A 112,130-nucleotide genomic window follows, 5' to 3' on the forward strand; every position below is an offset into this window, starting at 1 on the left:
GTCTGGTGCGTGCGATCGCAAGGCGGAGGAGGGAGTCCATGCGGAGCATCGGCGACCGACGACAACGCCGCGAGCGTGCGTGCCAGACCCCGCCGACCAGACGAGGATGTGAAGACACGACCTAGCAGGGCTGACGCCACGCGTCGAGGTTCAGGTGCTTGAGCATCGAACTGAGGCGCAGCCGCCGGGCGGTCGGGCAGAACCGGGCCGTGGGCACGGCGTACTCGGCGTGGAAGACCGCCTTGTCCGCCGCGATGAACGGGGTCAGCCGGTCGCACTCGCCGTACTCCGCGCACTCCTCGCTGACGGCGAAGTCGAAGTCGCCGACCAGCTCCGGGATCTGCTCCAGGTCGTTCTTCAGGCCGACCGCCATCCCGCGCGCGTGGGCGAGCTCGGCGAGCATGCGGTTGTAGGCGAGCTGGTCGGCGGCGGTCAGCGGGAAGCCCGTGCGGTTGGTGTAGGCGTCCATCAGGTCGGGCTCGACCGCGTCGAACCCCTTGGCGCGGCACATGTCGAAGCGCCGCGCCATCAGGGGGCGCAGTAGGTCGATGCGGCGGATGTCGAGCCACCGCTCGCCGTTCCAGCCGTTGCCGGAGCCGAGGAGGGCGGCGGGGAACGCCGTCCGGTCGGTGCGGAAGTTCTCCCAGGCACCCGCGTTGACGTAGCAGATGACCTTCCGCCCGGCGGCGTGCAGCCGGGCGACGGTGGCGGCGTCGTTCTCGAAGCCGTCGATGTCGTAGACGGGGACGTCGACGCGCGTGTCGACCGTGCCGCTGAGCTGCCACTGCCAGGCGGTGCCGGCGTGCGGCCGCCAGTGGTCGGCCGGCGGGGCCGGGATGGCGGAGGGGACGCGGGACGGGTGGCGGTCCGCCGGGGCCGGGGTGGGGGAGGGGGCGGGCGAGGGGTGGCGGTTCTCCGGCGCGGGGCCGGGTCCTGGTCCGGGACCCGGCCCCGAGTCGGACCCGCAGGCCGCGAGCAGCAGGAGCAGGAGCGGGAGCAGGAGGAGGGGGAGGAGGAGCGCCGGCGGTCGGGGGCCGGGGGCGGACCTGCGGTTCAACGGCGTTCCTCCTGGTGGCGCGGATGCCGACCGTGCGCGGCATCGATGAGGTCCGGAGAGACAGCCTGCCAGGGGTTGGCGCCGCTTCCCGGGACCGCGCAGTGCACGGCCGCGCCGCGCAGCCCGGCGGTACGGGCGGCGAGGGCGCAGAGCTTGGCGGGCACGTCGTACACCAGGTGGCAGAAGCGCTCCGCCGGGTAGCGGCCCGTCCAGGCCGGGACGGCCACCGCCGCCCGGTACGTCGCCCAGCTGCCCTCGAACGTCACCAGCAGGTCGGCGATCTCCGCGTACCCGGGCGCGGGGTGCGCGCCCGGGTTGAGGACGACGGTGCGGGAGCCGCAGACCCGCGCGGTCCGCGCCAGCCAGCGGTAGTAGCCCAGCAGCCCGATGTCGGCGGCGGCCTGGTCGAAGAAGACGCCGTCCGTGCCGTACCACCTGCGGTGGCGGCGCAGGTCGGCGACGACCGCGTGGGCCGGGCGGCGGCCGTACGCGGTGTCCACGTACCCGAGGACGCGCACGCCCGCCGCCCGCAACTCCTCGGCCACCACCGCGAAGGCGGGGTCGCGGATCGTGCCCGGCCCGTCGGCGACGTTGAGCACGACGCCGTAGAGCAGGTCGGCGGCCCCCACCAGCGTCCGCCAGGCGCCGGGGTCGACGGCCGGGTGGACGTAGAGCGGGACGAGGAGTCGCCCGCCGGTCATGGCGCGGCCGGGACGGCGGCGCGCACCGCCGCCGGTGCGGTGGCGGGCGGCAGCGCGGTATCGGGCGCCGACGCGGGCGCGGTATCGGGCGCGGGCTCCGGTGACCCCTCGTTCCACAGGTCCGCGAGCGACTGCGCGAGCGTGTGGCGGGGGCGCCAGCCCAGGGCCGCGACCGCCGCCGCGATGTCCGCGCGCTGCCAGGACACCGCCGCCGAACGGTGCGACCCCGGCCCGCTCTCCTCGATCCGGCCGCGGAAGCCGGACACGGCGACCAGCCCGTCGGCGATCGCGCGCACCGGCGTGGCGCTGCCGCCCGCCACGTTCAGCAGCCGCGGCAGCGGCCCCGTCGCCATGGCGGCCAGGACGACGGCCCGCGCCACGTCGCGCACGTCGACGTAGTCGCGGTACGCGGACAGGTCGCCGACGCGGACCAGGCCCTCGGCCCCGTCCGGGAGCGCCCGGCGCAGCTCGGCGGCGAGCCGGCCGGGCAGGCTCGCCTCCGGCGACCCCGGGCCCAGCGGGTTGAAGACTCGCAGCACCGTGGCGTCCAGCGGGGACTGGGAGACGATGAGCGTGCCGGCCAGCTTCGTGGCCCCGTACGCCCCCTGGGGGAGGGTCGGCGCCGACTCGTCGATCGACCGGCCGAGGACCGTGGCCCCGTACTCGCCGGCCGAGCCGAGGTGGACCAGCCGGGCGGCGGGCGCGGCCCGCCGTAGCGCCTCGCAGAGCACCGCGGGGCCACGGGTGTTGAGCTCGGCGAGCCGCAGCGGGCTGTTGCCCACCGCGCCCACGCAGTTGACGACCGCGTCCGGGGCCAGCGCGCGCAGCGCGTCCGCCAGCGCCTCGACGGAGATGCCGGCGAGGTCGATGGGCAGGCTGTCGACGGAGCGGTCGACGGGCGGGCTGCCGACGGGCGGGGCTCCGGGTGCGGGGGTGGTCCGGCCGCCGCCGAGCACCCGCACGCCCGGGAGGGCGCGCAGCTGCCCGGCGACGTGGGCGCCGAGGAATCCGGTGGAACCCAGACAGAGAACGCGTCGCATGGTGTCGGTTCACGCTCCCTTGAGCAGCAGTTTGCGGTGGCTGGTGAACTCGGCGTTGGCGCGGTCGTAGTCGTCGGGCCGTCCGATGTCGAGCCAGTAGCCGTCGAAGTCGTACGCGCTCGGCGGGGTCTCGGCGTTCAGCAGGTCGATGACCAGCTCGTCGAAGCCGAGCGGCAGCCCCGGCGTGTAGTCCAGGAGCGTGGAACGGGACAGGCCGTAGACGCCCATCGAGACCCGGTAGTCGATGCTCGGCTTCTCGGTGAAGGCGACGACGTTGCCCGAGTCCGTGGTCAGCACCCCGAAGTCGATCTTCACCTGGCGGTCGTAGGTGGCGATGGTCAACGGGCCCTCGGTGGTCTCGTGGTACCGCAGCACGTCCCCGAAATCGAGGTCGGTGAGGACGTCGCCGTTCATCACGAGGAAGTGCTCGGGCAGCCGGTCGAGCATGGTGAGCAGCGGCCCCATCGTGCCGAGCGGGCTGTCCTCGGTGGAGTAGCCGACGCGCATCCCCCACTGCGATCCGTTGCCGACGTAGGCGCGGATGATGTGGCCGAGGTGGCCGATGGCGATGGTGCACGTGGTGAAGCCGGCGTTCGCCAGCTGCCGCATCACGATCTCCAGGATCGCGTGCTGGTCGCCGATCGGCACCAGCGGCTTGGGCAGGGCGGTCGTGTAGGGCAGCAGCCGGACGCCCTTGCCTCCGGCCAGAATGACTGCGTGCATGCGGGTTGGTCCCCCTTCTGGCCTGGCGGCCAGACGTCGTGCCCGGGTGGGCGGCGGGTCAGATGGTGTGGCGGGTCAGATGTTGTAGAGAGCGGTCTTGTAGCGGGCGAGGTTGGCCGGGTCGCGGAAGAACGCGATGGTCTGCTCCAGCCCCTGTTCGAGGCTGTGGTCGGGCGCCCAGCCGGTCGCCTCGCGCAGCCGCGAGGCGTCGCAGACCAGCCGCATCACCTCGGAGTTGGCCGGCCGGATGCGCTGCTCGTCCTCGACGACGTCCAGCTCGGTCTCCATGAGCTTGCCGATGAGCTGCACCAGGTCGCCGACGGAGATCTCGCCGCCGGTCCCCGCGTTGAAGGTCCGCCCGACCACGCTCGCGGCGGGTGCGGTCCCCACCGCGAGGAACGCGCGCGCGGTGTCCCGCGCGTAGGTGAAGTCGCGCGTCGGCCGCAGGTCGCCGAGCGTGATGGCCCGCTCCCCGGCGGCCACCTGCCCGATGACCGTCGGGATCACCGCGCGCATGGACTGCCGCGGCCCGAAGGTGTTGAACGGCCGCAGCGTCACCACCGGCGTGCCGAAGCTCGCGAAGTAGCTGTCCGCCAGCCGGTCGCCGCCCGCCTTCGAAGCGGCGTACGGGGACTGGGTGTTGATCGGGTGGTCCTCGTCGATCGGCACGGTCTGCGCGGTGCCGTACGTCTCGCTGGTGGAGGTGTGCACCAGCCGCGGGATCTCCAGGTTGCGGACGGCCTCCAGCACGTTCAGCGTGCCGGTGACGTTGGTGTCCACGTAGGAGTGCGGTGCCCGGTACGAGTACGGGATCGCGATCAGCGCGGCCAGGTGGTAGACGGCCTCGGCGCCGTCCACCAGCTCCCGGACGGAGCCCGGGTCGCGGACGTCGCCCAGCACCACCTCCACCTGGGCCATCGTCTCCGCGTCCAGGGTCTCCAGCCAGCCGAAGGACGAGAACGAGTTGTACTGCGCCATGGCGCGCACGCGGTGGCCCGAGGCGACGAGCGCCTCCACCAGGTGCGAGCCGATGAAGCCTTCGGCGCCGGTGACGGCTACCAGTGTCATGTCGGATGCTCCGGTCTCTCGAATCGTTCGCAAGGGGATGAGGGAAGGGGACGGGGAGTGGGGGAAGGGGACGGTTCCGGTCGCTGCTGTCAGCGGTGGGACGTGGCGCGGCCCAGCAGGGAGCAGGCGATGGCGACCAGCACGGCGGCCGCCAGCGCGCAGGAGGCCACCTGCACGGCCGGATGGTCACCGAACCGCCAACAGAGGAAGGCGACTTCGACGACGGCGGCGGCCAGGCAGACCAGCGCGGCGGGCCAGGCGGCGCCGAACGCCTGGAGCAGCAGCGAGAGCCACAGCACCGCGCCGAGCGTCAGCAGCGCGCACAGCCGCAGCGGACCGGGCGCCGGCGCCCCCGGCCACAGCGCGGTGAGCGCCGCCGCGAGCGCCGCGAGGACGGTCACGTACACCCCCAGGCAGCGCAGCAGGGCCGAGGCCGACCGCGTCCTGAACCCTCCGGCGTCGACGCTGCGCCGCAGCGCGCTGACCCCCCGGCCGCGGAAGCGGTACAGCAGCCATTCGGCGGCGCCCATGCTCAGCGTGAGCGCGACCGCCGAGACACCCGCCCCCAGGGCCAGCACGAGCACCAGCACGGCGCTGGCCAGCCCGTACAGCCCGTACGGGACGGAGGCGGTGAGCGGCGGGGGCGCGGGGGCGCCCAGCTCGGGCGGCGTGCGCAGCCCGAGCACGACCTGCCGGCCGGCGACCAGCAGCGCCGCCACCGGCGTCGCGACGATCAGGCAGGCGCGCAGCGCGGGCGGCAGGTCCCACACCGGCAGCAGCGCGGCGCCCACCGTGGTCGGGGCGAGCGCGAGCAGCAGCTCCCGCTCGCGGCCCAGCACCAGCAGCGCCGTCGCCGCCGCCAGGTAGGCGGACTGCCCCACCGCGAACGCGGCGTCGCTGCCCCGCGACGCGAAGGCGAGCGCGAACGCCGACGCCAGCAGCGCCCCCGCCGGCGCCCCGCGCAGCAGGCAGCGGGCGGTCGCCCGCCGCCCGTCCGAGCCGAGCCGCAGGTAGGCGCGGTGCGCCAGCGCCTGGTTCCACGCCCAGCCGGCGAGCGCGGCGGCGGACAGCGCCACCGTTCCCGCGGGCAGCCCGAAGGCGTCCGGCGGACCGGAGAGCAGCGTCCCGCCCAGCACGTACGCCAGTCCCGGCAGCCCGAAGACGAAGCCCCGCAGCAGGCACTGCCAGGGGTTGATGCGCCACGGGTCGGGGCCCGGTTCCGGCGCGGGGTGCCGGCGCCTGCCCGCGCCCCGCGCGTGCAACTCCTCGGCCAGTTCGAACAGGTCGGACCGGCCGTACCGCTGCACGATCAGCTCGTGCGTCAGGCCGTCCGACTCCAGGACGGCGGCGATCTCGTCCGCGTGCACGGCCGCCGCGCACACCTCGTCCAGGCGCTCGGCCAGTTCCTCCAGCGGGTCCTCGGCCCAGGAGGGCCGGGGGCGCCGACGCTGCCGCGGCACCGTCGGCAGCGTGTCGTCCCCGTCCTGCGGGACGAGGCGCAGCGGTCCGCTCACTGGGCGGCCTCCGTGACGGTGTCGTCGTCGGCCGCGGTCTCCGGGGCGGGCGTGACGTGCAGGCCGGGGCCCTGGATCCCGGGGCCGTGATGGCTGCGGGCCTGCCACTCCACCCCGACAGGCGTGAGGACGAGCCACGGCTGCTGGGCCGACAGCTCGGTGTAGATGCCGCGGAACGTCTCGATCGTCTGGCGCAGCGTGAACTGGTCGATCACCCGCAGCCGCGCGTCCCACCCCATCGACGCCCGCAGCGCCGGGTCGCGCAGCAGCACGAGCGCGGCCTTCGCCATCGCGGCGGGGTCACGCGGCGGCACCACGAACCCCGCCTCGCCGACGGCCTCCCGTACGCCTCCGACGTCCGTGGAGACGGTGGCGCGCCCGCAGGACATGGCCTCGATGAGGGTGAACGGGAAGCCCTCGCTGATGCTGGAGAGCATCACGACGTTCCCGGCCGCGTACGCGTCGCGGATGTCCTCGACGCGCCCCTCGAACGTCACCGCGTCGCCGACGCCCAGCTCGTCCGCCAGGGCGGCGCACCGGTCGCGGTACCCCTCGCCGCCCCGCGGGGTCCCCCCGAAGAGCCGCAGCAGCGCCTGCGGCAGCTCGGCCCGCACCAGGGCGAAGGCGCGGATCAGCGTCTCCAGGTCCTTGATCGGGTCGATCCGCCCGGCCCAGCTGAGCGTGGGGACGGCGGGTTCCGGGCCGGCCATCGGGAAGGCGTGGGGGTCGACGCCGTTGTAGACGGTGCGGATCCGCTCGGGCGCGGTCCCGCCGCGCTCCTCCCAGCGCCGGTTGTAGCGGCTGCCCGGGGTGACGAGCGCGGCACGGCGGTACGCCTCCTCGGCGAGCAGCCGGTAGAAGCCGAGCATCAGCGCCTTGACGGGCCAGCCGTACGGGCCCGTCCGGTAGCCGAGGTAGCGCTCGCGCAGGTACACGCCGTGCTCGGTGAGCAGGAACGGGGTGCCGTGCTCGTGGTGCGCCATCAGCCCCGGCAGGGTCGCGAGACCGCCGCTGACGGCGTGCGTGATGCTGCCCGGCTCGGGTACGGCACCGAGCGGGCGCAGCGCGTGTTCCAGCAGGTCGGTGGCGGTGAGCGCGTCATGCAGGGTGGGCCGGGCCGCCGCGGCGGCGACCTGCGGACGGTTCCAGACGCCGGTCAGGGCGCGCAGGGCGTCCTCGGAGCGCAGCGCCGCCGAGAGCGATCCCTCGCGGGCCAGCTCCGCCAGCGCGTACAGCTGCGGGCCGAACTCCGCCTCGGCGGCGGGGTCGAGGAGCGACAGCAGGAAGCGCTCGTAGCCCGCCAGGAACAGCTGCGACCGGCGACCGCGGGGCGCGCGGCCGGCCGGCAGCTTGCCCCACAGGGGTATTTCCGTGAAGTCTCTGACGTTTCCCGGGAGATCCCAGGTGAGCGGCTCCCGCCCGGTGCCGGTCACGGCTATCAGCCGGAAGTCGAAGTCGGGCATTCCCCGCACGAGTTGGTCGCACCACACGCTCACGCCGCCGTGGCTGTGCGGATATGTGCCTTCGGTCAGCAAGGTCACCTGGGTCTGCATGGCGAATCGGTCCCCCCACGGGTCCGTCGGTGAATGCGCCGCGTACGGTCCTTCGCGGCGCCGGAGGGCGCTGGAGCGCCGGCTGCGTGCCGGGCGCTCCAGCGCCGCTGTATCGGTGGTGCTGTGGTGTCCTGCGGTGCGGCGGCTTATCGCCGTGCGGACCGGGTGTTGCGGTGCTGCTTCCTCTTGGCGGTGTCGCCGGGGCCGTACGGGACCGGGTCGGTCGCCCCCGTCGGCACGGGCAGCGCCTGCGCGGAGTCCGTCGCCTTGGCGGTCTGCGCGCTCTGGGCGGCCTTGGCCGGCGTCGCGGTGGCGGCGGCGGGTGTGGCGGTGGCCGCGAGCTTGAGCGTCACGGAGCTCTGCAGCGCTCCCGGCGCGACCCAGCCGGAGAGCTGCCCCGCGTAGCCGGCGCCGAAGGCGGTGGTGCCGATCAGCTGCGCCTGCCGGGTGCCGACGGGCATGGTCGCGGTCGTCTGCAGACCGCTCGGCGCGGTGACGGTGACGGTGTCACCGATCCGGTAGGCGGTGACCTTGTTGGCCTTGACCGCCGCGTCCCAGGCGGCGCGCTTGGCCAGCTCGGCGGAGATCTCGGCCATCTTGAGGTTCACGATGGGCGTGTTCGCCGCGTACAGGTTCTTGTAGTCGCCGAGGATCCTCTCCATGACCGGATAGGCGATCCGGTCCTCGGCGAAGTTCGACTGGTGGACGTAGTGCGGGCGCGGGTTGTTGGACAGCACGTGCGCCAGATCGGTGCGCGCCTCCAGCGGCACGATGTACGACGCGTAACCCGTCGCCGTGTCCAGCGGAGCGTCCAGGCAGGTGGACGTCGCGGAGTTCTCGCAGATGCCGCTGCCGCCGTCGGCCGCCCTGGTGTAGATCCAGTTGTACTCGTCGACCTCCTCGGCGGCCTTGCCCGCGTTGTAGAAGACGTTCATCGGGAAGCGCGGCACCGTCAGCGCCGGCCCGACCTTGCGCTGCAGCGGGTCGCGGGAGTTGTCGCTGCCCAGCACCGTCACGCCGGTCGCGGTCAGCGACGGGGCGAGGTTGGGGTTGTCGACGGGCTGCTGCGGCAGGATCTTCAGGCCGGAGTGCTCCCCGGTGAGCAGCTCCTGCTTGTTGACGGTGAGGCCGTGCTGGGTGGCCCAGGTGGTGTTGTCCCTGATCTGCGCGGTGATGTCCGCCTGGCTGGTCCACACGGTGGCGCCGGCGGTCGTCGTCGAGCACTTCCACGGCACGACGGAGACGTCCTGGACGCAGCCGAGGAACGGGTGGGTGTAGGTGTGGTTGACCCAGCGGTACGCGCTCTTGTCGGCGATGAGCTGCGTCGCGAGCGGGTCGGTGCCGCCGTGCTCCGCCTTGTAGTCCTCACTGCCGCCGCCGTTGTACATCAGGTCCGGCGTGAAGCCGTTCGCCGCCGACCACTGCTTGAGGTAGACGGCGTCCGCGGGCGTCATCCGGATGGGGTCCGGGTCCGACTGGTCGGTGCCGACGGCGCAGTCCACGTCGCCGGGGGTGCAGTTGAGCGTCGGGTTCCAGCGGTCGTCGCCGAGGAACACGTCGTCCATGTGGAGGGCGAAGTAGTTCCGGTCGGCGCCGAGGTGGACGCCCTGGGTCATCCACTCGACCATGCCGCGGGCGAGCAGCCGGAACTGCTGCTGGTACTGGTTGTAGACGAACGTCACGACCAGCTCGCGGCGGCCGTCGTGGCTGTACTGCCCGACGAGCGAGCCGCGGGCGGTGCTGCCCGGGATCGGGGCGTCCACGTAGCTGGTGAACGTCGACCCGGCGGCCTGGGTCGCGAGCGGGGTGGCGAGGAAGGCGTAACTCTCGCCGACGGTCGGTGAGTTGTCCTCGAAGGGCACGTTGCCCTTGAGATAGCCGAACGGTCCGGCGGTGGCCGTCACCGCGGCGGTGACCCCGTCCAGCGAACCGATGTAGCCGGGGTCCTGCGCGTAGTTGAGCCCCACCTCGGGCCGGGCGTAGGTGTACGCGTCGACCTGCGGGATGCCGAAGGCCGTCTCGTACGCGGCGAGCGCCGCCATCTCGGCGGAGCCGGCGCCGAACGGGTTGTCGTTCGGCAGGACGACGGCCTGGAACTTGGCGCGCGGCCTGCCGCCGACCGTGTCGCTCAGATAGGCCGCGGTGATCTGCGGCCGGCCGGCGCTGTTCAGGTCCACGGTGGTGTACGGCGTGCCCGAGCTGTCGAGTTCGGCGGTGATGGCCTGCGTGGCCGGCCCGCCGTCGTCGACGACGAGCACCCGCAGATCGATCCGGGGTGTGACGGCCGCGGCGGTGGCCGCGGTACTCACGCCGGCCGCCGGCCAGGTGAGGGTGAGCATCGCCGCGGCGGTACACGCGGTGGCAAGGCGGGTCGTTCGACCCATGGATTCCTCCCCCGGGAGGGCATGCCGGGGCAGCCCTCTGAGGCGCCCCCCGGCCCTCCCTAATTCCAATGAACTGGGTTGCGGTGGGATAGGCGCGACCGTCAGATCTCCCCGTCTTGAGGCCGCCCGTGTCACATCGTGAGGCAGCGGGCAGGGTTTGTGGAGAGGAATCGGGAAGGCGGTGAAAAAGACACAGCTTTTTTCATTTCCGAAAGCTATTCGCGGACCCACGGGGTAGCGCGTGGGACGGAAGAGATCCGGGTGGGGGGTGGGTTTTCGCAGGTTGACGTACGTGTGAGCGACGGTTCATCAGCGGAAACGTTAAAGCGCATTCGCCGGGTCGGGGGACGCGGGATTCCTGGGCGCGAACTGCGGGCAACTGCTCAGGGATCGGCGGTAATTCCCGAATAAGTTACTGTCCAGGATCTGTAGCCGCTGTGTTCCGATTTCGTCACAACGGCACCTGTGTGCCTGAAGTGCTCTCGGAGTGTGCTTACCGCGAGCGCTTCCGAAGTGCTCCGGAAGGGCTCCCGAGGTGTTCCCGAGGTGCTCGCCGAAGTGCGCTCGCCGTCAGACCCCGTTGACGAGCCGGATGTAGCGCACCCAGTCCCAGTTGGGCCCGGGGTCGGTGTGGTCCGTGCCGGGGACCTGCACATGGCCGATGATGTGGTCGCGGTCCTTGGGTATGCCGTACTTGTCGCAGATGGCGGCCGTCAGTGCGGCGGAGGAGTGGTACATCGCGGTCGTGAAGTACGCCGGCTGGTCCACCCACCCCTCGTGCTCGATGCCGATGCTGCGCGTGTTGTAGCCCCAGTTGCCGGCGTGCCAGGCGATGTCCCGCTCGCGGACGCACTGCCCGATCGCCCCGTTCGACGACTTGACGACGTAGTGCGCGCTCGCCGCGTGCGCCGGGTCCTGGAAGAGCCGGATGGTGTCGGCGTAGTCCTCCTGCGTGACGTGGATGACCACGAGGTTGACCGGATAGCTCGTGGGGCGGTTCGACGCCGTGTAATTGCTGGTGCTCGCGGGCGACCAGACGGCCGACGGATAGTCCACCGCCCCGGCCGCGGCCCTGGTCCCGGCGTCGGCGTGCACCGAGTTGGCGAGCCCGGCCGCCGCCACGGCGCCCAGCGCGAGGCCGCCGCGGAGCAGGGCGCGCCGGGAGGCGGCGGGGGAGGAGGTGCCGGGGTTGCCGGGGTTGCCGGAGGTGCCGGGATTGCCGGGCGTGCGGTCCATGGAGGCTCCCTGGGACGTCATGGTGGGGTGGGTGCATGACCATCGGGTGGGGCTTGCCCATGGTGGGGCCCGCGCGCCAACCCTGCCAAGGGCCAGGCGAATTGGCAGTGGTCCAGACCGGTGAAGAGTGCGCCGCCGGGTGGTCCCGGAGGCGTTCCGGAGGCGTTCTGGAGGCGTTCTGGAAGGTGAACGACGCTGCTGGGGAGGCCGGTTCCCGCTGTTACGCGGAGGTGACGCTTCCCGCATGCTGCGGGGATCGACCGCGTGTGAAGATCCTCCTATCGCAAGCCGCAGGAACCGAACGGGAACGCTGAACGGACCACCGGGCGGGGCGCAAAATCCAGCTCCACACCACCACGTTCCTGTTCCCTGGGGGGATCACCATGTCTGCCACCACCCTGTCGCGCCGTCCACGCCTCGCCGCCGTCACCTCGGTCGCCGTCGTCGCCGCCGTCTGCGGTACGGCGCTGCTGCCGGCCGCCGCGTACGCCGACGCCCTGGCCGCCAAGCCGCTCAGCATCGCGTTCAGCGCCCCGACGCCCGCCGGCCCGCTCGTCCGGGGCGGAGCGACCGAGTCCTACACCGTCAGCGCGACGAACGGCAACGACACGGCCGTCGAGTTCAGCGCGAACGTGCTCGGCATCCCCGTCGGCGGGAGCCCGATCGACAGCTCCCAGGTGAACGTCGCGGTCGTGCCGGTCACGGCGCCCGCCACCGACGTGGCGGTGGGGAGCCAGGGGCCGTCGGTCGTGCTGACCCTGCGCCCGCACGGTGAGAAGTTCAGCCGCTTCTCGATCCCGGCCAAGGCCACCTACACCTGGAAGGTCACCGTCGGGCTCGCCAAGAGCTTCCCCTCCAACGACGGCAACCTCACCCTGACGTTCGACACCGGCGGCTACGAGAGCAACCCCTCGCACAGCATCCCCGCCGTCACCTTCCAGGCGAGCCCCGCGATCCGGATCGGCACGATCACGGACCGGTTCGGCGGTGCCACCCAGGTGTCGGCCGCGAAGCCGGCGATCTTCTCGCTCGACGTCGACAACCAGAACGGCGGCGGCCACTACGACAAGTCCCTGCGCACCGAGGTCACCGCGCTCGGGGGCAGTGCCCAGAAGCTGGACCTGTTCGTGTGGATCTCCGGCCGCTGGGTCGACGTCGCGGCCCCGGACCACGTCAACACGTGGCTGCTCCCCGACATCCCGGCCGGTCTCGCCGGGGACCGGACGTACCACTACAAGCTCAAGCTCGCGGTGCCCACGGGCCAGGAGCCCACGACGGCCAAGGTCCTCAACCTGACCGCCAAGACCGCTCTGAGCAGCGGCAACACCAGCGTCATCGCCTCGGCCGGGCGGAACCTCACCGTCCTGCCGGGGGCCCCGGCCACCACGCCGACCGGTAAGCCGTCCGGCCTTCCGGCGGCGACGACCTCCGCCACGCCGACCCCGTCGGCGTCGTCTACGACGAAGAGTCCGGCGGCGCAGGCCACCACGGACGCGCCGCCCGTCAACACCAAGGGCTCCCTCGCCCGCACCGGTGCGAACGGGAGCAACGGCACGCTCGCCGCGGGCGCGGGTGTCCTGGTCGCGCTGGGCGTGGCGCTGGCCTTCCTCGGCCTGCGCCGCCGCCGGAACCTCCAGGGCTGATCCCCTTCGCGTGAGGTGACGTGAAGTGGGTGAAGTGACGTGTACGGAAGCCCCGGCCGGAACCCTCCGGCCGGGGCTTCGTCACGTTCCGCGACGGAGTCACCTCGCTCCGCATAACAACTGACACACGCTCACATCACCGTCGGATCACTCCGATCATCCTCCTTCGCCCGATTACTTCCATTCCACCCCTTTAATCACCTGCGCCAACTACCCCTTTCGGCTTGGAAAAGGCCCCTGGCTCAATTACCGTTCGATAACGCAGCGCGGTCGTCACTGCCGCCGTAGAGGCGGCACCGTGCGCTTGCCGAATCCCGTCCGCGGGAACCGGGGACCCACTACTTGGGGTGAATCGGACCGCCCTCGTCATGAGGCGGCCCGTAGGAGACCTTCCTGCTCCGAACCCGTCAGCTAACCCGGTAGGCGAGAAGGAAGGAAAGGAGAGCGCCACCCGTGGCGTCGAATCACCCTGCCTACGCCCCATCGCCCGAGGCTCCGGAAGCCGGGGAATGGGACGAATGGAGCCCCTCCGCGGACTCCGCCGCTCCGGACCGGAACAGGCACCGGCTTCCCAAGCAGCGTTCCCTCGCCCGTGGTTCGACCGTACTGAGCGTCGCGGCCGTGGCCGCGATGGGCGCGGGCGGTATGGCGGCGGCCGCCGACAAGTCGCCGGTGCCGATCTCCCTCCCGGACCTGCCCGACCTGCCGGACACCCCGTCGGCCGACCCGGACCCCGCGCCGGCGACGGCGGCGTCCGCCACCCCGGCCGGCGCCACCACGCCCACCTGGTCGGCGGACGCGGGCGAGACGCTGCGCCTGCGCATCCTCGACCACGTGGCCCAGGAGCGGGACGCGGCGGACCGCGCGGCGCGCGACGCCGCCGCCGGCGAAGCGGCGGCGACGGCCGCCAAGGAGGCCGCGGCGCAGAAGGTGCGCGACGCGGCGGCCGCGGCGAAGGCGGAGGCCGCCGCCAAGAAGCAGGCGGCGGAGGCCGCGGCGGCGAAGGCCGAGGCGGAACGCCTCGCCGTGCTCGCGGCCTCGTACACCAAGCCGGTCGCCTCGTACTCGCTCACCGCGAGCTACGGGCAGTCCAGCTCCCTGTGGGCCAACACCCACACCGGCCAGGACTTCGCGGCCCCCACCGGCACGCCGGTCGCCGCGATCCACAGCGGCACCATCACCTCGGCGGCGTGGGCGGGCTCGTACGGCTACCGCGTCATCCTGACGCTCGATGACGGCACCGAGATCTGGTACTGCCACCTCTCCACCATGGTGCGGACCTCGGGCAAGGTCGGCACGGGCGACACCATCGGCCGCGTCGGCGCCACCGGCAACGTCACCGGGCCGCACCTGCACATCGAGGTCCGCCCGGGCGCGGGCGACCCGATCGACCCGACGTCCTGGCTGCGCGGCCACGGCGTCGACATCTGACGGACGACGCCCCACGGACCACCCGCAAAACCCGACGGCCCCGGTGACCCCCCGCACCAGGGCCGTTGGCATGTTCTGTTCCGTGCCGCCCGGGACCGCTACGACAGGTCGACGATGTCCTCGGCGTAGAGCGTCTCCAGCGGCCGCGGGCCGATGTACTGCTGGCAGTTGCACGGCCGGGCCTCGTACGAGACGGGCTTCTTCTCCGCGTCCCACGCGGTCGGCGCCTGCACCACCTCGTGGCACTTGCCCTGCTTGTCGTGCTTGGCCAGATGGTGCGTGCAGCCGCAGATCGCCTCCGGCGGCCGGTTCGCCGCCTGCAGCGCCCGCTGCTTCTCGCCCTCGGCGGAGATCAGTTCGACCTTCCGCTCGTGCCGCGTGCGCATGGCGTGCCGGAACCGGTTCCCCCACCAGCCGCCGCCCGACAGGACGACCCACGCAATGGCCCACACATACCAGCCCACGACCGACCGCCCCCATCCTCCGCTGCCCTGCCCGCACCGCATATGGCGCGCGGTTGCATCGTAGTGGCCCCACCCCCGCCGATCACCGGGGCGTGGCACCCCCTTGACCCCACTCTTACCGCCGCCGGGTCAGGCGGTGCCCGGTCTGCCCTCGCGCTGGACGAGATCCCGCAGAGTCGCGGGTGTGCGCCAGGGCTCCCCTGCGCCGGCGCTGCGGTGACACATGCGGTGGCAGTTCGAGCACAGCAGTGCGAGGTCATCGAGCGACGTCACCGTCTCCCCCGAAGCGTGGAGAGGAACGACGTGGTGCACTTCGACGTATCCGTCGCCCAGCGTTCCGTACGTCCTGGCGAAGTTGAAGGAGCACACCTCGCAGCTCAGGTCCCCGCCCGAATCAAGGACCTTCTGGATCTTCCGCCTGCGCAGCCTCGGATCACGCTCACGCACCCGGTGCAGTCGCGCCAGCAGGCGGCCTTCGGGCGCGTCCGGACTCTCGTCGTCGGCGTCCCCGCCGGGAGCCACGGGCAGCAACGTTCCTTCAACAGCCGCGACGCGCAGCCGTTCGGCGGCAGCATGCATTTCCGCCGGGCGTGCAAGGAACGCTGCGATGACCTCCTTGTCGAGTCTGCCGCCACGCGTGGGCACCCCGGGGTAGGAGGGATGGGCGCTGGCCAGATCGGTTGTCTTCCGGCTCACGCTCCCGGTGGTCCTGAACCGCTCTCCCCTGATCGCGGCGGGGTGAAGGGGAAGGACCTGGAGGAGATCGGAGAGGTCCATGACGCGCAGGTCGTTCTCGCGGAGCTCCTTCCACCCGTTGTCGACGACCAGGTCGCATGCGAGGAGGAGCTCGTCCCACTGCCAGTCAGGGTTCCGCATGAGCCATATCGTATGAGTGTTCGCGTTAGCGCGTCGGCTTCAACTCGCTGCGGTTGCAAGGCAAGGGCAGGACATCCGTCCGTTACCCGGGGCTGGGAAACGGACGCAGTCCACGAACTCCACCTTCCTACGGGTAACCCGGTCTGCCGCAGTGTTCGCCGTAGGGGGTGGGGGCGCCGCACCAGCAGGGGGCGGTGCGCGGTGGGGGCCAGGGGGTGGCGTGGCCGCGGGCGGCCAGGGAGGTGGCGTAGGCCGCGGGAAGGGACGGGGTGGCCGGCGGGAGGGACTGGGTGCGGGCGTAGGCCTCGTACGTGGGGAGGGTGGCGGTGACGACGCCGAGGTGCGGGGCGCCGGTGGCGGAGAGGGCGTGCAGGGCCTGTTCGACGCTGCGCAGGTGCTCGGGGTAGCTGCCGTAGTCCGCGGCGAAGACCGGGTACCGGGTGAGCAGCGCGATGAGTTCCGCCTCCGGCCAGTACAGGACGGCCAGCGGGTAGGGGCGGGAGAGGGCGGCCCGGTGGTCGGCCAGTTCGGCGCGGAGGCGTTCGATCTCGCGGCGGACCTCGGCGGGGTCGTCGGACCCCAGCGACCAGAGGCGCTTGGGGTCGTGCAGCTCGTCGAGCGTGACGGGGGCGCTGTGGACGTAGTCGGCGAGGTGGTCCCGGTCGTCGTGGGCCTCGCCGAGGAGCCGGCGGACGCGGTGCCGGGTGATGAGGATCCTGCGGGCCTCGTACGTGACCTCGTCCGGGGAGAGGAAGTGGTCGGTGGCGTCCTCGAGCCACGCGGCGGCGGCCGGCAGGTCGTCGTGCACCTCGAACGTCTCGCCGATGATCTGCCACGGCGGCAGGCTCGCCGGCGCCTGCGCGCGGACCATCACGGCCAGTTCGCGCGCCGCCTGCTCGGCGCCGGTGTCCCACAGGGCGGAGACCTTGAGCGCCTGGACCAGGGCCGGGTTCGAGACGGGGTCGGGGGGCGGGTCCGAGGGAGGGTCCGAGGCGGGGTTGAGGAGTTCGTCGTAGAGCGGCAGGGCCTCGGCCGGGAGCTCGGCCAGGATCCACTGCGCGGCGGCGGCGAGGAGCAGCTCCTCGCGGTCGTCGGGGTACTCCAGGACTTTCCGCAGGAGCCGCTCGGCCTCGGCGGCATGTTCGCGCTGCTCGGACATGGTTGGACGCTACTGCGATGTTCCGGCGCGGGCCAGAGTGCGGGTGGGGCGCGGACCGGGCGCAGGGGAGCGCCGGGTGGGTCAGATGTTCGGGCCGCCGTAGGGCGGCTGCTGCTGGGCGTACGGCTGCGCGTAGGTCTGAGCTTGGGTGTGGGTGTGGGTCTGCGGTTGGGGTTGGGCGTACGGCTGCGTCTGGGGTTGGGCGTGGGGGTGCTGCTGCGCCGGGACCGGTTGCTGCGTCCCGTAGTGCTGGCCGTACGGGCGTTGCGGGTACGGCCCGTGCTGCTGCCACTGGCCCCAGACGGGCGGTGCCGCGGGCGCGGGGCGGGTGGCCCAGGCGGCGTGGGTCAGCGCGGGCTGGGCGACGTCCTTGCGCTGCCACAGGTGGTGGAGCAGCTCCTGCTCGCGGGCCGCGAAGTGCGGCCCGGCGGTGCCGCGGCGGGCGGCGGCGCGGAGGAACGCGAGATGGGTCGCGAAGGCGATGTACTCGCGAACGGTGCGGCCGGCCGCGTCGCCGTGCGCCCGGCGGGCGGCGGCACGCGCCACGCTGCGGGCCTTCATCGAGGCCAGGACGACGGGCTCCGGCGGGGTCAGCCAGCCGGCCATCGCGTAGACGGGCAGCTGCGTGCGGATGGTGTGCAGCTCCTTCGACCGCGACCAGACGGCGAGCCACACCACGAGCGCGAAGACCGGGATCATGATCGCGCCGTACATCGCCAGGAAGCCGAGCGGGGGGAGGGACGCCGAGCTGTTCCAGATGCCGTGCAGGAGCATCGCGAGCAGCCAGCCGCCGACCGGGGCGAGCCAGCGCCAGCGGCGGCCGGGCCGGGTCATGGCGGCGATCGCGAAGCCGGTGCCGGTCATCGCCGTGAAGAGGGGGTGCGCGAAGGGCGTCATCACGACCCGGACGAAGAAGGTCGCCGCGGTGGAGGACTGCAGGCCGGAGGAGCCGTAGGCCTGGTCCTCACCGAAGGCCGAGCCCAGGTAGAGGATGTTCTCGGTGAAGGCGAAGCCGGTGGCGGTGAGGCCGGCGATCACGATGCCGTCGACGACGCTCTCGAAATGTCTGCGCCGGAAGAGGAAGAGCAGCAGGATCGCGGCGCCCTTCGCCGTCTCCTCGACGAGCGGGGCGACGAAGGTCGCGCCCCAGGTGTCGGTCTGGGACGGGCTCGCGGTGAAGGTCGTCGCGAGGAGTTCGGTGGCGTACTCGTTCGCCAGTATCGCCACCAGGGTCGCGGCGCACGCACCCCAGGAGAAGGCGAAGACCAGGTTCTTCCACGGACTCGGCTCGACCCGGTCGAGCCAGACGAACGCCCAGATCAGCAGCGGCACCGGCAGGATCGACAGGGCGAGCCCGACGAAGAACCCCTCCGTGCCTATCTGCTGCCGCACCAGCGCCAGGATGATCACGCCGCACAGCGCGAGCAGCGTGAAGAGGGCCCCGGCGCGTACCGCCTTGCTCTCCCAGAAGGCGCGGCGCGGCTTGTAGTGCCACTGCTCGGGAGCGGTCGGGACGGCGGTGAACTCGGGCGCCTGCTGAGCGTGGTCGGGGTACTCGGGGACCGGGTGGTCCGAGGAGTCGGGCGAATGCGAGTACGAGGACACCAGTCGACAGTACGGGGGAGACGAGATGTGCGCGATGCCCTTCCCATTACGTCTTCGCCCGCGGTCCGATCCAGGCCGTTTCGGATTCCGCTTAGCTCCCACCAGGGGTTAGCGGCGAGTGAAGAGCAGGTCGTGGACGACGTGGTCCTTGGCCAGTCCCTGCCGCTCGAACTTGGTCATGGGACGGAATTCGGGACGCGGGGCGTAACCGTCGCCGTACTGGTTGACGAAATCCGGGCTGTCGGAAAGCACCTCCAGCATCTGTTCCGCATACGGTTCCCAGTCGGTCGCGCAGTGCAGCGTCGCGCCGGGGCGCAGGAGCGGTGCGACGAGGGTCAGGAACGCGGGCTGGATCATCCGGCGCTTGTGGTGCTTGGCCTTGGGCCACGGGTCCGGGAAGTAGATCCGCAGCCCCGCGAGGGAGGCCGGCGGGAGCATGTCGCGGAGCAGCACGATCGCGTCGCCGTTGGCGACCCGGACGTTCGTCAGGCCGTACTGGTCGGCCAGGTTCAGCAGGTTGCCCTGGCCGGGGGTGTGCACGTCGACGGCGAGGATGCCGGTGGCCGGGTCGTCGGCGGCCATCCGCGCGGTAGCGTCGCCCATCCCGAAGCCGATCTCCAGGACGACGGGCAGGTCCGGGTCCCCGAAGAGCTCGCCGAGGTCGAGGGGCGAGCCGTCCAGCTCCACGCCCCACTCCGCCCAGTGCCGCTCCAGCGCGCTCGCCTGGGCGTCGGTGACGCGGCCGCGGCGGGCGTGGAACGTCCGGATGCGGTGCTCCTCGCGGGAGCCCGCCGGGTCCGGCGCCGGGCCCTCGGGGAACTTCACCGGCCGGGCGGCGCGCTTGGCCCGGGCAGCCGCCGCGGGGTCGACCGCGTCGGGCGCGGCCGAGGCGGGGGTGGCCGATTCCGGGGTGGCCGACCCGGGGGTGGTCGATCCGGGGGTGGCGGCGGGAGCGGCGGCCGTCTCGGGAGCGGCGGTCGCGGGGGTGCTGGGGGGAGTGGGTGAGCTAGACACGATGGGGTGATTCTACGGGCGTGGCGAAGCCACCCACCCCGGCTGACGGAGCCACCCGCCCTGGCCGACGGAGCCACCCGCCCCGGCCGACGGAGCCTGCCGGCCCCGACGGCGAAGGTCTCCCGGCCCTCTCCGCCCTGGCCTGGGCGCCGTCGTCCCGTCCCGTGGGCCGCGGCCGGCCGACCCTCCGCTACGCCGCCTGCAGCGTCGCCAGCGCCGACAGGGCCCGCCGGGCCACCTCGCGGCCGATCGGCAGGGACGCCGTCGCGGCGGGCGAGGGCGCGTTGAGGACGTGGACGAAGGGGCCGGAGCCGCCGAAGAGGAAGTCGTCGACCAGGGTGCCGTCACGGAGCACCGCCTGGGCGCGGACGCCCGCGGCGGCCGGTATGAGGTCGGACGGGCGCAGCGCGGGCAGCAGCCGCTGCGCGGCGGCGGTGAAGGCGCGCTTGGACAGCGAGCGGTGGATCTCGCCGATCTCGTACCGCCAGTGGCGGCGGGCGATCCGCCACGTGCCGGGGTAGCCGGCGACCTCCGCCACGTCCCGTGCGCGGAACGTGCGGCGGTGGTAGCCCTCGCGGGCCGTCGCCGGGACCGCGTTGGGGCCGAGGTGGACCCCGCCGTGCACGTCACGGGTGAGGTGGACGCCGAGGAACGGGAAGGCCGGGTCGGGGACCGGGTAGACCAGGCCGCGGACGAGGCCCGTGCGGGACGGTTTCAGCTCGTAGTACTCCCCGCGGAAGGGGATGATCCGCATCCCGGGCTCGTCGCCCGCCAGCCGGGCCACCCGGTCGCACTGCAGACCCGCGCAGTTCACCAGGGTCTTCGTGCGGATCTCGCCGGTGGTGGACTCGACGACGATCCCGGCGCCGTCGGGCCCGGAGCCGGTGGTGCGGGTGATCGCGCGGACCTCGGCGCCGTACCGGATCCGGGCGCCCGCGTCGGTGGCGAGCCGGGCCAGGGTCGCGGCCACCGCGCCGTAGTCGCAGATGCCGGTGGAGCCGACATGGATGGCCGCCAGGCCGGCCGCCTCCGGTTCGTACTCCTGGATCTGGGCGGGGCCCAGCTCGCGCACCGCGAGGCCATGCTCCCGGCCGCGCTGGACCAGGGCGTGCAGCCGGGGCAGCTCGTCCCGCTCCGTCGCGACGATGAGCTTGCCGGTGATCTCGTGCGCGATGTCGTGCTCCGCGCAGAACTTCGCCATCTCGGCGGAGCCCTGGAGCGCGTAGCGCGCCTTGAGCGACCCCGGGGGGTAGTAGATCCCGCTGTGGATCACCCCGCTGTTGCGGCCGGTCTGGTGCCGGGCGGGGCCGGGCTCCTTCTCCAGGACCGTCACGCGGGTGCCGGGCGCGGCGCGGGTCAGCGCGTAGGCAGTGGACAGGCCGACGATGCCCGCCCCGATGACGACGACGTCGTTCACGTCATCGGCGTACGGTCCCATGCCACCTCCCCGGCTCCGCGTGCCTGACCGGCCTGACCGGACGGCCGGCCGCCCCCATCATGGGCCCCCGCATGACTCCCCTTCATGAAGCCCCTGCCATGAAGCACCTCCCATGGGGCCCCGCCGCACGGCGCCGGAGCCTCATCCGAAGACATCCCCATCATGAACTGGCCCACTGACAATCCCTGCAAACCCTTGTGGGACAAGGTGTCCGGCGTACGGACGCCGCCCGGGACCGCAGGGCGGCCCGCGGACGGCTCCGGTTGCCGCTTACCGCTTCCCCACCGCTCCGGCTACGAGCCGGGCGGCGTCACGCCGGGGCCGCCAGCAGCGGCCGGGCCCGTTCCCGCAGCTCGACGACGCGCGGCTCGTTGCCGTACGGCTCCAGCCGGTGCAGCAGGTCGCGGACGTACTCCGTGGTGCGCGCGGACGAGATACGCCCGGCGACCTCGACGGCCTTGGTCCCCGCGGCACAGGCCGCGTCCAGGTTCCCCGACTCGAGCTCGGCGACGGCGGACACGACGAGGCGCAGGCCGTGCGAGCGGACGTACTCCTCCGTGGGCCGGGCCAGCGCCTGCTCGGTGAACCGCTGCACCTGGCGCGGCACCTTCAGGTCGCGGTAGCACTCGGCGGCGTCGGCGGCGAGCCGGTCGTAGGAGTAGAAGCCGAGCCAGGCGGGATCGGCGTCGCCGTCCCGGGAGCGCTCCAGCCAGGACTCCGCCGCGGCGAGCGACGTGGCACACGCGGCGGCCTCGCCGGCCTTGGCGTGCGCGCGGGCCTCGACGAGCTGGAAGAAGCTCATCGTCCGGGCGGTGGCGAGGCCCCGGTTGCGTTCCAGGGCCGCCTGGGCGAGGTCGACGCCCTCGTCGGCGAAGCTCCGGTACGTGGCCTGCAGCGACATCGACGCCAGGACGTAGCCGCCCAGCGGGACGTCGGCCGCCGCGCGGGCCAGCCGCAGGGCCTGGATGTAGTAGCGCTGCGCCGCCTCCTGCTGGCCGGTGTCGAAGGCCATCCACCCGGCGAGCCGGGTGAGTTCAGCGGTGGCGCCGAAGAGCGAGCGGCCGACCTCGTCGCTGTACGAGCCGAGCAGCAGCGGCGCCGCCTCGACCCGCAGGCACTCGGGGACCATGCCGGAGCGCCAGTCGCCGCCGCCGTACTTCGAGTCCCAGCGGCGGGCGTCGTCGGCGGCCTCGCGCAGCTTCGCCACGTCCGAGTGCCCGACGTGGGCGGTGCCGGGCGCGGGGGCGTCGCGCGCCACCAGGGCGTCGGCCGGGGTGATCAGCCACCGCGAGGCGGGCGTCACGTAGGCGCTGACGGCGAAGGAGCCGGCCAGGCTCTGCCAGATGCCGGTGCCGCCGGCACCGCGGCGGCCTGCCAGGTCGAGCCGCCACAGGTCGGTGGCGGACTTCACCGCCTCGCCGACGTCGCGCGGGAAGGCGAGCCCGACCTCGGGCGCCGGGTCGGCGTCCGCGAGACCGATCTCGTGCAGCGGGACGGGACGGCCGAGCTTGCTCGCTATCGCCGCGGCGATGAGGTGGGGCGCGGCGCCCTGCGGGACCATGCCCTTGCTGACCCAGCGGGCCACCGAGGTCTTGTCGTAGCGGAGGGTCAGGCCCCGTTGCGCGCCCAGGTCGTTGACCCGGCGGGCGAGGCCCGCGTTACTGATGGCGGCCAGGGCGAGAAGGGTGCCGAGCTTTTCGTTCGGCCCGCGATGTTCCTTGTTCACTGCGGTTCACCTCGCGATGCCGCTGGGTGCGGGCCGGACGGCCCGGTCGGTTCTCGGGGGGTCGCTCGGGGGGTCGGTGGTAACGGAGCCCTGGGCGGGAACCGGTGCGGGGGCGGGGGGCGGCGGTGGCTGCCTCCCGGGAGAGCACAGCATGGCCACTCCTCGTCGGAGCCGGGAATGGAGGGCGTGCCGGGAAGGGAGGGCTTGCCGGGGTCGTCGAGCCGGTCGAGCCGTCCGGACACACGGGGGCCGCGCACGTGGACCACGCCCTTGCCACCCCCTCGACACAAAGAACGGCCGTCCCAGCCCCTCTGGTGGAGGCTGCGATGTCTATGGAGCCCGATTCGGCCAATGTCGCGGACAAATCGGACCCCGAGATGCCAGGACGCTCGCTACTCGGGTACACCCAGCGTAGTTCGCCGCATCCCGACCGTTAAGAGGCCTGTCCCGGATGGCGAGATTGCAGCCCCCAAAAAGTGCCCGTGCTCCCGGTATATGTGGCTGTGCGCCCACCCGTGCGCTCTGTGCGGCCCAGATCGGGAGCGCTTCCATGGACGGGTGGGTCGGCCCGTGGCCTCGACAAGCGGCAATGGCAAGAGACGGCGGGCCAGGGGGCTCCGCCGCCACAATCCCCGCGGGCGGCGGACCGGTCCGGGAGGCGTGCGGACGCCTCCCGGACTGTCATTCCCCCGCGGCTTATGTCGTCTATGTACACCACCTCTACCGCGCATCCGTCGACCGGCATATCAACTCCGGCATGTGCCAATCACTTTGGCGTGAAACCGACGTTTGGCTTCCCGCGGACGACCCGGCGCTCCTCCCTGCGCCCATGCGCCTCCTTGTGCGCCGTGCCATGGCAGCATGTTCCTCAGGCGGAGCGGCAGTTCGCATGCCGCGCGGCCAGTGGTCCACGGCCTGTGGAGGCGGCGATGCGGTGGTTGGTGGGGTGGAGCAGTGCCGCGGCAGGATCACTTCCGGGCACGTCGGCCCGTACGGTCCTGCCGGTTGGCGCGCAACTCCTGTGGGGCGGACCGGACCCGCTCTGGGCGGTCGGCGACTGGCGTCCTGACGAGGTCAGGGTGATCGACGCCGAGACCGGCGCCGCGTTTCCCGGCAGCGCCTACTCCGGATACTCCGGATCGGGTTCGCGATCGGGATCCGGCGCGGCCCACGGAAGCAACGGCTACGGGGGCGGCAGCAACGACTACAACGGCGGCCGCGGCAACGGCAACGGCCACCGCGGCGCCGGCGGCTACGGCGACAGCAACGGCAGTACCTACGGCGGCGGCCGCGGCAGCGGCTACGGCAGCAGCCACCCCGCCATCGCCAGGATCGCCATCCTCGGACGCTGCCACGCCAGCGACGCCCAGCTGCGCGTCGGGCTCTTCGCCGCCCGCGGCGGCGCCCTGCGCCACCTCACCGCGTGGCCGGGCAGCTACACCGCCGTCCTCCAACTCGGCCGCCGCATCACGATCCTGGGCGACCTCGCCGGCGCCCGGCCCGTCTTCCACACCCGCTGGGCGGGCGGCACCGCCTTCGCGACGGCCGCCCTGCCGCTCGCGGACCTCATCGAGGCGGGGCTCGACGTCACCCACCTCGCCGCCACCCTCGCCTGCCCGGACTCGCCCGAGGCGCTCGGCGACGGAACGCCGTACCTCGGCGTCCGCCGGGTGCCGCCGGGCCACGCCCTCATCCTGCGCGACGGCGTCCCCGAGATCAGCGGCTACGAGGCGACGGCGTCGCTCGCCGTCGGCAACCAGACCTCCGCCTCCGACACCGAAGCGGCGATCACCGGGGTCCGCGACGCCCTCGTGGACGCCGTCCGGGCCCGGCTCGCCCAGCCGCGCTTCATCCCCGACGAGGGCGAGGCGCCGTCCCCCGGCATCGGCGCGGACCTGTCAGGGGGCAGCGCCTCCGCCACCCTCGCGCTGCTCGCCGCCGGGCTGCCGGGCATGCCCGGCACCCCGCTCGGCCACGGCTCCTCGGCGGGCCAGCGGCTGCTGGCCGTCACCTTCAACGACCTGGCGGGCGGCGGGCTGCAGTCCCGCGACGCGGAACTCGAACGGGCCAGGGCCATGGCCAGCGACCCCCGGCTGCACCACGTGGTGGTGCCCGGCGGCGCCGAGGCGCTCCCGTACGCCGACCTCGCCTCCGGTCCGCTGACCGACGAGCCGGGACCGTCCCTCATCACGGCCGAGCGCCACCGCCGGCGGCTCGCCGCGGGCGGCGCCGACCACCTCGTGGGGCACGGCGCCCGCCAGGTGCTCGACGCGCACCCGGCGCGCCTCGCCGACCTGCTCCTGGACCGGCACCGCCGCCACATGCTCCGTCCGGTGGCCGCGCTCGCCGCGGCGGACGGCCCGACGGGCCGCTCCGTCCTCGTCCCCTTCACCGTCTACCGCGCGGCGCGCCGGCTGGCCCGCACGCCCTACCAGCAGGGTGTGCAGGACGCCGCCGCCCGGCTGCTGCGGGGCGACTTCGGCTACGGCTACGGATCCACGGGGGCGTCCGGCAAGGGCTTCGGCCCGGGCCACGGCTCGCGCTCCGACGCGGGCTCCGGCGCCGCGCTCGACGCCTCGCTCGCCGCGCTGGCCTGGGTGCGGCCGGGCCCGGCGGCGCGCTGGCTGACGGGCGAGGCGCTGGCCGAAGTATCGGTTCGCCTCCAGGAGGCGGCGTCCCGGCCGGGCCCGGTGTCGCGCCCGGGCGAGCTGCGCGCCCGCGCCGCCCTGACCCGGCACGCGGCCGACCACCGCGTCTTCGAGCAGGCCGTCGAGGTGCGCAGCCAGCGGCTGCACGCCCCCTTCCTCGACAACCAGGTCGTCCGCGCCTGCCGGGCGCTGCCCGAGCCGCTGCGCGTGCAGCCCGGGGCGCGGGTCTCGGTGCTGCGCGCGGTGCTGGCCGGCTCCGGGATCCGCGAGCTGCCACCGGGCTGGGGCGCCAACTCGCACGTCTCGACGGCGGCCGCGTTCCGCACCGGGCTGCGGTCCTCCGTCGACGACCTCATCGAGCTGTTCGACACCCCGCTGCTCGCCGACGCCGGGCTCGTCGAGGCCCGCGTCGTCCGCCAGGCCCTGCGGGCCGCCGCCGACGGGGAGGCGCTCCCGCTGGACGGGCTCGGCGAGCTCGTCGCGACGGAGGTCTGGCTGCGCCGGCTGCTGGCCCGGCGGGGCTCGTGCTGGACGGGGACGGACGCTCCCGAGCAGCGCGCGGTGGCGGGCGGGGTGCGCCGGCTCACGATGTGATGAGGAGGGTCGCCGGGGCGTGACCTGCGGGCGACCGTGGACCGGCCGCCGATCATGACCCGCCCGGGACCGTGACCTGTTGTCAGTGCGATGCCCGACAATGATGGACAGGGCCGATGGCGGCGCATCGCCATGGGCGGGGGAACGGTGCGGGGGAAACTCCGGCGACCAAATCCGGAGACCGGTCCAGAGGCCAACTCCGGCGACCAACTTCAGAGACCAACTCCAGCGACCAACTTCAGAGGACTTGTCATGGCGGTGTGGGACGACCTGGTCGGCCAGGACGCGGTGGCGGCGCAGCTGTCCGCGGCCGCGCGGGACGCCGACGCCCTGGTGACGGCCCATGCGGCGGGCGCGAAGGGCGCGGAGCTGCCGACGGCGTCCAAGATGACGCACGCCTGGCTGTTCACCGGCCCGCCCGGCTCCGGCCGCTCCACCGCCGCCCGCGCCTTCGCGGCGGCGCTGCAGTGCACGAGCCCGGACCGGGCACTGGGCGGCGTGCCGGGCTGCGGGTTCTGCGACGGCTGCCACACGACGCTGATCGGGACGCACGCGGACGTCGAGATCGTCCGGACGGACCTGCTGTCGATCGGCGTGAAGGACACCCGTGACCTGGTGCGGCGCTCCGCCATGTCGCCGGCGGGCGGCCGCTGGCAGGTGATCCTGCTGGAGGATGCCGACCGCCTCACCGAAGGTGCGGGGAACGTGCTGCTGAAGGCGGTTGAGGAGCCCGCGCCCCGTACCGTCTGGCTGCTGTGCGCCCCCTCGGTCGAGGACGCGCTGCCGACCATCCGCTCCCGCTGCCGGCTGCTGAGCCTGCGGACCCCGCACGTCGACGCGGTGGCCGACGTCCTGGTGCGGCGGGACGGGATCGACCCGCAGCTGGCCGCGACGGTCGCGCGGGCGACGCAGGGCCACATCGGACGGGCCCGCCGGCTCGCCACCGACGAGCAGGCGCGGGCGCGGCGGGCGACCGTGCTGCGGGTGCCGCTCCGGGTCGAGGACGTGGGCGGCTGCCTGAAGGCGGCGCAGGAGCTGGTGGACGCGGCGTCGGACGACGCCAAGCAGGTCGCCGAGGACGTGGACGGCAAGGAGACCGAGGAGCTGCGGGCCGCGCTCGGGGCGTCGGCGGGCGCCGGCAGCCGGATGCCGCGCGGCACGGCGGGCGCGATGAAGGACCTCGCGGACCGCCAGAAGCGCAGATCGACCCGTACCCAGCGGGACACGCTGGACCTGGCCCTCATCGACCTGGCCGGCTTCTACCGGGACGTGCTCGCGGTGCAGGTCGGCTCGAAGGTCGGCATCGCGAACGTCGAGGCGCGCGACGCGATCGAGCGCATCGCGTCCTCGTCCCGCCCGGAGAACTCGCTGCGCCGGATCGAGTCGATCCTGGCGTGCAGGCAGGCGCTGGAGCGGAACGTGGCGCCGCTGCTGGCGGTGGAGGCGATGACGCTGGCGCTGCGAGCAGGCTGAGAGGGCAGGAGCGCCCTCTTCATTCGGACCATGTGCGCGCTGAGGTTCCCTTGGTGCGTTCGGGTGGTGGAAGCCGGGTGACCGTAACGCCGCCCGCCGACCCGCCGTGCCTCGTTGCAGGCTGCTGACAGTGCCGCCGGAGCCCACCCGGGGGCCGCAGTCGTCCCCGAGGTGGTCCGTACCGTGGCTGATGCCGTCCTGTTCACGCTTCTCCTGCTCAGCACCGCCGCCGCGCTGGTGCTCATGCGCTCGGCGCTGCGCCACTGGTGGTCGGAGCGGTGCGGCCGCGTCTACGAGCTGTCGCAGAACCGCCTCGGCACGACGTTGCGGGTCGCCGCCGCGGGCGCGGCCGCCCTGGCGGCGGTCGCCGTGGGCGTCCCGCTGCTGTCGGGCGGCGGGGGCGGCGGCACGGCACCGGCGGTCGCCGCCGACCTCCCGCTGCCCGCGCCCGCCAGTGCGCCGGCCCGCGCGCCCGCGCCGCCCGAGTCGTGGTCGGCGCCGCCCCGGACGCTCTCCCGCCCGTCGGGCGGCGTTCTGCAGGAGCTCGCCGACGGCACGCGCGTCTGGACGCCTCCGCAGTACTCGTACCCGCGCTCCGCGAAGGTGTCCTTCCCCGTGGTGGTCGCCCAGGTCGGCGCCGCCGACCAGCAGGAGCAGCAGATCTACGCGGGCTTCGCCGCCCAGGTCCAGCGCGGCACGGCCGATCCGTTCCTCGTCGTCCTGCCGCGCGACTGCGCCGCCGCTGGACCCGACCTCCGCGCCGTCGCCCACCACTACCGCACCCTGACGGTCCGGTCGGCCCGCGCGATCCTGGGCGTCGGCGACCGGGCGGCGTGCGCGGTCCGCGAGGCGTTCGCCCACCCCGACCGCTACCGCGCGGTCGCCGGGGTCTCGGGCACGTACGAGAACGTCGACGTCCCGTCCCCGGCCGGTCGCCGCAGCCTCGCGATCCTCCTCGCCTACGGGGCCGGGGCCGGGTCGTCCGGGTCCGGGGCCGGCGAGGCTGCCGAGCGCGACTCGGCCCGCAAGCTCCGTACGGCGCTGCGGGCGCGCACCGGTGAGGTGCGCGTCATCAGCGGTGTGGCCGGCAGCCGTGAACTCTTCGCGCGGGTCGCCGGCTACCTGACGGAGAAGGTCGACGGGCCGGAGCGCCCGTAGCAGGGCAGGGTCCACTCCTTAGGTGCAAGAAATCCGACAAATAGCCCATCGGGAGGCGGTGCGGCCCGCCCCGACTCCGCCGGGACGGTTACGCTCGCGATCACCCGACGGGAGGGCCCGAGCCGCCGATGAACTCCAAGAGTCAGCTCAGAAATCAGCTCAGACGTCCGCTCAGAAGCCCGTTCCGCGCCCCCGCCGTCGTGCTGGCGGTGGCGGGCCTGCTGCTCTCCGGATGCGACAGCGGCGGCTCGGGCCACAGCGCGGCCGCCTCCACCACCGCGTCCAAGTCGCTCGGCCCGCTCCCGTCGGTCAGCGCCGACCTGGCGCCGTACTACGGCCAGAAGCTGAACTGGCATGCGTGCGGCGTCCCCGGCTTCGAGTGCGCGACGATGAAGGCTCCGCTGGACTACGCGCACCCCGCCGTGGCCGACGACCTGAAGCTGGCCGTCGCCCGCAAGAAGGCCGCCGGGCCCGGCGCGCGGCTCGGCTCGCTCCTGGTCAACCCCGGCGGGCCGGGCGGCTCGGCGATCGACTACCTGCAGTACGCGGCGCTCGGCTACCCCGCCCCGGTCACCTCCCGCTACGACATGGCGGCCATCGACCCGCGCGGCGTCGCCCGCAGCGAGCCCGTCACCTGCCTCACGGACGCGCAGATGGACGCGTTCACCGCCGTCGACACGACCCCCGACGACGCGGCGGAGACCGACAAGCTCGTCGCCGCCGACACCGGCTTCGCGGCCGGCTGCGCGAAGCGCTCCGCCAAGCTCCTCGGCCACGTCTCGACGGTCGAGTCGGCGCGCGACATGGACGTCCTGCGGGCCCTGCTCGGCGATGACAAGCTCACCTACGTCGGCAAGTCCTACGGCACCTTCCTCGGCGCCACCTACGCCGGGCTCTTCCCGCAGCGCGTCGGCCGGCTGGTGCTCGACGGCGCGATGGACCCCGCGGTCCCCGCCCTCGACAGCAGTCGCACCCAGGCGGGCGGCTTCGAGACGGCCTTCACGGCCTTCGCCGACGACTGCGTGCAGCGCACCGACTGCCCCCTGGGCACCAAGAGCGCCGCCGACGCCGGCAGCCGCCTCGACGAGCTCTTCCGCACCCTCGACGCCAAGCCGCTCACCACCGGCCAGGCCCGCCCCCTCACCGAGGCGCTCGGCACCACCGGCGTGATCTCCGCCATGTACGACGAGGGCTCGTGGCCGTCGCTGCGTGCCGCCCTGACCCAGGCCCAGCAGGGCGACGGGGCGGGTCTCCTCAAGCTCTCCGACGAGTACTACGAGCGCGACGCCAACGGCAAGTACTCGAACCTCATGGCCGCCAACGCCGCCGTCAACTGCCTCGACCTCCCCCCGGCGCTCTCCTCCCCGGCAGACGTCGAGCGCGCCCTCCCGTCCTTCCGCTCCACCTCCCCGCACTTCGGCACGGGCCTGGCCTGGGCCAGCCTCATCTGCGGCTACTGGACGGTCCCGGCCACCGGGAAGCCGGAGCGCATCGAAGCCGCGGGCGCGGCCCCGATCCTCGTCGTCGGCACCATCCGCGACCCCGCCACCCCGTACTCCTGGGCCCAGTCCCTCGCCTCCCAGCTCACCTCCGGCCACCTCCTCACCTACAACGGCGACGGCCACACGGCCTACGGCCGCGGATCCGACTGCGTCGACACCGCCGTGAACCTCTACCTCCTCGAGGGCACCACCCCACCGAAGAACAAAAAATGCGACTGACCACCCCACCCCCGCTGACCTGCGTTTTCCCCTAGATCCACCCCTGCACGGAGCACCCCCCGGAACCCTGTAGACTTGGCGCCGCTGCTCCCGCCACACTGGCCGAGCGCAGCGTGCCGCCTTAGCTCAGCTGGCCAGAGCAACGCACTCGTAATGCGTAGGTCTCGGGTTCGAATCCCGAAGGCGGCCCCATAGGAGAAGTCCCGGTCAGCTTGCTGGCCGGGACTTCTTCGTTGTGCGGGGTGGTTCCGCGGGGGCTGGGTCAGGTTTGGGTGGCGTAGACGATGAGGTTGTCCACGGGGTGGCCGTTCGGGTCCATGGAGCCGTCGCAGGTGATGAGGCGGAGGGTGGGGGTCGGGGTGGGGGTGTAGACCTTCTGGGTGGGGAAGGACTTCTTGCTGACCGTCTCTGTGGTGGTCACCGTGAAGTGCGTGGTCTTGCCGTTGGTGCCGGTGATGGCGATGTCGGCGCCTTTTTTGATCTTTTGCAGGTCGTGGAAGACGGCCTTGCCGTAGCGCGTGTTGTTGTGGCCGATGACCACCGAGGCTCCGCGCTCGCCCGGTACCGCGCTGTTCACGTACCAGCCGGCCGTCATGCCCTGGTCGGAGGGCGGGACTTGGACGGTCTGGTCGGTGTTGAGGCCCAGGCGTAGGAGGGAGCTGTCCACGCCCAGGGAGGGGATTTTTACCCTGGTGGGGGTGTTGTCGGTTGTTGTGGCCGCTGGCGCTTCTGTTGTTGTGGTGGGTTTTGGTGGCGGGGCGGCCGCTTCTGGGGTTGCGGTGGATGAGCACGCGGCCAGGGTGGCGGTCAGGGTCAGCGCGAGGAGCGGTGCTCGCAGCGCGCGTGCCGGGTGCGGGGTGCGGGCCATGGGGGTCCTCGGGGGAGAGATGGGAACGGTGCGCCGCCCGTTCGGGCGGCGCACCGGATGGGGCGAAGGGGTCAGCCGTCGTGCCGGGCCGCCCGGCGGCGCACGATGACGAAGCCGGCGCCCGCGAGCGCGGCGGCCGCGGCAGCGGAGCCGGCGATGGTGGTGCTGCTCGTGCCCGTGGTGCCGGCCGGCTGCTCGCCGGCGTTGACGCCGCCGCGCGGCATCGGCGCGGCGGACTGCCGGCTGGTGGGGCTGACGGTGGGGCGGGGGGCGTCGGTGGCCGGGGCCGCGGAGGCGGACGGGGCGACGGCGGTGGGGGTCGGCTTGGCGCTCGCGTCGGCCGCGAACGCCCCGGTGGCCGGGAGGAGCACCGCTCCGGCGACGACCGCGGTGAGAGCGGTGGTGCGCAGGATGCGGAGGTGGGACAGGGTGGGGCGCATGGTGGGGCCTTCCGTTGACGGTCATCGATCGGTCGCCGCGCGGCAGCCGTGATGATCGACAGGCTGGCAGTCACCTGTGAAGAAGTTGTCAGAGCGCTGTGGTCGGGAGATCAGGGCCCGGACGGCTCCGCCCGGCGTGCGGAAGGCGGCACGGGACCTCAGGCTGGGCGCATGGCGATCAAGGCGATCAATCGGATGAATGCGCACGGCATCGACATCGACACGCGGCTGCTCACGGTCGGAGTGGCCGTCACCGGCGTCGCGGCGGTGCTGGGGCTGGCTGGAACGATCATGATCGGCGTCACGCTGCTGAACACCGGGCGGGGGTTCGTCCGTCGCATGGAGGTCGCCCCGGTCGAACTGGCGGCCCGCGCCTACCGGCAGGCGAAGGTCGCCTCGCAGGCCGCCTCCCAGGCGGGGGCGGACGCCTGGCGGTCGGTGGATGCCCAGTAGTCCGTCGTCCTGGGTGCCACTCAGCGGACTATCGGGGTGATCACCTTGCGCTCGACCGGGGACGACAGCACGATCGACGTGGTCGTGCGCCCCAGGGCCGAGATCTGTTCGAGCATCTCCTCGAGGTGCGAGGTGTCGGCCACGGCGACCTTGAGGATCCAGCAGTCCTCGCCGACGACGTGGTGCACCTCCAGGATCTCGGGGCGCGCCATCAGTTCCAGCGTCTTGGGGTGGCGCAGCGTGTACCCGCCGTGCGGCGAGACCCGGACGAAGGCGAGCATGCCGTAGCCGAGCCGGTCCGGCGCGACCACCGCGGCGTAGCCGGTGATGGTGCCGTTGCCTTCCAGCCGGCGGATCCGTTCCGCCACGGCGGCCGGGCTGAGGCTCACCCGCCGGCCCAGCTCACTGAGGGTGATGCGGCCCTCGGTCTGGACGAGTTCGAGCAGCCGCGTATCGACGCTGTCGAGGGTCACCGAGGAATCGTGGGCCAGACCTCGCAGATGGCGTGGTTCTTTTGGCAGCGCCGCTGAATCTCCCATGATCTCCCCTTCAGATGGCGGTTCGGGACAGTAACACTTGTTTCCGACGGCGGGGATGTCCTGCCTGGTGGGAGAGGTGTGGGGGATGAGCGGCGGCATGCGCGAGGTCTGCGTCATCGGAGGCAGCCGGTACTTCGGCAAGCGGCTGATCCTGCGGTTGCGGGACGCGGGCGTCAACGTCACGGTCGTCAATCGCGGCTCGTCGCCGCCCCCGCCGGGGGTCACGCACCTCGTCGCGGACCGTGATGACGAGGCGGCGCTCGCGGCCGCCCTCGGCGACCGGCGCTTCGACGTCGTCATCGACCAGGTCTGCTACACGCCGCGCCAGGCGGCCATCGCCAAGCGCGTCTTCGGCGGGCGCACCGCGCGCTACGTCATGACGTCCACGATGGAGGTCTACGACCCGGCCACGTTCGACGCCGTCCCCGTGCACCGCCGTCCGGTCGCCGAGGACGCGGTGGATCCCGGCACCTGGCCGGTCGACCTCGAACTGCCGTGGGGCGAGGAGGCGTTCCGGGAGCTGCTCGGCGACGCCTGGCACTACGCCGAGGGCAAGCGGCAGGCGGAGGCGGTCTTCAGCCGGGACCCGGCGTTCGCGTTCGTGTCCGTGCGCAGCGCGCACGTGCTGGGCGGCGGCGCGGAGGAGTTCACCGGGCGGCTGGAGCACTACGTGGACCGGGTGCGCGCGGGGCGGGCCGTCCGCGTGCACGGGGAGGAGTACGCGTCCACGTTCATCCATCACCGTGAGATCGCCGAGTTCCTGTTCTGGGCGGCCGGCGCCGACTTCACCGGGCCCGTCAACGCCAACTCGCACGGGGAGTTGACCGCCACCGAGCTGTCCGAGGCGGTCGCGGCGCAGGTCGGGGTGGGGCGGCCGGTGTTCCTCCGCAAGGAGCACGGAGATGACGTGTCGCCGTTCTCGTTCGACCGCTATTACGCGATGGACAACGCACGCGCCACCGGCCTCGGCTTCGCCTTCTCGGCCGTCGCGGAGTGGCTGCCGGGCGCCATCGCCGAGACGGTCGGGGCGGTCGGGGCGGGGGTCCAGGTATGAGCGTCGGGGGGCGCTGCATACGTGAGGTCCCCGTCAGCGCGATCGGGCTCGGGGCGATGCCGCTGTCCATCGAGGGGCGGCCGGACGAGGCCAGGGCCTTCGCCACGGTCCACGCGGCGCTCGACGCGGGGGTGACGCTCATTGACACGGCCGACTCCTACCACTGGCACGCGGACGAGCGTGGTCACAACGAGGCGCTGATCGCCCGCGCCGTCGCGGCCTACGGCGGTGACGCGTCGGCTGTGCTCGTCGCCACCAAGGGGGGCCGCGGGCGGCCCGGGGACGGGTCGTGGACCGTCGACGGGAGGCCGGAGCACCTCAAGCGGGCCTGCGCGGAGTCGCTGCGGCGGCTCGGCGGGGAGGCGGTCGGGCTGTACCAGCTGCACAAGCCGGATCCCCGGGTGCCGTTCGCCGAGTCCGTGGGTGCGCTGCGCGAGCTGCTCGACGCGGGCGCGATCAGGATGGCGGGCGTCTCCAACGTGGACGCCGGCCAGATCCGGGAGGCGCACGAGATACTCGGCGGCCGGCTCGCCTCGGTGCAGAACGAGTACTCGCCCGCCGTTCGCGACAGCGAGGCCGAGCTGCGGCTGTGCGACGAGCTCGGCATCGCCTTCCTGCCGTGGAGCCCGCTCGGCGGCATCTCCCGCAGCTCGCTCGACGGCCCTTCGGCTGCCGCCGCCGATGCCACGGTCCGCACCACGCCCTACCCGGCCTTCCACGAGGTCGCGCGGGAGCACGGCGTCAGCCCGCAGCGGGTCGCGCTCGCGTGGCTGCTGGCGAAGTCCCCGGTCGTCGTGCCCATCCCCGGCGCCAGCAGGCCCGGGACGATCCGCGACTCTGCCGCGGCCGGCGAAGTGGTCCTCACGGTGGAGGAGTTCGCACGGCTCGACGAGGCAGCCGGAGGCGTGCCCTTGACATGAACCTTGGTTGAGGTCTGAGACTTTCCCGTGGACGAAGCAGCAGGTGGCGACCACGAGGAGTACGGGACATGCGAGCGATACAGGTGACGCGGTTCGGGGGACCCGAGGTCCTGGTGCCGGTGGTGCTGCCGGGTCCGGTGGCCGGGCCAGGGGAAGTCGTCGTGGGGGTCGAGGCCGCCGACGTGATCCTCTTCGAGTCGCGGATCCGCGAGGGCCTGGCCCAGGACTTCGTACCGCTGCGACCGCCGTACGTGCCGGGCGGCGCGGTCGCCGGGCGGGTGCTCTCCGTCGGCGAGGGGGTCGACCCGGACTGGATCGGCCGGCTCGTCGCCACCCACGTCGCGAGCGGCGGCTACGCCGAGCAGGCGCTCGCCCCCGCCGCCGCGCTGGTCGCCGTGCCCGACGGGCTCGGCGTGCGCGAGGCCGCGGCCCTGCTGCACGACGGCACCACCGCGCTGGGCCTGGCCGACGCCGCCCGCACGAAGCCGGGGGAGTGGGTACTGGTCACCGGGGCCGGGGGCGGGCTGGGCATCCTCATGGTGCAGCTGGCGCTGGCGGCCGGGGAGCGCGTCGTGGCCGCTGCCCGGGGCAAGCACAAGCTGGACCTGCTGACGGAGCTGGGCGCCGACGCCGTCGTCGACTACTCGCTGCCCGGCTGGGAGGAGCGGGTCCGCGAGGCGACCGGCGGGGGCGGGCCCGACATGGTCTACGACGGTGTCGGCGGTGAGATCGGGCGGGCCGCGTTCGAGATGACGGCCCGGGGCGGCCAGTTCTCCGCGCACGGCGCGGCCGCGGGCGGCTTCGCCCCCGTCGATCCGGAGGAGGCGCGCCGCCGCGAGGTGACCGTACGCGGCATCGAGCAGGCGCAGTTCGCGCCGGACGTCGCCCACCGGCTGCTGCGCAGCGTGCTGGCGGAGGCCGCGGCGGGACGGCTCAGGCCCGTCATCGGGCAGACGTTCCCGCTGGAACGGGCCGCCGACGCGCACCGGGCCATGGAGGCGCGCGAGGTCGTCGGGAAGACCCTCCTGCTGCCGTGATGCCGTGGCGGCATGACGGCAGCAGGACCTGGCGGCTCCCCGTCGACCCGTCCTGCTCCGTGGCTCCGCTAATCCGCGAGCCGGCGCCCCCACGATTCCAGTACCGACAACATGTGGTCCTGCCGGCGCCGGACCTCGCCGTTCTTCGACCAGCCCCACTCCCGGTACGCGGCCAGCGCCGGTGCGTTCGGCGTCTCGACCAGCACGGACGCCACGGCCGCGTCGCTGCGCGACAGCAGCATGTCCTGCAGCCGGCCCGCGACGCCGAGGCGGCGGTGGGTGGGCAGGACGAGCAGCTCGACGACGGCGAAGACCTGACCGGAGGCGGTGTGCTCCTCCAGATCCTGCGGGAGCCCGCCGACGAACCCCTGCCACCACTCGCCGTCGCGATCAGGAGGAAAGCCGTATGCGAAACCCACCAGCGCGGGGTCGCCGGCGATCGTCATGTCGAATCCGGGGTGCTGGACGTGCTCCGCGAAACGTTGCAGGAAACTCTGCCGGCTGTGGAACTCCTCGCCTTGCGCGCCCCGGTAGGACTCGACGTAGAGGTCCGCGAAGGCCTCCCTTTGCGCCTCTGCCTGCCACCGGCTCAGACGCCGTAGAAACACCTCTGCCATGCGCTCCTCCTGCTATCTCACCCATCGTGACAGCTCTGCGGGCACCGTGTCAGCGGGCGGTCAGTGACCGGACGGTTAAAGTCAGCGCGCTGTCAGTGGGTTACGGGATCCTAGGGGACATGGAGACCACGGGGAGCATTGAGCGGAGCACCGAGCAGCCAATCGGCGGGACGGGGCCGATAGCGGCCTTTGTGCGGTTCGTCGTGTGCGGCGGTGGCGTCGGGCTGCTGTCCAGTGCCGTCCTGCTGTTCCTGTCGGACACGATGCCCCTGGCGGTCGCCAACGCACTGGTGACCGTGGCCTCCACCCTGCTGGCCACCGAGCTGCACGGCCGCTTCACCTTCGGGGCCGGGCGGGCCCGGCTGAGCGACCACGTCAAGTCCGGTCTGACGGCCGCGATCTGCTACCTGTTCACGACCGCCGCGCTGCTCGTGCTGCACGCGGTGCACCCGAACCCGAGCGCGCTGCTGGAGCAGGGTGTGTACCTCTCGGCCTCCGGGCTCGCCGGGGTCGGCCGCTTCGTCGTCCTGCGGGTCATCGTCTTCGCCAAGGGTGGCGGCAAGGCCGTCCGCGTGCCCGCTCCCGTCGCCGGACCGGCCGTCACCCCGGCCGGTCCGGCCGTCACGCCGGCCCTCGGCCGGGGTTCGGTCACGGTCGCCGCGTGAGGACGGGCTCGGCGCGGGAGCGGGCTCGCCTGGAGGACGGGCTCCGCGTGCGGACGCGCTCCGCGTGAAGTCGGTGCGGTCGGTGTGGTCGGTGAGGTCGGTGAAGTCGGCTGCCGCGTAGCGGGGATGGCGGCCGAACAGCGCGGAGAAGCTTGCGGAATTTCTTCCCGGGCCGTGAAACATTGGGGCACCCTTGGCGCGTCAATGAGGTGTACACGGCGATCGGGGGGTGGATGCGGCAGACGCACGCGGACGGCTATCTGGAGTTCGCCGCGAACCGCGCCGGGCATCTCTTCCGTTCGGCGTGCCTGCTGACCAGCGGTGACACGCACCTTGCCGAGGATCTCGTCCAGGAGACCCTCGGCCGGATGTATGTCGTCTGGGGCAAGGCCTCCAAGATCGACAACCCGGCCGGTTACGCGCAGACCGTCCTGGTGCGGACCTTCCTCTCGCACCAGCGGCGCCGCAGCAGCCGCGAACGCCCCAGCGCCGACCTGCCGGACGTGATGGGCGACTCGGGCGTCGACACGACGCTGCGGCTGACGCTCCTCGACGCGCTCGGCCGGCTGCCGCCCAAGGACCGCGCGGTGCTGGTGCTGCGCTACTGGGAGGACCGCAGCATCGAGGAGACGGCCGACGCGATGCGCGCGACGTCCAGCTCCGTCCGGACGCGCTCCGTCCGGGCGTTGGCGAAGCTGCGCGAACTGCTCGGCGGCTCCCTTGCCGAGTTCGCCGCGAACTGACCCCCGCACCTTGGTTCTCGACCCCCGGCCCCTGATCTTCGGCCCCTGCCCCTTGACCCCCGGCCCCCGGCGCCCTTGGCTCCTCCGACGACGTCCCACCCCCGACAGCACAGCGCCACCACGCGACACACACCCCCGCCCCCGCTCCACGCCCACGAATCGGTGATTTCCCATGCCCTTCGACCCCTTCGACCCCTTCGTGCCCACGGACCCCTTCGAGGACGACCTCGCCCACGCGATACGCGGCGCCGCCGACACCTTCTCCACCGACACCCGGGCGCTGGTGGACGGTGGCGCGGAGCGCGGCCGCATCATGCGGCTGCGCCGCAGCGCCGCCGTCGCGGGCGGTGCGGCGACGCTCACGCTGGTCGCCGTCGGGGGACTGATGGCCGGCGCGCTGCCGGGCTCGGTCGGACACAGTGCCGCCGAGGGCCCTGCCGCGACGGACGGCACCGAAACCGCCGCCCCCCTCTTCGCGAGCAAGGAGATCACCGCGCAGCGCATGATCGGCCTGCTCAAGTCCGCGCTGCCGCCCGGCACGACCACCGCCGAGCACGGGCGCGGCGGGGGCGGTGCCGACGACCTGATGGCGGCGCCGTACGCGGAGGCGGTCTTCGACGACGGGCAGGGGCCGGGGCTGGTCAGCGTCAGCCTGAGCCACGCGCCCTCCGGGCAGGACACGGATCCCGGCACCCGTTGCCCGGACCGCGTGTACGCGCAGTTCGACTCGTGCGACCGGTCCGTGCTCACCGACGGCTCCGTGCTCATCCTGCTCAAGGGGTACGAGTACCCGGACCACCGGGTGAACACCAAGGCCTGGCAGGCCACCCTGACCACGCGCGACGGGCATGTCGTCAACGCCCAGGAGTGGAACTCGACGGCGGAGAAGGGCGCGCCGGACACCCGGACGGATCCGCCGCTGAACTCCGCGCAACTGGCCGCGCTGGTGAGCGTGAAGGTCTGGCAGCCGGTGTTCGACGCCCTCGGACCGGCCAGGACCCCGGCGAACCAACCGGCGCCCGGCATCGCCACGGGCACCTCCACCACCGGCGCCCCTTCGGGCACCTCCAGCACGGGCGCGACCACGGGCACCTCCACCCCCGCCGAGGCGAGCCACTCGGTGCCGGGGCCCGCCATCAGTGCCGTCCTCAAAGGGCTGATCCCGGCCGGAATGCGGCGCAGTGACGCCGGCGATTCGGCGAGCTTCGCGCACGTGACCGTGGACGACGGGCACGGCAAGACCCTCATCGAGGTGAACGTGGAGTTCTGGGAGCCCAGGAGCGCGGACAGCCTGGCGTTCTTCTCGGGCGCCGAGACGCTCGCCGACGGCACCCGCGTGATGGTCTCCCAGGAGTCGGCGGAGAAGGGGGGCACCGGGACCGTGCGCTGGATCGCGCAGATCCTGCGCCCCAACGGCCGGCGGATCGTCCTCGCCGAGCTGAACGCGAGCGGCTACCACCGGCCCGCGACCCGGACCGCCCCGGTGTTCACTATCGACCGTCTCAAGGCCATGGTGCTCAGTCCCGCCTGGAAGACGCTGGACTGAGGCCGGGGCCGTCCCCAGCACTGGTGCCATCCCCAGCACTGGGGACGGGGCAGGAGCCTGGTGCGGGCCGGGCCGCCGTATACGGAGCCTTTGCCGATGCTTTGGGTGCGCAGGAGCTGATGACGCGCACGTCCGGGCGACAATGCGACAGACGACGCATTTCCCCGGGCTCTCCAGGCACACCCCTGGGCCCTCTCCCAGCGAAGCGAGGACCCCCGTGTTGCGAAACGGGCTGGAACCGTGGCACCTCATCGTGGTGGCACTGGTTCTGATCATGCTGTTCGGTTCGAAGAAGCTGCCCGACGCCGCCCGCGGTCTGGGCAAGTCGATGCGCATCCTAAAGTCGGAGGCGCGGGCGCTGAAGGCCGAGAGCGCCGACCCCGCCCCCGCGACCGCCACGGCCCCCGCGGACGCCAAGCCGGCCCCCGCACCCGAGGCGCACCCTCACACCTCGTAGCCGCTCCGCGCCGCCGGACGATCGACGCCCGAGATCCTCGATGTCCTTGAGGTCACAGGCCCTCGGGCGCGTCGCTTCCGGTGGTCCCCGTTCCCGCGCCGGCCGCCTTGACGCGGTTGCGCGAGCGGTAGAACTCCAACGCGAGCGGGATGAGCGAGACGATCACGATGAGCGCGATCATCGGCAGCAGGTACTTGTCCACGTTGGGCACCGACGAGCCGAGGGCGTAGCCGCCGAGCACGAGGCCGACGGACCAGAAGAGGCCGCCGATGACCTGCCAGACGGCGAAGGTGCGCGCGGGCACGTTCAGCACGCCGGCCATCGGGTTGAGCACGGTCCGCACGACCGGGATGAAGCGCGCGAGCACCACGGCCTTGGCGTGCCCGTACCGCTCCAGCAGCTCGGCCGCGCGGCCGACGCCGTCGTGCAGATGCGGGTTGTGGATCCGGGCGAGCAGCGGCGGGCCGCCCCGCCGGCCGATCCAGTAGCCGGTCTGCGCGCCGAGCAGCGCCCCGGCGGACGCCGCGAGGAGTACCTGCCAGAGGGTGAGATGCACCACGTCCGACGCGCCGGGGACGCACAGCAGGCCGGCGGTGAACAGCAGCGAGTCGCCGGGCAGGAAGAACCCGATCAGCAGGCCGGTCTCCGCGAACAGCACCACGGCGATGCCGATCGCGCCGAACGTCGCCAGCAGGTCCTTGGCGTCCAGGAGGTTGACCGCCAGCGGTACCGCCTGGTGCACGGCGTCCGGCAGGGGTGTGGCCAGAGGCAGGGGCATTGTCGGAGGGCCCTCCCATAATGGGCTGCGGGGGCGATCAGCGCCGCACCCGGCCGACTACAGTCGCGTAGACGGTCTACAGCACTGTAGGCGAATCAGGTGGAAGGGGTGTTCATGCCAGAGACACATCCGGCGCGCCGCCCGCCGGGCGAGCTGGAGGCGAGTGTCCTGGCGGCGCTGTGGGCCGCCGAGGGGCCGCTCACCCCCGCCGACGTCCAGCGCGAACTGGGGAGCGCCCTCGCCCGCACCACGGTCACCACCATCCTGGCGCGGCTGCACGACAAGGGCGCCGTCTCCAGGACGAAGTCGGGGCGCGGCTACGCCTACACCCCGACCCAGGACTCGCCGGGCCTCGCCGCCCGGCGGATGCGCTCCGAGCTGGACAAGGAGGAGGACCGGGAGACCGTGCTGGCCCGCTTCGTGTCGCAGCTGAGCACCGACGACGAGCAGTTGCTGCGCGCCCTCCTGGAGGACGCCGACTCGGCCGTCGAGGGCGGCGCGGAGCCGGGTGCCCGCGCCCAGGGCGGGGAGAACGGCCCCGGACGGGCGGGCTCGCGGTGAACCCGGACCTCCTCCCGCCGCTGCTGATGCCGCTCCTCGCCGTCCCCGTCGCCCGCAGGCTCGCGGCCTCCCTCGCGCCGCGCGCCGCCGCCTGGCTGCTGGTCTGCACGGCGGCGATCCTGGCCGCGAGCAGCACGCTGGCGCTGGTCCTGCTGGCCGCCCAAGGCGCGTTGCTGGTGCCGCCGGTCGCCGCGCTGGGCGATCTCAGGCTGCCGCTGCTCCCCGGGGGTCTCGGCGGCCTGGCCGGCCTCGGCGGCGCCGACCTGACCGTGCCTGCGGCCTGCGTCGCCGCCCTGCTGCTCGTCGGCTGCGCGGCGGCGGTGACCCTCACCGGCCGCCGCTACCGTGCCGAGCTGACCCGTGCGCGCGCCGCGGCGCTCGCCTGCGGGCCCGCGGGCGAGCTCGCCGTCCTGCGGGACAGCGAGCCCGACGCGTACGCCCTGCCGGGGCGTCCCGGCAGGATCGTCGTCACGACCGGCATGCTGCGGGCCCTGCGGCCGGCCGAACGGGAGGCGCTGCTCGCCCACGAGCGCGCCCATCTCGCCGGGCACCACCACCGCTTCCTCGTCGTCGCCGCGCTCGCCGCCACCTGTCATCCGCTGCTGCGCGGGCTGCGGGAGCCGCTCTCGTACGCGCTGGAGCGCTGGGCCGACGAGTCGGCCGCGTCCGCCGTCGGCGACCGCCGCCTCGCGGCGCGCGCGGTGGGCCGCGCGGCCCTCGCGTCCCGCGCGGCCGGCTCCGCCCGCCCCAGCGCCGCGCTCGGCGCCACGACGGGCCCGGTGCCGCGTCGCGTCGCCGCCCTGCTGCGCGCCACGCCGCCGGCCGGCCCCCGGCAGTTCCGCGGCCCGCGCCTCGTGGCCGCCCTCCTCGCCGGCTGCCTCCTGCTGTCCGCGGCGGCGGCCGTCGAGGCCGCGACCGATCTCCACGAGAGCGTGGAGATCGCCCAGGGCGAGTAGGGGCGGCGCCTGGCGGTGACCGGTGGTTGCTGACGGTGACCAGCGGTGGCCGGTGGCGAGCGGCGGCGAGCGGCGGTGGACATTGCGCCGAACAGCGGCGAAGAGCGCGGCGGTCCTCCCGCAGAATTGAGGGGACGGTCGGCGGGGGCGGATGCCCGGGGACGACCCTCCGGGGATGAAGGCCCCGGGGACACCCCCGCGGATGAATGCCCGGCGACGGACGCCCGGGGATGAATGCCGGGGACGACCCCCTGGGGACGACCCCCCGGGAACGACCCCTGGGGACAAGCCCCCGGGAACGACCCCCCCCGGTGACAGCACGCGGGCGACGGCAGGCCAGGCGATGGTGCCGGTGGCAGGCGAAGGCAGTTCGGCAGTTCGGCATTTCGGTAGTGCGAGGACGGGGCCCGGGGCCCGGAAGGGCAAGCGGCGGACGTGGCGGAGAACGTGGTGGAGAACGATGTGCGGGACGCGATCGAGCGGGCGTACCTCGGCGCGCTCAACGCGGTGGATGCCGACGCCGAGGACGCCGTCGACCTCAGCGCCTCGGCCCTGGCCGCCGCGGGCGGCGCCGGCCCCGAGGCCGCGAGCGCCGCGAACGGCGCGCTGCTGGAGCTCACCGACCGGCTCGTCCGGTCCTGCTGGACCCGTGGCTGGCAGCCCGCCGACGTGGTGCGCATCGCGCGCCGCCGGCTCACGGACGCGCACGCCCGCCTGGCCGCCGACCTGATCACGGCGGAGGCCCGCACGGCCCCCGCGGACGCCGCCTCGAAGGACCCGCGCTGGGCCGCCCAGCTCGCGGAGCTGGCAGCCGCCGGCCCGTGGGACGGCTCCGACCGCCTCCTCGCCGCCCACGGCCGCCGCGAACGGCTCGACGGGTTCTCCGCCGCCGTCTCCGTCCTGGAACTCCTGCGCCTGCTCGGGCGGCTGCCCCGCATCACCCCCGTGGCCGCGCCCGCAGCCGCGGCCCCCGCAGCAGGCCGCCACGCGGCTCCGCTGCTCGGGCGGATCCGCGCGCTGCTCGCCAAGGCCGAGTCCACCGACTTCCCCGAGGAGGCCGAGGCGCTGAGCTCCAAGGCCCAGCAGCTGATGGCCCGGCACAGCATCGACGAGGCCCTCGTCGCCGCGGACCCGGGCGCGGGTGCTCCCGGCGGCCCCGGCGCCTGCCGCATCGGCATCGACCAGCCCTACGAGGGCGCCAAGGCGCTACTGCTGGACGCCGTGGCCGCCGCCAACCGCTGCCAGGCGGTGTGGGCGGGCGACTTCGGCTTCTCGACGGTCGTCGGCTTCGAACCCGACCTGGAGGCCGTCGAGCTGCTCTACACGTCGCTGCTGGTCCAGGCGGACGCCGCCATGCTGCGCACCCCGCAGGCAAAGGCCGGGGGCGGTGCGAAGGGCCGGGGCGGCAAGGCGCGGAAGGGCGGTTCGCTCTCCAAGGACTTCCGGCAGTCCTTCCTCATCGCCTACGCGGGCCGCATCCGCGAGCGCCTCGCCGACGCCACCGAGCAGGCCGTCCACGCCCCCGACCTCCCGGCGGAGCGCCTGCTGCCGGCGCTGGCCGCGCGGGACGTCGCGGTCCGCGACGCCACCACCCGCATGTTCCCCACCACCACCTCGCACCGCCTCAAGGGCCGCGACCACGAGGGCTGGACGCACGGCACCGCGGCGGCGGACCGGGCGGTTCTCGGCGGCCCGTAGCCGTCGGCCCGTCGGCCCACCGACTCGTCAGCCCGCCAGCTGCCGCGCCTGCGTCACGGCCTGCGAGAGGTCGCGGACGGCCGGGTCCTCGGTGCTGGTGGCCAGGGTGGTGGCGTGCTCCGCGAGGGCCGGGATCCCGGGGGCGCCGGGGAGGCGGCCGGAGGTGCTGCGGTTGCGCAGCCAGTCGGCGAAGTAGGCCGCCACGGCGTCGACCTGCAGCCGCTTCGGGGCGGCGGTCCAGAGCGGGGACGTGAGCGCGGAGGCCTCGATCGTGCCGGAGCGCTCGTGGGGGGTCCGGGTGGACGGGTCGAGCCAGCGCACGGTGGCGGTGGCGACGTGGCCGGAGGCGCCTGCCCTGAGGCGGACCGAGTACAGGGCCGTGACGGTGTGGCCGGGGCCGACCTCGCCGCCGTCCACCGCGTCGTCGCGGAAGTCGTCGTCGGCGACGGCCCGGTTCTCGAAGCCGATCAGCCGGTACTCGCCGACCGTCCGCGGGTCGAAGGCGACCTGCGCCTTCGCGTCGCGCGCCCTCAGGTCCACGTTGGCGGGCAGTTGGTCGGTGAAGAGCCGGCGTGCGGCCTCGGGCTCCGAGACGTACGAGGTGTGCCCGTCGCCCTTGTCGGCGAGCTGCTCCATCAGCTTGTCGCCGTACTGGCTGCCCACGCCCACCCCGAACAGGGTGATGCCGTGGTCGCGCCGCGCCGCTCCGACGCGGTCCAGGATGGCGGCGGCAGTGGTGTCGCCGGAGTTGGCGAGGCCGTCGGAGAGCAGTACGACGCGGTTGGTGACGCCCGGCCGCGCGGCCTTGACCGCCTCCGCGTAGCCCGCCTGCACGCCCGCGGCGAGGTTGGTCTCGTCGCGCGGCTCCAGCCGCTCGACGACCGTGTGGACGCGGCCGCGGCTCCCGACGTCGCCGAGCCGCGTCATCGGCAGTTCGACCCGCGCCTGGCCGCTGAAGGTGACGATGGCGAGGGAGTCCTCCGCGCGCAGCGAGTCGATCGAGCTGCCGAGCGCCTGCTTGACGAGGTCGAGCCTGCCGGGCTCGGCCATCGAGCCGGAGACGTCCACGACGAACGTCAGGGCGGCAGGCGCCCGGTCCGTGCTCGGCGCGGAGCGCGTGGCCAGGCCGACGCGCAGCAGGGACCACCCGCCCCCGCCCCCGCCGTCGGACCTTGTTTCGGTTTCGGTGTCGGCGGAGTCGATGCGGGCACCGTCCGCCGTGACCGAGAACCCGTCGCCCTCGGGCTGCGGGTAGTCCTGCCGGAAGCTGTTGACGAACTCCTCCGGGCGCACGGTGTCGGGGGCGGGCAGCCGGCCACCGGTCAGGGTGCGCCGGGCGTAGCCGTACGAGGCGGTGTCGACGTCCAGCGCGAAGGTGGACAGGTAGCTGGGCGCCGCCGACTGGTCGCGCTTCTGCGCGGCGCCGTCGTCAGCGCCGCCCCCGGCCGCGCCCTCCGGGTTCGCCGACGCGGCCGGCCCGTTGAACGGAGCGGCGGGCGCCGGGCGTGCGGCGGCCTTGTCGGAGCTGCCGTGGGGCGACCGGTCGGGTGTGCCGCCGCTGCACCCCGCGAGCAGCAGCCCGCCCGCGACGGCCGCCGCCACGGCGGCCCGGCGCGCGTTCGCCGAACGTGTCCCGTGCCGCCGCTCGTCGCGCTGCGCGTCGCGTCGCTCGTACCGCTGCTCGTACCGCTCCATGCGATTCCCCCACGGGCTCGTCGGCCTTTGCAGGTGTGACGATCGACAGGCCGTCCCGGAGGCATCGGGGGAATTGCGGAAGCGTCTCGATGGGGCAACGGCCGACACGGGCCGCGGCGGAGGGGTCATGAGCGGACGGGTCCTGAGCGGACGGGTCCTGAGCGGGCGGGTCCGTGGCGGACCGGTCCTGAGGGGACGAGTCCTGGCGCACTAGTAGACATGGCGTCAACAAGCTGCCATCGTGACCGCCATGTCGCAGCGATGGGTCACGGCCTCGGACGGTGTCCGGCTGGCCGTTCACGAACACGGCGAACCGACCGCACCGACGGTCGTGTGCGTGCACGGCTTCCCCGACGACCACGGCGTCTGGGACGGCGTCGTGCGGCACCTCGCCGACCGCTTCCACGTCGTGACGTACGACGTGCGCGGCTCCGGCGCCTCCGGAGTGCCACGCCACAACCGTGACTACCGGCTCCCGCAGCTGGCCGCCGACCTCACCGCCGTCGCCGACGCCGTCAGCCCGGACGCGCCCGTGCACGTCCTGGCGCACGACTGGGGCTCCGTGCAGAGCTGGCACACGGTGACCGTGCCCGGGACGGCGCACCGCTTCGCGTCGCTGACCTCGATCTCCGGTCCGGACCTGGACCACACCGGCCGCTGGTTCCGGGCGCAGCTGCGCCCCAGCCCGCGCAGGCTCTGGAACGTCACGCGGCAGTCGCTCGCCTCCGGCTACGTGGGCTTCTTCCACGTGCCCGGCGTCGCGGAGCTCGCCTGCCGCGCAGGCCTGCTCGACGCGGTGACCAGGGCCGCCCGGCGGCTGGAGACCGGGGAAGCGCCCGACGGTTACGGCCGGGGGCTGGCGTCCCGCAACCGTGCGGGGCTGAAGCTCTACCGCGCCAACGTGCTGCCGCGCACCCTGCGGCCCCGGGCCCGCCGCGCCGACCTGCCCGCGCAGGTCCTCGCGCCGCGGCGGGACATGTTCGTGCTGGCGCCGTGGCAGACCGAGATCACCGACTGGGCGCCGGACACCGAGATCCACCTCGTGGACGGCGGGCACTGGCTGCCCGCGTTCCGCCCCGAACTGGTCGCGGAGTTCACAGCGCGACTCATCGACCGGATCGAGCAGCCCGACCGGATCGAGCAGGCCGACCGGATCGAGCAGGCCGACCGGACGGACCGGACGGACCGGACCGACCGGACCGACAGGATCGAACGGACCGACCGGACGCGGGGTGCGGCGACGCCCGAGCCGTCCATCGCACGGAAGGCAGGACGGGAATGACCGCGACCGAGCCGGACAACCTGGTGCTCGCCCCCCGCGACGTCCAATGGGACTGGACGGGCCTGCCGATGCACTACATCGACGGCGACCCGTTCACGACGCACTTCGCGAACGTGCTGAACATCCTGCTGCCCGAGGGCGAGGACTGGTTCATCACCGTCTTCCAGCAGGCCGTTCCGATGATCAAGGACGACCGGCTGCGCGAGGACGTCATCGGGTTCATCGGGCAGGAGGCGACGCACTCCTCCTCGCACCAGACGGTCCTCACGCACTTCGAGAAGGTGGGCTTCGACACCCACCCGTACACCGCTCAACTGCGCTGGTTCTTCAGCACGATGCTCGGCGACCGGGACCTGACCGGCAAGAAGGCACAGGGCTGGATCATCGACCGGGTCGCGATCATCGCGGCGATCGAGCACGTCACCGCGTACCTCGGCGACTGGATCCTCAACGCCGACGCGATCGACCGCACCGACCACAACCCGGAGATCCTCGACCTCTACCGCTGGCACGGCGCGGAGGAGGTCGAGCACCGGGCGGTCGCCTACGACCTGTTCACGCACCTCGACGGCCGCTACCGCAACCGGGTCCGCGCCCATGTCGTGGCCTTCCCCGTCCTCCTCTACTGGTGGGTGCGCGGCCTGCGCTACCTGATGGCCGCCGACCCCGCGCGCATCCCGGGCCGCGACAAGCCGCGCTTCCGCGACTGGTTCCGGGCCTCGCGCAAGGGCGTGCTGCCGAGCCCGGCGAGCCTGGTGCGGCTGTACTTCGGCTACCTGCGGCCCGGTTACCACCCCTCGCACTACGGCTCGACGGCCCAGGCCGTCGCCTACCTCGCGGCCTCGCCTGCCGCGCGTGCCGCCCACCGCTGACCTGCCGGACCGGTTGAAGGACGTCGAAGGACCGAACGTGAGCACCGAGACCGAGACCGAGACCTCGACCGAGTACGGCCCGCGGACGCCGCCTCCGCGCAGCGCCACCGACCCGCGCCCGGACCCGTTCCTCGCCCTGATGGCGCGCGTCACCCCCTTCCTGCTGTGGCAGAGCGCCCGCCGCAAGCGCCGCGAGCCGCGCCCGGTCGACCGCTCGCTGCGGCTCGTCGTCACCGAGGTGCGGCCGGAGGCCGAGGACGTCGTCAGCCTGCGGTTCGCGGCCGCCGGCGGCGGCCCGCTGCCCGGCTGGCACCCGGGTGCGCACCTGGACCTCGACCTGCCGTCGGGGCGCCGCCGGCAGTACTCGCTGTGCGGGGATCCCGCCGACCCGGCCACGTACCGGATCGCCGTGCGGCGCATCGCGGACGGCGACGGCGGCTCCCGCGAGATCCACGAGACGCTGGTGCCCGGGGCCGAGCTGCGCGCCCACGGCCCGCGCAACGCCTTCGCCTACGCGCCGGGCGGCGCCTGCCTGTTCATCGCGGGCGGCATCGGCGTCACCCCGATCCTGCCGATGGTCAGGGCCGCCGCCGCGGCGGGCGTCGACTGGCGGCTCGTCTACACCGGCCGCAGCCGCGCGACCCTGCCGTTCCTGGCCGAAGTGGACGCGCTGGACGGCGGTTCGGGGCGGGTGACCGTCCGTACCGACGACACGGACGGCGTCCCGACGGCCGAACTGCTGCTGGCGGACGCGGGACCGGGCACCTCCGTGTACTTCTGCGGGCCCCCGCCCCTGATCAACGCCGTGCGCGACGCGTTCCCCGCGACCGGTGCCCACGGGCTGCACTTCGAGCGCTTCTCCGCGGCCCCGGTCGTGGACGGCGCCCCCTTCGAGCTCCAACTCGGCGCGAACGGGCCGGTCCTCGCGGTCCCCGCCGACCGCTCCGCGCTCTCCGTCCTCGCCGAGGAGCGCCCGGAGACCGGCTACTCGTGCCGTCAGGGCTTCTGCGGCACCTGCCGCCTCCCGGTCCTCGCGGGCGAGGTCGCCCACGCGGGCAGCGCGGCGGCCCGCCGCACGGACGCGAACATGCTGGTCTGCGTCTCCCGGGCGGCGGCCGAGGGCGGCCGGATCACGCTCGACGTGTAACCGGCCCTGCCCGCCTCGCACAGCCGCTTACCCGCTCAGGGCGAGTGGTAGGTGACGGCGAGCACGGCCATGTCGTCCGTACCGCTGCCGCCGGTCCACTCCTCGACGTCGCCCACCAGGGCGTCGATCACCCCGCTCGGGCCGTGGAACGGCCCGCGGCCCGCCAGTTGTACGGCCGGGTCGTAGAACGCCCCGGCCCCGTCGCGGGCCTCGGTGACCCCGTCGGTGACCAGGAGCAGGCTGCCGCCGGGCGGCAGCGGGTGGACGTCGGGCACCGAGCGGCGGCCGTCGAGGCCGCCCATGCCGAGCGGCAGGTCCGGCTCGGCGGCGTTCAGCGCCACGACGGTAGCGCCGACCAGCAGGTACGGGGCCGGGTGGCCGCGGTTCAGCAGCCGCAGCGTGCGGCAGTCCGCGGAGAACTCGGCGACCAGCGCCGTCGTGAATCCCTCCGACTGGTCCTCGCCCGATCGGCGGGCCCCCTCGCGGATCAGCGCGTGCTCCAGCCGCCCGGCCAGCTCCGGCAGGTCGGGCGCCCACTCGGCGGCCTCCCGGAAGGCGCCGAGCACCACCGACACCGCGGCGACCGCGCCCAGCCCCTTGCCGCGCACGTCGGCGATGAGCAGCCGGACGCCGTACGGGGTGTCCTCGACGGCGTAGACGTCGCCGCCGATCCGCGCCTCGCTCTGGGCCGCGCGGTAGCGGACCGCGATGTCCAGTGGGCCCATCCGTTCCGGCGGGGTGGGCAGGATCGCGCGCTGGGCGGCCTCCGCCACCGTCCGAACGGTGGCCAGGCTGCGGCCGTAGCGGGCGATCAGCCGGTTCACCCCGAGGCCGAGGAGGCCCGCCAGCAGCACGTTGGCGATCTCGGCGAAGCCCAGGGCGTGGCCGAAGGACTGGTGCTGGATCGTCAGCCCGACCATCGCTCCGAGGGCGACGGCGGCCAGCACCACGGTGGACCGGAAGGAGAGCGTCGCCCCCGCCGTCACGCAGGCCGCGGCGAGCAGCGGACCGCCGTGGTAGTCGATGGGGGTGAAGGCGTCGAACAGGACACCCGCCAGCACGAGGGCCGGCGGGATGCAGCGGACGGGGAGGGGCCAGCGGCCGGACAGGCGGTCCACGCGCTTCCTCTCCTCCGGCGGCAGACGGTCGAGTACCTGAGCTTATGTCCCGCTTTGCGGGAATGCGGATCGGCGGCGGCTCGGGCACCTTGGACAGAGCGACGCATTTCGCACACCACGGATGTCGCACACCGACGCTCCGTGACACGCACACCGACCCCACTACGCCGGGAGAACGCCATGACCGACCGCACGTACCGGGTGACCGAGATCGTGGGCACCTCGCACGAAGGCATCGACGCCGCGATCCGCAACGGGATCCACCGGGCGTCGCAGACTCTCCGCGGGCTCGACTGGTTCGAGGTCACCCAGATGCGCGGCCACATCGTGGACGGCGAGGTCGAGCACTACCAGGTGGGGCTGAAGGTCGGATTCCGGCTGGACGACGCCGAGTAGCCCGGACGACGACGCGGAAGAGCGCGGAAGAGCGCGGACGGCGCGCAACAGCGCCGACCGGAGACCGGAGACCGGCGACCGGAGGCATGACAGGACCGTGACCGCCGCCGGGAGACCGTCCCGGGGTCCGGTGGCGGTCACGGAGACCCCCAGTCTGTCTGCACCGGCCACGGAAAGTGATCATCCGCGGTAGCGCGCCTTCACGGTAGGGCCGAACGGCGGAGAGCGCGCGCCCGCGGCGTGTCCTGCCCCCGCGTCCGGCGGGCGTGACGCGATGATCCTCCGATGCCAGGAACCGTCTGCGTCCGCGGGTCGGCCGTCAGGTCGCTCGTCGTGCTGCTCTGCGCCGGACTGCTGGCCGTTCTGCCCGTCGCCGCCCCCGGCGGCCGGCAGGCCCACGCCGACGACCGCCTCGGCGACGTGTCCGCCGAGGTGGACGCCACGTACCGGCAGGCCGCCGACGCCACCGCCGCGTACGTCGACGCCCGGCGGGCCGCGGACCGGCAGCGCGCCACGGCCGTCCGGCTGCGGCGGGAGGTCGCGCTCGGCCGCCGCAGGATGGACGGGCTGCACGACAGCATCGGGCTGCTGGCCCGGATGCAGTACCGCTCCGCGGGGCTCCCGGCGACCGCCGCCCTGATGCTCTCCGCGTCCCCCGACACGCTGCTGGACCAGATGGGACGGCTCCGCAAGGGCGACGAGGCCGTGGCGAACCTGCTCGACACCGTGCGGGCGACGACCGCGCGGCTGCGCAAGGACCGGACGGCGGCGGACCGGGCGCTGGAGGAGCTGGACGAGCGGACCGCGCGCCAGGCCGGACTGCAGAACGAGATCAAGGCCAAGCTGCGGCGGGCTCGCGAGCTGCTGCGGCGGCTGGAGGCCGCCCGGTCCGCCCGGCTGGCCTCCCCGCAGGAGTGCGCGAACGCCATCCCCGAGGAGATGCCGCGGCCCGGCAGCGACATCCCGGTGCGCGCCGCCTGGGTCGCGCCCGTCGACCGCTACGCCCTCTCCGCCGGGTTCGACGCGGCCGGCGACCACTGGGCCTTCCGGCACACCGGCCAGGACTTCGCCGTACCCGAGGGCACGCCGGTGCGGGCGGTCGGCGCGGGGACGGTCGTCCGGGCGACCTGCGGCGACGGGTTCGGCAACCAGATCGTCGTGGCGCACGGCAACGGGTACTTCTCGCAGTACGCGCACCTGTCGCTGCTGCAGGTCAAGGTCGGCGACCGGGTGCCGGCAGGCCGGCAGATCGCGCTGTCGGGCAGCACCGGCAACTCCACCGGCCCGCACCTGCACTTCGAGGTGCGGGTGACGCCGGACATGGGGTCCGCGGTCGATCCCGTCCCCTGGCTGCGCGAGCACGGGGTGCGCCTCGCGCCCGTCCAGGGTCCGCCGCCCGCCGCCAGCGCACTGCCCACGGCGCCCGCGATCGCCCGCCAGGCGCCGGCCCCGTTCCGCTGACCGATCCCCCCGCGCACCACGCCGCGGCTACGGCGTGACCACCCGGGCCACCAGCACCGCGACATCGTCCTCGACGGCCGGCTGGACGAGGCCGGCCAGCACCTGGTCGAGCAGTTCCTCCAGGCTCCCTTCGGGAGTCGGCCGCAGCAGGGCGAGGCGGGCGAGGGACACGTCGATGTCCTCGCCCCGGCGCTCGACGAGGCCGTCGGTGTACAGCAGCAGCACCCACCCGGGCGGGCACCGGCCCTTGACCAGCTGGTACCCGCCGAGCCCGGTGCCCAGCGGCGGGCCGGGCGGGACGTGGAGCAGGCCGCCGACGCCGTCCGGGCCGAAGGCGGCGGGCGGCAGGTGCCCGGCGCTGGCGTACCAGGTGAGGCCGCGCCGCGGATCGACCAGGACGAGCATGCAGGTGGCGGGGCGGCCCGACTCCGTCGAGGCGATGAGGGAGTCGAGGCGCTCCAGGACGCGGTTCGGGGGCTCGTCGTCGGCCGCCACGACCCGCAGCATCGCGCGGTAGTGGCTCATGTCGACCGCCGCCTCCACGCCGTGCCCCATCACGTCGCCCATCGCCAGCAGCGTCCGGCCGCCCGGCAGCCGCACCGCGTCGAACCAGTCGCCGCCGACGAGCGCGCTGCTGCCGGCCGGCAGGTAGCGGGACGCCACCTCGATGTTCGGGTGCGGGCTGCTGGGCTCCGCCAGCAGGGCCCGCTGGAGCCCGAGCGCGATGTCGTGCTCCCGGGTGAAGCGGCGGGCGTTGTCGAGGCTGATGGCCGCCCGGCCGGCCAGGTCCTGGGCGACGACGACGTCGGTGGCGGAGAAGCCGGGGGAGTCCCCGGCCCGCACCAGGGTCACGGTGCCGATCGGGTGCCCGCGCGCGGCGAGCGGGACGACGAGCGCGGAGTGGATGCCCGCGGCCCGGTACGCGGCGACGCGCTCGGCGTTGGGGGCCGCCCGCACGAGTTCCTCGTCGGAGAGCAGGTTCTGCACCAGCGGCTTGCCGGTCTCCAGGCAGCGCGGGATGGCGGAACCGGCCTGGTAGTCCACGTACTCGCCGGGCACGCCGAAGACCCGGGCGCGCTCGCGCAGCCACGGTACGGACGACAGCGCGGTCCTGCGCATCCGCAGCGCCCCGCGCGCCGGGCGGCCGCCGCCCTCGTCCTGCGTGACCGGCAGCACCTCCACGGAGGCGACTTCGGCGAGCAACGGCACCAGGAAGTCCGCCAGTTCACCGCAGGTGGCGTCCATTTCGAGCGTGGTGCCGATCCGGGTGGCGGCGGCGTCCAGCAGGGTGAGCCGTTCGCGGGCCTGCTCCAGGTCGCGCTGCTGCTGCCGCGAGGCGGTCACCTCCAGCACGATGCCGACGATGCCGATCACCGCGCCCTCGGCCATCAGCCGGTGGTACGCGCCGTGCCAGTACCGCCGCTCCAGCCCCGACGGCGCCTGCGTGTGGCCGCTGGACGTGACCTCGCGCGGGTGCCCGTCGGCGAGCACGGCCCGCAGCACGTCCTCGCGGCCGTCGATGCCGGGCAGCACCTCGGCGATGGTCCGGCCGAGGTGCGCCTCGGCGGGCACGCCGTTCATCAGGGCCAGCGCCGGATTGACGTACACGTAGCGCAGCCAGGGGTCGAGGATGCCCACGCCGGCCGACGTGCCCTCCAGTACCCCGCGCAGGATGACGTTCGAGTCCGCGTCGGCATCAGGCTGCACGCGTCCGCCTCCCCTCGCCGCCGGTCCGTCACCGCGGGCGGGCCCCGACCGCGGCAGAGCCACCATGCGTCGTCGGCCGACGCATCGTGGGCCGACTCATCGTGGTCCCACCAGCCGTGATCCGCATCCGTTGGCGGCCGGGACGGAGACGCGCCCCCCGAACGGCCCAGCTCCGGTGGCGGGACCGGGCCGGGTATCTGATCCTTTTGTCCGTAAGACGGGAATTTCATGATCAACGTTCCCGCCGTGCAGGTCGTCGCCATCTCGGGAGCCCGTTGTGAGCCAGGATTCACCCACCGCGTCCACTCCGCCGTCCACTCCACGGGGAGGGTCCTGGAGCGGCGAACGCCCTCCGGCCGGCCACTCGGGCGGCGGCCTCGCCGCAGGGGGCACCGTCTTCGCCGGGGTGATGCTCTTCGTCTCCGGTGTGCTGGCGATCCTCCAGGGCATCGTCGCCATCGCCAAGGACGACGTGTACCTCACCACCCCGGGGTACGCCTTCCGCTTCGACCTGACGTCCTGGGGCTGGATCCACCTGATCCTCGGCGCCATCGCGGTCGTCGTCGGCTACGGCGTGCTCAAGGGCGCCGCGTGGGGACGGGTCACCGGTATCGCCCTGGCCGCGCTGAACATCTTCGCGAACTTCATGTTCATGCCCTACCAGCCCATCTGGGCGATGACGCTGATCGCGATCGACGTCTTCGTCATCTGGTCGCTCGCCAACTACCGTCCCTCCACGGACGGGGGCCCGCTGCTGTGAGCCCGACCCTCGACCAGCTCCGCCGCTGTTCCGTCGCCTTCGACATCGGGACCAGGACCCGCGTCCACCTCAGGGACGGGGGACTCGTCGTCGACGAACCCAGCGTGGTCGCCGTCGACACCACGACCGGCTCGCTGATCGCGGTCGGCGCCCGCGCCGAGCAGATGGAGGGCCGCACCCCGCAGCACATCCGCGTCGTGCGGCCGGCGCCGAACGGCACCGTCGTGGACATCGCGATGGCCCAGAGGATGCTGCGGCACCTCCTCGGCGACAAGCTCCGCACGTCCTGGCGGCGCGCGCCGATGGCGCGGGCCGCCGTCTGCATGCCGCACGGCAGCGACCCGCTCGCGCAGCGCGCGGTGACCGAGACGCTGTTCGGGCTCGGCGCCCGCCGGGTCGAGCTCGTGGACGCGGTGATCTGCGCGGCGGTCGGCTGCGAGCTGCCCGTCGAGCACCCCGAGGCGACCATGATCGTGGTGTGCGGGGACCGGACGACGCAGATCGCGGTCCTGTCGCTCGGCTCCATCGTCGCCGCGGAGACCGTGCCGGTGGGCGGCGACGCCATCGACCACGCGGTCGTGCAGCACCTGCGCAGCCGGCACGAGCTGATGCTCCCCGCCCAGTCCGTGCACCCGCTGCGCAACGTGTTCAGCAGCGCGGCGGCCGCCGGCGGCACGGAGGTCGCCGAGGTCACCGAGGTCTACGGCCGCGACGTCGTCAGCGGCCGCGCCCGTACCGTCGTGATCGAGACCGACGACGTCCGGCACGCGATGCGCACCCCGCTCACCGCGGTCCTCGACGCCATCGGCACCGTGCTGCGCCGCTGCCCTCCGGACCTGGTGGCCGACCTGGCAGAGCGGGGCATCATGCTCGCGGGCGGCAGCGCGCTGATGCCCGTTCTCGACGGGATGCTGCGGAACGCCACCGGCGTGCCGATCGCCCTCGCCGAACGCCCGGACGTCTGCGCGGTCCAGGGCCTCGGCGCCATGATCGAGGGCCGCGTCCGCCCGATGGCGCTGGCACCGCTGGGGGCGTGACCAGCACCGCTGTTCAGGTGAACCGGATATGACGAAGCGTCTGCCGGGCCGGTGAACCCCGGCCCGGCCGACGCTCTTCGTCGTACCCGTCCGCGCCCTGCGGCGCCGTCCGCTCAGTGGTGGAACGCCGTCGCCACCACCGCCGGGCGGTCCAACGGCCGCTCCTGGTGGCGCAGTTCGGGCAGCAGGCGGGAGAGCTCCTCCACGAGGAGGTCCGCCAGGTCCTCGGAGAAGCCGTTGCGGCAGACTACCCGCAGCACGGCGAGGTCCTCGCGGTCCGCCGGGTAGGTGTACGCGGGGACCAGCCAGCCGTGCTCGCGGAGCCGGCGCGACACGTCGAAGACGTCGTAGTTCTTGATCTCGTCGGTGGTCGTGAAGGCGAAGACCGGCAGCTGGTCGCCCCGGGTGATCAGCCGGAAGTCGCCGAGCGCCTCGATCCGCGAGGCCAGCGACATCGCCACGTCCCGGCTGCTCTGCTGGACGGCGCGGTAGCCGTCCCGGCCCAGCCGCAGGAACGTGTAGTACTGCGCCACGACCTGCGCGCCCGGCCGGGAGAAGTTGAGGGCGAAGGTCGGCATGTCGCCGCCGAGGTAGTTGACCCGGAAGACCAGCTCGTCGGGGAGCGCGTCGTGGTCGCGCCACAGCGCCCAGCCGACGCCCGGGTAGACCAGCCCGTACTTGTGGCCCGAGGTGTTGATCGAACAGACGCGGGGGAGCCGGAAGTCCCAGACGAGGTCCTCGTCGAGGAAGGGGGCGACCATCGCGCCCGACGCGCCGTCCACATGGACCGGAACGTCCACGCCGGTGCGCTCCTGGAGCGCGTCCAGGGCCGCGCAGATCTCCGCGACCGGCTCGTACGATCCGTCGAAGGTCGATCCGAGCACCGCGACTACGCCGATCGTGTTCTCGTCGCACAGCGCCACGGCCGACTCGGCGTCCAGGTGCAGCCGGTCGCCGCTGACCGGCACCAGCCGCGCCTCGACCTCCCAGAACGCGCAGAACTTCTCCCAGCACACCTGCACGTTGGCGCCCATGACCAGGTTGGGCCGGGCCTTCGCCGGATAGCGGTCCTGGTTGCGGTTGGCCCAGCGCCGTTTGAGGGCCATCCCGGCGAGCATGCACGCCTCGGAGGAGCCCGTCGTCGAGCAGCCGATGACGGCCGCCGGGTCGGGCGCGTTCCACAGGTCGGCGAGGATCGCCACGCAGCGCCGCTCCAGCTCGGCGGTGCGCGGGTACTCGTCCTTGTCGATCATGTTCTTGTCGCGGCACTCGGCCATCAGCACGTCGGCCTGCGGCTCCATCCACGTGGTGACGAACGTCGCCAGGTTGAGCCGCGAGTTCCCGTCGAGCATCAGCTCGTCGTGGACCAGCTGGTACGCGGTGTGCGGCGACATGGGGCCGTCCGGCAGCCGGTGCTTGGGCGGCGCGGTGCGCATGCTGCCGACGGGGTCGGCGTCGCCGTAGTAGAACGGGTTGACCGCGAGCGGGCGGGAGTCGCCGGCTCCCTTGTGCAACGCCATGCTGCCTCCTCGACGGGTTCTCCTCGGGACCCTACGGCGCCCGGGCCCGCCGCGCGCGTCAGCCGGTGCCGGCCAGCGACAGCTTCGCCGCGAAGCCCAGGAAGAGCGCACCCGCACCGGCCGACAGGCCCGCCGTCAGTTTCCGGCGCCGCCGGAGGGCCGCCGCGAGGTACGTGCCGCTGAAGATGAGCACCGTCAGGTACGTGAGGCTGAACAGCTGCGCCCAGGCGCCGAGCGCGAGGAACGACAGCTCCGGGTGGGCGTACCCCGGGTCGACGAACTGCACGAAGAACGCGACGAAGAACAGGATCGCCTTCGGGTTGAAGAGGCTGACCACCAGCGCCCTGCGGAACGGCCGCTCGGCCTTCTCCCGGGGCGCGTCCTCCCCGGTGAGGGCGGCCCTCCGCTCGGCCCGCCCGCGCCACATCGCCACCGCCCCGCGCAGCATGCCCACCGCGAGCCAGGTCAGATAGCCCGCACCCGCGAACTTGACCACGGTGAAGGCGACCGGGCTGGCCTGCAGCAGTGACGCCACCCCGCCCGCGGAGAGCGTCATCAGCACGGCGTCCCCGCACAGCACCCCGGCGGCCGCCCGGTACCCGGTGCGCGGCCCGAGCCGGGCCGCCACCGAGACCACGTACAGCGAGTTCGGCCCCGGCAGCAGGATGATCAGGGCCAGCCCCGCCAGGTACGTAGAGAGATCAGTTATCCCGAGCATGCGAACAAGTGTGCCACCGGTGTCCCGTGCCCCTCGTGCGTCACTCCGGGCCGCTCCGTCACTCCGGACGACTCCGCCACTCCGGACTACTCCAGTCGCGGCTGCTCCGCGGGAGCGGGGCAGATCCGGCGGCCGGTGTTGTCGAAGATGTACAGGTGCGCCAGGTCCACCAGCAGCGGCACCCGGTCCCCGGGCCTGACCCGGATGTCGGGGCCCGTGCGGACCACCAGGTCGCCGGTCGGCTGCTCGCCGAGGTCGGCGGGCGGCGGGTCGAGCACCTTGACCGAGCCGGAGGTGTCCGGTTCCTGCAGCAGCCCCGGGAAGCGCCCGGCGGCCTTGCGGGCCAGCTTGCCCAGCCCGCCGGGGCCGGTGGCCGCCCGCCGCGCCGCGGAGCGGGTGCGCTGGGCGGGCAGCCGCGGCGCCTCCAGCTCCGGCACGACCGCCGGCTTCGCGCCGGTGTTCAGGTGCACCAGGCACTCGTGCCCCTGGTACTCCACGTGCTCGACGATGCCGCTGAGCACCACCTCGCCCGCGTGCGCGCCGCTCGGCGACGCGATGCGGACCGCCTCGGAGCGCAGCCCGACGATGATGTCGCGGCCCTGCTGGATGCGGAGCATCTGGTGGTCCAGGCTGAGCGGCTCCGGCAGGCCCAGGCGCTGCCGCCCGAAGTCGATCCACATGCCGCCGCCCAGCGGCGCCAGCACGGTGGCCTGCAGCAGGTTGATCCGCGGCGTCCCGATGAACGCGGCGACGAACACGTTCACCGGCAGGTGGTAGGTGTCGCGCGGCGTCCCGACCTGCTGCAGCACCCCGCCGCGCATGACGGCGACGCGGTCGCCGAGCGACATCGCCTCCGCCTGATCGTGCGTCACGTACACGGTGGTGACGCCCATTCCGCGGGTCAGCCGGGCGATCTCGGCGCGCAGGTGGGAGCGCAGTTTGGCGTCCAGGTTCGACAGCGGCTCGTCCATCAGGAAGACCGACGGGTGCCGCGAGATGGCGCGGCCCATCGCGACCCGCTGCCGTTCGCCACCGGACAGCTGACCGGGGTAGCGGTCCAGGATCTCCTCGATGCCCAGGATCCGCGCGGTCTCCTCGACCCGCGGGTTCTGGTCCTCTCCCGGCATCTCGAAGCGCAGCGGGAACCCGATGTTCTGCCGGCTGGTCATGCTCGGGTACAGCGCGAAGTTCTGGAACACCATCGCCATCCGGCGGTCGCCCGGCGCGAGGTCGTTGGCGTATTCGCCGTCCAGCAGCAGCTCGCCCGAGCTGATGTCCTCCAGCCCCGCGATCATGCGCAGCACGGTGGACTTGCCGCAGCCGGAGGGGCCCAGCATGACGAGGAACTCGCCGGGAGGGATGTCGAGGCTGAACCGGTCGACCGCCGGGGCGGCCTGCTTCGGATAGAACTTCGAGAGTTCATGCAGGGAGATGGCGCGCGTCATAACAGGATCCGCCAGAAAGTTCAGATGCTGCGACAGGAGATGTGCCCGTGGTGCACGCGGTGGCGTTGCGGAGAACGTAATGCACCACCCCGGCGTTGGGGAACGATTCGGCCAACTCGGTTGGCGCGAATTCTGTCGCGCTGATCGTTCACCGAACCGTCACGGGTCGCGCACGGATCGGCTCCGGAGGCCGCCCACAGGGGGCGCACGGATTCGGTTGGTACTTTTGACCGGTGACGAACCTCGCCCTTGGCCCCAGCTGGCTCGATCCCGACCACCTGATCAACTCATTCGGCCTGTGGGGCGTGCTGCTGATCGTCTTCGCGGAGTCGGGCCTGCTGATCGGGTTCTTCCTGCCCGGGGACTCGCTCCTGTTCACGACCGGACTCCTGGTCGCGGGCGGCACCCTCACGACCCCGCTGTGGCTGGTGACGCTGCTGATCGTCGTCGCCGCGATCGTCGGTGACCAGGTCGGCTTCCTCTTCGGCCGCAAGGTCGGGCCCTCGCTCTTCCGCCGCCCGGACTCCAAGCTCTTCAAGCAGGAGAACATCGAGAAGGCGCACGCCTTCTTCGAGAAGCACGGCCCCAAGTCGATCGTCCTGGCCCGCTTCGTGCCCATCGTCCGCACGTTCACGCCGATCATCGCCGGCGTCAGCCGGATGAACTACCGGACGTTCGTCACCTACAACATCATCGGCGGCACGCTCTGGGGCGGCGGCGTCACCCTCCTCGGCTACTGGCTCGGCCAGATCGAGTTCGTCCACAAGAACATCGAGGTGATCCTCGTCGCGATCGTGCTCGTCTCGGTCGTCCCGATCGCCATCGAGTTCCTCAGGGCCCGCGCGAAGGCGAAGAAGGAGGGCCCCGTGCCCCCCGTGGACGCGCCCGCGCCGCCGGTCGGCTCCGGCGGCCGGGGCGGCCGCCACCGGGCGAAGTAGCGCGGGGACCGGCACCGGCCTGCGGGGCGGTGGGCGGGGCGGGAATCGCGGTCGACGCCGCGCGCCCTGCACACTGATCATCGGAGGTGGTCGGTCAACGTGTCGGACGAAGAGAAGCCGGAGTCGGACGAGTCGCGGTCGGAGTTCACGCCCCCCGTGGGGGTGCCGATGCCGGCGGCCCCGGAGTTCGACAGCTCGACGACGTCGGAGTTCGCCGCCCCGACCGGGGTGGAGCTGCCGGCCGGGCCCGAGGCCGAAGGCTCCGCCTTCACCGCACCCGCCTCCTACGGCGGTGCGGGGAACGCGTTCACCCCGCCCGACGGCATCCCCGTCATACGGCTCACCAAGGGCGCCGTCCCCTGGCAGGACCGCATGCGCGAGCTGGTCCGGATGCCGGTCACCGAGCGCCCGGTGCCCGAGCTGCCCCCGGACAAGCCGGACGCGGGCCCGCCGGTGCCCCGCGTGCTCGACCTGACACTGCGCATCGGCGAGCTGCTGCTCGCGGGCGGCGAGGGCGCCGAGGACGTCGAGGCGGCCATGTTCGGCGTCGCGCACGCCTACGGGCTGGCCCGGGTGGAGCCCACCGTCACGTTCACCCTGCTCGGCATCTCGTACCAGCCCTCCCTGGTCGACCCGCCGGTCGGCGCGAGCCGCACCGTGCGCCGCCGGGGCACCGACTACACCCGGCTGGCGGCCGTCTTCCAGCTCGTGGACGACATCACCGCCCACGAGGCGACGCTGGAGGACTCCTACGGCCGGCTGGCCGCGATCCGCCGCAACCGGCACCCGTACAGCGGCTGGGTGCTGACCGGCGCCGCCGGGCTGCTGGCCGGCTCGGCGAGCATCCTCGTGGGCGGTGGTCCGCTGATCTTCTTCGCGGCGGCGTTGGCCGCGATGCTCGGCGACCGGCTGGCCTGGCTCTGCGCGGGGCGCGGGCTGCCGGAGTTCTACCAGTTCGCCGCCGCCGCGATGCCGGCCGCCGCGATGGGCATCGTCGTCAACCTCTACGCCGACCACCTGCCGGGCGCCACCGACCTCCAGGCATCGGCGGTGATCACCGGTGGGCTGTTCACGCTGCTGCCGGGGCGCGCCCTGGTGGCGGGCGTCCAGGACGGCCTGACCGGCTTCTACATCACGGCCTCGGCGCGGCTGCTGGAGGTCATGTACCTCGTCGTCGGCATCGTCTTCGGCGTGACGATCGTGCTCTACGCGGGGGTGCGGCTGGGCGCGGACTTCGACCCGGAGCAGGCGCTGCGCGCCTACGACCACCCCTGGGTGCAACTGCTGTCCGCGATGTCGCTCACCCTCGCCTTCGCGGTGCTGCTGCAGTGCGAGCGCGGGGTGCTGCTGCTCGCCACCCTCAACGGCGGCGTCGCCTGGACGGTCTACGGGGTGCTCCACCAGCAGCTCGGCGCCAACCCGGTCGTCGCCACCGCGGCCGCGGCGGGCCTGGTCGGCCTCTTCGGCCAGCTGATGGCTCGCTACCGGTACGCGTCGGTGCTGCCGTACGTGACGGCCGCGATCGGCCCGCTGCTGCCCGGCTCCGCGACGTACTTCGGGCTGCTCGCCTTCACCCAGAACCACACGGCGGAGGGGTTCACCTCGCTGACGAAGGCCGCGGCGCTCGCGCTGGCCGTCGCCATCGGCGTGAACCTCGGCGGGGAGATCGCCCGCATGTTCCTCAAGACCCCGGGCTCCGCCGACCCGGCCAGGCGCCGCGCGGCCAAGCGCACCAGGGGCTTCTGAGCGGCTCCCACCGAGGCCGGACGCGCGAACGCCGGGCCGGTCCGTGAAGGACCCGCCCGGCGTTCGCGGTACCGCTCGTGACGCTGGGGTCAGTGGCTGTGGAAGACCTGACCCGACTCCTTCAGGCGCTTGTAGGACGCCTCGATCTCGGCCTCGGCCTCGATGCGGCCGACCCAGTTGGCGCCCTCGACGGACTTGCCGGGCTCCAGGTCCTTGTAGACCTCGAAGAAGTGCTGGATCTCCAGGCGGTCGAACTCCGACACGTGATGGATGTCACGCAGGTGCTCCACCCGGGGGTCGGACGCCGGGACGCACAGCAGCTTGTCGTCGCCGCCGGCCTCGTCGGTCATGCGGAACATGCCGACGGCGCGGCACTTGATGAGGCAGCCGGGGAACGTCGGCTCATCGAGGATGACCAGGGCGTCCAGCGGGTCGCCGTCCTCACCCAGGGTGTTCTCGACGAAGCCGTAGTCGGCCGGGTAACTGGTCGAGGTGAAGAGCCGGCGGTCCAGGCGGATACGACCGGTCTCGTGGTCCACCTCGTACTTGTTCCGGGAACCCTTCGGGATCTCGATCGTGACGTCGAACTCCAAGGCCCTACTCCTCCATGATCAGCACATACTTCTGGTGGTTAAGTGTCTCCCACGCAGGTGTGTGGTCGCGAAAGGGGCTGGTCGGGGGTGCCGGACGCCAGAACATGGCAGGTAGTGGCGGGGTCGGCCGCAGTCGGGCTGACCGTTTCCTTCGCGGCGGTGGCCGTGGCCGGACCGTGGGAGTCGGGCCAGCGTACGGCGGAAAGGGCGGCAGCCGCCTCCCGGGGTCACCAGGCGGACGGCCGGCCCGCCGCCGGGCCCCGGACGCCGGCGCCCACCGAGGCCGCCGCCCCGCCCGCCCCCCGGGTGCTGACCGCGCCCGCCACGGACCCGGGCACGCTCCCCACCCCGCAGGCGCTCGCCGCCCGGCTCGCCCCGCTGCTGCGCGACCCGGCCCTCGGCACGCTGCGCACCGGAGCCGTCGTCGACGCCTCCACCGGCAAGCTGCTGTACGGCTCCGGCGCCGGCACCCCGTCCGTGCCGGCCTCGACCATCAAGGTCGCGACGGCCGCGGCGGCGCTGTCCGCGCTCGGCCCCGACCACCGCATATCCACGACCGTGCTGGCCACCGGTCCGCACAGCACCGTCCTGGTGGGCGGCGGCGACCCGACCCTGACGGCCGCGGCGCTGCGCACCCTGGCCGACGACACCGCCCGCGCGCTGACCGCCCGGGGCACCACCGCCACCTCCCTCGGCTACGACCTGGCGCTCTACTCGGGGCCCGTCCTGCACCCCATCGGCCGCAATGTGAACCTCGCGCCGGTCACCCCGCTGATGACCGACGAGGGCCGCGTCGACAAGAGCGACCACGGCCCCGTCAAGCGGTCCCTCGACCCGGCCGCCGACACCGCCACCGCCTTCGCGAAGCTGCTCGGGGCGCGCGGCATCACGGTCACCGGCGCCCCAGCGCGCACCCCCGCCGCCGCGTCCGGCACCCAGCTGGCCGTGGCCCGGTCGGCGCCGCTGTCCGCGCTCGTCGAGCGGATGCTGACCAACAGCGACAACGACATCGCGGAGGCGCTCGCCCGGCAGACCGCGATCGCCGCGCACCTGCCCGCGAGCTTCGCCGGCGCCCAGCAGGCCGTCACCGCGGCCCTGGGCCGGCTCGGCCTGCCGACGGCCGGGGCGAAGTTCACCGACGGCAGCGGGCTCAGCCGCGCCGACGCGCTCTCCGCGCAGCAACTCACGCGGCTGCTCGCGCTGGCCGCGTCGCCGCAACAGCCCCGGCTGCGGCCGATCCTGACCGGGCTGCCCGTCGCCGGCTTCTCCGGCACCCTCTCCGACCGCTTCCGCGGCGGCCCCGCCTCCGGCTCCGGCCTGATCCGCGCCAAGACCGGCACCCTCACCGGGGTGAACGCCATCACCGGCACCGTCGTCACCGCCGACGGACGGCTGCTCACCTTCGCGTTCCTCGCGCAGGGCAGCACGTCCGCGACAGCCGCCCAGACCGCCCTCGACCGGCTGGCGTCCGCCCTCGCCGGCTGCGGCTGCTGAACGCCCGCCCCGGGCCCTTCCCGGGCCCGTCCCGGACCCCGGGCGCCATCCGACCCCCAAAGCCGGGGCGGCAACGTACCGTGAAGGCATGACGAGCTTCGGTGGTGCCGACATGGTCGACTGGAACCTCGCAGTGGCGACCGCGCAGCGGTTGATGCGGCCGGGCCCTGAGGTCAGCGGGGACGAGGCGCGCGAGATCGTGGCCGAACTGCGCAAGCACGCGCGCTCCTCGGAGGAGCACGTGCGCGCTTTCACCCGCATGTACGGGGAGGCGCCCAACAATATGGGGGTCCCCCCGGCGAAGTCAGGGGGAGGCACGCCGGTGCTGATCGTGGACCGGGTGGGCTGGGTGAAGGCCAACGTCGCCGGCTTCCGCGAGATCCTCAAGCCGCTGCTGGGCAAGATGCAGGACCGCCGCCCCGGCGGCCTCGGCGGCATGGCGCTGGGCACGGTCGGCGGCAAGGTCACCGGCGTCGAGGTCGGGATGCTGCTGTCGTTCCTGGCGTCCCGGGTGCTCGGCCAGTACGAGACGTTCGCGCCCGCCACCCGCGAGCTGCCCGCCGGCCCGCTCGTCCCCGGCCCGGGGGAGCCGCGCGCCGGCCGCCTGTTGCTCGTCGCGCCCAACATCGTGCACGTCGAGCGCGAACTCGACGTGGACCCGCACGACTTCCGGCTGTGGGTGTGCCTGCACGAGGAGACGCACCGCACGCAGTTCACCGCCGTGCCGTGGCTGCGCGACCACATCGAGGGCGAGATCCAGTCGTTCCTCGGCGAGACCGAGATGGACGCCTCGACCGTCATCGAACGGATCCGCGAGGCCGCCCAGTCCTTCGCGGGCGGCCCGTCGAAGGACGCCCGGGCGGAGGACGAGCCCGACGAGGGCCGCAGCATCGTCGACTTCGTCCAGACCCCCGCCCAGCGGGAGATCCTGGCGCGGCTGACCGCCGTCATGTCGCTGCTGGAGGGCCACGCGGACTACGTGATGGACGGGGTGGGACCGGACGTCGTGGCCTCGGTCGCGGAGATCCGGGAGAAGTTCCAGCAGCGCAGGGCCAGCGGCGCGGGCCGGCTCGACCAGGTGCTGCGCAAGGTGCTGGGGCTGGACGCGAAGCTGCGCCAGTACAAGGACGGCGAGCGCTTCGTGCGCGCCGTCGTGGACGAGGTGGGCATGGACGGCTTCAACCGCGTCTGGACGTCGCCCAACACGCTCCCGACCAAGGCGGAGATCGCCAAACCGGCGGACTGGGTCGCAAGGGTGCACCGGCGTAGCGATTCGTGACCACCCGACGCCTCCTGGTTCACCCGTCCGAGGGACCGTAAGCGCAGGGTAAGCCGTGCGATGCTCGGGTAGAGCCCCGACTTCTGTCACCATCTAGCTACTTTGCGTTATCACCCTCACAGCCTCCCCAGGAGGGAACCGGACATGGGTCCCCACCCCACGGTCGCCGCGATACGCCTGGCGGTCCGCCGCGTACTTCACGACGTCCTCATCGCCACCCCCGCCCCCAACCCCCTCGTCCTCGCCGCGTGCAGCGGAGGCGCCGACTCCATGGCCCTCGCCGCCGCCCTCGCGTTCGAGGCCCCCAAACTCGGCGTGCGCGCCGGGGCCGTCACGGTCGACCACGGGCTGCAGTCCGGCTCGACCGGCCGCGCCCTCGAAGTCGCCGCGCGCCTGCGCTGCCTCGGGCTGGACCCCGTGGACGCCGTCGGAGTCACCGTCGGCCGCCAGGGCGGACCCGAAGCCGCCGCCCGCGACGCCCGCTACGGCGCGCTGGACGCCACCGCCGACGCGCGCGGCGCCGCCGCCGTCCTGCTCGGCCACACCCGGGACGACCAGGCGGAAACGGTGCTGCTGGGCCTCGCCCGCGGCTCCGGCACCCGCTCGCTGTCCGGGATGGCCGCCGTCTCGGGCGCGGGAGGCCGCTACCGCCGCCCCTTCCTGCTGCTCGACCGCGACACCGTCCGCAAGGGATGCCTGGCCCAGGGCATCGACGTGTGGGAGGACCCGCACAACCACGACCCCGCGTACACCCGCTCCCGGGTCCGCCACGAGGCCCTGCCGGTGCTGGAGAAGTCCCTCGGCAAGGGCGTCATCGAGGCGCTGGCCCGCACCGCGCAGCTCTCCCGGGACGACGCCGACGCCCTGGACCAGTGGGCGGCCACCGCCGAACGTGATGTTGCCGACGGCGACGGCTCCCTGGACGCGCTCCGGCTGCGCTCCCTGCCGGCCGCCGTCCGCCGCCGGGTGCTGCGCCGCGCGGTCATCGCCGCCGGTTCCCCGCCCGGATTCCTCTTCGCCCGGCACATCGAGGAGATCGACCGGCTGGTCACCGACTGGCGGGGGCAGAAGGGCCTCAACCTGCCGGGCGGCGTCGAGGCCCGCCGCCGCAATGGCAGACTGTTCTTCTCACCGTCGTAGACCTTGAGGAACCAACACAGGTGAACGAGAACGACATGGGCACCGACCTCGAAAAGGTGCTCATCACCAAGGAAGAGATCGACGCCAAGCTCATCGAGCTTGCCGCGACGATCGACAAGGACTACGCGGGCAAGGACCTGCTGATCGTCGGCGTGCTCAAGGGCGCGGTGATGGTCATGGCCGACCTGGCGCGTGCGCTCTCCACCAACGTGACGATGGACTGGATGGCGGTGTCCTCCTACGGCGCCGGCACCAAGTCGTCGGGCGTCGTCCGCATCCTCAAGGACCTCGACACCGATATCGCAGGCCGCGACGTGCTGATCGTCGAGGACATCATCGACTCCGGTCTGACGCTGTCCTGGCTGATCAGCAACCTCGGCTCGCGCGGCCCGGCCTCCCTGGAGGTCTGCACGCTGCTGCGCAAGCCCGAGGCGGCCAAGGTCGAGATCGATGTGAAGTACACCGGCTTCGACATCCCGAATGAATTCGTCGTCGGCTACGGACTCGATTTCAACGAGAAGTACCGCAATCTCCCGTTTGTCGGAACACTCGCCCCGCACGTATACGGCGGCTGACGCCCCCGTTCGTCCGAGGATGTCCCCGTTCGGCGCAGCCCGCGCCGACAACGGGGAACCCCGCACCCTTTCCCGCCGTTGAAGCAGGGGAAGCCGGGATTGTTAACGGTTGGCGGACGCCTCGGTGGACAATGCTGAGGTACCGTCCGAAGGTCGGGTCATACACCGGATGTGCGCGCGGCCAGCGAGCCGCGCTGCCTCACTGTGGCAGGAGGGACGGGGCGTCCGCGCCCCGCATGGATGGACGTCAAGCGCTATTTCCGTGGGCCAGTCATGTGGATCGTGCTGGCTGTCATCGCCGTGGTCGTCCTCATGCAGGTCGTCGGCTCCTCCGGCGGCTACAAGACGGTGGACACCGGCCAGGTCGTGCAAGCGATCCACAGCAAGGACAACATTCTCAAGTCGGCGGAGATCACCACCGGCGACGAGCAGATGATCAAGGTCGAGCTCGTCGACGGCGCCAAGGTCGGCGGCAAGGACCTGGGTACCAAGCTCAAGGCGAGCTACGTCAGCGCCGAGCAGAGCACCGCCATCGCCGCTGAGCTGCAGAAGAAGGTCGACGGCGACACGACCGCGGGCGGCACGCTGCCCGACGGTTACACCGTCTCGCCCTCCAAGCAGAACGCGTTCGTCAGCATTCTGCTGTCGCTGCTGCCGTTCGTGCTCATCGTGGTGGTCTTCCTCTTCCTGATGAACCAGATGCAGGGCGGCGGAAGCCGCGTCATGCAGTTCGGGAAGTCCAAGGCCAAGCTGATCACCAAGGACACCCCCAAGACCACGTTCTCGGACGTGGCGGGGGCGGACGAGGCGGTCGAGGAGCTCCACGAGATCAAGGAGTTCCTCCAGGAGCCGGCGAAGTTCCAGGCCGTCGGCGCCAAGATCCCCAAGGGCGTGCTGCTCTACGGCCCGCCCGGTACCGGCAAGACCCTGCTGGCCCGCGCTGTCGCGGGTGAGGCGGGCGTGCCGTTCTACTCGATCTCGGGCTCCGACTTCGTCGAGATGTTCGTGGGTGTCGGCGCCTCGCGTGTCCGCGACCTGTTCGAGCAGGCCAAGGCGAACGCTCCGGCGATCGTCTTCGTCGACGAGATCGACGCCGTCGGCCGGCACCGCGGTGCCGGTATGGGCGGCGGCCACGACGAGCGCGAGCAGACGCTCAACCAGCTGCTCGTCGAGATGGACGGCTTCGACGTGAAGGGCGGCGTGATCCTGATCGCCGCCACCAACCGGCCGGACATCCTGGACCCGGCGCTGCTGCGCCCGGGCCGCTTCGACCGGCAGATCGCCGTGGACCGCCCCGACCTCATGGGCCGGCTGGAGATCCTCAACGTCCACGCCAAGGGCAAGCCCGTCGCCCCGAACGTCGACTTCCGGGCCGTCGCCCGCCGCACCCCCGGTTTCACCGGCGCGGACCTGGCGAACGTGCTCAACGAGGCCGCGCTCCTGACGGCCCGTGGCGACCGCAAGCTGGTCGACAACGAGACCCTCGACGAGGCGATCGACCGGGTCGTGGCCGGACCGCAGAAGCGGACCCGGATCATGTCCGAGAAGGAGAAGAAGATCACCGCGTACCACGAGGGCGGACACGCCCTGGTCGCGGCGGCTTCTCCGAACAGCGACCCGGTGCACAAGATCACGATCCTCTCGCGCGGCCGGGCCCTCGGTTACACGATGGTCCTGCCGGACGAGGACAAGTACTCGACGACGCGCAACGAGATGCTCGACCAGCTCGCCTACATGATGGGCGGCCGGGCGGCGGAGGAACTGGTCTTCCACGACCCGACCACCGGCGCGTCGAACGACATCGAGAAGGCGACCGCGACGGCCCGCGCGATGGTCACCCAATACGGGATGACCGAGCGGCTCGGCGCGATCAAGTTCGGCTCGGACAACGCGGAGCCGTTCCTGGGCCGTGACATGGGTCACCAGCGCGACTACTCGGAAGAGGTCGCCGGGCTGGTCGACGAAGAGGTCAAGAAGCTCATCGAGACCGCGCACAACGAGGCGTGGGAGATCCTGGTCGAGAACCGCGACGTTCTCGACAACCTGGTTCTGGCGCTCCTGGAGAAGGAGACGCTGAACAAGGAGGAGATCGCCGAGGTCTTCAAGGCCATCGTCAGGCGTCCGCCGCGGCCGGCCTGGACCGGGTCCTCGCGCCGTACGCCGTCGACCCGCCCGCCGGTGCTCTCGCCGAAGGAGCTGGCGCTCACCAACGGCAGCCAGTCCGCCAACGGCAGCGGCACCACCACCCCGGCCGTCGAGAAGTCCACCGAGACGGTGGAGCTTCCCGAGGACAAGGGCAGCGGCACCGACAGCTGACCACCGCACACCGGGCGGCGACAGCCGCCCGGTGAGGGTGATCCCGGAATGAAGACCGCGCCCCCAGGGTTTTAACCTTGGGGGCGCGGTCTTCCGCTTTGTCCAACCCCGCAGCCCACTGCGGGCCCGTACCAGGAACGAGGCACAGATGACCGACCCGGTGACGCTGGATGGTGAGGGGACCATCGGCGAGTTCGACGAGAAGCGTGCCGAGGCCGCCGTGCGCGAGCTGCTCATCGCGGTCGGCGAGGACCCGGACCGCGAGGGGCTGCGGGAGACGCCGGGCCGGGTGGCCCGCGCCTACAAGGAGATATTCGCCGGCCTCTGGCAGGAGCCGGAGGACGTCCTGACCACGACCTTCGACCTCGGGCACGACGAGATGGTGCTGGTGAAGGACATCGAGGTGATGTCGAGCTGCGAGCACCACCTGGTGCCCTTCATCGGCGTCGCCCACGTGGGCTACATCCCCGCCTCCAACGGCAAGATCACCGGGCTGTCGAAGCTCGCCCGGCTGGTCGACGTCTACGCCCGCCGCCCGCAGGTCCAGGAGCGGCTGACCACCCAGATCGCCGACTCGCTGATGCGCATCCTGGAGCCGCGCGGCGTGATCGTCGTCATCGAGTGCGAGCACATGTGCATGTCGATGCGCGGGGTGCGCAAGCAGGGCGCCAAGACCATCACGTCGGCCGTCCGCGGCCAGCTGCGCGACCCCGCCACCCGCTCCGAGGCGATGAGCCTGATCATCGGCCGCTGAGCGCACCAGCGGCAGCGAAGAGCCGCCGGACCCCTGGACGGGATCCGGCGGCTCTTCGCGTGCGGGGGACGACGGGTCAGGCGACGCTCCTGACCGCCCGCTCCGGCTCCGAGCCGTTGGCGTAGCAGGGCGCGCTGTGCGCGGCCCGCTTGGCCCGGCCCGGCAGGAACCGCTGGAGCGCGTCCGGCAGCGGCAGCGACAGGGTCACGAAGCCCTCCGCCTGCATGGCGGCGAAACCGATCCGCGGCAGGTCCCGCGAGTTGCGGAACACCAGGAAGCGCGGCACCCACTCCGGCTGGAACTTCGCGTTGAACTTGTACAGCGACTCGATCTGGAACCAGCGCGACAGGAAGACCAGCAGCCCCCGCCAGCCGCGCAGCACCGGCCCCGCCCCGATCCGCTCGCCGCGCGCGAGCGCCGAGCGGAACATCGCGAAGTTGAGCGAGACGTTCTCGACGCCCAGCTCCGGAGCGTGCTGCAGCGCCTCGACGATCAGCAGCTCGTTGAGGCCCGGGTCGGCACTGCGGTCGCGCCGCATGAGCTCCAGGGACATGCCGTCCTTGCCCCAGGGGACGAAGTGCAGCACGGCGCGCAGGTCGCCCAGCGGCGACTCGACGCCGTCCTCCCGCTCCTTGTGGGCGGTGACGACCACGCAGTCGCCGTCCTCCACGTCACCGAAACGGCCCAGCGCCATCGAGAAGCCGCGCTCGGTGTCCGTGCCGCGCCAGGCGTCGGCGGCCAGCCGGACCTGCTCGCGCTCGCCGTCCGACAGCTCGCGGACCCGGCGCACCTTGCAGGTGTAGCCGGACCGCTCGATGCGCTTGACCATCTGCCGGACGTTGCGCATCGCGCGGCCCTGCATCGTGAAGGCGCTGGTGCGCACGATGGCCTCGTCGCCCAACTCCAGCGCGTCCAGCCCCGTCTCGCGGGTCCAGACCTCGCCGCCGGTCTCGCTGCAGCCCATGACCGCCGGGATCCAGGCGTGCGCGCGGGCCAGCTCCATGAAGCGTTCGATGGCGCCAGGCCAGGCCTCCACGTCCCCGATGGGGTCGCCGCTGGCGAGCATCACCCCCGACACCACTCGGTAGCAGACCGCGGCCTTGCCGCTGGGGGAGAACACCACGCTCTTGTCGCGGCGCAGCGCGAAGTGGCCGAGCGAGTCGCGGGCGCCGTGCTTGGCCAGCAGCTCGCGCAGCTGGTCCTCGTCGGCGCCGCTGAGCTCGGCGACCGGCCGTGCCGGACGCAGGATCAGATACGCGGTGGTGCCGGCGATCAGGAAGCCGAGCCCGCCGAGCGAGTAGGCCACGACATCCGAGGCCCGGTCACTCGTATAGCTCACCGGGCCCTCGAAACCGAAAAGCCCGTACAGCACGTGCTGGAGGCGCTCCGTCAGGCTGGGATCGCCCATCTCGACGCGCGGGTGGGCGCTGACGATCAGCAGCCCGAGGCCGAGGCCGACGACGCTGAGCAGCACGAAGTTGGCCGCCGCCCGCCAGCGCGTGCGCGGGTCCGACAGGGCGTTGAACTGGCCCCGGTGGACGATCAGCAGCGCGAACAGGAACAGCGAGACGAACGCTCCGACGTAGGAGTGCCGGTACACCAGCTGCGTCGCCGCGCCGGTCGGCAGCAGGAGCACCGCGGCCCACCAGGCGCGCAGCTTCCCGCGTTTGAGGCCGTGAGCCAGCATCAGCAGCAGGATGCCGGTGACCACCGACCCGGCCGCCGCGAGCGAGCTCATGGTGCCGGGGAAGACCATCGCCATGTGGTGCATCCGGCCGTTGCGGAAGCCGGGGAACACGCCGGAGACGACGTCGAGCAGCCCCACCACGGCCCCGGCGGTACCGACGACCGAGGGGACGGAGGAGGAGCGGAGAAACCGCGGACGCCGCGTACCGGCGTTGGCGCGATCAGTAGACACGGGCACCTGCCCACGGAACCCGGAAGCCGAGTTCTCCATCTACCTGTACAGACATGGGTCACCAAGCCCCAACATTGCGGGATATGTTCCGCAAACTGCTCTCGTAACGAACAATTTGCGCCCTCTAGGACGCGAAGAAAGGCCTCTGGGTTCCGTCAGAAGGAGCCGGAACCGGGCCGCGGACAGGAAAGTACGTCACTCGACATGGGTCTCACCAGTAAGAAGGTTCTACTGCTGGCGGTCATAGCCGCGGTAGTGCTGTTCGTGGCCACCGTATGGCTCTGGCCGCGGCTGTCCAAGCGCAGCCTCCCGGCGGTGCTGGGGCGGGTCGGCATGATGCTGTTCACCCAGCTGTCGATGATCGCGGCACTCGGGCTCGCTGCCAACTACTCGTTCGGTTTCTACGCTTCCTGGGCCGATCTGTTCGGACAGGAGTCCGAGCCGGGCGTCGTCGTGAACCACTCGGCGGCCGCCAACCAGCTGCAGGTCGTGGGCCACAAGTACGTCAACGTGCCCGGCGGTTCGGTGCCGAGGACCGGCGGCCAGATCCAGAAGGTGGTGTTCCAGGGCGGCGCGTCCGACATCACCACCCAGGCCTATGTCTACCTGCCGCCCGAGTACTTCCAGGACACCCGGCGCACCTTCCCGGCCTCCGTGATCCTCACCGGCTACCCGGGGACCGCCGAGGCGCTGTTCAAGAAGATGAAGTACCCGTCGATCGCGCACCAGCAGGTCCTGGAGGGCAAGGCCAAGCCGACGATACTGATCATGATGCGGCCGACCGTGGCCCCGCCGCGGGACACCGAGTGCATGGACATCCCCGGCGGCCCCCAGACGGAGACGTTCTTCACCAGGGACCTGCGCGCGGCCGTGTCGAACCACTTCCGGGTCGGCACCAACGCCCGGAACTGGGGGATCATGGGCGACTCCACCGGCGGCTACTGCGCCCTGAAGCTCACGATGCGCCACCCCGAGGCGTACTCCACGGCGGTCGGGCTGTCCGCCGACTACAAGGCGCCGCGCGACCGGACGACCGGTGACCTCTTCGGCGGCGACAAGCAGCTCGAACTCCAGAACAACCTGCCGTGGCGGCTGAAGAACCTGCCGCACCCGCCGGTGAACCTCCTGGTGACCAGCAGCAAGAAGGGCGAGCCGAACTACCGGGAGACGATGAAGCTGATCAGCGCCGCGAGGGCGCCCACGCACATGTCGTCGATCATCCTGGAGAGCGGCGGCCACAACTTCAACACGTGGGGCCGCGAGATCCCGCCCGCGCTGGAGTGGCTGAGCAGCCGGCTCAGCGACCGGTAGTCGACCGGCCAGCGCCTAGGCTGGACGCATGAATACGCTGCGGGGCTTCGTGGACGGTCTTCCTGAGTGGGACCGCTGCGCGGTCATGGGCGTGGTCAACGTCACGCCGGACTCCTTCTCCGACGGCGGGCAGTGGTTCGACCCGGAGCTGGCCGTCAAGCACGGCCTGGACCTCGTCGCGTCCGGCGCGGACATCGTGGACGTCGGCGGGGAGTCGACGCGGCCCGGGGCGGCCCGGGTCTCGGAGGACGAGGAGCTGCGCCGGGTGATCCCGGTGGTGCGGGAGCTGGCCGCCGCGGGCGTCCTGGTCAGCGTGGACACGATGCGGGCGGCGGTCGCCGAGCAGGCGGTCGCGGCCGGCGCGCGGCTGGTCAACGACGTGAGCGGCGGCGGCGCCGACCCCGCGATGATCCCGGTGGTGGCCGCCGCGCGGGTGCCGTTCGTCGTCATGCACTGGCGCGGGCAGAGCATCGACATGAACAACCGGGCGGTCTACGGGGACGTCGTCGCCGAGGTCGTCGCCGAGCTGCGCGAGGGGTGCGAGCGGGCGGTCGCCGGCGGCATCGACCCGGCGCGGATCATCGTCGACCCCGGCCTGGGCTTCGCCAAGAACGCCGAGCACGACCTCGCGCTGATGGCGCACCTCGGCCGGCTGCGCGAGCTGGGCAGCCCGCTGCTGGTGGCCGCGTCCCGCAAGCGGTTCCTGGGGCGGGTGCTGGCCGGAACGGCCGGGGACCCGCCACCGGCCAGGGAGCGCGACGCGGCGACCGCCGCCGTCTCGGCCATCGCCGCCCGCGAGGGCGCCTGGGCGGTGCGGGTGCACGAGGTGCACGCCAGCGCCGACGCGGTCCGGGTCTCGCGGGCCATCGAGGGCGCCGCGCGCACGGACGGTGCCGCGTGAGCCCTCGTACGGCGGAGGCCGCGCAGGTCGAGGAGGCGAACCAGGCGTTCTACGACGCGGTCGAGACCTCGGACCTGGACGCGCTGGAGGAGATCGTCCTGACCGGCCCGCTGGCCGAGACGGTCTCCGTGGTGCACCCGGGGTGGCCGGTGCTGCGCGGGCGCGGCGAGGTGATGCGCTCCTACGCGCTCATCATGGCGAACACCGAGTACATCCAGTTCTTCCTTACCGACGTCGAGGTCGCGGTCGACGGCGACACGGCGCTGGTCACCTGCACCGAGAACATCCTGACCGGGGGACCGGCCGAGGAGGACGGCTCGGCCGGCTCGCTGGTCGGGGCCCTGGTCGTCTCCACCAATGTGTTCCGCCGCACACCGGAGGGGTGGCGGCTGTGGGTGCACCACGGCTCGCCGGTGCTCGCCGACGGGGACGACGACGAGGACGCCGCCCCGGGCCCCGGCGCCTGAACCACACCGCCGCACCACCCCGCGTTCACCCGCCCCGCACGGAATTGAGCCGCGTCGGCGACCTGGTCACCCGTTCGCGCCAAGAATCCGCGTGCTGATGGGTAGCGGTCCGGCTCGTGGGTAAAGGGCCGGAGTCCGGCCGCCCTGACCTGGGCCGGACCGGCCCCGGACAACCCGTCGGCACGTGCTGTCGGTGGTCGCGGGTAGATTCGATTCCGGGCGGGCCCGTACACATGGCGGGACCCTGCCCGTCCGTCCGAACCATCAGCAGGAGTGATCTCGTGGATCGTGTCACGCTGCGCGGCCTCAAGGCCCGCGGTAACCACGGCGTGTTTCCCAGGGAGCGCGAGGAGGGCCAGACGTTCGTCGTGGACCTGGTGCTCGGCCTGGACACGGCTCCTGCCGCGGCCGGGGACGACCTCACCAAGACCGTCCACTACGGCGTGGTGGCCGAAGAGGTCGTGGATGTCGTGAAGGGCGAGCCGGTCGACCTGATCGAGACCCTCGCCCAGCGCATCGCCGACCAGTGCCTCAAGCACGAGCAGGTCCAGGAGGTCGAGGTCACGGTGCACAAGCCGGACGCCCCGATCACCGTCCCGTTCGACGACGTGACCATCACCATCACCCGGAGGCGCCCGTGAGTCCCGACCCCACCGTGCAGCCCGTGCACCCGTCCGTGGTGGCGCAGGTCGACGCGGCCGACACGACGCTGCACAACCCCCAGCGGGCCGTGATCGCGCTGGGCAGCAACATGGGCAACCGGCTGGAGACCCTCCAAGGCGCCATCGACGCGCTGGAGGACACCCCGGGCGTGCGCGTCAAGGCGATCTCGCCGGTGTACGAGACCGAGCCGTGGGGCGTCGAGCCCGGCAGCCAGGCCAACTACTTCAACGCGGTGGTGCTGGTGAAGACCACGCTGCCGCCGTCCTCCCTGCTGGAGCGCGGCCAGGCCATCGAGGAGGCGTTCCTGCGGGTGCGCAGCGAGCGCTGGGGCCCGCGCACGATCGACGTCGACATCGTTGCCTACCAGGGCATCGTCTCGGCCGACCCGGACCTGACGCTGCCGCACCCGCGGGCGCACCAGCGGGCCTTCGTCCTCGCGCCCTGGCACGACGTGGACCCGTCGGCGGAGCTCCCGGGCCACGGCGAGGTGGCAGAGTTGCTGGCAGCGGTCGGGAACGCGGGCGTACAGGCCCGCGGTGACGTGGAACTCCGGCTGCCCGAGTAAGCGTTAAGCGGTCGGGCAGGCGGGCACCACCGGTACCGGCCGCCTCACGGGCAGGACGACAACCGGCAGATGAACCATGTGAGGGGCGAACACTCGGTGAAGGCGCTGCGCATCAGAACGCTGCTGGGGCTGTTCGCGGTGGCGGGGGTGCTCTCCTGGGCCGGGGCCAAGCTCTGGGACTCGCTCGGCACGCTGCCGAGCGTCCCCCTGGCCGCGCCCATCGTGCTCGCGCTGATCGCGGTGGTGCTCACGGCGACCGCGCTGTCGCTGCGCACCCGGCTGCGCGCCCAGCGCGACCGGGTCCCCGGAGCCAAGGGCGTCGACCCGCTGCTGGCCGCCCGCGCGGTGGTCTTCGGCCAGGCGAGCGCCCTGGTCGCGGCCCTGGTCGCCGGGATGTACGGCGGCACCGGCGTCTTCCTGCTGCTCTACCAGTGGGACGTGCCGCCCCGCCGGGACCAGGGGGTCTACGCGGCCTTCGCGGTCCTGGCCGGCCTCGCGGTCGTCGCCGCGGCGATCTTCCTGGAGCGGGTCTGCAAGCTCCCCGAAGATCCCGAGGGCACCGCGACCGGTATCTGAGACTCCGTGTTGACCGTCTCGAGGGTGGCGTGATTCAGTCGGCGTTGTGAGTGGTATCGGTCGGCGACTTCACCGGCGAGTGCACCTGGACCTCGTCCGGTACGCGGGTTGCGTGTGTCCGGGTTCACGTTGAACCCCGCCGTCCAGCTCACCTCCGCGCCGTAGCCCGCCGCCCCGTCCCCTCCCGGACCGCGCGACGCCGTGCCGGCGCCTCCTTCCAGGGTGGTCCCCGTTGTCCGCACCAGCGCTTGTCTCCGTGTCCCCTGCCGCGATCCCGGCCCTCGCACCAACGGTCGCCCCGACCGTCTCCGCCGCCGCGGCTCCCGTCGAGGCTCCGCACCCCGCCGCGCCCACGGCGGCCGAGCTGCTCGACTTCGCCCGCTCCGTCGCCGCCGACCCGCAGAAGGTCGCGCAGCTCGAACTCGACCCGCTGGACCGCACCTGGATCCGGCTGGAGGGGCCCGGCGGCGCCGAGGCCTGGCTGCTGGGCTGGCCGCCCGGCACCGAGACCGGCTGGCACGACCACGGGGGCTCGTACGGGGCCTTCGTGACCGCGGGCGGCGAGCTGACCGAGGAGTCCCTGGCGGTGCCGCTGCCGTCCGAGGGCTGGAAGTCCCTCGAACTGGCGGAGGGACTGGACAGGACCCGCGCGCTGCCGGCCGGCAAGGGCCGCGCCTTCGGCCGCAACCATGTGCACCAGGTCGTCAACCGCTCCACCGAGCGGCACGCCATCTCGGTGCACGCCTACTACCCGCCCCTTCCGCTGATCCGCCGCTACCTCCGCGACGACCGCACCCTGCGGCTCGACGTCGTGGAACACCCGGAGACCTGGTGACCCAGCCCGCCGCCCCCGCTGCCCGCAGCATCGACGACCACCTCGCCCGCGTCAGGACCCGGCTGGAGCGCCTCGACGCGCCGGCCGCCGCGAAGGCGGCCGCGGCCGGCGCCGTCCTGGTCGACATCCGCTACGCCGCGCTGCGCGACCGGGACGGCCTCATTCCGGGCGCGCTCGTCGTGGAGCGCAACGAACTGGAGTGGCGGCTCGACCCGCTCGGCGACTTCAAGCTCCCCGAGGCGACCGACCACGACCTGACGGTCGTGGTGATCTGCAACGAGGGGTACGCCAGCAGCCTCGCCGCGGCCTCGCTGCAGGACCTGGGCCTGCACCGCGCCACCGACCTCGACGGCGGCTTCCAGGCGTGGCGCGCGGCGGGGCTCCCGGTGACCCCGCCGGACGCGCCCCCGCAGGAGCCGGAAGGCGCCTAGCCGGCCCGCTCGATCGACTCGATCGTGACGTCGGCGCGGTCCGCGCCGTGCGCGTCCGCGTCGATCGAGCGGCGCAGCGCCTCGTGCAGCCGGGCCGGCGTCAGGACGCCGAGGAAGTGGTCGCCGTCGACGACGGCGATCCACCCCGCGTCGTACTGCAGCATCGCGCTGAACGCCTGCTTGAGCGTCGCGCCGATCGGCACCCACGCCTCCATGCGCCGGGCGTGGTCGCGGACCGTGGAGCCCTTGCCGAGCAGCGAGTCGACGGTGATCCAGCCGTGCAGCGCGCCGCCCGCGTCCAGGACGACCGCCCAGCGGGAGCCCTCCTTGCGCATCCGCGCGGCGGCGGTCTCCACCGGGTCGTCGAGCCGCACGGTGGGCGGCTGCTCCAGGTCCGCGGCCTCGATCTCCGTCACCGACAGCCGCTTGAGGCCCCGGTCGGCACCGACGAAGTCGGCCACGTACGGCGTGGCGGGCGCGCCCAGCACGGTGGCGGGCGTGTCGAACTGCTCGACGCGGCCCTCCCCGTAGACGGCGATGCGGTCGCCGAGCCGGACCGCCTCCTCGATGTCGTGCGTCACGAAGAGAACGGTCTTGCGGACGGTGGCCTGCAGCCTCAGGAACTCCGACTGCAACCGCTCGCGCACCACGGGGTCGACGGCGCCGAAGGGCTCGTCCATCAGCAGCACCGGCGGATCCGCGGCCAGCGCGCGCGCCACCCCGACGCGCTGCCGCTGGCCGCCGGAGAGCTGGTCGGGGTAGCGGTCGCCGTAGACGGACGGGTCGAGGCCGACCAGGTCCAGCAGCTCGGCGGCGCGCTCGCGGGCCTTGCCGCGCTTCCAGCCCAGCAGCGCCGGCACGGTCGCGGTGTTCTCCAGCACGCTCTTGTGCGGGAACAGGCCGACCTGCTGGATGACGTAGCCGATCCGGCGGCGCAGCTTCACCGGGTCGATGGCGGCGATGTCCTCGCCCTCCACCAGGATCCGGCCCGAGCTCGGCTCGATGAGCCGGTTGACCATCTTCATGGTCGTCGTCTTGCCGCAGCCGGACGGCCCCACCAGTGTGACCAGCTCGCCTTCCGCGACCTCGAACGACAGGTCGTCGACGGCGATCGTGCCGTCCGGGTACCGCTTGGTGACGTTCTCGAATCGGATCATCGGTGCCTGGAATCCTCACTGACGGGTTCTCAAGACCGTACTCTCCCCGACTTTCGGCCGTGAATTGTGGCGGGAGTATTGCAGCTGCATGGCGGACCGGCCGGATTGTCACAGGTGCCGGATAGGGTCGGGCCACGCGGCGACCACGAGGCTGTCGCAGGCCGGACGGCGGACCGGACGGCCGGCGGAATGTCGGGCGAGTGCACGGACCGGAGCGGGGGAGGTGAGGGGCATGGCGAAGCGGAACTGTCTGGTTTCCAACGACTGGATCTGCGGTGAATACCTGCGCACCCGCAGTCACGAGCTGGCCGATGCCACCGTCCAGCACCTGTGGATCACGGCGGTGTCGGTGGCCCTCGGGCTGCTCATCGCGTTCCCGGTGGCCCTGGTCGCGCGGCGCTGGCGGTTCCTGGCGGGCCCCGTGCTCGGCCTGTCGACCGTCCTGTACACGGTGCCGTCGCTGGCCATGTTCTCGCTGCTGCTGCCGGTCTTCGGTATCTCGCCCGCGGTCGTCGTGACCGGTCTGGTGCTCTACTCCCTGACGATCCTGGTGCGCAACATCATGGCCGGGCTGGAGTCCGTGCCGGAGGACGTCAGAGAGGCCGCCCGCGGCATGGGGTACGGCCCGCTGCGGCTGCTGTTCGCCGTGGAGCTGCCGCTGTCGCTGCCCGCGCTGATGGCCGGCCTGCGGATCGCCACGGTGTCGACGGTGGCCCTGACCACGGTCGGCGCCATCATCAACTACGGCGGCCTCGGCAACCTGATCTACACCGGGATCGACACGATCTTCAAGGCGCAGGTGCTCACCGCCTCGGTGATCTGCGTGGTCATCGCCATCGCGGCCGACGTCCTGCTGCTGGGTGTGCAGTGGCTGCTCACCCCGTGGGCGCGGAGCAGGAAGGCGGCCTGATGGACGCGGTATCCGGAGCCTGGGACTGGCTGAACGACAGCGCCAACTGGCACGGCACGGACGGGGTCTGGCACCGGCTGGGCGAGCACCTGTACTTCACCGTCGTCTGCCTGGCGCTGGCCTGCCTGATCGCGCTGCCGATCGCGATCGTGCTGGGCCACCTCGGCAAGGGCGGCGGCCTCGCGGTGAACATCTCCAACGTGGGCCGCGCGGTGCCCACGTTCGCCATCCTCGTCCTGCTGATGTTCGCGATGGGCTCGGACAGCGACTGGCCGACCATCATCGCGCTGGTGCTCTTCGCCGTGCCGCCGCTGATGACCAACGCCTACGTCGGCATGCGCGAGGCCGACCGCGATGTCGTCGAGGCCGCCCGCGGCATGGGGATGACCGGCGGCCAGCTGATGTTCCGCATCGAGCTGCCGCTGGCCTTCCCGCTGATCTGGACGGGCGTGCGCTCCGCGGCGGTGCAGGTGGTCGCCACCGCGACCATCGCCGCCATGGCGGGCGGCGGCGGCCTCGGCCGGATCATCACAGCCGGCTTCAACCGGCAGATCACCGCGCAGGTGGTGGCCGGCGCGGTCCTGGTGGCAGGACTGGCGCTGCTGATCGAGGGAATCTTCATCGCGTTGCAGTGGTTGCTCGACCCGATGCGGCGCCGTCGCCGCCCCCGGTCCGGCAGCGTCGTCCCCGCCTCGACCCCCGCGACCTCCGCGACACCCTGATCGTCATGACGTTTCGTGCCCTTTGGATGGAGAACCGATGAACCCGACGCTGCGCGTCACGATGGTGGCCGCTGCCGCCGCACTGCTCCTCACCGGCGTCACCGGCTGCGGTGGCGACAGCCTGGAGAAGGGGTCCGACAAGAGCGCCTCCCCGTCGTCCGGCGAGAAGAAGGGCTCCCTGGTGATCGGCTCCGCCGGGTTCACCGAGAGCACGGTGCTCGCCGAGCTGTACGCGCGGGTCCTCAAGGACGCCGGCTACTCCACCTCGGTGCAGACGCTGAAGAACCGCGAGCTCTACGAACCTGCGCTGGAGAAGGGGCAGATCGACATCGTCCCCGAGTACGCGGCGACGCTCGCCGAGTACTTCAACACCAAGCAGAACGGCCCCAAGGCCGCCCCGGTGGCCTCCGCCGACGTGGTGGCCACGGTGAAGGCGCTCAGAGGGTTCGCCGAGCCCAAGGGCCTGAAGGTCCTCGACGCCGGCCCCGCCATCGACCAGAACGCCTTCGCGGTCAACAAGGACTTCGCCACCGAGCACAAGCTGAAGACCCTCAGCGACCTCGGCGCCGCCAAGGTCCCGGTCAAGCTGGCCGCCGGTGACGAGTGCCCGGACCGGCCCTTCTGCTCGCCGGGCCTGAAGTCCAAGTACGGCATCAACATCACCGGCATCGACCCCAAGGGCGTCGGCACCGTGCAGTCCAAGCAGGCCGTCAAGGACGGCACCGACCAGCTGGTGCTGACCACGACCACGGACGCCACGCTCGACCAGTTCAACCTGGTGCTGCTGACGGACGACAAGGGGCTGCAGAACGCGGACAACCTGCTCCCGGTGGTGAACGCGAAGGAGGCCGGCTCGGCCGACATCGCCACCGTCCTCGGCAAGCTCACCCAGGCGCTCACGACCGCCGACCTCACCGACCTCAACGCGAAGGTCGACGCGGAGCGCCAGAAGCCGGCCGACGTCGCCGCCGCGTACCTGAAGTCGAAGGGTCTGATCCAGGGCTGACGGGCTCCGCGGGCCCGGCGCGACCGGGTCCGCGGGCCAGGTCCGACCGGGTCCGCGCCCGGGTCCGCCCGCCGCGACCCGTAACGGGTTCGACCGGATACGGGGGCATCCGCGACGTCGCCGCGCCCACGCATGGTGTCGGTCCGGATGCCCTCCGTGTCCGTCGCCCCCGCGAAGCCGGGGAGAGCGCGCTAAATCGGGCCCCGTGGCCCCACGCGTCTCATTCGCACGCTAGTTTCGAGCCATGCCACGAGGACGCCACCGCCATTCACCCCCACTGCACCGGCTGCTGCCCCCGCTGACGCTGGCCGGGTCAGCGGCGGCCTGTGTCGCCGCCGCCTGGATCAGCTCCGATCCGATGGTGCTGCGCGCGGTCGTCGCCGCGGCCGCGGTGGCCGCCTGCGGCGGTGCGGTCATGGCGCGCACGTGGGACCGGGCCGCCGGCCGCCGCGTCGCCGACCTCACCACCGCCCGCGCCCGTGACGAATGGCACGCCGACGAGCGCATAGCCGAGCTCGAGACGGACCTCGAGGAGTCCCGCGAGCTGCGCGTGCGCCTGGACACCAAGCTCAGCGCCAAGCGCGGCGAGCTGGCCCGGCTGCGCACCGAACACGCCGATCTGCTCCGCCGCTACGCCACCGCCGAGAGCGAGCGCGCCCGCGCCCTCGAAGGCCGCCGCCAGCTCGCGCTGGAGGCCGCCAAGGCCCCGCTGGCCATCGCCGCCTCGCTCGTCGGCCCGGCCGCCTACAAGAAGGCGGACGAGGCGCTGCTGAACCTCAACCGCAATGCCGCCCGCCAGCAGGCCCTGCGTACCGTCGAGGAGGCCAGGCGCCGCGACGCCGCGGCCGCCGGCGGCACCGGCGACCGCGACGACGAGCCCCAGGGGCGGCACGCGGCGGCCGAGCCCGCGGAGCCCGCCGAGCCGACGCACACCCGCACGGAGTCCGAGGCCCCCCGCGCCACCTCCACCGGCGGCCTGCCGGTCCGCGAGCACCGGCTGGTGCCCGCCGTGGCCGCCGCCGTCCTGCCCTACGCGCAGCCGCACCGGGGCGGATCGGCCAGCCGGGCGCTCGGCGGGTTCGACTTCTTCGGCACCCAGAAGCCCGGCGCGCACGAGGACCTCGCGGACGTCGTCGGCGAGGAGGCGTACGCGGAGCACGAGGCGCAGCTGGCGGCCGAGGCGCGGGCGGCGGAGGTCATCGACCTCACCGAGCACGACGAGACCGAGCAGATCGACGTCAGCGGCCTGCGCGCGCACTCCTCCTGAGGCGCGGGCCGGCCGGCCGCGTGCCGGCTACTTGTCGACGTCTCCGACGACGAAGAACATCGAGCCCAGGATCGCCACCATGTCCGCGATGAGCGTCCCGGGCAGCAGCACCGTCAGCGCCTGGATGTTGTTGTACGACGCCGAGCGCAGCTTGAGCCGGTACGGGGTCTTCTCGCCCTTGGAGACCAGGTAGTAGCCGTTGAGCCCCAGCGGGTTCTCGGTCCAGGCGTACGTGTGCCCCTCCGGCGCCTTCAGCACCTTCGGCAGCCGCTGGTTGATCGGGCCCTGCGGCAGCTCGCCGAGCCGGTCGAGGCAGGCGTCGGCCAGGTCCAGCGCGTTGTGGGTCTGCGCGAGCAGCACCTCGAAGCGGGCCAGGCAGTCGCCCTCGGTGCGGGTGACGACCTTCAGGGTGTCCTGCAGCTCCCCGTAGGCCAGGTACGGCTCGTCGCGGCGCAGGTCGAAGTCGACGCCCGACGCGCGGGCGATCGGCCCGCTGACGCCGAATCCGTGCACCGCCTCCGCCGACAGCGTGCCGACCCCGCGGGTGCGGCCGCGGAAGATCTCGTTGCCGAGCACCAGGTCGTCGAAGCGGTCCATCCGTGACCTGACCTGCGCGACGGCGTGCCGGGCGCGGCCGAGCCAGCCGTTCGGCAGGTCCTCCTTGAGGCCGCCGACCCGGTTGAACATGTAGTGCATCCGGCCGCCGGAGATCTCCTCCATGACGTTCTGCAGTTCCTCGCGCTCCCGGAACGCGTAGAACACCGCGGTGATGCCGCCCAGCTCCAGCGGGTACGAGCCGAGGAACATCAGGTGGTTGAGCACCCGGTTCAGCTCGGCGAGCAGGGTGCGGGTCCACACCGCGCGCTCGGGGACCTCCATGCCGAGCATCCGCTCGACGGCCATCACGACGCCCAGCTCGTTGGAGAACGCCGACAGCCAGTCGTGGCGGTTGGCCAGCATGATGATCTGGCGGTAGTCGCGCGCCTCGAACAACTTCTCCGCGCCGCGGTGCATGTAGCCGACGACGGGCTCCGCCGTGGTGATCCGCTCGCCGTCCAGCACGATCCGCAACCGCAGCACTCCGTGCGTGGAGGGGTGCTGGGGGCCGATGTTCAGCACCATGTCGGTGCCCTCGGCCTGGCCGCCGATGCCGATCGTGGTCTCCGTCATGGACGGCATTCTGTCAGTCGCCGCTCCGGTTCCGCTGGGGGGCGGCCGATCTCCGTCACGCCGGCAGCAGGCCGCGGCAGGCGTCGCCGACGGGGGTCGCGAGCCAGCGGAAGGCGCCGAGGCCGCCGGGGTCGGTCAGCTCCGCGGCCTCGCCCGCGGCGGCCAGGGCGCGCAGGTAGCCGCGGGGGTCGGTGGAGGCCAGGGCGAGCGGCGGGCGGGCCCCGGAGACGCCCAGGGCGCGCAGGGCGGCGCGCTGGGTGAGGAGGGGCGCGCCGCCGCCGGCGGCGTCCAGCGCCACGTGCGAGGTGAGGTCGCAGGAGCCGTCCGGCACCGGCGGCACCTCGCGGCCGTCGCGGAAGCCGGTGAGCGTGCCGTACGGGGGCCGCGCGGCCCGTTCGTGGGCGTAGTCGACGGCGACGGCGAGCCCGGCGTCCAGGCAGCCGGCGGCCGCCGCCCAGGCGGCGTCGCGGGGGAGCCCGATCTCGGCGCGGGCGCCGGGCGCCCCCTCGATCGGCCACCAGCGCCGCAGCCAGGCCGCGTCCCCGGCGCTCAGCGGCCCGCCGGGGCGCTCCCGGCCGTCGGAGGGGCGGACGAGGACGTAGCGCGGCTCGCCCGACCCGTCGGTCTCGGCGATGTCGACGGGGACGTTGTCGAGCCACTCGTTGGCGAACAGCAGCCCCCGCACGCCCCGCGGCGGGGTGCCGGTCCAGCGGACGCGGGCGTCGAGCCCGGCGGGGCGCGCGGAGCGCTCGACGGCGTACGGCACGACACGCGCGGCCGTTCCGTCCGGCAGGGCGTCGAGGACCCCGGTCAGCAGCTCGCCGGAGCCTGCGCCGACGTCGACGAGCGCCAGCGCGTCGGGCCGGCCCAGCGCCGTGTCCACCCGCACCAGCAGTTCCGCGACGGCCCGCGCGAAGAGCGGGGAGGCATGCACGGAGGTCCGGAAGTGCGCGGCGGGCCGTTCGCGGACGAAGAAGCCCCCGGGCCCGTAGAGGGCGCGTTCCGTCGCGTCCCGCCAGCCGGTCCAGGCGGGGCTCTCCCGGTCGCCGTCGTCCTCGGTCACGGGACCACCGTAGGCCGTGCCGCGGGATGCCGGGGGAACGTGCGTCCTGTCACAGCGGAACCGGAACGACCTGGGGATGCGTCGAAGGCCAGAGCGGGCAGTCCCTCGACACGGGTAGGGTTTCGTGGGTCAAACATGTCCGCCCGCGACGCCGCGGCAGCGAGAGCGCAGGCCCTGTGACCGCGCCGCGGACTCATCGATCATGAGCCATGGGTGCACCGCGCCGCGATGGGCATGTGCCATTAGGGAGTGAACAGCGGATGACGGCCGGCAACAACGGCGCCTCTGAGAACGACGACCCCTTCGCGTACCTCTACCGCTCGGAAGGCGGTGAGGGCGACGCCTCGGGGTCGGCCCCGGACGGCGCGACGGTGGCACAGCCGGGCGTGCCACGCACGTCGTACAACCAGGTCCAGCGGGTCGGCGAGCGCCGTCCGCCGCAGCAGGGCGGCTACGGCTACCCGCAGCAGCAGCAGCCGCAGCAGCACCAGCAGCCGGGTCACGACCAGGGCCGCGGGCAGCAGCAGCCCCAGGGGCCGCAGAACACCCAGCAGACGCAGCAGACCCAGCACGCGCCGCACGGCGGCGGCAGCGGCGGCGGGTCGCAGGGCCCGAACCGCAAGGGGCTGCTCATCGGCGCCATCGCGGTGGTCGTGGCGGTCGCCATCGGCATCGGCTTCGCGATGACGGGCGGCGACGGCAAGAAGGACGACGCGAAGGACCAGCCGACCACCGCGCCGGCCACCAGCGCCCCGGCCACCCCGAGCCCGTCCGCCAGCACCCCCGAGAAGTTCGCGTCGAAGGTCGTGGACGCCTCCACGCTGTCGCTGTCCGGCAGCGCCGCGCAGTCCACCGCGCAGCCGGGCGCCAAGGCCGCGGGCGGCACGTCCGTGGGCGGCTTCACCCCCGGCGCGAGCGCCGCGTACACCTTCGAGGTACCGAAGGACGGCACGTACACGCTGTTCATCAGCTTCGGCAACGTCGGTGAGGACGCCGGTCTCACGCTCAGCGAGAACGGCAAGCTCCGCACCAACCCGGTCAACATGCGCAACTACATGAAGACCGCCGACTGGACGAAGGCGTGGGCCACCACCTACGTGTGGGTGGATCTCAAGAAGGGCTCCAACACCCTCGCCCTCACCTGCGCGCCGGGCAACAAGTGCGGCGTCAACCTCGACCAGGTGTGGATGAAGGAAGGCCAGGTCAAGAAGTAGCGCGCGGGGCACGAAGCGCGTTACGGGGCGGCCCGCCCGGTTCGGGGCGGACCGCCTGCGGGAAGCCCCCCTCAGGGGCCGCAGCGGGCCTCTGCGGGCCCTGGCGGCCTGTGGAGGGCCGGACCCTCAGCGGAGCCGTACGGGCCTCAGGAGGGCCGGACGATCCACTCGCCCTTGCGCATCACGCCGACCAGGTCGTACGAGGCGTCGAGCACCACCAGGTCCGCGTCCTTGCCGACCTCCAGCGACCCGATGCGGTCGTACTGGCCGAGCAGCCGCGCCGGGTTCGCCGAGATGGCCCGCACCGTGTCGGACAGCGACAGCCGGTCGATGGTGACGGCGCGCTTGAAGGCGGTGTCCAGGGTGAGGGTGGAGCCCGCGATGGAGCCGTTCTCCACCAGCCGGGCGACCCCGTCCTTGACCTCGACGGCCATCGGGCCCAGGTCGTAGTGACCGTCCCCGAAGCCCGCCGCGTCCATCGCGTCGGTGATGAACGCGACCCGGTCCGCGCCCGCGCTGCCGAAGGCGAGCTCCAGCACGGCGGGGTGCAGGTGCGTGCCGTCGTTGATCAGCTCGACGGTGACCCGCTCGTCCTCCAGCAGCGCCGCGATCGGGCCGGGCGCGCGGTGGTTGAGCGTGGGCATGGCGTTGAACAGGTGCGTGGCGACGGTCGCGCCCGCCTCGATGGCCTCGATCGTCTGCTCGTACGTCGCGTCGGTGTGGCCGATGGCGGCGATCACGCCGTTCTCGACCAGCAGCCGCACCGAGTCGAGTCCGCCGGGCAGTTCGGTGGCGAGGGTGACCATCTTCGCCGTGCCGCGGGCGGCGTCGACGAGCTTGCGGACCTCGGCGGGGTCCGGGTCGCGCAGCAGCGACTCCATGTGCGCGCCTTTGCGGCACGGCGAGATGAACGGGCCCTCGAAGTGGATGCCGGCCAGGTCGCCCTGCTCGACGAGCTCGGACAGCAGCGCCGCGCGCTGGGCCAGCACGTCCATCTCGCCGGTGACGGTCGACGCGACCACGGTCGTCGTGCCGTGCTCGCGGTGGGTGCGGACGCCGGTGAGGATCTCCTCCGGGGTCCCGGACGTGAAGGACGCCCCGCCGCCGCCGTGGTTGTGGATGTCGACGAAGCCGGGGACGACGATATGGCCGCTGAGGTCGAGCGAGCCCGCCTCGGCGGACTCGTCGGCCACGATCCGGCCGCCGTCGACGGTCACCCGGCCGTTCTCCACCACGCCTGACGGCAGCACCACACGGGCACCGGTCAACACCGTGCGCTGCGTTGTCGTTACGGGGGCCATCAGGCGGTTACCTCCACGGAGAGAAGATCCCAGGCGAGCAGACCCGCGCCCAGGCATCCTGCGGTGTCCCCGAGGGCGGCGGGGACGATGAGCGGGAGCTTCTGGAACGTGATGCGCTCCTCGACGGCCGCGCGGAGCGGGCCGAAGAGTGTGTCCCCAGCTTCGGCCAGACCGCCGCCGATGATGAGGACCCGCGGGTCCAGAAGAGTGATGCCGGTGACCAGGCCGTCGGCGAGCGCCTCGATCGCCTCGCGCCACACGGTCAGCGCGCGCGGGTCGCCGGACTCGACGGCCTTGGCGCAGTCGGCCGCGTCGGCCTCGGGGTCGCCGCTGGCGGCCGCCCAGGCGCGGGAGACCGCGGAGGCGGAGGCCAGCATCTCCAGGCAGCCGCGCTGCCCGCAGCCGCACAGCGGGCCGCCCGGCCGGACGACGATGTGGCCGATCTCGCCGGCGGCGTCGTGCGCGCCCGCCTCGATGCGGCCCTCGATGCCGATGGCGCCCGCGATGCCGGTGCCCAGCGGGAGGAAGAAGAACCGGTCGGCGCCGTTGCCCGCCCCGATGCGGCCCTCGGCGAGACCGCCGGTGCGCACGTCGTGCCCGAGCGCGACGGGGACGCCGCCGAGCCGCTCGGAGACCAGCGCGCGCAGCGGCAGGTCGCGCCAGCCGAGGTTGGCGGCGTAGACGGCGATGCCGGCCGCGGCGTCCACGATCCCGGGCACGGCGACGCCGGCCGCGGCGGCGGGTTCGCCGTACTCGCGGAGCCCGTGGTCCCGCAGATCGGCGGCGAAGCCGAGGATGGTGGCGACCACGGCCTCCGGGCCGCGTTCGCGTCCGGTCGGACGGCGGGCTTCGTGCAGAAGCGTGCCGTCCTCCCCGACCAGGGCGGCCTTCATTCCTGTACCGCCCACATCGAGCGCGATGACGTGTCTCACGCAGGACAGTGTCCCCTCTACACAAGGAAAGGTCTAGTCCACTTACGCCATGAAGATCACCGTTCGGGAGGGAGTGAATCGCCGGGTCTGCGGGCTTCCATCCCTTCTGTCCCGACGCTCGGGGAAGGGTGTTGCCGAAGCGAGACAGGCGTGGTGTAGACCTTGGGTGGGCAGCGCGGGCAGACTCGGGCACTTGACGCCCCCGGAAACGTGCGGGGGCGGGCGGATGAAGGCGGTAGGAGAACGGTGCACCGGCGACGACTCCTGGGTACGGCGGCAGCGGGTATCGCGGCGGCGCTGGCTCTGACGACACTCAGTGGATGCGGTGGAAGCAGCGGCCTCGGCGGCGACGTCACGCTGCACATGGTCGCGGCCGACTACGGCACCGACGCGGCCACCAGTTCCAAGAAGTACTGGGACGACCTCGGCCGCGCCTTCGAGGCCAAGAACCCCGGCATCAAGATCGACATCCAGGTGATCGACTGGGACCACGTCGACACCAAGGTCGCGGAGATGGTGGCGGCCGGCAAGGCGCCCGACATAGCCCAGATAGGCTCCTACGCCGCCTACGCGTCCAAGGGCCAGCTGTACGCCGCCGACGAGCTCTTCCCGATCAGCGCGCAGGCCGACTTCATCCCCTCGCTGGCCGCCGCGGGGGAGCAGAACCGCACGCAGTACGGCATCCCCTTCGTCTCCAGCTCCCGGATGTTCTTCTACAACCAGACGCTGTTCGACGACGCGGACATCAAGAAGGCGCCCACCACCTGGGACGACATCGAGGCCGACGCGAAGAAGCTGAAGGCGCACGGCGTCAAGATGCCGTTCGGCCTGCCGCTGGGCCCCGAGGAGCCGCAGGCCGAGTCCCTGATGTGGATGCTCGGCAACCAGGGCTCGTACACCGACACCGTCGGCAGCTACACCATCGACTCGCAGCCGAACGTCGAAGCCTTCCAGTGGCTCAAGGACAAGCTGGTCGCGCCCGGCCTCACCGGCGGCGACCCCGCCAAGACCAACCGCCGCACCGTCTTCGACGCCTTCCTGTCCGGCAAGGCCGGCATGGTCAACGGCCACCCGACGCTGCTCAAGCAGGCGCTGGCCAAGGGCATCAAGGTCAAGGCCGTGCAGATCCCCGGCAAGGGCGGCCGGATCACCGAGACGCTCGGCGTCGCCGACTGGATGATGGCCTTCAAGCAGAACGGCCACCGCGGCGAGATCGGCAAGTTCCTGCAGTTCGCGTACAGCGCCGAGAACTCGATCAAGTTCCTCGACGAGTACGGCCTGCTGCCGGTGACCAACTCGGCCATGCAGGCGATGCGCAAGGACCCGAAGGACAAGGACCTCATCGAGTTCATCGACCTGCTGCCGTCCGCCCAGTTCTACCCTGTGGACAAGACCTCCTGGGGACCGGTCAACGACCAGCTGAAGAAGGTCATCGGCAGCGCCGTGCACGGCGACCCCAAGACGGTCCTCAGCGACCTGCAGCGCTTCGCCGAGACGCAGGACGCCGCGCAGAAGTCGAAGTAGCCCAGGTGGCCCGGCAGCCACGAGTCGACGTCGAGGGGACGCGGGTGGAGAGCGAGAGCGGGGGCCTGACCGCCCAGGACCGGGCCGTCCTCGACCTCGCCGCCCGCACCTGGGCGGGGCCGGGCGCGAAGGAACGGGCGATCCGGGAGCGGCTCGGCATGTCCGCCACTCGCTACTACCAGCTCCTCAACGCGCTCCTCGACGACCCCAGGGCGCTCGCGCACGACCCGGTGACGGTCAACCGCCTGCGCCGGGCGAGGGACGCCCGCCGCGAGTCGCGCTGAGCCGCGCTTCCGTCCGCCTGCCGTGCCCCCTGCACTGGGCGCGCCCCGCCTGGGTAGGGTCAGCGCATGAGCAGTCACCTGCTGACCTCGTCCACGTCCGACGGCAAGGAAGGCCTCGCGGCGTTCCTCGCGAACCCCGAGCGCGCCGTGGTCGCTCTCGACTTCGACGGCACCCTCGCGCCGATCGTCCCCGACCCCGAGAGCGCCCGCGCCCACCCCGGCGCCGCGCCCGCCCTCGCCCGGCTCGCCCCGCACCTCGCGGCGGTCGCGGTGATCACCGGCCGCCCGGCCGGCGTGGCGGTCCGGTACGGCGGCTTCGCCGGCGTGCCGGGGCTGGAGCGGCTCGTCGTGCTCGGCCACTACGGCGCGGAGCGCTGGGACGCGGTCAGCGGTGAGGTGAAGTCCGCGGGCGACCACTCGGGCGTCGAGGCGGTACGGGCCGAGCTGCCGGGCTTCCTCGACGGGATCGGCGCCTGGCGCGGCACGTGGATAGAGGACAAGGGACGCGCGGTCGCCGTCCACACCCGCCGCACCGAGGACCCCGAGGCCGCCTTCGAGGCGCTCCGCGAACCCCTGTCCGAACTCGCCGCCTGCCACGGCCTCATCGTCGAACCCGGCCGCCTCGTCCTCGAACTGCGGCCCCCGGGCATGGACAAGGGCGTCGCCCTCGACGCCTACCTCCGCGAGGTCGACGCCGGCTCGGTGCTCTACGCGGGCGACGACCTCGGCGACCTCGCGGCCTTCGCCGCGGTCGAACGCCTCCGGGGCGAAGGCCTCCCCGGCGTCCTCGTCTGCAGCGGCACCGCCTCCGGCGAGGTCCCCCCGGAACTGGTCTCCCGCTCCGACCTCGTCGTCGACGGCCCGCAGGGCGTCGTGGACCTCCTCAACGCCCTGGCGGACGCACTCGAATCCCGCTGACCGGCCGGCCCGGTCAGCGGGTCAGCGCAGCTCGTCCAGCTGCGCCAGGAACCACTGCGCCGGGGGCAGGGCGGTTGCCGCGGCCGCCAGGCGCTTGGTGCGCTCCGCGCGTTCGTCCTCCGGCATGGTGAGGGCTTCGTGCAGGGCGCGGGCCGTGGAGCGGAGGTCGTAGGGGTTCACGACCAGGGCGTCGTCGCCGAGTTCCTCGTAGGCGCCCGCCTCGCGGGACAGGACCAGGGCGACGCCGTCGTCCGAGACGACCGGGACCTCCTTCGCGACCAGGTTCATGCCGTCGCGGATGGGGTTGACCAGGGCCACGTCGGCGAGGCGGTACGCGGCCAGCGAGCGGGCGAAGTCGTCCTTGACGTGCAGGAGCAGCGGCTGCCAGCCGTCCGTGCCGAACTCCGCGTTGATCTCGTCGGCCACCCGCTGCACCTCGGCGGTGTACTCGCGGTACACCGCGAGGTCGTGGCGCGAGGGGTACGCGAAGGCGATGTGCACGACGCGCTCGTGCCACTCCGGGTGCTCGGTGAGCAGCTGCCGGTAGGCGAGGAAGCCGCGCACGATGTTCTTGGAGAGCTCGGTGCGGTCGACGCGGACGATCGTGCGCCGGCCGTCGCCGACCTCGGAGCGCAGCGCGGCCAGCCGCTCCTCGACGTCGTCCTGGTGTGAGCGCTCCCGCAGGAAGTCGGCGTCGGCACCCAGCCCGTGCACGCCGATCCGCGTGGTGCGGCCCTCGTGGGTGACGGTCAGCTCGCCGGCGTCGTCGCGGCCGACGTCCGCGCCGAGGACGTCGGCGCAGCACGCAGCGAAGGCCTCCGCCCACCGGTGGGTGAGGAACGCGGCGCGGTCCGCGCCGAGGATGCCGGTCAGCAGCTCCGCCCCGATGTCGTCGGGCAGCAGGCGGAAGTAGTCCGGCGGCGCCCACGGGGTGTGCGAGAAGTGCCCGATCCGCAGGTCCGGGCGGCGCTCGCGCAGCAGCGCGGGGGCCAGCGACAGGTGGTAGTCCTGCACCAGGACGGTGGCGCCCTCCGCGGCCTCCTCGGCGAGCGCGTCCGCGAAGGCGGCGTTGTACGTCTCGTAGGACGCCCAGTCCTGCCGGAAGTCCTCGTCGAGGAGGGGTTCCAGGTGGGTCTGGAAGAGCAGGTGGTGGACGAACCACAGCACGGAGTTGGCGATGGAGTTGTACGCGGCGCCGAAGACGTCCGGCTCGATGCCCAGCATGCGCGTCTGCGCGTCGCCCTCGCCGCGGCGGACCGCCTCGCGGTCGCCCTCGCTCATGGCCGCGCACACCCAGACCGCCCCGGCGTCGGGGCCGATGGCGCTGAGCCCGGACACCAGGCCGCCGCCGCCGCGCTTGGCGGTGAGGGTGCCGTCCTCCCCGAGGGTGTACGAGACGGGTCCGCGGTTGGAGGCGACGAGGATCGGGGCTGCGCGATGAGCGACCATGCCGCCAGCCTAGCCAGGTGTCCCGCGACGCAAACGTGCTGGCGGCGCGCGGCGGGGTCACGCCCCCCGCGCGGGACGGAACCGGTTAGCCCGTGCGGCGGGCAGCGCGGTGGCTGAGGTATTCGGGGACGGTGATCATGGGAGGGCGCTCCTCCGCCGCCACCTCGTGCGTCGAGGGTTCGAAGCCGCCGTCCGCTCCCCGGTTGAACTGGGTGAGGACGGGGCGCACCAGCTGGCCGCGGGCGAGCCGGACCTGGGCGGTGCGGTAGATCGTGGCGGCCATCCGGCCGAGCGCCTGGCCGTCCTGGTGGCGGTGGTGGCGTACTCCCACGTCCACCTGGGCCAGGGCGTCCAGGCCGACGGTGTTCAGCGCGTCGACGAGCATGCCGAGCTCGACGCCGTAGCCGACGGGGAAGGGCAGCCGCTCCAGCAGGGAGCGGCGGGCCGCGTACTCGCCGCCCAGCGGCTGCACGAAGCCCGCCAGCAGCGGCCAGTGCAGGTTGAGCAGGGGGCGGGCGACGAGCTCGGTGACGCGGCCGCCGCCGGCCGGCACCACCGTGTCGCCGGTTTCGAGCGGGCGGTCGTACATGGCCTTGACCAGCTGGACACCGGGCTCGGTCAGCAGCGGTCCGATGATCCCGTGGACGAAGCGGGCGTCGAAGTCGCGCAGGTCCGCGTCGACGAAGCAGACGATCTCGCCGCTCGTCACCAGGAGCGACCGCCACAGCACCTCGCCCTTGCCGGGCACCGCGGGCAGGCCGGGGAGTATCTCGTCCCGGTGCACGACCCTGGCTCCGGCGCGGGCCGAGACCTCCGCCGTACGGTCCGTGGAGCCCGAGTCGATCACGATCAGTTCGTCCACGAGCGGGACGGGCCCGCTCATCAGCTCGTCGCGGATGGTGCGCACGATCGCACCGACCGTGGCCTCCTCGTCGAGGGCGGGCAGCACCACGCTGACCGTGCCCCGGTCGCCCGCGGAGCGCTTGGCCGCGCGCAGCCGGTCGAGGGGGCGGTCGGCGGCGGACCAGGACCGTCGATCGAGCCAGCGCTCCACCTCTTGCAGCACGTGCGTGACTCCCTGATCGTGGGTGACGGGCGGATTCCACCCCGCGGCGGACCCCTGTGTGACCCATCTCGCGGTACGGACGACCCTCTCAAGTGTCGGGCTCGTCGGTTACAGTCTTGAACAACGCGAGTGACCACCGCATGCCGGGGTCACCACGGAAAACAAATGCCCGGGCGTGAGCCCGGTGCCACAGCGCTCATCCAGAGGGACTGAGGGAACGGCCCGCAGAAGTCCCGGCAACCCTCCCGCCACATCTCGTCGTCGACGACGCGAGGCCAGGTGGGGAAGGTGCCAATTCCGTCTCGTGGCGATCGTCGCCGCGGGGAAGATGAGGAGAAAGGGCCTCGCCGTCATGGCTGTGCAGACCATCGACACCACTGGAACCACCCCGGACACCGGAGCCGACTTCGGCCCCGCCGTCGCCCTCTCCTGCCGCGAGTGCGGAGAACGCGTCGCGCTCGGTCCGGTCTTCGCCTGCCAGGAGTGTTTCGGGCCGCTCGAAGTGGCCTACGACCTCCCCACCGGTGACCCGGAAGCGCTGCGCAAGCAGATCGAGTCCGGCCCGGCGAACATCTGGCGCTACGCGCCGCTGCTGCCCGTCCCGGCCGACGTGGTCGACAAGCCCAACCTGAACCCGGGCTGGACCAAGCTGGTCAAGGCCGACAACCTGGCCCGCGAGCTGGGCGTCACCGGCGGCCTGTACGTCAAGGACGACTCCGGCAACCCGACGCACTCCTTCAAGGACCGCGTCGTGGCCATCGCCCTGGAGGCCGCCCGCACCTTCGGCCTCACCACGCTCTCCTGCTCCTCCACGGGCAACCTGGCGGGCGCCGTCGGCGCCGCCGCCGCCCGCGCCGGCTTCCGCTCCTGCGTGTTCATCCCGCACGACCTGGAGGCCGGCAAGGTCGTCATGGCCGCGGTGTACGGCGGCGAGCTGGTCGGCATCGAGGGCAACTACGACGACGTGAACCGGTTCTGCTCCGAGCTGATCGGCGACCCGATCGGCGAGGACTGGGGCTTCGTCAACGTCAACCTGCGCCCGTACTACGGCGAGGGCTCCAAGACCCTGGCGTACGAGATCTGCGAGCAGCTCGGCTGGCGGCTGCCGGACCAGATCGTCATCCCGATCGCGTCCGGTTCGCAGCTCACGAAGATCGACAAGGGGCTCCAGGAGCTGATCAAGCTCGGCCTGGTCGAGGAGAAGCCCTACAAGATCTACGGCGCGCAGGCCGAGGGCTGCTCCCCGGTCTCCGCGGCCTTCAAGGCCGGCCACGACGTCGTGCGCCCGGTGAAGCCGGACACGATCGCCAAGTCGCTGGCGATCGGCAACCCGGCCGACGGCCCGTACGTGCTCGACATCGCCCGCCGCACCGGCGGAGCGGTCGAGGACGTCACCGACGAGCAGTGCGTGGCCGCGATCAAGCTGCTGGCCCGCACCGAGGGCATCTTCGCCGAGACCGCGGGCGGGGTGACCGTCGGCGTCCTGCAGAAGCTCATCGAGACCGGTCAGCTCGACCCGTCGCTGGAGACCGTCGTCCTCAACACCGGTGACGGCCTGAAGACCCTGGACGCGGTCGCTCCGACCACCGGCCCGACCGCCGTCATCCGCCCGACCGTTGCCGCGTTCCGAGAGGCTGGCCTCGCATGAGTGCTTCTGTTCGTATCCCGACCATTCTGCGCACCTATACCGGCGGCCAGTCGGAAGTACCGGCCGAGGGTTCGACACTCTCCGAGATCCTCGAGTCGCTGGAGAAGAACCACGCGGGTATTTCGGCGCGCGTTCTCGACGACACGGGCAAGCTGCGGCGCTTTGTGAACGTCTATGTCAATGACGACGACGTGCGCTTTTCCGAAGGTCTGCAGACCTCCGTCCCGGACGGTGCGAATGTCTCGATCATTCCGGCGGTAGCCGGGGGCTGACCTCCGTCCCTACCCAGCGCGGCGTGAACTCATGCCCCGCCCACCCTGTGGTGGGCGGGGCATTTGAGTGTGGGGCGGTAGTTGAATCGAGGTACAGTTGCGCTGGACTCCCGCCTCCCCCTCCGCTGGGTTCGGCGATTTATCGCCAAATTCGCGAGATGATTGTCGTGTAGGCGAAGTATGTCCAGTCCGAGTTGCCCCGGATCCTTGTTGTTCATCCCTTTATTTCCGATCGGTCGTGCCCAGAATTCTCGTCTGATTGACCTGTTGCAGAGGGCATCCGTACGGATACATTCGGCCGCGGTCGACGCGTTCCGGCGCCGCCCCCAACCTTGGTGGGGGTGAGGTCTGACCCGGGTCCGCGAAGTGCGGATTCGCGATAGGGCCAGCAATAGGGGAGTTAGGGATGGCTCAGGGCACCGTCAAGTGGTTCAACGCGGAGAAGGGCTACGGCTTCATCGCGGTCGACGGTGGTGCGGATGTCTTCGTCCACTACAGCGCGATCCAGATGGACGGCTACCGCACCCTCGAAGAAGGCCAGCGAGTCGAGTTCGAGATCTCGCAAGGTCAGAAGGGGCCGCAGGCAGACATGGTCCGCCTGGCCGGCTGAAGCTCCGGAGCGTCGCCGACGACGCTACGCACTCACGCCGAAGGGTCCGTGTCCCGTCAGGGGCGCGGGCCCTTCGTGCGTCCTGGTGCGGGACGCGGCTGCGGGGCGCGCGGGGCGCCCGTGGCGCGGCGGCGGGGCGCCAGGGAGGCCGCCCGGGGGGCGGCTCGGGTGGTGGGGACGGGGGCGCGCGACGCCGCTCCGGGACCCCGAGTTGTCCACAGTCGCTTGCACTCGACTAGGGCGAGTGCTAATCATTGGCGTTAGCACTCTGACAGTGAGAGTGACAGAAGGACCGGGTCGGCGAGGCCCGTTCGACCGCTGGGAAGAGCCCGGCGATCGGCAGGCCGTCCGTCGCGGGCGCCACGCGGTCCACTGAAATCCACCCCTGTCCGGGAGGACCACTTCTATGGCCAAGATCATCGCGTTCAACGAGGAAGCTCGGCGCGGCCTCGAGCGCGGGATGAACCAGCTCGCCGACGCCGTCAAGGTCACCCTCGGCCCGAAGGGCCGCAACGTCGTCCTCGAGAAGAAGTGGGGCGCCCCCACGATCACCAACGATGGTGTTTCCATCGCCAAGGAGATCGAGCTCGAGGACCCGTACGAGAAGATCGGCGCCGAGCTGGTCAAGGAAGTCGCGAAGAAGACCGACGACGTCGCCGGTGACGGCACGACGACCGCGACCGTTCTCGCCCAGGCCCTCGTCAAGGAAGGCCTCCGCAACGTAGCCGCGGGCGCCAACCCGATGGCCCTCAAGCGCGGCATCGAGAAGGCCGTCGAGGCCGTCTCCGCCCAGCTGCTCGAGCAGGCCAAGGACGTGGAGACCAAGGAGCAGATCGCTTCGACGGCCTCCATCTCCGCCGCCGACACCCAGATCGGCGAGCTCATCGCCGAGGCGATGGACAAGGTCGGCAAGGAAGGCGTCATCACCGTCGAGGAGTCGCAGACCTTCGGGCTCGAGCTCGAGCTCACCGAGGGCATGCGCTTCGACAAGGGCTTCATCTCCGCGTACTTCGCGACCGACCTGGAGCGCATGGAGTCGTCGCTCGACGACCCGTACATCCTGATCGTCAACTCGAAGATCGGGTCGGTCAAGGACCTGCTCCCGCTCCTCGAGAAGGTCATGCAGTCCGGCAAGCCGCTGCTGATCATCGCCGAGGACGTCGAGGGCGAGGCGCTCTCCACCCTCGTCGTCAACAAGATCCGTGGCACCTTCAAGTCCGTCGCCGTCAAGGCCCCGGGCTTCGGTGACCGCCGCAAGGCCATGCTCGGCGACATCGCCATCCTCACCGGTGGCACCGTCATCTCCGAGGAGGTCGGCCTCAAGCTGGAGAACGCCGGTCTCGACCTGCTCGGCCGTGCCCGCAAGGTCGTCATCACCAAGGACGAGACCACGATCGTGGACGGTGCCGGCGAGGCCGACCAGGTCGCCGGTCGCGTCAACCAGATCCGTGCCGAGATCGAGAACTCGGACTCGGACTACGACCGCGAGAAGCTCCAGGAGCGCCTGGCGAAGCTCGCGGGCGGCGTGGCCGTCATCAAGGCCGGTGCCGCGACGGAGGTTGAGCTCAAGGAGCGCAAGCACCGCATCGAGGACGCCGTTCGCAACGCGAAGGCCGCCGTCGAAGAGGGCATCGTCGCCGGTGGTGGCGTCGCTCTCATCCAGGCCGCCGTCGCGTTCGAGAAGCTTGAGCTCGAAGGTGACGAGGCGACCGGCGCCGCGATCGTGAAGCTGGCCCTCGAGGCCCCGCTGAAGCAGATCGCCGTCAACGGTGGCCTCGAAGGCGGCGTCGTTGTGGAGAAGGTCCGCAACCTGCCCATCGGTCACGGCCTGAACGCCGCGACCGGCGAGTACGTCGACATGATCGCCGAAGGCATCATCGACCCCGCCAAGGTCACGCGCTCCGCGCTGCAGAACGCGGCCTCCATCGCCGCGCTCTTCCTCACCACGGAAGCCGTCATCGCCGACAAGCCCGAGAAGGCCGGAGCCGGCGCCGGCGCCGGTGGCGGCATGCCCGGCGGCGACATGGACTTCTGACCTTCCGGTCAGATCTCCGCACGCTCCCCGCAGTACGACCGAGGGCGGCATCCCCAGCAGGGGGTGCCGCCCTCGGGCGTTTCCGTCACCGCGTCCGTTTCCAGCGGCCCGCCGGACGGATCCGGCGGGCCGCGGGGGCCGTCAGGCGCCGGCCGACTCCAGGGCCGCGCGCAGGTGCCCGTTGCTCTTGGCCAGCAGCCGCGCCGCCGTGGAGGCGTCCACCCCGGCCAGGATCGCCAGGACGGCGTGCTTGACCTCGCCGTCCGCCGCGGCCAGCGCCGCCTCGATCGTGGCGTCCGGCGCCCCCGTCGCCAGCGCGACGATCCGCCGCGAGCGCGCCCGCAGCTTCTCGTTGGACGCCCGGACGTCGACCATGAGGTTCCCGTACGTCTTGCCGAGCCGGATCATCGTGATCGTCGAGAGCATGTTCAGCACGAGCTTCTGCGCCGTGCCGGACTTCAGCCGGGTCGACCCGGTGAGCAGCTCGGGCCCGACCACGACCTCGATGCCGTGCTCGGCCGCCGCCGCGAGCGGCGAGTGCGCGTTGCAGGACAGCCCGACGGTGAGCGCCCCGAGCGACCGCGCGTGCTCGACGGCGCCGATCGCGTACGGGGTGCGGCCGGACGCCGAGACGCCCACGACGGTGTCGTCGGGCCCCAGGGCCAGCGCGTCCAGGTCGGCGGCGGCCAGCGCCTTGCTGTCCTCGGCCCCCTCCACCGCGGTGACCATCGCTTCCGGGCCGCCCGCGATCAGGCCGACGACCTGCCCGGGATCGGTGTTGAACGTCGGCGGGCACTCGCTCGCGTCGAGCACGCCCATCCGGCCGGCGGTGCCGGCCCCGGCGTAGAGCAGCCGCCCGCCGCGCGCCATCCGCTCGGCGATGTCGTCGATGGCCGCGGCGATGGCCGGCAGCTGGGCCGCGACCGCGGCCGGGACGGTGGCGTCCTCGGCGTTCATCGTCCGGGCGATCTCCAGGGTGGACTGCCGGTCGATCTCGGAGAGCTCGGGCCGGAACGCCTCGGTGGTGAGGGTTTCCAGCTCCTTGCGCAGCTCGGTGTAGGCGGAGTCGGTGGAGGGGGACATGCCGTTCGTACGTCCTTACGTGAAGCGGTGAGCCGCGGCGCCACGTCATCGCGTCGCGGCATGGTGCTGCGTGCTGTGTTCTCCGGGTGCTGGGTGCTGGGTGCTGGGTTTTCCGGGGGCCGGGTTTTCCGGGGGACGGGCCCCCGGGTGTCCCCCTAGGAGCGGGGCGCGCGCGGGCTGTGCCGCGGGGCCAGCGCCTCGTACGAGGCGGACAGCGCCGGTGCGGCGGTCTCGTAGGTGCGCTGCATGACGCCTATGAACAGGAAGTCCACCACGAGGAGCTGGCTGGTCCTGCTCGACATCGCCGCGGGCCGCAGCTCGCTCTCGCGCGAGGTGGACGTGGTCAGCACGTGGTCGGCGTACTGGGTGACCGAGCCGTCCGGACGGCCGGTGATCGCCACCGTCGTCGCGCCGCGGTCGAAGGCCACCCGCAGCGGCTCGATGACGTCATGGGTGTTCCCCGAGTGGGTGATCGCGATCGCCACGTCGCCGGGCCGCAGCTGGACCGCGTTGGTGATGGCCAGGTGCGGGTCGCCGTGCGCGTGCGCGATCAGGCCGATCCGCAGCAGCTTCTGGGCCAGGTCCTGGCCCACCAGGCTGGAGGCGCCGATCCCGAAGACCTCGATGCGGCGCGCGGCGGCGAGCGCGCCGACGGCCGCCTCCAGCTGCGCCACGTCGAGCTGTGCGGCGGTGTCGGCGAGCGTCTGCTGCTCCTCGCGCGCGAGCTTCGCGACCACGTCGGTCAGCGGATCGTCCACGGCGATGTCCGCGGTCACGGCGGGCGGCACGCCGGCCGCCTGCTGGGCGGCGAGCGCGGCCAGCGCCAGCCGCAGGTCCCGGTAGCCGGGGTAGCCGAGCAGCCGCGCGGTACGGACGACGGTGGCCTCGCTGGTGCCGGTGCGCTGCGCGAGCGCGGTCACGGTGAGGTGCGCGCAGGCGGCGGGGTCGTTGGCCACGGCCTCGGCGACCCGCTGCATCGAGCGCGTCATCGAGGGCCCGACCGTACGGACGGTGGCCGCCAGCGTCCCCGGGTCCGGGCTCTTGGCGGGTACGGCGGAGGCGGCAGGGGCGGCGGACGCGTCACGGGACGGCCGCGCCCGCGAGGGGAAAGTTTCCTTCACGCTGTACGTCACGCATTGAAAGATATTTTCAGTGCGCTGGGGCGTCAAGAGGACAGCAGGCAGAATGGACGGATGGATCGTGATCTCGAAGAGGCCCTGCACGCCGCACGGGCCCTCATTCTCGCCGACCTCGCCGCCCGGGACGTCGCCGGTCCCGAGGTCGTCTCCCTGGTCGAGAACGCCGTCACGCAGCGGCGCTGGTGGGTGGAGCAGTGGCCGGAGGGGAGCGGGTTCGTCGCGGGCCTCGTCGCCCAGGACGTCCAGGACGCGCTGCTGTCGCGCTTCGGGCGCTGGCCGCTGTGCCCGCTGTGCGAGGAGCCGCACGGGCTGGCCGTGGAGCCGGAGCTGGGGCCCGACCCGCACTGGGTCTGCGAGACGGCCGGGACGGTCGTCGCCCCGGTCGGCGGGCTGGGCTGACGGTGCCGACGACGGCGGCGGTGCCGCGATGACCGTCTACATAGACCCGCCGACCTGGCCGGGGCACGGGCGCATGTGGTCGCACCTGGTGAGCGACGTCTCCTACGAGGAGCTGCACGCGTTCGCCGCCCGCATCGGCTGCCCGCCGCGCGCGTTCGAGCGGGACCACTACGACGTTCCGGCGGCGCGCTACGCCTCGGCCGTCGCACTGGGCGCGGTGGAGGTCGGCAGCAAGGAGATCGTGCGCCGGCTCATCGCCGCCGGGCTGCGCCGCCGCAAGGCCCCGCCGGCGGGCGACGCGTCAGTGCGATAGCTCGGCCGGCGCCGGGGCGTGGGTCGCCGCGCTGCCGGTGACGACGCGGCTCGCGCCGTGCCGGCGCAGCGAGACGACGACGAGCGCGATGGCGACGGCGGTCATGGCGGCGCCCGCCCAGGCGGTGGCCGCGAAGCCGAAGCCGCCGCTGATGACGAGGCCGCCGAGCCAGGGACCGGCCGTGTTGCCGGTGTTGAAGGCGGAGGTGGTGGTGGCGCCGGCCAGCGTGGGCGCGGCGCCCGCCACGTTGAAGATCCGGGCGTTGAGCGCCGGCGCGGTGAAGAACGCCGACAGGCCCAGCAGGAACGAGAGCGCGATCACGGCGACCTGGTTCTGCGCGGTGAGCGCCAGCACCACCAGGAAGACGGTGGACGCGGAGATCCCGAGGAGCAGCACGCCGAACAGGTGGGCGTCCGCGAAGCGGCCGCCGATCGCGGTGCCGATCAGCGCGCCGACCCCGAAGAGGCCGAGCACCGCGGGCACCGAGCCCTCCGGCAGCCCGGCGACGTCCGTGAGCAGCGGGGCGAGGTAGCTGAAGGCGCAGAACACGCCGCCCGCCGCGAGGGCGGTGATGCCGATGGAGAGCCACACGTTGCCGTCGCGGTAGATGCGCAGTTCCTCGCGCAGCCGCGGGCGGGAGTCCGGGATCGGTATGCGGGGGATGAGCGCGACCACGCCGACCAGCGCCACCGCCGACATGATGGCCACCGCCCAGAACGCCGAGCGCCAGCCGAACTGGTCGCCCAGGAAGGCACCGGCCGGGACGCCCAGCACGTTCGCGATGCTCAGTCCGCCGATCATCACGGCCATCGCGCGGGCCCGCGCGTTCATCGGGACCATCGAGATCGCGACGGCCGCGCCGACCGCCCAGAAGCCCGCGCAGGCCAGCGCGCTGATCACCCGGGAGGCGAAGAGCAGCGCGTAGTTGGGCGCCAGGGCGCCCGCGACCTGGCCGAGGCCGAAGAGCGTGATCAGCGCGATCAGGGTGGTGCGGCGGGGCAGCCGGAGCGTGGCCACGGCGAGCAGCGGCGCCCCGACGACCATGCCGATCGCGAACGCGGATATCAGCAGTCCGGCCCGCGGGATGCTGACGCCGAGGTCGTCGGCGATCGGCGGCAGCAGGCCGGAGAGCATGAACTCGGAGGTGCCGAGCGCGAAGACGCTGAGGCCGAGGACGTAGACGGCTACGGGCATGCGGGAGCGGCTGGCGACGGCGGAGGGCATGAACGTCTACAGCGCCCCGGCCGGCCCCCGTATTCCCGGGTCAGCCGGCGAGCAGGAGTTCCAGTTCCGTCGTGAGGTTGCGGCGGGCGATGTGCTCCCACCGCTCGTGGCCGATGGGGGTGCGGAAGAGGCGGGGCAGGTCCAGCAGTTGGCGCAGGACGGCGGCGCGGCCGGCGCGGAAGTCGTCGTCGGGCACGAAGCCGTACTCCTGGCGGACGGCGGCCGCGTAGGCGGCGTACGCGGCCGGCTCCCCGGCCAGCACCGCGAGATCCGCGTCACACAGCACCTCGCCGTTGCGGTCCTCGGGGGCCGGGTCGTGGCTGGTCGTGAGCTCCACGAGCCGGACCACCTCGGCGACGCGCGCGGCGTCGACCCCCGCCTCGGTCAGCGCGCGCTCGGCCAGCCGGGCGCTGCGCTCCTCGTTCTCGGAGCGGTCCGGGCGGTAGACGGCGTCGTGGAACCAGGCGGCGAGCAGCACGGCGTCCGGGTCGTCGGCATAGGCGGCCAGTTCGACGGTGTGGTGGAGAACGGCGACCAGGTGATCCGTGGTGTGGTAGCGGCGCTGTTCCTCGGCCCAGCGGCCCAGGAGGTCCAGGCCGTAGGCCTCGGGGGGAGACGTGTCGGGGTCGGAAACCGGGGCGACCCGGGTGCGGCGCAGCAGGTCACACCATTGGGTGAGCAATGCGGCATGCTGCGGGTGCGTCGTGTCGGGGGTGACAGCCATGGTGGCTATTGTGCGCCTGAGGGCTCGCGCGGGGATGGCGATTGTGGCACTCTTGGCCATATGTCTAGACCAATTTTCGAGGTGATCGCCCTCGGCGTCGACGACGCCGTAGCGGCCCAGACCGGCGGTGCCGACCGCCTCGAGCTGGTCACCGACATGGCCGCGGACGGCCTCACCCCGTCCCGCGAGACCTTCGCCGCCATCCGCGCCGCCGTCGACATCCCGCTGCGCGTCATGCTCCGGCTCGCCGACGGCTTCGCCGCCGGTGACATCGACACGCTCTGCGAGACGGCGGAGGGGCTGCGCCGCGAGGGCGCGGACGAGTTCGTCCTCGGCTTCCTCGACGCCCGCGGCGCGGCCGACCTCGAAGCGGTCTACGCGGTCGCCGACGTCATCGACGGCTGCCGCTGGACGTTCCACCGGGCGCTGGACCGCGCGGCGGACCGCGACGCGGTGCGCCTGCAGCTGGCCGGCCTGCCCGGCCTGGACACCTACCTGACGGCCGGCTCCCCGAAGGGCGTCGACGACGGCCTGGCGGTCCTGGTCGCGGAGGCGTCGCGGACGCTGACCCCGGCCCCGGAGCCGGGGTACGAGCCCCGCATCCTGGTCGGCGGCGGCCTGACCCGCGACCACCTGCCGGCGCTGCGGGCGGCGGGCATCGACGGCTTCCACGTCGGCGGAGCGGTCCGCCCCGCGGGCTGGGCCTCCCCGGTCGACGTCGACGCGACCAGGGAGTGGCGCGCCCTGCTGGACGCCCCCGTCCCGGTGGGCTGACCGGACCGCTCAGGGCCCCGGGGGGAGCCTGAGGGTGAAGGTCGAGCCCTGGCCGGGGCCCTTCGAGACGGCGGTGGCCCGACCGCCGTGGGACTCCGCGAGCTGGCGGACGATCGACAGGCCCAGGCCGCTGCCCCCCGTCGAGCGGTTGCGGGACTTCTCGGCCCGCCAGAAGCGGTCGAAGACGTGCGGGAGGTCGTCGGGGGCGATGCCCGCGCCCGTGTCGCTGACGTCGATGACCACGTGGTCGTCGTCGTCCGTCCAGCCCCGCAGCGAGACGCTGCCGCCCGGCGGCGTGTGCCGGATCGCGTTCGAGACGAGGTTGCCGACCGCCTGGCGCAGGCGGACCGGGTCGGCCCGCAGGCCCAGGTCGGCGGGGGCGACCGTCAGGGCGACCCCGGCAGCCGCCGCGCGGGCGCGCTGCGCCGAGGCGACCTGGTCCAGGATGTCGCCGAGCCGCACCGCCTCGGGATGCACCCGCAGCGTCCCCGCGTCGGCCGCCGCCAGGTCCTGCAGGTCGTCGATGATGTGCTGCAGCTGGAGCGCCTCCTCCAGGAGTGAGGAGTTCAGGGCGTCGTCGGGTTCCGCCAGCCCGTCCTCCACCGCTTCGAGCCAGCCCCGGATGTTGCTGACCGGCGTGCGCAGTTCGTGGGCCACGTCGCTGACCATCGCCTTGCGCTGCTCCGCGAGGCGCTGCCGCTCCTGCGACATGTCGTTGAACGCGGCGGACAGCCGCCCGATCTCGTCCCCCGTGGCGACGCTGACGCGCGCCGAGTCGTCGCCGTCCCGCATGCGCTGGGCCGCGTCGGTGAGGGCGCGCAGCGGCCGGATGAGGCGGGCGGCGAGCAGCAGCGTCACCGCGGCGGCCAGGGCGAGGACGAGGGCCGCGACGCCGGCGACCCGCAGCGTGTTGGAGCGGGAGAGGGCGAAGCCCGGACGGGTGGCGCCGCTCGGGTCCGTGACGAAGAGGTACGCGGCGGGCGCGACGAAGTCGCGCAGCTGGTCGCGGCGCGCGGTGTCCACGCACTCGGCCGTCCTGCGCTCCGTGACGCCGCCGGTCCGCGGATCGCGGACGGCGGGCCTCGCGGTCGGCGTCGGAGTCGGCATCGCCATCGCGCTCGGCTCCCGGCCGCTGTCGGAGTCCTGGGCCGGCGCCCGCGGTTCGGGCGACTGGACGGGGGAGGGCCCCGACCGGCCCCAGGTGAGGTCCGGGTTGAGTTCGAGCGGCGGCAGCTTCTCACCGGTGAGGCACTTCTTGAGCCGCGCGTTGAGGTCCGCGACGGCGGAGTTCTCGGTGGCGGTGGCGGCGGCGAGCCGCCGGCCCCCGCAGTACTCGTCCAGCGTGCCGGAGGGGTCGCCGCCGACCACCTTGATGTACGGGCGGCCGCTGGGACCTTCCGCGATCTCGCCGGTGAGCGCGTAGTCCGCGAGGCAGGCGACGCTGCGCCGGGCGATGTCGTGCAGCGCCTTGCGCTCCCCGGGGAGCAGCCGGAACGGGCCGACGGCGCGCGGGTCGATGTCGCCCGCGGTGGCGCCGGGGACCATGGTGGCGTCGACGTGCAGCGGGTCGAGGGCCGCCGACTGGGCGCGCGGGAGCGGGGAGCCCACCGGCGCGGAGTCGGCGATCGGCCGCCGGTCCTGGGTGGTGACGGCGATGCGGCGCTGGGTGGTGGCGGCCAGCCGGCGGACGGTGGGCTCGATGCCGCTCCAGTCCGCGTGGGTGGCGGCGTACTCGGCGAGCTTGCCGTAGATCAGCGCGTCGTTGGCGAGGTAGCGGCTCTGCTCCTGCTGGATGGAACCCGAGGTCGTCTGCACGGCGAGCCAGGTGGTGGCCGCGACCGAGCACGTCGCGACCAGGACGAAGGAGAGCAGCAGCCGCCCGAGCAGGCTCTTGCGGAACGGGACCTTGCCGCGCGCCCGCCGGGCCATCCGGTCCTGCCGGGACTCCCGAGGCCGCCGGTCCTGCCGCGGCGCCCGGGGTTCACGGCCCATCGTGGCCGCCGTCCGCCAGCTTGTAGCCGACGCCGAAGACCGTCACCAGGTAGCGGGGCCTGCGCGGGTCCGGTTCTATCTTCTTGCGCAGGTTCATGATGTGCACGTCAACCGTCCTGGTGGTGATGTACCGGTCGAACCCGTGGACGCTGTCGAGCAGCTGGGCCCGGCTGAGGACCCGGCCCGGCAGGGCGGCCAGCGCGGCGAGGATGTGGAACTCGCCGGGGGTGCAGTCGGCGGGCCGCCCGTCGACGGTCACCTCGTGCCGGGCCGGGTCCACCGTGAGCCCCCCGACCCGCAGCACCGGGTCCGGGGTGGGCGTGCGCACGCTGCTGCGCCGCAGCAGCGTGCGGATCCGCGCCATCAGCTCGCGCGGGCTGTACGGCTTGGTCATGTAGTCGTCCGCGCCCAGGTCGAGGCCGAGCAGCAGGTCGTCCTCGGTGGAGCGGGCCGTGAGCATCAGGATCGGCAGGTCGGACTCGGCGCGCAGGACGCGCGCCACGTCCAGCCCGTCGACCCGCGGCATCTGGATGTCGAGCACGAGCAGGTCCGGCGCCCGGCGGCGCGCCTCCTCGATGGCGGCGCGCCCGTCGTGGACGACCGTGACCGTGTGGCCCTCCCGCCGCAGGTAGCGGCGGACCAGCTCGGCCTGCTTCTCGTCGTCCTCCGCGACCAGCACGTGTGCGCACATGAGGGCGAGCGTAAGCGCAGAACGCGAACCGGACACGATCGCTACGGCGCCCTGACAACTTCCTCATATCTGCTGGTCACGGAAGGGCCACCGGGCCGGCTACCCGGCCAGCTCCGCCGGCAGCGGCTTCGCGTGCAGCACCGCGAGGCCCGAGACGGCACGGGTGAGGCAGACGTAGAGCCGGCGCAGCCCGGTGCGCTCGTCCGGCTCCCCCTCGACGATGGCGGCGGGCTCGTCGAGCACCACGTAGTCGTACTCCAGGCCCTTGGCGAGCGTCGCCGGGACGAGCGTGAGGCGGGCCTCGGCCGAGGTCTCCTCGCCCGGCGCCAGGTACGGCAGGCCGGCCGCGTCCAGGACGGCGGCGAGCCGCGCGACGCGGTCGTCGGCGGCGATGAGGCCGACGGAGCCCTCGTGGCCGAGGGCGTCATGGCAGGCCGCGACGACGGCCGCGTCGAGCTCCTCGCCGTCCGTCCGGCGGATCACGAGGTCGCCGGGGGACTCGCGGACCGAGGTGGCCGGGGCCAGCCCCGGCGCGATGGTGGGCAGCAGCAGCGACGCGTAGGCGATCACCCCGCGCGGCACGCGGAAGCCGCGGGTCAGCTCCTCGACCGGTGCGCCCGGCTTGCCCAGGTGCGCGAGGGCCTCCTCCCAACTGGCCGTCGCCCACGGGGTGGTGCCCTGCGCGATGTCCCCGAGCACCGTCGCGGAGCCGGTGGAGCAGCGCCGTCCGACCGCCCGGTACTGCATGGGGGACAGGTCCTGGGCCTCGTCCAGCACCACGTGGCCCAGCGAGTGGGTGCGCTGGACGAGGTCCAGCGCCTCGTCGACCAGCACCGCGTCCGCCGCCGACCACTTCGCCGAGGCCAGGCTGCGGGGCGGCTTCTCCCACAGCACGGTCGCCTGCTCCTGCGGCGTCAGGATCCCCTCCGCGCACTCCGCGAGGAACTCGGCGTCGGACAGCAGCCGCAGCACCGTCTTCGCCGGGTCGGCCTTCGGCCAGACCTCCCTGACCGCGGCCTTGACGGCGGGGGTGCGGGCCACGGCGTCCTGGACGCGGTCGTCCGGCGCCTCCCCGGCCTCCTCCATGCGGACCAGGACGCTGTGCGCGATCCGCTGCGGCAGTGCCTCGTGGGCGGCGCCGTAGCGGATGTCGCGCTCCATCAGCTCGCGCACCAGCTCTTCGAGTTCGTACGCCGGGACCCGCCAGCGCCGCGATCCGCGGACCACGACGACCGGCTCCTTCGGCATCCGGATGCCGCTGCGCACCGCGCGCCGCAGCACCTGCGCCATCCGCGCGTCGCCCTTGATCCGGGCGCGCTCCGCCGGGTCCGTGCCGCGCACCGTGACGTGCGCGACGAGGTCGTCGACGGTCGCCTGCTTGACCTGCAGCTCGCCCAGCGCGGGCAGCACCTGCTCGATGTACTGCAGGAAGGACTGGTTCGGTCCGATGACGAGCGTGCCGGTGCGGGCGAGCCGCTCGCGGTGCGCGTACAGCAGGTACGCGACGCGGTGCAGGCCCACGGCGGTCTTCCCGGTGCCGGGGGCGCCCTGCACACAGACGGTGCCGCCGATGCCGGCGCGGACGATCTCGTCCTGCTCCGGCTGGATCGTGGCGACGATGTCGCGCATGGGGCCGACGCGCGGCCGCTCGATCTCGCTCTGCAGCAGCTTGCTGGAGGTGTCGGCCTCCGCCGGGTCGGTGAGGTGCTCGTCCTCGTACGCGGTCAGCTGCCCGCCGGTGTAGCCGAACCGCCGGCGCAGCCGGACGTCCAGCGGCTCGGAGCGCGAGGCGCGGTAGAAGGGCTGCGAGACCGGGGCCCGCCAGTCGATGACCATCGGGTCGCCGTGCGCGTCGTGCACATGGCGGCGGCCGATGTAGAACTGCTCGCCCTCGGCACCCTCAGCCTGTTCCATACCGGGCGCGTGCAGGTAGTCCAGCCGGCCGAAGAAGAGCGGGGTGTGCGACAGGTCGGCCAGGGCCTTGATCCGGTTGTCGATCTCGGCGGCGAGGATCTTGGCGTTCACCCAGTTGCCGGTCACGTCGCTGATGTCCAGCGCCTCCACGTCGGCGCGCATCGCGGTCAGCGCGGAACGGGACTCGGCGAGGTGGGTCTGTTCCGCCAGGAGCGGGTTCGCGTCCTGGGTCTGGTCGTGGTCGTGCAGGGGCACGGCGTTGCCTCCGGCTTGTGCGTACGCAGGGAAGAAGAGAGAAGCCGGCCGGTTTCCGTCCGGGCGGCGGCGCTCCCATCGGGAGGCGGCAAGACGGTGGATCATACGCTCCCGCCCGCGGCGCCGCGAATGCTTTTCCCGCCCGTGCCCGGGACACCCCGGGCACCCCGGTGGACCTCAGGGTCGACCCCTAGGCCGGGCTGGGGGACGGACGTCAACCCTGAGGCGTACGTGACCCGCGAGAGTTCAGACTTCCGCCCGATGTACTGCAAACGGCGGATTTCCTACCCTTGGGACATGACCACACAGACGTTCACCCCAGGCCCTTCCGCCCCTGGCGCCACCGCCCTCGGCTCCCGTGACGAACACCCCCGCCACCTGCTGGGAAGCACCCTGCGCGCCGTCCGCGTCTTCGCGCAGACCGCCGTCGAGGTCGTCCTCCTCGGCAGCGAGGGCAAGCACCGCTGACCTGGACGGCGTACGGCACCCTCCCGGCGGTCCACTAACGTCGCGGCGGTGACCGCTCTCAGCGAGGTGCACCCGGCGCCGCTCTCCGTACGCGCCGCATCCCGCCGCCGTCTGCTGCTCGTCCTGGCGGCCCTGCTGGCCCTGGCGCTCGCCCTCGCCGGATACGCGCTCTTCTACGCGCTGTGTCCGGTCCCGATGGCGGACCTGCTCGTCTACCGCGCCGAAGGCGCCGCCGTCGCCTCCGGGCAGGACCTCTACGCCTTCCGCGTCACCCGGTGGAACCTCCCGGCCACCTACCCGCCGTTCGCGGCCCTGCTCTTCGTGCCCCTGACGTGGCTGCCGCTGGGCGCCCTGCGCGGCGCCTTCACCCTCGGCAACCTCGCGCTGCTCGCCGCCCTCGCCCACCTGTCGCTGCGCTGCGCGGGCCGGCCCCGCGGCGCCGGCCCCGGATCCCCGGCCAAGGGCGCCCCCGGCCCGGCCGGCCTGATCGCCCTGTCGGCCGGCGCCCTGTGCCTGGAACCCGTCTTCCAGACGTTCGTCTTCGGCCAGATCAACCTGGCGCTCGCGGTCCTCGTTCTGTGGGACCTGTCCCGGCCCGACGGGGCACGCGGCAAGGGCATCGCCGTCGGCGTCGCCGCGGGGATCAAGCTCACCCCCGCGATCTTCGCCGTCTACCTCGCCCTGACCGGCCGCACCCGCGAGGCCACCGCCGCGGCCTGCGCGTTCGCCGGCACGGTCCTGCTCGGCGTCGCCACCCTGCCCGGCGCCTCCGTCGACTTCTGGACCACGCGCCTGTACGAGACCGACCGGGTCGGCAAGGTCTGGATCGTCGACAACCAGTCCCTGCAGGGCCTGGTCGCGCGGCTCCTGCACACCCCGCAGCCCGGCCTCGTCTGGGCGGCGGCCGCCGCCCTCACCGGCGCCGCGGGGCTGGCCGTCGCCGTCCTCGCGGCCCGGCGCGGGTTCGAGGCGTGGGGCGTGCTCTGCACGGCCGTCACCGCGCTGCTCGTCTCGCCGATCAGCTGGTCGCACCACTGGGTGTGGTGCGTCCCGCTCCTCGTCCTGCTCGCCGCGCGCACCCGCGGCCGGCCGCTGCGCCGGGCCGCGGTCCTCGCCGCCGCGGCCGCGTTCGCCGGGCGCAGCATGTGGCTCACCCCGCACGACGGCGACCTCGACCTGCGCCTCGCCTGGTGGCAGCAGCCGCTGGCGTCCCCGTACCCGCTGCTGGGCCTGGCGCTGCTGGCGGCCGTGGCCGTCCGCCTCCGGCGGGGCGGGGCCGCGCGGACTACGTCAGCAGCTCGTCCGCGTCCATGATCCGGTAGGCGTAGCCCTGCTCCGCCAGGAACCGCTGCCGGTGGGCCGCGAAGTCCTGGTCGATCGTGTCCCGCGCCACCACCGAGTAGAAGCGCGCCTCGTGCCCGTCGGCCTTCGGCCGCAGCACCCGGCCGAGCCGCTGCGCCTCCTCCTGGCGGGAGCCGAACGTGCCCGAGACCTGGATCGCGACGGTCGCCTCCGGCAGGTCGATCGAGAAGTTCGCGACCTTGGAGACCACCAGCACGCTGATCTCGCCCTGCCGGAAGGCGTCGAAGAGCTTCTCGCGCTGGGCGTTCGACGTCTCGCCCTTGATCACCGGGGCGTCGAGGTGCTCACCCAGCTCGTCCAGCTGGTCGATGTACTGCCCGATCACCAGCGTCTGCTCGCCCGCGTGCTTCGCGACGAGCGCCTCCGTGACCCGCCGCTTGGAGGCGGTCGTCGCGCAGTAGCGGTACTTCTCCTCCGGCTCGGCCGTCGCGTAGGCGAGCCGCTCGCTGTCCGTGAGGTTGACGCGGACCTCGACGCAGTCGGCCGGCGCGATGTAGCCCTGCGCCTCGATCTCCTTCCAGGGCGCGTCGAAACGTTTCGGCCCGATGAGGGAGAAGACGTCGGACTCGCGCCCGTCCTCCCGGACGAGGGTGGCCGTCAGCCCCAGCCTGCGCCGTGCCTGGAGGTCGGCGGTGAACTTGAAGACCGGCGCGGGCAGCAGGTGCACCTCGTCGTAGACGATCAGGCCCCAGTCGCGCGAGTCGAAGAGCTCCAGGTGCGCGTAGACGCCCTTCCGCTTGGTCGTCAGCACCTGGTAGGTGGCGATGGTGACCGGGCGGATCTCCTTGCGGGTGCCGCTGTACTCGCCGATCTCCTCCTCGGTGAGCGAGGTCCGCTTGATCAGCTCGTGCTTCCACTGCCGCGCGGAGACGGTGTTGGTGACCAGGATCAGCGTCGTCGCCTTGGCGGTCGCCATGGCACCGGCGCCGACCAGCGTCTTGCCCGCGCCGCAGGGCAGCACCACGACGCCGGAGCCGCCGTGCCAGAAGCCCTCGACGGCCTGCTGCTGGTAGGGGCGCAGCGCCCAGCCGTCCTCCTTGAGGTCGATCTGGTGCGCCTCGCCGTCGACGTACCCGGCGAGGTCCTCGGCGGGCCAGCCCAGCTTCAGCAGCGTCTGCTTGATCTGGCCGCGCTCCGAGGGGTGCACGACGACGGTGTCCGGGTCGAGCCGGGCGCCGACCAACGGCTGGACCTTCTTCGAGCGCAGGATCTCCTCCAGCACCGGCCGGTCGGTGCTGGTCAGCACCAGCCCGTGGACGGGGTGCTTGCTGAGGGTGAGACGGCCGTAACGGTCCATCGTCTCGGCGACGTCGACGAGCAGCGCGTGCGGGACGGGGTAGCGGGAGAACGCGACGAGCGCGTCCACGACCTGCTCCGCGTCGTGCCCGGCGGCGCGGGCGTTCCACAGGCCCAGCGGGGTCAGCCGGTAGGTGTGGATGTGCTCGGGAGCGCGCTCCAGCTCCGCGAACGGGGCGATGGCCCGGCGGCACGCGTCCGCGCGCTCGTGGTCGACCTCCAGGAGCAGCGTCTTGTCGCTCTGGACGATGAGAGGCCCGTTGTTCAAGTGCCACACCCTTCGGTTCGTGATGGAGGCAAGCCTCCAGTGTCGCGCATCGCGGTCATCGGCAGGGGCGGGCGCCGCGTGAGGCCGGGGAGAGGGGGTAGACGCCATGACGACCCGGATGGGTCGACTCGGATGGGGGAACACATGACCCGCACGGATCTGTTCCGACCGGCCCGCGAGCGGCTGCGGACCAAGCGCCCGACCAAGGGCCCGGCGAAGCCGCGGCCGAAGGGGACGGGGGGCCGCTGGAAGCCCGCGTCGTGGAAGCCCGTGTGGAACACCGCACGGAAGCCGGCGAAGCGCGTGCCGAAGCAGGCCCCGCCGCGGACGCCGCCGCGTGACGACGCGCCGAAGCAGCGGTCGTTCGGCGCCTCGCTGGCCCGCGGCCTGGTGATGCTGGTGGCGTTCGTCTTCATGGTCGGCTTCGCCGTCGTGCTGGCGAAGCTGACGCTCCAGCCGTCG

The 112,130-nt window shown here is 72.9% G+C and carries 102 protein-coding genes, 1 tRNA gene and 2 riboswitches (1 of these 105 running past the window's edge); of the genes, 59 read left to right on the top strand and 44 right to left on the bottom strand.

The window, feature by feature from the left end:
* Window positions 1-121: 121 nt before the first annotated feature.
* The 9 genes from ABZ721_RS00005 to ABZ721_RS00045 form a co-directional block, all read right to left on the bottom strand.
* Window positions 122-1,057, bottom strand: a complete 936-nt coding sequence (locus ABZ721_RS00005; RefSeq protein ID WP_358786220.1) for an endo alpha-1,4 polygalactosaminidase — start codon at window positions 1,055-1,057, stop codon at window positions 122-124.
* Window positions 1,054-1,758 (bottom strand): spherulation-specific family 4 protein, encoded by a 705-nt coding sequence (locus ABZ721_RS00010; protein WP_358786221.1) that lies wholly within the window; start codon window positions 1,756-1,758, stop codon window positions 1,054-1,056. Before ABZ721_RS00010 ends, ABZ721_RS00005 begins: the two co-directional genes overlap by 4 nt.
* Window positions 1,755-2,798: an NAD(P)-dependent oxidoreductase gene (locus tag ABZ721_RS00015; protein WP_358786222.1), complete on the bottom strand. Its 1,044-nt coding sequence runs from the start codon at window positions 2,796-2,798 to the stop codon at window positions 1,755-1,757. The genes ABZ721_RS00010 and ABZ721_RS00015 overlap by 4 nt, the downstream gene beginning before the upstream one ends.
* Before the next feature lie 9 nt (window positions 2,799-2,807).
* Window positions 2,808-3,521: a nucleotidyltransferase family protein gene (locus tag ABZ721_RS00020; protein ID WP_358786223.1), complete on the bottom strand. Its 714-nt coding sequence runs from the start codon at window positions 3,519-3,521 to the stop codon at window positions 2,808-2,810.
* Between the two features lie 75 nt (window positions 3,522-3,596).
* Entirely contained in the window at window positions 3,597-4,589 is a 993-nt protein-coding gene (locus ABZ721_RS00025; protein ID WP_358786224.1) for an SDR family NAD(P)-dependent oxidoreductase, read from the bottom strand.
* 89 nt (window positions 4,590-4,678) lie between these two features.
* Window positions 4,679-6,103: a hypothetical protein gene (locus ABZ721_RS00030; RefSeq protein WP_358786225.1), complete on the bottom strand. Its 1,425-nt coding sequence runs from the start codon at window positions 6,101-6,103 to the stop codon at window positions 4,679-4,681.
* Window positions 6,100-7,656 carry a DUF3492 domain-containing protein gene (locus ABZ721_RS00035; RefSeq protein ID WP_358786226.1) on the bottom strand — a complete coding sequence of 519 codons (1,557 nt, stop codon included), beginning with the start codon at window positions 7,654-7,656 and terminating at the stop codon, window positions 6,100-6,102. Before ABZ721_RS00035 ends, ABZ721_RS00030 begins: the two co-directional genes overlap by 4 nt.
* Before the next feature lie 146 nt (window positions 7,657-7,802).
* Window positions 7,803-10,040: a hypothetical protein gene (locus ABZ721_RS00040; RefSeq protein ID WP_358786227.1), complete on the bottom strand. Its 2,238-nt coding sequence runs from the start codon at window positions 10,038-10,040 to the stop codon at window positions 7,803-7,805.
* Between the two features lie 570 nt (window positions 10,041-10,610).
* Window positions 10,611-11,276 (bottom strand): N-acetylmuramoyl-L-alanine amidase, encoded by a 666-nt coding sequence (locus ABZ721_RS00045; protein ID WP_358786621.1) that lies wholly within the window; start codon window positions 11,274-11,276, stop codon window positions 10,611-10,613.
* A gap of 383 nt (window positions 11,277-11,659) precedes the next feature.
* Between ABZ721_RS00045 and ABZ721_RS00050 the strand changes: the two genes are divergently transcribed.
* Window positions 11,660-12,919, top strand: coding sequence for an LPXTG cell wall anchor domain-containing protein (locus tag ABZ721_RS00050; RefSeq protein WP_358786228.1), 1,260 nt, complete (start codon window positions 11,660-11,662; stop codon window positions 12,917-12,919).
* Window positions 12,920-13,214: 295 nt separating this feature from the next.
* Window positions 13,215-13,360, top strand: a riboswitch (cyclic di-AMP (ydaO/yuaA leader).
* 189 nt (window positions 13,361-13,549) lie between these two features.
* Window positions 13,550-14,350, top strand: coding sequence for a M23 family metallopeptidase (locus tag ABZ721_RS00055; RefSeq protein ID WP_358786622.1), 801 nt, complete (start codon window positions 13,550-13,552; stop codon window positions 14,348-14,350).
* A gap of 98 nt (window positions 14,351-14,448) precedes the next feature.
* On the opposite strand, the gene ABZ721_RS00060 is transcribed toward ABZ721_RS00055, so the two are convergent.
* The 7 genes from ABZ721_RS00060 to ABZ721_RS00090 form a co-directional block, all read right to left on the bottom strand.
* Window positions 14,449-14,856: a hypothetical protein gene (locus ABZ721_RS00060; RefSeq protein WP_358786229.1), complete on the bottom strand. Its 408-nt coding sequence runs from the start codon at window positions 14,854-14,856 to the stop codon at window positions 14,449-14,451.
* An 87-nt stretch (window positions 14,857-14,943) separates the two neighbouring features.
* Window positions 14,944-15,690: an HNH endonuclease gene (locus ABZ721_RS00065; RefSeq protein WP_358786230.1), complete on the bottom strand. Its 747-nt coding sequence runs from the start codon at window positions 15,688-15,690 to the stop codon at window positions 14,944-14,946.
* Window positions 15,691-15,817: 127 nt separating this feature from the next.
* Entirely contained in the window at window positions 15,818-16,849 is a 1,032-nt protein-coding gene (locus tag ABZ721_RS00070; protein ID WP_358786231.1) for a hypothetical protein, read from the bottom strand.
* 81 nt (window positions 16,850-16,930) lie between these two features.
* A complete protein-coding gene (locus tag ABZ721_RS00075) occupies window positions 16,931-18,454 on the bottom strand; it encodes a PrsW family glutamic-type intramembrane protease (protein WP_358786232.1) in 1,524 nt (507 codons plus the stop codon).
* Window positions 18,455-18,562: 108 nt separating this feature from the next.
* Window positions 18,563-19,468, bottom strand: a complete 906-nt coding sequence (gene trmB, locus ABZ721_RS00080; RefSeq protein ID WP_358786233.1) for a tRNA (guanosine(46)-N7)-methyltransferase TrmB — start codon at window positions 19,466-19,468, stop codon at window positions 18,563-18,565.
* A gap of 190 nt (window positions 19,469-19,658) precedes the next feature.
* Window positions 19,659-20,906 (bottom strand): L-2-hydroxyglutarate oxidase, encoded by a 1,248-nt coding sequence (lhgO, locus tag ABZ721_RS00085; protein ID WP_358786234.1) that lies wholly within the window; start codon window positions 20,904-20,906, stop codon window positions 19,659-19,661.
* A 310-nt stretch (window positions 20,907-21,216) separates the two neighbouring features.
* Window positions 21,217-22,632 (bottom strand): MFS transporter, encoded by a 1,416-nt coding sequence (locus tag ABZ721_RS00090; protein ID WP_358786235.1) that lies wholly within the window; start codon window positions 22,630-22,632, stop codon window positions 21,217-21,219.
* Window positions 22,633-23,561: 929 nt separating this feature from the next.
* On the opposite strand from ABZ721_RS00090, the gene ABZ721_RS00095 reads away from it, so the two are divergent.
* From ABZ721_RS00095 to ABZ721_RS00115, 5 genes are all read left to right on the top strand, one after another.
* Window positions 23,562-25,874, top strand: a complete 2,313-nt coding sequence (locus ABZ721_RS00095; protein ID WP_358786236.1) for an asparagine synthase-related protein — start codon at window positions 23,562-23,564, stop codon at window positions 25,872-25,874.
* Window positions 25,875-26,126: 252 nt separating this feature from the next.
* A complete protein-coding gene (locus ABZ721_RS00100; protein ID WP_358786237.1) occupies window positions 26,127-27,347 on the top strand; it encodes a DNA polymerase III subunit delta' in 1,221 nt (406 codons plus the stop codon).
* A 183-nt stretch (window positions 27,348-27,530) separates the two neighbouring features.
* A complete protein-coding gene (locus ABZ721_RS00105; RefSeq protein WP_358786238.1) occupies window positions 27,531-28,505 on the top strand; it encodes a hypothetical protein in 975 nt (324 codons plus the stop codon).
* 128 nt (window positions 28,506-28,633) lie between these two features.
* Window positions 28,634-30,226 carry an alpha/beta hydrolase gene (locus ABZ721_RS00110; RefSeq protein WP_358786239.1) on the top strand — a complete coding sequence of 531 codons (1,593 nt, stop codon included), beginning with the start codon at window positions 28,634-28,636 and terminating at the stop codon, window positions 30,224-30,226.
* Between the two features lie 115 nt (window positions 30,227-30,341).
* Window positions 30,342-30,418, top strand: a tRNA-Thr gene (locus ABZ721_RS00115).
* A gap of 70 nt (window positions 30,419-30,488) precedes the next feature.
* On the opposite strand, the gene ABZ721_RS00120 is transcribed toward ABZ721_RS00115, so the two are convergent.
* Both ABZ721_RS00120 and ABZ721_RS00125 read right to left on the bottom strand, forming a co-directional pair.
* Window positions 30,489-31,094, bottom strand: coding sequence for a class F sortase (locus ABZ721_RS00120; RefSeq protein WP_358786240.1), 606 nt, complete (start codon window positions 31,092-31,094; stop codon window positions 30,489-30,491).
* Window positions 31,095-31,165: 71 nt separating this feature from the next.
* Window positions 31,166-31,534 carry a sortase-dependent protein gene (locus ABZ721_RS00125; RefSeq protein ID WP_358786241.1) on the bottom strand — a complete coding sequence of 123 codons (369 nt, stop codon included), beginning with the start codon at window positions 31,532-31,534 and terminating at the stop codon, window positions 31,166-31,168.
* 171 nt (window positions 31,535-31,705) lie between these two features.
* Here ABZ721_RS00125 and ABZ721_RS00130 point away from each other — a divergent pair, with 171 nt between their 5' ends.
* Complete coding sequence (locus ABZ721_RS00130; protein ID WP_358786242.1) at window positions 31,706-31,987, top strand: hypothetical protein; 282 nt, start codon at window positions 31,706-31,708, stop codon at window positions 31,985-31,987.
* A gap of 20 nt (window positions 31,988-32,007) precedes the next feature.
* Here the strand turns inward: ABZ721_RS00130 and ABZ721_RS00135 are convergent, their stop codons facing one another.
* Window positions 32,008-32,460, bottom strand: coding sequence for an Lrp/AsnC family transcriptional regulator (locus tag ABZ721_RS00135; RefSeq protein WP_358786243.1), 453 nt, complete (start codon window positions 32,458-32,460; stop codon window positions 32,008-32,010).
* Between the two features lie 163 nt (window positions 32,461-32,623).
* Between ABZ721_RS00135 and ABZ721_RS00140 the strand changes: the two genes are divergently transcribed.
* From ABZ721_RS00140 to ABZ721_RS00150, 3 genes are all read left to right on the top strand, one after another.
* Window positions 32,624-33,580, top strand: coding sequence for an NAD-dependent epimerase/dehydratase family protein (locus ABZ721_RS00140; protein WP_358786623.1), 957 nt, complete (start codon window positions 32,624-32,626; stop codon window positions 33,578-33,580).
* Complete coding sequence (locus ABZ721_RS00145) at window positions 33,577-34,500, top strand: aldo/keto reductase (RefSeq protein ID WP_358786244.1); 924 nt, start codon at window positions 33,577-33,579, stop codon at window positions 34,498-34,500. The genes ABZ721_RS00140 and ABZ721_RS00145 overlap by 4 nt, the downstream gene beginning before the upstream one ends.
* A gap of 68 nt (window positions 34,501-34,568) precedes the next feature.
* On the top strand, window positions 34,569-35,537 hold the full coding sequence (locus tag ABZ721_RS00150; RefSeq protein ID WP_358786245.1) for a zinc-binding dehydrogenase: 969 nt from the start codon (window positions 34,569-34,571) through the stop codon (window positions 35,535-35,537).
* A gap of 68 nt (window positions 35,538-35,605) precedes the next feature.
* On the opposite strand, the gene ABZ721_RS00155 is transcribed toward ABZ721_RS00150, so the two are convergent.
* Window positions 35,606-36,154 carry a GNAT family N-acetyltransferase gene (locus ABZ721_RS00155; protein WP_358786246.1) on the bottom strand — a complete coding sequence of 183 codons (549 nt, stop codon included), beginning with the start codon at window positions 36,152-36,154 and terminating at the stop codon, window positions 35,606-35,608.
* Between the two features lie 119 nt (window positions 36,155-36,273).
* Here ABZ721_RS00155 and ABZ721_RS00160 point away from each other — a divergent pair, with 119 nt between their 5' ends.
* The 4 genes from ABZ721_RS00160 (at window position 36,274) to tatA (ending at window position 39,565) form a co-directional block, all read left to right on the top strand.
* Entirely contained in the window at window positions 36,274-36,819 is a 546-nt protein-coding gene (locus ABZ721_RS00160) for a GtrA family protein (RefSeq protein ID WP_358786247.1), read from the top strand.
* A 233-nt stretch (window positions 36,820-37,052) separates the two neighbouring features.
* Complete coding sequence (locus ABZ721_RS00165; RefSeq protein ID WP_358786248.1) at window positions 37,053-37,562, top strand: SigE family RNA polymerase sigma factor; 510 nt, start codon at window positions 37,053-37,055, stop codon at window positions 37,560-37,562.
* A 172-nt stretch (window positions 37,563-37,734) separates the two neighbouring features.
* Entirely contained in the window at window positions 37,735-39,108 is a 1,374-nt protein-coding gene (locus ABZ721_RS00170) for a hypothetical protein (protein ID WP_358786249.1), read from the top strand.
* A 217-nt stretch (window positions 39,109-39,325) separates the two neighbouring features.
* On the top strand, window positions 39,326-39,565 hold the full coding sequence (gene tatA / locus ABZ721_RS00175) for a Sec-independent protein translocase subunit TatA (protein WP_358786250.1): 240 nt from the start codon (window positions 39,326-39,328) through the stop codon (window positions 39,563-39,565).
* A gap of 52 nt (window positions 39,566-39,617) precedes the next feature.
* On the opposite strand, the gene ABZ721_RS00180 is transcribed toward tatA, so the two are convergent.
* Window positions 39,618-40,343: a DedA family protein gene (locus tag ABZ721_RS00180; RefSeq protein ID WP_358786251.1), complete on the bottom strand. Its 726-nt coding sequence runs from the start codon at window positions 40,341-40,343 to the stop codon at window positions 39,618-39,620.
* Window positions 40,344-40,457: 114 nt separating this feature from the next.
* On the opposite strand from ABZ721_RS00180, the gene ABZ721_RS00185 reads away from it, so the two are divergent.
* The 3 genes from ABZ721_RS00185 (at window position 40,458) to ABZ721_RS00195 (ending at window position 43,558) form a co-directional block, all read left to right on the top strand.
* Window positions 40,458-40,904 carry a BlaI/MecI/CopY family transcriptional regulator gene (locus tag ABZ721_RS00185; protein ID WP_358786252.1) on the top strand — a complete coding sequence of 149 codons (447 nt, stop codon included), beginning with the start codon at window positions 40,458-40,460 and terminating at the stop codon, window positions 40,902-40,904.
* Window positions 40,901-41,860 carry a M56 family metallopeptidase gene (locus ABZ721_RS00190; protein ID WP_358786253.1) on the top strand — a complete coding sequence of 320 codons (960 nt, stop codon included), beginning with the start codon at window positions 40,901-40,903 and terminating at the stop codon, window positions 41,858-41,860. Before ABZ721_RS00185 ends, ABZ721_RS00190 begins: the two co-directional genes overlap by 4 nt.
* Window positions 41,861-42,295: 435 nt before the next feature.
* Entirely contained in the window at window positions 42,296-43,558 is a 1,263-nt protein-coding gene (locus tag ABZ721_RS00195; protein ID WP_358786254.1) for a DUF2786 domain-containing protein, read from the top strand.
* 27 nt (window positions 43,559-43,585) lie between these two features.
* On the opposite strand, the gene ABZ721_RS00200 is transcribed toward ABZ721_RS00195, so the two are convergent.
* Window positions 43,586-45,253 carry a von Willebrand factor type A domain-containing protein gene (locus ABZ721_RS00200; protein WP_358786255.1) on the bottom strand — a complete coding sequence of 556 codons (1,668 nt, stop codon included), beginning with the start codon at window positions 45,251-45,253 and terminating at the stop codon, window positions 43,586-43,588.
* 250 nt (window positions 45,254-45,503) lie between these two features.
* Between ABZ721_RS00200 and ABZ721_RS00205 the strand changes: the two genes are divergently transcribed.
* The 3 genes from ABZ721_RS00205 to ABZ721_RS00215 are packed head-to-tail and all read left to right on the top strand — an operon-like array spanning window position 45,504 to window position 48,554.
* Window positions 45,504-46,535 carry an alpha/beta fold hydrolase gene (locus ABZ721_RS00205; RefSeq protein WP_358786256.1) on the top strand — a complete coding sequence of 344 codons (1,032 nt, stop codon included), beginning with the start codon at window positions 45,504-45,506 and terminating at the stop codon, window positions 46,533-46,535.
* Window positions 46,532-47,407, top strand: coding sequence for a metal-dependent hydrolase (locus ABZ721_RS00210; RefSeq protein WP_358786257.1), 876 nt, complete (start codon window positions 46,532-46,534; stop codon window positions 47,405-47,407). Before ABZ721_RS00205 ends, ABZ721_RS00210 begins: the two co-directional genes overlap by 4 nt.
* A complete protein-coding gene (locus ABZ721_RS00215; protein WP_358786258.1) occupies window positions 47,391-48,554 on the top strand; it encodes a PDR/VanB family oxidoreductase in 1,164 nt (387 codons plus the stop codon). Before ABZ721_RS00210 ends, ABZ721_RS00215 begins: the two co-directional genes overlap by 17 nt.
* A gap of 35 nt (window positions 48,555-48,589) precedes the next feature.
* Here the strand turns inward: ABZ721_RS00215 and ABZ721_RS00220 are convergent, their stop codons facing one another.
* Window positions 48,590-49,672 carry a PP2C family protein-serine/threonine phosphatase gene (locus ABZ721_RS00220; RefSeq protein WP_358786259.1) on the bottom strand — a complete coding sequence of 361 codons (1,083 nt, stop codon included), beginning with the start codon at window positions 49,670-49,672 and terminating at the stop codon, window positions 48,590-48,592.
* 180 nt (window positions 49,673-49,852) lie between these two features.
* On the opposite strand from ABZ721_RS00220, the gene ABZ721_RS00225 reads away from it, so the two are divergent.
* Window positions 49,853-50,068: a dodecin gene (locus tag ABZ721_RS00225; protein ID WP_358786260.1), complete on the top strand. Its 216-nt coding sequence runs from the start codon at window positions 49,853-49,855 to the stop codon at window positions 50,066-50,068.
* 285 nt (window positions 50,069-50,353) lie between these two features.
* Window positions 50,354-51,529, top strand: coding sequence for a M23 family metallopeptidase (locus ABZ721_RS00230; RefSeq protein ID WP_358786261.1), 1,176 nt, complete (start codon window positions 50,354-50,356; stop codon window positions 51,527-51,529).
* 27 nt (window positions 51,530-51,556) lie between these two features.
* Here the strand turns inward: ABZ721_RS00230 and ABZ721_RS00235 are convergent, their stop codons facing one another.
* Complete coding sequence (locus tag ABZ721_RS00235; protein ID WP_358786262.1) at window positions 51,557-53,236, bottom strand: SpoIIE family protein phosphatase; 1,680 nt, start codon at window positions 53,234-53,236, stop codon at window positions 51,557-51,559.
* Between the two features lie 277 nt (window positions 53,237-53,513).
* Here ABZ721_RS00235 and ABZ721_RS00240 point away from each other — a divergent pair, with 277 nt between their 5' ends.
* Together ABZ721_RS00240 and ABZ721_RS00245 are read left to right on the top strand one after the other, a co-directional pair.
* Window positions 53,514-53,996, top strand: coding sequence for a hypothetical protein (locus tag ABZ721_RS00240; protein ID WP_358786263.1), 483 nt, complete (start codon window positions 53,514-53,516; stop codon window positions 53,994-53,996).
* The gene (locus ABZ721_RS00245; RefSeq protein WP_358786264.1) at window positions 53,993-55,033 is read left to right on the top strand and encodes a rod shape-determining protein; all 1,041 of its coding nucleotides are present in this window, start codon (window positions 53,993-53,995) and stop codon (window positions 55,031-55,033) included. The genes ABZ721_RS00240 and ABZ721_RS00245 overlap by 4 nt, the downstream gene beginning before the upstream one ends.
* 113 nt (window positions 55,034-55,146) lie before the next feature.
* Here the strand turns inward: ABZ721_RS00245 and ABZ721_RS00250 are convergent, their stop codons facing one another.
* The 3 genes from ABZ721_RS00250 to ABZ721_RS00260 form a co-directional block, all read right to left on the bottom strand.
* Window positions 55,147-56,553, bottom strand: a complete 1,407-nt coding sequence (locus ABZ721_RS00250; RefSeq protein WP_358786265.1) for a glutamate decarboxylase — start codon at window positions 56,551-56,553, stop codon at window positions 55,147-55,149.
* A gap of 58 nt (window positions 56,554-56,611) precedes the next feature.
* Complete coding sequence (leuE, locus tag ABZ721_RS00255) at window positions 56,612-57,271, bottom strand: leucine efflux protein LeuE (protein WP_358786266.1); 660 nt, start codon at window positions 57,269-57,271, stop codon at window positions 56,612-56,614.
* Window positions 57,272-57,357: 86 nt separating this feature from the next.
* Window positions 57,358-58,716, bottom strand: a complete 1,359-nt coding sequence (locus ABZ721_RS00260; RefSeq protein ID WP_358786267.1) for an ABC transporter ATP-binding protein — start codon at window positions 58,714-58,716, stop codon at window positions 57,358-57,360.
* Between the two features lie 233 nt (window positions 58,717-58,949).
* Here ABZ721_RS00260 and ABZ721_RS00265 point away from each other — a divergent pair, with 233 nt between their 5' ends.
* Both ABZ721_RS00265 and ABZ721_RS00270 read left to right on the top strand, forming a co-directional pair.
* Complete coding sequence (locus ABZ721_RS00265; protein ID WP_358786268.1) at window positions 58,950-59,654, top strand: VTT domain-containing protein; 705 nt, start codon at window positions 58,950-58,952, stop codon at window positions 59,652-59,654.
* Window positions 59,655-59,822: 168 nt separating this feature from the next.
* On the top strand, window positions 59,823-61,400 hold the full coding sequence (locus ABZ721_RS00270) for a threonine/serine exporter family protein (RefSeq protein WP_358786624.1): 1,578 nt from the start codon (window positions 59,823-59,825) through the stop codon (window positions 61,398-61,400).
* Window positions 61,401-61,489: 89 nt separating this feature from the next.
* Here the strand turns inward: ABZ721_RS00270 and ABZ721_RS00275 are convergent, their stop codons facing one another.
* Window positions 61,490-61,993, bottom strand: coding sequence for an inorganic diphosphatase (locus ABZ721_RS00275; protein ID WP_358786269.1), 504 nt, complete (start codon window positions 61,991-61,993; stop codon window positions 61,490-61,492).
* Window positions 61,994-62,107: 114 nt separating this feature from the next.
* On the opposite strand from ABZ721_RS00275, the gene dacB reads away from it, so the two are divergent.
* The 6 genes from dacB (at window position 62,108) to folE (ending at window position 69,551) form a co-directional block, all read left to right on the top strand.
* A complete protein-coding gene (gene dacB / locus ABZ721_RS00280; protein WP_358786270.1) occupies window positions 62,108-63,487 on the top strand; it encodes a D-alanyl-D-alanine carboxypeptidase/D-alanyl-D-alanine-endopeptidase in 1,380 nt (459 codons plus the stop codon).
* An 88-nt stretch (window positions 63,488-63,575) separates the two neighbouring features.
* A complete protein-coding gene (locus ABZ721_RS00285; protein WP_358786271.1) occupies window positions 63,576-64,766 on the top strand; it encodes a zinc-dependent metalloprotease in 1,191 nt (396 codons plus the stop codon).
* Between the two features lie 144 nt (window positions 64,767-64,910).
* Window positions 64,911-65,906, top strand: a complete 996-nt coding sequence (gene tilS, locus ABZ721_RS00290) for a tRNA lysidine(34) synthetase TilS (RefSeq protein WP_358786272.1) — start codon at window positions 64,911-64,913, stop codon at window positions 65,904-65,906.
* Window positions 65,907-65,926: 20 nt separating this feature from the next.
* Window positions 65,927-66,481, top strand: a complete 555-nt coding sequence (gene hpt, locus ABZ721_RS00295; protein ID WP_358786273.1) for a hypoxanthine phosphoribosyltransferase — start codon at window positions 65,927-65,929, stop codon at window positions 66,479-66,481.
* Window positions 66,482-66,721: 240 nt separating this feature from the next.
* Window positions 66,722-68,797, top strand: a complete 2,076-nt coding sequence (gene ftsH / locus ABZ721_RS00300) for an ATP-dependent zinc metalloprotease FtsH (protein ID WP_358786274.1) — start codon at window positions 66,722-66,724, stop codon at window positions 68,795-68,797.
* A gap of 148 nt (window positions 68,798-68,945) precedes the next feature.
* Window positions 68,946-69,551 (top strand): GTP cyclohydrolase I FolE, encoded by a 606-nt coding sequence (folE, locus tag ABZ721_RS00305; protein WP_358786275.1) that lies wholly within the window; start codon window positions 68,946-68,948, stop codon window positions 69,549-69,551.
* 76 nt (window positions 69,552-69,627) lie between these two features.
* On the opposite strand, the gene ABZ721_RS00310 is transcribed toward folE, so the two are convergent.
* The gene (locus ABZ721_RS00310; protein WP_358786276.1) at window positions 69,628-71,508 is read right to left on the bottom strand and encodes a phosphatidylglycerol lysyltransferase domain-containing protein; all 1,881 of its coding nucleotides are present in this window, start codon (window positions 71,506-71,508) and stop codon (window positions 69,628-69,630) included.
* Window positions 71,509-71,673: 165 nt separating this feature from the next.
* Between ABZ721_RS00310 and ABZ721_RS00315 the strand changes: the two genes are divergently transcribed.
* The 8 genes from ABZ721_RS00315 to ABZ721_RS00350 all read left to right on the top strand — a co-directional run bounded on the left by ABZ721_RS00315 (window position 71,674) and on the right by ABZ721_RS00350 (window position 77,218).
* The gene (locus ABZ721_RS00315; protein WP_358786277.1) at window positions 71,674-72,780 is read left to right on the top strand and encodes an alpha/beta hydrolase-fold protein; all 1,107 of its coding nucleotides are present in this window, start codon (window positions 71,674-71,676) and stop codon (window positions 72,778-72,780) included.
* A gap of 28 nt (window positions 72,781-72,808) precedes the next feature.
* Window positions 72,809-73,681, top strand: coding sequence for a dihydropteroate synthase (folP, locus tag ABZ721_RS00320; protein WP_358786278.1), 873 nt, complete (start codon window positions 72,809-72,811; stop codon window positions 73,679-73,681).
* Window positions 73,678-74,148 carry a nuclear transport factor 2 family protein gene (locus ABZ721_RS00325; RefSeq protein WP_358786279.1) on the top strand — a complete coding sequence of 157 codons (471 nt, stop codon included), beginning with the start codon at window positions 73,678-73,680 and terminating at the stop codon, window positions 74,146-74,148. The genes folP and ABZ721_RS00325 overlap by 4 nt, the downstream gene beginning before the upstream one ends.
* Before the next feature lie 281 nt (window positions 74,149-74,429).
* The gene (gene folB / locus ABZ721_RS00330) at window positions 74,430-74,789 is read left to right on the top strand and encodes a dihydroneopterin aldolase (protein WP_277438758.1); all 360 of its coding nucleotides are present in this window, start codon (window positions 74,430-74,432) and stop codon (window positions 74,787-74,789) included.
* Window positions 74,786-75,376 carry a 2-amino-4-hydroxy-6-hydroxymethyldihydropteridine diphosphokinase gene (gene folK / locus ABZ721_RS00335; protein ID WP_358786280.1) on the top strand — a complete coding sequence of 197 codons (591 nt, stop codon included), beginning with the start codon at window positions 74,786-74,788 and terminating at the stop codon, window positions 75,374-75,376. The genes folB and folK overlap by 4 nt, the downstream gene beginning before the upstream one ends.
* A gap of 96 nt (window positions 75,377-75,472) precedes the next feature.
* On the top strand, window positions 75,473-75,952 hold the full coding sequence (locus ABZ721_RS00340) for a DUF3180 domain-containing protein (RefSeq protein ID WP_358786625.1): 480 nt from the start codon (window positions 75,473-75,475) through the stop codon (window positions 75,950-75,952).
* A gap of 256 nt (window positions 75,953-76,208) precedes the next feature.
* Window positions 76,209-76,787 carry a cysteine dioxygenase gene (locus ABZ721_RS00345; RefSeq protein WP_358786281.1) on the top strand — a complete coding sequence of 193 codons (579 nt, stop codon included), beginning with the start codon at window positions 76,209-76,211 and terminating at the stop codon, window positions 76,785-76,787.
* Window positions 76,784-77,218 carry a rhodanese-like domain-containing protein gene (locus ABZ721_RS00350; protein ID WP_358786282.1) on the top strand — a complete coding sequence of 145 codons (435 nt, stop codon included), beginning with the start codon at window positions 76,784-76,786 and terminating at the stop codon, window positions 77,216-77,218. Before ABZ721_RS00345 ends, ABZ721_RS00350 begins: the two co-directional genes overlap by 4 nt.
* Here the strand turns inward: ABZ721_RS00350 and ABZ721_RS00355 are convergent.
* Window positions 77,215-78,375 (bottom strand): betaine/proline/choline family ABC transporter ATP-binding protein, encoded by a 1,161-nt coding sequence (locus tag ABZ721_RS00355; RefSeq protein WP_358786283.1) that lies wholly within the window; start codon window positions 78,373-78,375, stop codon window positions 77,215-77,217. The genes ABZ721_RS00350 and ABZ721_RS00355 overlap by 4 nt on opposite strands.
* Before the next feature lie 232 nt (window positions 78,376-78,607).
* Between ABZ721_RS00355 and ABZ721_RS00360 the strand changes: the two genes are divergently transcribed.
* The 4 genes from ABZ721_RS00360 to ABZ721_RS00375 all read left to right on the top strand — a co-directional run bounded on the left by ABZ721_RS00360 (window position 78,608) and on the right by ABZ721_RS00375 (window position 82,280).
* Window positions 78,608-79,285: an ABC transporter permease gene (locus tag ABZ721_RS00360; protein WP_358786284.1), complete on the top strand. Its 678-nt coding sequence runs from the start codon at window positions 78,608-78,610 to the stop codon at window positions 79,283-79,285.
* Window positions 79,285-80,007, top strand: a complete 723-nt coding sequence (locus ABZ721_RS00365; protein ID WP_358786285.1) for an ABC transporter permease — start codon at window positions 79,285-79,287, stop codon at window positions 80,005-80,007. Before ABZ721_RS00360 ends, ABZ721_RS00365 begins: the two co-directional genes overlap by 1 nt.
* Window positions 80,008-80,068: 61 nt before the next feature.
* Complete coding sequence (locus ABZ721_RS00370; RefSeq protein WP_358786626.1) at window positions 80,069-81,013, top strand: ABC transporter substrate-binding protein; 945 nt, start codon at window positions 80,069-80,071, stop codon at window positions 81,011-81,013.
* A 244-nt stretch (window positions 81,014-81,257) separates the two neighbouring features.
* Window positions 81,258-82,280, top strand: a complete 1,023-nt coding sequence (locus tag ABZ721_RS00375) for a hypothetical protein (RefSeq protein ID WP_358786286.1) — start codon at window positions 81,258-81,260, stop codon at window positions 82,278-82,280.
* Window positions 82,281-82,307: 27 nt separating this feature from the next.
* On the opposite strand, the gene ABZ721_RS00380 is transcribed toward ABZ721_RS00375, so the two are convergent.
* Window positions 82,308-83,459, bottom strand: a complete 1,152-nt coding sequence (locus tag ABZ721_RS00380; RefSeq protein WP_358786287.1) for an NADH-quinone oxidoreductase subunit D — start codon at window positions 83,457-83,459, stop codon at window positions 82,308-82,310.
* Window positions 83,460-83,505: 46 nt separating this feature from the next.
* Window positions 83,506-84,513: an SAM-dependent methyltransferase gene (locus tag ABZ721_RS00385; RefSeq protein ID WP_358786288.1), complete on the bottom strand. Its 1,008-nt coding sequence runs from the start codon at window positions 84,511-84,513 to the stop codon at window positions 83,506-83,508.
* Window positions 84,514-84,773: 260 nt separating this feature from the next.
* Between ABZ721_RS00385 and ABZ721_RS00390 the strand changes: the two genes are divergently transcribed.
* Window positions 84,774-85,727 carry a carbohydrate-binding protein gene (locus tag ABZ721_RS00390; RefSeq protein WP_358786289.1) on the top strand — a complete coding sequence of 318 codons (954 nt, stop codon included), beginning with the start codon at window positions 84,774-84,776 and terminating at the stop codon, window positions 85,725-85,727.
* 146 nt (window positions 85,728-85,873) lie between these two features.
* Here ABZ721_RS00390 and nagA read toward each other — a convergent pair whose 3' ends face one another.
* Together nagA and ABZ721_RS00400 are read right to left on the bottom strand one after the other, a co-directional pair.
* The gene (gene nagA / locus ABZ721_RS00395; RefSeq protein WP_358786290.1) at window positions 85,874-87,028 is read right to left on the bottom strand and encodes an N-acetylglucosamine-6-phosphate deacetylase; all 1,155 of its coding nucleotides are present in this window, start codon (window positions 87,026-87,028) and stop codon (window positions 85,874-85,876) included.
* The gene (locus ABZ721_RS00400) at window positions 87,028-87,960 is read right to left on the bottom strand and encodes an ROK family protein (RefSeq protein ID WP_358786291.1); all 933 of its coding nucleotides are present in this window, start codon (window positions 87,958-87,960) and stop codon (window positions 87,028-87,030) included. The genes nagA and ABZ721_RS00400 overlap by 1 nt, the downstream gene beginning before the upstream one ends.
* 246 nt (window positions 87,961-88,206) lie before the next feature.
* Between ABZ721_RS00400 and ABZ721_RS00405 the strand changes: the two genes are divergently transcribed.
* The 3 genes from ABZ721_RS00405 (at window position 88,207) to otsB (ending at window position 90,686) form a co-directional block, all read left to right on the top strand.
* Window positions 88,207-89,484, top strand: a complete 1,278-nt coding sequence (locus ABZ721_RS00405) for an extracellular solute-binding protein (protein WP_358786292.1) — start codon at window positions 88,207-88,209, stop codon at window positions 89,482-89,484.
* A 44-nt stretch (window positions 89,485-89,528) separates the two neighbouring features.
* Entirely contained in the window at window positions 89,529-89,768 is a 240-nt protein-coding gene (locus ABZ721_RS00410; protein ID WP_358786293.1) for a DUF3263 domain-containing protein, read from the top strand.
* Between the two features lie 66 nt (window positions 89,769-89,834).
* Complete coding sequence (otsB, locus tag ABZ721_RS00415; protein ID WP_358786294.1) at window positions 89,835-90,686, top strand: trehalose-phosphatase; 852 nt, start codon at window positions 89,835-89,837, stop codon at window positions 90,684-90,686.
* Between the two features lie 21 nt (window positions 90,687-90,707).
* Here otsB and ABZ721_RS00420 read toward each other — a convergent pair whose 3' ends face one another.
* On the bottom strand, window positions 90,708-92,135 hold the full coding sequence (locus ABZ721_RS00420) for a trehalose-6-phosphate synthase (protein WP_358786295.1): 1,428 nt from the start codon (window positions 92,133-92,135) through the stop codon (window positions 90,708-90,710).
* A gap of 85 nt (window positions 92,136-92,220) precedes the next feature.
* Entirely contained in the window at window positions 92,221-93,201 is a 981-nt protein-coding gene (locus ABZ721_RS00425; RefSeq protein WP_358786296.1) for a glucosyl-3-phosphoglycerate synthase, read from the bottom strand.
* Window positions 93,202-93,394: 193 nt separating this feature from the next.
* A riboswitch (SAM riboswitch) is annotated at window positions 93,395-93,536 on the top strand.
* A 17-nt stretch (window positions 93,537-93,553) separates the two neighbouring features.
* Here ABZ721_RS00425 and thrC point away from each other — a divergent pair.
* From thrC to groL, 4 genes are all read left to right on the top strand, one after another.
* Complete coding sequence (gene thrC, locus ABZ721_RS00430; RefSeq protein ID WP_358786297.1) at window positions 93,554-94,849, top strand: threonine synthase; 1,296 nt, start codon at window positions 93,554-93,556, stop codon at window positions 94,847-94,849.
* Window positions 94,846-95,121 carry a MoaD/ThiS family protein gene (locus ABZ721_RS00435; protein ID WP_358786298.1) on the top strand — a complete coding sequence of 92 codons (276 nt, stop codon included), beginning with the start codon at window positions 94,846-94,848 and terminating at the stop codon, window positions 95,119-95,121. Before thrC ends, ABZ721_RS00435 begins: the two co-directional genes overlap by 4 nt.
* A 406-nt stretch (window positions 95,122-95,527) precedes the next feature.
* Complete coding sequence (locus ABZ721_RS00440) at window positions 95,528-95,731, top strand: cold-shock protein (protein WP_009339379.1); 204 nt, start codon at window positions 95,528-95,530, stop codon at window positions 95,729-95,731.
* Between the two features lie 406 nt (window positions 95,732-96,137).
* Window positions 96,138-97,766, top strand: coding sequence for a chaperonin GroEL (gene groL / locus ABZ721_RS00445; RefSeq protein ID WP_358786299.1), 1,629 nt, complete (start codon window positions 96,138-96,140; stop codon window positions 97,764-97,766).
* A 141-nt stretch (window positions 97,767-97,907) separates the two neighbouring features.
* On the opposite strand, the gene murQ is transcribed toward groL, so the two are convergent.
* Window positions 97,908-98,849, bottom strand: a complete 942-nt coding sequence (gene murQ / locus ABZ721_RS00450; RefSeq protein ID WP_358786300.1) for an N-acetylmuramic acid 6-phosphate etherase — start codon at window positions 98,847-98,849, stop codon at window positions 97,908-97,910.
* A 155-nt stretch (window positions 98,850-99,004) separates the two neighbouring features.
* The gene (locus ABZ721_RS00455; protein WP_358786627.1) at window positions 99,005-99,871 is read right to left on the bottom strand and encodes a MurR/RpiR family transcriptional regulator; all 867 of its coding nucleotides are present in this window, start codon (window positions 99,869-99,871) and stop codon (window positions 99,005-99,007) included.
* A 171-nt stretch (window positions 99,872-100,042) separates the two neighbouring features.
* Here ABZ721_RS00455 and ABZ721_RS00460 point away from each other — a divergent pair, with 171 nt between their 5' ends.
* Window positions 100,043-100,387 (top strand): hypothetical protein, encoded by a 345-nt coding sequence (locus ABZ721_RS00460; RefSeq protein WP_358786301.1) that lies wholly within the window; start codon window positions 100,043-100,045, stop codon window positions 100,385-100,387.
* 28 nt (window positions 100,388-100,415) lie between these two features.
* Window positions 100,416-100,700, top strand: a complete 285-nt coding sequence (locus ABZ721_RS00465; protein WP_358786302.1) for a DUF4031 domain-containing protein — start codon at window positions 100,416-100,418, stop codon at window positions 100,698-100,700.
* Here the strand turns inward: ABZ721_RS00465 and ABZ721_RS00470 are convergent.
* Window positions 100,689-101,894 carry a Cmx/CmrA family chloramphenicol efflux MFS transporter gene (locus ABZ721_RS00470; RefSeq protein ID WP_358786628.1) on the bottom strand — a complete coding sequence of 402 codons (1,206 nt, stop codon included), beginning with the start codon at window positions 101,892-101,894 and terminating at the stop codon, window positions 100,689-100,691. The two genes, ABZ721_RS00465 and ABZ721_RS00470, sit on opposite strands and share 12 nt — an antisense overlap.
* Window positions 101,895-101,964: 70 nt before the next feature.
* Window positions 101,965-102,648 carry a hypothetical protein gene (locus ABZ721_RS00475; RefSeq protein ID WP_358786303.1) on the bottom strand — a complete coding sequence of 228 codons (684 nt, stop codon included), beginning with the start codon at window positions 102,646-102,648 and terminating at the stop codon, window positions 101,965-101,967.
* A gap of 60 nt (window positions 102,649-102,708) precedes the next feature.
* Here ABZ721_RS00475 and ABZ721_RS00480 point away from each other — a divergent pair, with 60 nt between their 5' ends.
* A complete protein-coding gene (locus tag ABZ721_RS00480) occupies window positions 102,709-103,422 on the top strand; it encodes a copper homeostasis protein CutC (protein WP_358786304.1) in 714 nt (237 codons plus the stop codon).
* Window positions 103,423-103,431: 9 nt separating this feature from the next.
* Here ABZ721_RS00480 and ABZ721_RS00485 read toward each other — a convergent pair whose 3' ends face one another.
* From ABZ721_RS00485 to ABZ721_RS00495, 3 genes are all read right to left on the bottom strand, one after another.
* Window positions 103,432-105,414 (bottom strand): HAMP domain-containing sensor histidine kinase, encoded by a 1,983-nt coding sequence (locus tag ABZ721_RS00485; RefSeq protein WP_358786305.1) that lies wholly within the window; start codon window positions 105,412-105,414, stop codon window positions 103,432-103,434.
* Window positions 105,404-106,105, bottom strand: a complete 702-nt coding sequence (locus tag ABZ721_RS00490; RefSeq protein ID WP_358786306.1) for a response regulator transcription factor — start codon at window positions 106,103-106,105, stop codon at window positions 105,404-105,406. Before ABZ721_RS00490 ends, ABZ721_RS00485 begins: the two co-directional genes overlap by 11 nt.
* Window positions 106,106-106,204: 99 nt before the next feature.
* Window positions 106,205-108,274 (bottom strand): AAA family ATPase, encoded by a 2,070-nt coding sequence (locus ABZ721_RS00495; protein WP_358786307.1) that lies wholly within the window; start codon window positions 108,272-108,274, stop codon window positions 106,205-106,207.
* A 297-nt stretch (window positions 108,275-108,571) separates the two neighbouring features.
* Between ABZ721_RS00495 and ABZ721_RS00500 the strand changes: the two genes are divergently transcribed.
* A complete protein-coding gene (locus ABZ721_RS00500; protein ID WP_358786308.1) occupies window positions 108,572-108,742 on the top strand; it encodes a hypothetical protein in 171 nt (56 codons plus the stop codon).
* Between the two features lie 132 nt (window positions 108,743-108,874).
* On the top strand, window positions 108,875-110,056 hold the full coding sequence (locus ABZ721_RS00505; protein ID WP_358786629.1) for a glycosyltransferase 87 family protein: 1,182 nt from the start codon (window positions 108,875-108,877) through the stop codon (window positions 110,054-110,056).
* Here the strand turns inward: ABZ721_RS00505 and ABZ721_RS00510 are convergent.
* Window positions 110,028-111,668, bottom strand: a complete 1,641-nt coding sequence (locus ABZ721_RS00510) for a DNA repair helicase XPB (RefSeq protein ID WP_358786309.1) — start codon at window positions 111,666-111,668, stop codon at window positions 110,028-110,030. The genes ABZ721_RS00505 and ABZ721_RS00510 overlap by 29 nt on opposite strands.
* Before the next feature lie 144 nt (window positions 111,669-111,812).
* Here ABZ721_RS00510 and ABZ721_RS00515 point away from each other — a divergent pair, with 144 nt between their 5' ends.
* Window positions 111,813-112,130, top strand: the beginning of a protein-coding gene (locus ABZ721_RS00515; RefSeq protein ID WP_358786310.1) for a VanZ family protein. 387 nt of this gene lie beyond the right edge of the window; the window shows 318 of its 705 coding nt (coding positions 1-318); the start codon lies at window positions 111,813-111,815; the stop codon falls past the right edge of the window.

It is taken from the genome of Streptomyces sp. NPDC006733 (assembly GCF_040636125.1).
Lineage (GTDB): Bacteria > Actinomycetota > Actinomycetes > Streptomycetales > Streptomycetaceae > Actinacidiphila.

What these genes read in the sequence shown, in the direction of transcription:
- ABZ721_RS00250 (WP_358786265.1), bottom strand. Translation starts at nt 56,553, where the DNA reads ATGGCGTTGCACAAGGGAGCCGGCGACTCCCGCCCGCTCGCGGTCAAC.
- ABZ721_RS00055 (WP_358786622.1), top strand. Translation starts at nt 13,550, where the DNA reads ATGGGCGCGGGCGGTATGGCGGCGGCCGCCGACAAGTCGCCGGTGCCG.
- ABZ721_RS00360 (WP_358786284.1), top strand. Translation starts at nt 78,608, where the DNA reads ATGGCGAAGCGGAACTGTCTGGTTTCCAACGACTGGATCTGCGGTGAA.
- ABZ721_RS00480 (WP_358786304.1), top strand. Translation starts at nt 102,709, where the DNA reads ATGTCTAGACCAATTTTCGAGGTGATCGCCCTCGGCGTCGACGACGCC.
- ABZ721_RS00170 (WP_358786249.1), top strand. Translation starts at nt 37,735, where the DNA reads ATGCCCTTCGACCCCTTCGACCCCTTCGTGCCCACGGACCCCTTCGAG.
- ABZ721_RS00460 (WP_358786301.1), top strand. Translation starts at nt 100,043, where the DNA reads ATGGATCGTGATCTCGAAGAGGCCCTGCACGCCGCACGGGCCCTCATT.
- ABZ721_RS00070 (WP_358786231.1), bottom strand. Translation starts at nt 16,849, where the DNA reads ATGTCCGAGCAGCGCGAACATGCCGCCGAGGCCGAGCGGCTCCTGCGG.
- ABZ721_RS00490 (WP_358786306.1), bottom strand. Translation starts at nt 106,105, where the DNA reads ATGTGCGCACACGTGCTGGTCGCGGAGGACGACGAGAAGCAGGCCGAG.
- ABZ721_RS00500 (WP_358786308.1), top strand. Translation starts at nt 108,572, where the DNA reads ATGACCACACAGACGTTCACCCCAGGCCCTTCCGCCCCTGGCGCCACC.
- ABZ721_RS00120 (WP_358786240.1), bottom strand. Translation starts at nt 31,094, where the DNA reads ATGGCCCGCACCCCGCACCCGGCACGCGCGCTGCGAGCACCGCTCCTC.
- ABZ721_RS00095 (WP_358786236.1), top strand. Translation starts at nt 23,562, where the DNA reads ATGCGGTGGTTGGTGGGGTGGAGCAGTGCCGCGGCAGGATCACTTCCG.
- ABZ721_RS00380 (WP_358786287.1), bottom strand. Translation starts at nt 83,459, where the DNA reads ATGCCGTCCATGACGGAGACCACGATCGGCATCGGCGGCCAGGCCGAG.
- ABZ721_RS00045 (WP_358786621.1), bottom strand. Translation starts at nt 11,276, where the DNA reads ATGGACCGCACGCCCGGCAATCCCGGCACCTCCGGCAACCCCGGCAAC.
- ABZ721_RS00470 (WP_358786628.1), bottom strand. Translation starts at nt 101,894, where the DNA reads ATGCCCGTAGCCGTCTACGTCCTCGGCCTCAGCGTCTTCGCGCTCGGC.
- ABZ721_RS00145 (WP_358786244.1), top strand. Translation starts at nt 33,577, where the DNA reads ATGAGCGTCGGGGGGCGCTGCATACGTGAGGTCCCCGTCAGCGCGATC.
- murQ (WP_358786300.1), bottom strand. Translation starts at nt 98,849, where the DNA reads ATGTCCCCCTCCACCGACTCCGCCTACACCGAGCTGCGCAAGGAGCTG.
- ABZ721_RS00035 (WP_358786226.1), bottom strand. Translation starts at nt 7,656, where the DNA reads ATGCAGACCCAGGTGACCTTGCTGACCGAAGGCACATATCCGCACAGC.
- ABZ721_RS00485 (WP_358786305.1), bottom strand. Translation starts at nt 105,414, where the DNA reads ATGGGCCGTGAACCCCGGGCGCCGCGGCAGGACCGGCGGCCTCGGGAG.
- ABZ721_RS00390 (WP_358786289.1), top strand. Translation starts at nt 84,774, where the DNA reads ATGACGGCCGGCAACAACGGCGCCTCTGAGAACGACGACCCCTTCGCG.
- lhgO (WP_358786234.1), bottom strand. Translation starts at nt 20,906, where the DNA reads ATGGGACCGTACGCCGATGACGTGAACGACGTCGTCGTCATCGGGGCG.
- ABZ721_RS00100 (WP_358786237.1), top strand. Translation starts at nt 26,127, where the DNA reads ATGGCGGTGTGGGACGACCTGGTCGGCCAGGACGCGGTGGCGGCGCAG.
- folP (WP_358786278.1), top strand. Translation starts at nt 72,809, where the DNA reads ATGAATACGCTGCGGGGCTTCGTGGACGGTCTTCCTGAGTGGGACCGC.
- ABZ721_RS00270 (WP_358786624.1), top strand. Translation starts at nt 59,823, where the DNA reads ATGCCGGCGGCCCCGGAGTTCGACAGCTCGACGACGTCGGAGTTCGCC.
- ABZ721_RS00160 (WP_358786247.1), top strand. Translation starts at nt 36,274, where the DNA reads ATGGAGACCACGGGGAGCATTGAGCGGAGCACCGAGCAGCCAATCGGC.
- ABZ721_RS00285 (WP_358786271.1), top strand. Translation starts at nt 63,576, where the DNA reads ATGACGAGCTTCGGTGGTGCCGACATGGTCGACTGGAACCTCGCAGTG.
- tilS (WP_358786272.1), top strand. Translation starts at nt 64,911, where the DNA reads ATGGGTCCCCACCCCACGGTCGCCGCGATACGCCTGGCGGTCCGCCGC.
- ABZ721_RS00475 (WP_358786303.1), bottom strand. Translation starts at nt 102,648, where the DNA reads ATGGCTGTCACCCCCGACACGACGCACCCGCAGCATGCCGCATTGCTC.
- ABZ721_RS00110 (WP_358786239.1), top strand. Translation starts at nt 28,634, where the DNA reads ATGAACTCCAAGAGTCAGCTCAGAAATCAGCTCAGACGTCCGCTCAGA.
- ABZ721_RS00025 (WP_358786224.1), bottom strand. Translation starts at nt 4,589, where the DNA reads ATGACACTGGTAGCCGTCACCGGCGCCGAAGGCTTCATCGGCTCGCAC.
- ABZ721_RS00315 (WP_358786277.1), top strand. Translation starts at nt 71,674, where the DNA reads ATGGGTCTCACCAGTAAGAAGGTTCTACTGCTGGCGGTCATAGCCGCG.
- ABZ721_RS00185 (WP_358786252.1), top strand. Translation starts at nt 40,458, where the DNA reads ATGCCAGAGACACATCCGGCGCGCCGCCCGCCGGGCGAGCTGGAGGCG.
- ABZ721_RS00180 (WP_358786251.1), bottom strand. Translation starts at nt 40,343, where the DNA reads ATGCCCCTGCCTCTGGCCACACCCCTGCCGGACGCCGTGCACCAGGCG.
- ABZ721_RS00065 (WP_358786230.1), bottom strand. Translation starts at nt 15,690, where the DNA reads ATGCGGAACCCTGACTGGCAGTGGGACGAGCTCCTCCTCGCATGCGAC.
- ABZ721_RS00010 (WP_358786221.1), bottom strand. Translation starts at nt 1,758, where the DNA reads ATGACCGGCGGGCGACTCCTCGTCCCGCTCTACGTCCACCCGGCCGTC.
- ABZ721_RS00200 (WP_358786255.1), bottom strand. Translation starts at nt 45,253, where the DNA reads ATGGAGCGGTACGAGCAGCGGTACGAGCGACGCGACGCGCAGCGCGAC.
- folE (WP_358786275.1), top strand. Translation starts at nt 68,946, where the DNA reads ATGACCGACCCGGTGACGCTGGATGGTGAGGGGACCATCGGCGAGTTC.
- ABZ721_RS00150 (WP_358786245.1), top strand. Translation starts at nt 34,569, where the DNA reads ATGCGAGCGATACAGGTGACGCGGTTCGGGGGACCCGAGGTCCTGGTG.
- ABZ721_RS00155 (WP_358786246.1), bottom strand. Translation starts at nt 36,154, where the DNA reads ATGGCAGAGGTGTTTCTACGGCGTCTGAGCCGGTGGCAGGCAGAGGCG.
- ABZ721_RS00205 (WP_358786256.1), top strand. Translation starts at nt 45,504, where the DNA reads ATGTCGCAGCGATGGGTCACGGCCTCGGACGGTGTCCGGCTGGCCGTT.
- ABZ721_RS00015 (WP_358786222.1), bottom strand. Translation starts at nt 2,798, where the DNA reads ATGCGACGCGTTCTCTGTCTGGGTTCCACCGGATTCCTCGGCGCCCAC.
- ABZ721_RS00375 (WP_358786286.1), top strand. Translation starts at nt 81,258, where the DNA reads ATGCCACGAGGACGCCACCGCCATTCACCCCCACTGCACCGGCTGCTG.
- groL (WP_358786299.1), top strand. Translation starts at nt 96,138, where the DNA reads ATGGCCAAGATCATCGCGTTCAACGAGGAAGCTCGGCGCGGCCTCGAG.
- ABZ721_RS00310 (WP_358786276.1), bottom strand. Translation starts at nt 71,508, where the DNA reads ATGGAGAACTCGGCTTCCGGGTTCCGTGGGCAGGTGCCCGTGTCTACT.
- ABZ721_RS00165 (WP_358786248.1), top strand. Translation starts at nt 37,053, where the DNA reads ATGCGGCAGACGCACGCGGACGGCTATCTGGAGTTCGCCGCGAACCGC.
- ABZ721_RS00225 (WP_358786260.1), top strand. Translation starts at nt 49,853, where the DNA reads ATGACCGACCGCACGTACCGGGTGACCGAGATCGTGGGCACCTCGCAC.
- ABZ721_RS00465 (WP_358786302.1), top strand. Translation starts at nt 100,416, where the DNA reads ATGACCGTCTACATAGACCCGCCGACCTGGCCGGGGCACGGGCGCATG.
- nagA (WP_358786290.1), bottom strand. Translation starts at nt 87,028, where the DNA reads ATGGCCCCCGTAACGACAACGCAGCGCACGGTGTTGACCGGTGCCCGT.
- ABZ721_RS00210 (WP_358786257.1), top strand. Translation starts at nt 46,532, where the DNA reads ATGACCGCGACCGAGCCGGACAACCTGGTGCTCGCCCCCCGCGACGTC.
- ABZ721_RS00230 (WP_358786261.1), top strand. Translation starts at nt 50,354, where the DNA reads ATGCCAGGAACCGTCTGCGTCCGCGGGTCGGCCGTCAGGTCGCTCGTC.
- ABZ721_RS00435 (WP_358786298.1), top strand. Translation starts at nt 94,846, where the DNA reads ATGAGTGCTTCTGTTCGTATCCCGACCATTCTGCGCACCTATACCGGC.
- ABZ721_RS00130 (WP_358786242.1), top strand. Translation starts at nt 31,706, where the DNA reads ATGGCGATCAAGGCGATCAATCGGATGAATGCGCACGGCATCGACATC.
- ABZ721_RS00355 (WP_358786283.1), bottom strand. Translation starts at nt 78,375, where the DNA reads ATGATCCGATTCGAGAACGTCACCAAGCGGTACCCGGACGGCACGATC.
- ABZ721_RS00060 (WP_358786229.1), bottom strand. Translation starts at nt 14,856, where the DNA reads ATGCGGTGCGGGCAGGGCAGCGGAGGATGGGGGCGGTCGGTCGTGGGC.
- ABZ721_RS00040 (WP_358786227.1), bottom strand. Translation starts at nt 10,040, where the DNA reads ATGGGTCGAACGACCCGCCTTGCCACCGCGTGTACCGCCGCGGCGATG.
- ABZ721_RS00365 (WP_358786285.1), top strand. Translation starts at nt 79,285, where the DNA reads ATGGACGCGGTATCCGGAGCCTGGGACTGGCTGAACGACAGCGCCAAC.
- ABZ721_RS00370 (WP_358786626.1), top strand. Translation starts at nt 80,069, where the DNA reads ATGGTGGCCGCTGCCGCCGCACTGCTCCTCACCGGCGTCACCGGCTGC.
- ABZ721_RS00420 (WP_358786295.1), bottom strand. Translation starts at nt 92,135, where the DNA reads ATGGTCGCTCATCGCGCAGCCCCGATCCTCGTCGCCTCCAACCGCGGA.
- ABZ721_RS00260 (WP_358786267.1), bottom strand. Translation starts at nt 58,716, where the DNA reads ATGACGCGCGCCATCTCCCTGCATGAACTCTCGAAGTTCTATCCGAAG.
- ABZ721_RS00020 (WP_358786223.1), bottom strand. Translation starts at nt 3,521, where the DNA reads ATGCACGCAGTCATTCTGGCCGGAGGCAAGGGCGTCCGGCTGCTGCCC.
- ftsH (WP_358786274.1), top strand. Translation starts at nt 66,722, where the DNA reads ATGGACGTCAAGCGCTATTTCCGTGGGCCAGTCATGTGGATCGTGCTG.
- ABZ721_RS00050 (WP_358786228.1), top strand. Translation starts at nt 11,660, where the DNA reads ATGTCTGCCACCACCCTGTCGCGCCGTCCACGCCTCGCCGCCGTCACC.
- otsB (WP_358786294.1), top strand. Translation starts at nt 89,835, where the DNA reads ATGAGCAGTCACCTGCTGACCTCGTCCACGTCCGACGGCAAGGAAGGC.
- ABZ721_RS00440 (WP_009339379.1), top strand. Translation starts at nt 95,528, where the DNA reads ATGGCTCAGGGCACCGTCAAGTGGTTCAACGCGGAGAAGGGCTACGGC.
- ABZ721_RS00140 (WP_358786623.1), top strand. Translation starts at nt 32,624, where the DNA reads ATGCGCGAGGTCTGCGTCATCGGAGGCAGCCGGTACTTCGGCAAGCGG.
- thrC (WP_358786297.1), top strand. Translation starts at nt 93,554, where the DNA reads ATGGCTGTGCAGACCATCGACACCACTGGAACCACCCCGGACACCGGA.
- ABZ721_RS00125 (WP_358786241.1), bottom strand. Translation starts at nt 31,534, where the DNA reads ATGCGCCCCACCCTGTCCCACCTCCGCATCCTGCGCACCACCGCTCTC.
- leuE (WP_358786266.1), bottom strand. Translation starts at nt 57,271, where the DNA reads ATGCTCGGGATAACTGATCTCTCTACGTACCTGGCGGGGCTGGCCCTG.